Annotated in this window: 111 protein-coding genes and 1 other annotated feature (2 of these 112 only partly in view); of the genes, 31 read left to right on the plus strand and 80 right to left on the minus strand. The window is 46.8% G+C overall.

Annotation, left to right across the window (positions count from 1 at the left end; all coding sequences use genetic code 11):
• The 3 genes in view from sdhB to MKY22_RS11585 are tightly spaced (at most 19 nt apart) and all read right to left on the minus strand, a layout consistent with a single transcriptional unit that may run on beyond the window.
• Positions 1-655, minus strand: partial view of a succinate dehydrogenase iron-sulfur subunit gene (gene sdhB / locus MKY22_RS11575; protein WP_023468986.1) — the 5' portion only. 152 nt of this gene lie to the left of the window's left edge; 655 of the gene's 807 nt are visible here — the first part of the coding sequence; its start codon is at positions 653-655; its stop codon lies beyond the left edge, outside the window.
• Entirely contained in the window at positions 655-2,418 is a 1,764-nt protein-coding gene (gene sdhA / locus MKY22_RS11580; RefSeq protein ID WP_023468987.1) for a succinate dehydrogenase flavoprotein subunit, read from the minus strand. The genes sdhB and sdhA overlap by 1 nt, the downstream gene beginning before the upstream one ends.
• Positions 2,419-2,437: 19 nt before the next feature.
• On the minus strand, positions 2,438-3,055 hold the full coding sequence (locus MKY22_RS11585; protein ID WP_341088919.1) for a succinate dehydrogenase cytochrome b558 subunit: 618 nt from the start codon (positions 3,053-3,055) through the stop codon (positions 2,438-2,440).
• A 213-nt stretch (positions 3,056-3,268) separates the two neighbouring features.
• On the opposite strand from MKY22_RS11585, the gene MKY22_RS11590 reads away from it, so the two are divergent.
• The 3 genes from MKY22_RS11590 (at position 3,269) to MKY22_RS11600 (ending at position 5,849) form a co-directional block, all read left to right on the plus strand.
• Entirely contained in the window at positions 3,269-3,688 is a 420-nt protein-coding gene (locus MKY22_RS11590; RefSeq protein WP_341088921.1) for a YslB family protein, read from the plus strand.
• Between the two features lie 117 nt (positions 3,689-3,805).
• The gene (locus tag MKY22_RS11595; RefSeq protein ID WP_023468990.1) at positions 3,806-4,420 is read left to right on the plus strand and encodes a PH domain-containing protein; all 615 of its coding nucleotides are present in this window, start codon (positions 3,806-3,808) and stop codon (positions 4,418-4,420) included.
• Positions 4,421-4,500: 80 nt separating this feature from the next.
• A protein-coding gene (locus MKY22_RS11600) for an IS3 family transposase (protein ID WP_445298366.1) occupies positions 4,501-5,849 on the plus strand; the annotation gives its coding sequence in 2 pieces (ribosomal slippage) (positions 4,501-4,960 and positions 4,960-5,849; 1,350 coding nt in all).
• 55 nt (positions 5,850-5,904) lie between these two features.
• Here the strand turns inward: MKY22_RS11600 and uvrC are convergent.
• The gene (uvrC, locus tag MKY22_RS11605) at positions 5,905-7,689 is read right to left on the minus strand and encodes an excinuclease ABC subunit UvrC (RefSeq protein ID WP_341088923.1); all 1,785 of its coding nucleotides are present in this window, start codon (positions 7,687-7,689) and stop codon (positions 5,905-5,907) included.
• A gap of 82 nt (positions 7,690-7,771) precedes the next feature.
• Between uvrC and MKY22_RS11610 the strand changes: the two genes are divergently transcribed.
• Together MKY22_RS11610 and MKY22_RS11615 are read left to right on the plus strand one after the other, a co-directional pair.
• Positions 7,772-9,094 (plus strand): dihydrolipoyl dehydrogenase family protein, encoded by a 1,323-nt coding sequence (locus MKY22_RS11610; protein WP_035396585.1) that lies wholly within the window; start codon positions 7,772-7,774, stop codon positions 9,092-9,094.
• A 14-nt stretch (positions 9,095-9,108) separates the two neighbouring features.
• The gene (locus MKY22_RS11615; RefSeq protein ID WP_341088925.1) at positions 9,109-9,486 is read left to right on the plus strand and encodes a VOC family protein; all 378 of its coding nucleotides are present in this window, start codon (positions 9,109-9,111) and stop codon (positions 9,484-9,486) included.
• 61 nt (positions 9,487-9,547) lie between these two features.
• Here the strand turns inward: MKY22_RS11615 and trxA are convergent, their stop codons facing one another.
• The 11 genes from trxA to zapA all read right to left on the minus strand — a co-directional run bounded on the left by trxA (position 9,548) and on the right by zapA (position 20,783).
• Positions 9,548-9,859: a thioredoxin gene (gene trxA, locus MKY22_RS11620; RefSeq protein WP_023468994.1), complete on the minus strand. Its 312-nt coding sequence runs from the start codon at positions 9,857-9,859 to the stop codon at positions 9,548-9,550.
• A 161-nt stretch (positions 9,860-10,020) separates the two neighbouring features.
• Positions 10,021-10,986, minus strand: a complete 966-nt coding sequence (locus MKY22_RS11625; protein ID WP_035406372.1) for an electron transfer flavoprotein subunit alpha/FixB family protein — start codon at positions 10,984-10,986, stop codon at positions 10,021-10,023.
• A 13-nt stretch (positions 10,987-10,999) separates the two neighbouring features.
• Positions 11,000-11,773: an electron transfer flavoprotein subunit beta/FixA family protein gene (locus tag MKY22_RS11630; protein WP_023468996.1), complete on the minus strand. Its 774-nt coding sequence runs from the start codon at positions 11,771-11,773 to the stop codon at positions 11,000-11,002.
• A gap of 74 nt (positions 11,774-11,847) precedes the next feature.
• Positions 11,848-12,426: a TetR/AcrR family transcriptional regulator gene (locus tag MKY22_RS11635; protein ID WP_023468997.1), complete on the minus strand. Its 579-nt coding sequence runs from the start codon at positions 12,424-12,426 to the stop codon at positions 11,848-11,850.
• Positions 12,427-12,497: 71 nt separating this feature from the next.
• Positions 12,498-14,171: an AMP-binding protein gene (locus MKY22_RS11640; RefSeq protein ID WP_341088928.1), complete on the minus strand. Its 1,674-nt coding sequence runs from the start codon at positions 14,169-14,171 to the stop codon at positions 12,498-12,500.
• A 197-nt stretch (positions 14,172-14,368) separates the two neighbouring features.
• Positions 14,369-15,262 (minus strand): YitT family protein, encoded by an 894-nt coding sequence (locus MKY22_RS11645; protein WP_341088929.1) that lies wholly within the window; start codon positions 15,260-15,262, stop codon positions 14,369-14,371.
• Positions 15,263-15,447: 185 nt separating this feature from the next.
• Positions 15,448-15,855 (minus strand): DUF350 domain-containing protein, encoded by a 408-nt coding sequence (locus tag MKY22_RS11650; RefSeq protein ID WP_023469001.1) that lies wholly within the window; start codon positions 15,853-15,855, stop codon positions 15,448-15,450.
• 10 nt (positions 15,856-15,865) lie between these two features.
• Positions 15,866-18,232, minus strand: a complete 2,367-nt coding sequence (locus MKY22_RS11655; RefSeq protein WP_055968740.1) for an endonuclease MutS2 — start codon at positions 18,230-18,232, stop codon at positions 15,866-15,868.
• The gene (gene polX / locus MKY22_RS11660) at positions 18,233-19,948 is read right to left on the minus strand and encodes a DNA polymerase/3'-5' exonuclease PolX (RefSeq protein WP_341088930.1); all 1,716 of its coding nucleotides are present in this window, start codon (positions 19,946-19,948) and stop codon (positions 18,233-18,235) included.
• Positions 19,949-19,994: 46 nt separating this feature from the next.
• Positions 19,995-20,543: a CvpA family protein gene (locus tag MKY22_RS11665; RefSeq protein WP_023469004.1), complete on the minus strand. Its 549-nt coding sequence runs from the start codon at positions 20,541-20,543 to the stop codon at positions 19,995-19,997.
• A gap of 3 nt (positions 20,544-20,546) precedes the next feature.
• Positions 20,547-20,783: a cell division protein ZapA gene (gene zapA / locus MKY22_RS11670; RefSeq protein WP_029342308.1), complete on the minus strand. Its 237-nt coding sequence runs from the start codon at positions 20,781-20,783 to the stop codon at positions 20,547-20,549.
• Between the two features lie 120 nt (positions 20,784-20,903).
• Here zapA and rnhC point away from each other — a divergent pair, with 120 nt between their 5' ends.
• The gene (rnhC, locus tag MKY22_RS11675; RefSeq protein WP_341088931.1) at positions 20,904-21,824 is read left to right on the plus strand and encodes a ribonuclease HIII; all 921 of its coding nucleotides are present in this window, start codon (positions 20,904-20,906) and stop codon (positions 21,822-21,824) included.
• A gap of 22 nt (positions 21,825-21,846) precedes the next feature.
• On the opposite strand, the gene MKY22_RS11680 is transcribed toward rnhC, so the two are convergent.
• Positions 21,847-22,482, minus strand: a complete 636-nt coding sequence (locus tag MKY22_RS11680; protein ID WP_341088932.1) for a glutamate ligase domain-containing protein — start codon at positions 22,480-22,482, stop codon at positions 21,847-21,849.
• Positions 22,430-23,314: a Mur ligase family protein gene (locus MKY22_RS11685; protein ID WP_341088933.1), complete on the minus strand. Its 885-nt coding sequence runs from the start codon at positions 23,312-23,314 to the stop codon at positions 22,430-22,432. The genes MKY22_RS11680 and MKY22_RS11685 overlap by 53 nt, the downstream gene beginning before the upstream one ends.
• A 258-nt stretch (positions 23,315-23,572) precedes the next feature.
• Here MKY22_RS11685 and MKY22_RS11690 point away from each other — a divergent pair, with 258 nt between their 5' ends.
• Both MKY22_RS11690 and MKY22_RS11695 read left to right on the plus strand, forming a co-directional pair.
• Entirely contained in the window at positions 23,573-24,001 is a 429-nt protein-coding gene (locus tag MKY22_RS11690) for a MarR family winged helix-turn-helix transcriptional regulator (protein ID WP_023469008.1), read from the plus strand.
• Positions 23,998-25,185, plus strand: a complete 1,188-nt coding sequence (locus tag MKY22_RS11695; RefSeq protein ID WP_341088934.1) for an MFS transporter — start codon at positions 23,998-24,000, stop codon at positions 25,183-25,185. Before MKY22_RS11690 ends, MKY22_RS11695 begins: the two co-directional genes overlap by 4 nt.
• Positions 25,186-25,251: 66 nt before the next feature.
• Here the strand turns inward: MKY22_RS11695 and pheT are convergent, their stop codons facing one another.
• The 8 genes from pheT to infC form a co-directional block, all read right to left on the minus strand.
• A complete protein-coding gene (gene pheT / locus MKY22_RS11700; protein ID WP_341088935.1) occupies positions 25,252-27,648 on the minus strand; it encodes a phenylalanine--tRNA ligase subunit beta in 2,397 nt (798 codons plus the stop codon).
• A gap of 12 nt (positions 27,649-27,660) precedes the next feature.
• Positions 27,661-28,683 (minus strand): phenylalanine--tRNA ligase subunit alpha, encoded by a 1,023-nt coding sequence (gene pheS / locus MKY22_RS11705; RefSeq protein WP_035396564.1) that lies wholly within the window; start codon positions 28,681-28,683, stop codon positions 27,661-27,663.
• A 308-nt stretch (positions 28,684-28,991) separates the two neighbouring features.
• Complete coding sequence (locus MKY22_RS11710) at positions 28,992-29,777, minus strand: TrmH family RNA methyltransferase (protein ID WP_445298381.1); 786 nt, start codon at positions 29,775-29,777, stop codon at positions 28,992-28,994.
• Complete coding sequence (locus MKY22_RS11715; protein ID WP_064299521.1) at positions 29,752-30,834, minus strand: M42 family metallopeptidase; 1,083 nt, start codon at positions 30,832-30,834, stop codon at positions 29,752-29,754. Before MKY22_RS11715 ends, MKY22_RS11710 begins: the two co-directional genes overlap by 26 nt.
• A gap of 12 nt (positions 30,835-30,846) precedes the next feature.
• Positions 30,847-31,329, minus strand: a complete 483-nt coding sequence (locus tag MKY22_RS11720) for a dUTP diphosphatase (protein WP_029342317.1) — start codon at positions 31,327-31,329, stop codon at positions 30,847-30,849.
• Between the two features lie 118 nt (positions 31,330-31,447).
• Complete coding sequence (gene rplT / locus MKY22_RS11725) at positions 31,448-31,807, minus strand: 50S ribosomal protein L20 (RefSeq protein WP_012371057.1); 360 nt, start codon at positions 31,805-31,807, stop codon at positions 31,448-31,450.
• 37 nt (positions 31,808-31,844) lie between these two features.
• Positions 31,845-32,039 (minus strand): 50S ribosomal protein L35, encoded by a 195-nt coding sequence (rpmI, locus tag MKY22_RS11730; protein ID WP_023469015.1) that lies wholly within the window; start codon positions 32,037-32,039, stop codon positions 31,845-31,847.
• Positions 32,040-32,066: 27 nt separating this feature from the next.
• Positions 32,067-32,597: a translation initiation factor IF-3 gene (gene infC, locus MKY22_RS11735; protein ID WP_035406328.1), complete on the minus strand. Its 531-nt coding sequence runs from the start codon at positions 32,595-32,597 to the stop codon at positions 32,067-32,069.
• A gap of 434 nt (positions 32,598-33,031) precedes the next feature.
• Between infC and MKY22_RS11740 the strand changes: the two genes are divergently transcribed.
• Entirely contained in the window at positions 33,032-34,501 is a 1,470-nt protein-coding gene (locus MKY22_RS11740; RefSeq protein WP_341088937.1) for a catalase, read from the plus strand.
• A gap of 47 nt (positions 34,502-34,548) precedes the next feature.
• Here the strand turns inward: MKY22_RS11740 and MKY22_RS11745 are convergent, their stop codons facing one another.
• The 13 genes from MKY22_RS11745 to MKY22_RS11805 form a co-directional block, all read right to left on the minus strand.
• Positions 34,549-35,760, minus strand: a complete 1,212-nt coding sequence (locus MKY22_RS11745) for a right-handed parallel beta-helix repeat-containing protein (protein ID WP_341088938.1) — start codon at positions 35,758-35,760, stop codon at positions 34,549-34,551.
• A gap of 191 nt (positions 35,761-35,951) precedes the next feature.
• On the minus strand, positions 35,952-37,892 hold the full coding sequence (gene thrS, locus MKY22_RS11750; RefSeq protein WP_341088939.1) for a threonine--tRNA ligase: 1,941 nt from the start codon (positions 37,890-37,892) through the stop codon (positions 35,952-35,954).
• 311 nt (positions 37,893-38,203) lie between these two features.
• Positions 38,204-39,121 carry a primosomal protein DnaI gene (gene dnaI / locus MKY22_RS11755; RefSeq protein WP_023469020.1) on the minus strand — a complete coding sequence of 306 codons (918 nt, stop codon included), beginning with the start codon at positions 39,119-39,121 and terminating at the stop codon, positions 38,204-38,206.
• A gap of 12 nt (positions 39,122-39,133) precedes the next feature.
• Positions 39,134-40,495 carry a replication initiation and membrane attachment family protein gene (locus MKY22_RS11760; protein WP_064299518.1) on the minus strand — a complete coding sequence of 454 codons (1,362 nt, stop codon included), beginning with the start codon at positions 40,493-40,495 and terminating at the stop codon, positions 39,134-39,136.
• Positions 40,496-40,567: 72 nt separating this feature from the next.
• Complete coding sequence (gene nrdR, locus MKY22_RS11765) at positions 40,568-41,044, minus strand: transcriptional regulator NrdR (RefSeq protein WP_023469022.1); 477 nt, start codon at positions 41,042-41,044, stop codon at positions 40,568-40,570.
• Between the two features lie 13 nt (positions 41,045-41,057).
• Entirely contained in the window at positions 41,058-41,426 is a 369-nt protein-coding gene (locus tag MKY22_RS11770; protein ID WP_023469023.1) for a hypothetical protein, read from the minus strand.
• 107 nt (positions 41,427-41,533) lie between these two features.
• Positions 41,534-41,920, minus strand: coding sequence for an adenosylmethionine decarboxylase (gene speD / locus MKY22_RS11775; protein WP_023469024.1), 387 nt, complete (start codon positions 41,918-41,920; stop codon positions 41,534-41,536).
• Between the two features lie 258 nt (positions 41,921-42,178).
• Positions 42,179-43,222 carry a glyceraldehyde-3-phosphate dehydrogenase gene (locus tag MKY22_RS11780; RefSeq protein WP_290780486.1) on the minus strand — a complete coding sequence of 348 codons (1,044 nt, stop codon included), beginning with the start codon at positions 43,220-43,222 and terminating at the stop codon, positions 42,179-42,181.
• 132 nt (positions 43,223-43,354) lie between these two features.
• Complete coding sequence (gene coaE / locus MKY22_RS11785) at positions 43,355-43,960, minus strand: dephospho-CoA kinase (RefSeq protein ID WP_149427708.1); 606 nt, start codon at positions 43,958-43,960, stop codon at positions 43,355-43,357.
• Complete coding sequence (gene mutM / locus MKY22_RS11790; RefSeq protein ID WP_035396555.1) at positions 43,957-44,787, minus strand: DNA-formamidopyrimidine glycosylase; 831 nt, start codon at positions 44,785-44,787, stop codon at positions 43,957-43,959. Before mutM ends, coaE begins: the two co-directional genes overlap by 4 nt.
• A 16-nt stretch (positions 44,788-44,803) precedes the next feature.
• The gene (gene polA / locus MKY22_RS11795) at positions 44,804-47,401 is read right to left on the minus strand and encodes a DNA polymerase I (protein WP_341088940.1); all 2,598 of its coding nucleotides are present in this window, start codon (positions 47,399-47,401) and stop codon (positions 44,804-44,806) included.
• A gap of 212 nt (positions 47,402-47,613) precedes the next feature.
• Positions 47,614-49,347, minus strand: a complete 1,734-nt coding sequence (gene pnpS, locus MKY22_RS11800; protein ID WP_290780476.1) for a two-component system histidine kinase PnpS — start codon at positions 49,345-49,347, stop codon at positions 47,614-47,616.
• Entirely contained in the window at positions 49,344-50,063 is a 720-nt protein-coding gene (locus tag MKY22_RS11805) for a response regulator (RefSeq protein WP_369815309.1), read from the minus strand. Before MKY22_RS11805 ends, pnpS begins: the two co-directional genes overlap by 4 nt.
• 211 nt (positions 50,064-50,274) lie before the next feature.
• Here MKY22_RS11805 and MKY22_RS11810 point away from each other — a divergent pair, with 211 nt between their 5' ends.
• Positions 50,275-50,700, plus strand: coding sequence for a divergent PAP2 family protein (locus MKY22_RS11810; RefSeq protein WP_133207611.1), 426 nt, complete (start codon positions 50,275-50,277; stop codon positions 50,698-50,700).
• Between the two features lie 59 nt (positions 50,701-50,759).
• On the opposite strand, the gene MKY22_RS11815 is transcribed toward MKY22_RS11810, so the two are convergent.
• The 11 genes from MKY22_RS11815 to dnaE all read right to left on the minus strand — a co-directional run bounded on the left by MKY22_RS11815 (position 50,760) and on the right by dnaE (position 65,040).
• On the minus strand, positions 50,760-51,899 hold the full coding sequence (locus tag MKY22_RS11815; protein WP_035396552.1) for a zinc-dependent alcohol dehydrogenase: 1,140 nt from the start codon (positions 51,897-51,899) through the stop codon (positions 50,760-50,762).
• Positions 51,900-52,355: 456 nt separating this feature from the next.
• Positions 52,356-53,294, minus strand: a complete 939-nt coding sequence (gene mdh, locus MKY22_RS11820; RefSeq protein ID WP_050677650.1) for a malate dehydrogenase — start codon at positions 53,292-53,294, stop codon at positions 52,356-52,358.
• Between the two features lie 22 nt (positions 53,295-53,316).
• Complete coding sequence (gene icd / locus MKY22_RS11825; protein WP_149427711.1) at positions 53,317-54,591, minus strand: NADP-dependent isocitrate dehydrogenase; 1,275 nt, start codon at positions 54,589-54,591, stop codon at positions 53,317-53,319.
• A 71-nt stretch (positions 54,592-54,662) separates the two neighbouring features.
• A complete protein-coding gene (gene citZ, locus MKY22_RS11830) occupies positions 54,663-55,775 on the minus strand; it encodes a citrate synthase (RefSeq protein ID WP_053454034.1) in 1,113 nt (370 codons plus the stop codon).
• Between the two features lie 218 nt (positions 55,776-55,993).
• Entirely contained in the window at positions 55,994-56,464 is a 471-nt protein-coding gene (locus MKY22_RS11835; RefSeq protein WP_023469036.1) for a DUF441 domain-containing protein, read from the minus strand.
• Positions 56,465-56,523: 59 nt separating this feature from the next.
• Positions 56,524-58,272, minus strand: coding sequence for a pyruvate kinase (pyk, locus tag MKY22_RS11840; protein ID WP_290780468.1), 1,749 nt, complete (start codon positions 58,270-58,272; stop codon positions 56,524-56,526).
• Positions 58,273-58,337: 65 nt separating this feature from the next.
• Complete coding sequence (gene pfkA / locus MKY22_RS11845) at positions 58,338-59,306, minus strand: 6-phosphofructokinase (RefSeq protein WP_341088941.1); 969 nt, start codon at positions 59,304-59,306, stop codon at positions 58,338-58,340.
• A gap of 147 nt (positions 59,307-59,453) precedes the next feature.
• Positions 59,454-60,389, minus strand: coding sequence for an acetyl-CoA carboxylase carboxyl transferase subunit alpha (accA, locus tag MKY22_RS11850; protein ID WP_023469039.1), 936 nt, complete (start codon positions 60,387-60,389; stop codon positions 59,454-59,456).
• The gene (gene accD / locus MKY22_RS11855; protein WP_023469040.1) at positions 60,376-61,236 is read right to left on the minus strand and encodes an acetyl-CoA carboxylase, carboxyltransferase subunit beta; all 861 of its coding nucleotides are present in this window, start codon (positions 61,234-61,236) and stop codon (positions 60,376-60,378) included. The genes accA and accD overlap by 14 nt, the downstream gene beginning before the upstream one ends.
• Positions 61,237-61,257: 21 nt before the next feature.
• On the minus strand, positions 61,258-61,776 hold the full coding sequence (locus MKY22_RS11860; RefSeq protein WP_341088943.1) for a FadR/GntR family transcriptional regulator: 519 nt from the start codon (positions 61,774-61,776) through the stop codon (positions 61,258-61,260).
• A gap of 102 nt (positions 61,777-61,878) precedes the next feature.
• Positions 61,879-65,040 carry a DNA polymerase III subunit alpha gene (dnaE, locus tag MKY22_RS11865; protein WP_341088944.1) on the minus strand — a complete coding sequence of 1,054 codons (3,162 nt, stop codon included), beginning with the start codon at positions 65,038-65,040 and terminating at the stop codon, positions 61,879-61,881.
• Positions 65,041-65,186: 146 nt separating this feature from the next.
• Between dnaE and MKY22_RS11870 the strand changes: the two genes are divergently transcribed.
• On the plus strand, positions 65,187-65,381 hold the full coding sequence (locus MKY22_RS11870) for a hypothetical protein (protein ID WP_023469043.1): 195 nt from the start codon (positions 65,187-65,189) through the stop codon (positions 65,379-65,381).
• A 64-nt stretch (positions 65,382-65,445) separates the two neighbouring features.
• On the opposite strand, the gene MKY22_RS11875 is transcribed toward MKY22_RS11870, so the two are convergent.
• Positions 65,446-66,381: a DHH family phosphoesterase gene (locus tag MKY22_RS11875; protein ID WP_035396547.1), complete on the minus strand. Its 936-nt coding sequence runs from the start codon at positions 66,379-66,381 to the stop codon at positions 65,446-65,448.
• A gap of 63 nt (positions 66,382-66,444) precedes the next feature.
• On the opposite strand from MKY22_RS11875, the gene MKY22_RS11880 reads away from it, so the two are divergent.
• Positions 66,445-66,753 (plus strand): YtpI family protein, encoded by a 309-nt coding sequence (locus MKY22_RS11880; RefSeq protein ID WP_023469045.1) that lies wholly within the window; start codon positions 66,445-66,447, stop codon positions 66,751-66,753.
• A 51-nt stretch (positions 66,754-66,804) separates the two neighbouring features.
• On the opposite strand, the gene MKY22_RS11885 is transcribed toward MKY22_RS11880, so the two are convergent.
• Positions 66,805-68,115 carry a DRTGG domain-containing protein gene (locus tag MKY22_RS11885; protein WP_023469046.1) on the minus strand — a complete coding sequence of 437 codons (1,311 nt, stop codon included), beginning with the start codon at positions 68,113-68,115 and terminating at the stop codon, positions 66,805-66,807.
• 155 nt (positions 68,116-68,270) lie between these two features.
• Between MKY22_RS11885 and MKY22_RS11890 the strand changes: the two genes are divergently transcribed.
• Positions 68,271-69,374: a M24 family metallopeptidase gene (locus MKY22_RS11890; RefSeq protein ID WP_149427715.1), complete on the plus strand. Its 1,104-nt coding sequence runs from the start codon at positions 68,271-68,273 to the stop codon at positions 69,372-69,374.
• A 253-nt stretch (positions 69,375-69,627) separates the two neighbouring features.
• Here MKY22_RS11890 and MKY22_RS11895 read toward each other — a convergent pair whose 3' ends face one another.
• The gene (locus tag MKY22_RS11895; protein ID WP_214727543.1) at positions 69,628-70,353 is read right to left on the minus strand and encodes an SDR family oxidoreductase; all 726 of its coding nucleotides are present in this window, start codon (positions 70,351-70,353) and stop codon (positions 69,628-69,630) included.
• 154 nt (positions 70,354-70,507) lie between these two features.
• Between MKY22_RS11895 and MKY22_RS11900 the strand changes: the two genes are divergently transcribed.
• The gene (locus MKY22_RS11900) at positions 70,508-70,945 is read left to right on the plus strand and encodes a universal stress protein (RefSeq protein WP_029342342.1); all 438 of its coding nucleotides are present in this window, start codon (positions 70,508-70,510) and stop codon (positions 70,943-70,945) included.
• A 108-nt stretch (positions 70,946-71,053) separates the two neighbouring features.
• Here MKY22_RS11900 and MKY22_RS11905 read toward each other — a convergent pair whose 3' ends face one another.
• From MKY22_RS11905 to tpx, 4 genes are all read right to left on the minus strand, one after another.
• A complete protein-coding gene (locus MKY22_RS11905) occupies positions 71,054-71,659 on the minus strand; it encodes a 3D domain-containing protein (protein ID WP_050678579.1) in 606 nt (201 codons plus the stop codon).
• A 303-nt stretch (positions 71,660-71,962) separates the two neighbouring features.
• Positions 71,963-73,174, minus strand: coding sequence for an acetate kinase (locus MKY22_RS11910; RefSeq protein ID WP_035406240.1), 1,212 nt, complete (start codon positions 73,172-73,174; stop codon positions 71,963-71,965).
• A 120-nt stretch (positions 73,175-73,294) separates the two neighbouring features.
• A complete protein-coding gene (locus MKY22_RS11915) occupies positions 73,295-74,203 on the minus strand; it encodes a class I SAM-dependent methyltransferase (RefSeq protein WP_290779246.1) in 909 nt (302 codons plus the stop codon).
• A 100-nt stretch (positions 74,204-74,303) separates the two neighbouring features.
• Positions 74,304-74,801: a thiol peroxidase gene (gene tpx / locus MKY22_RS11920; protein ID WP_155960139.1), complete on the minus strand. Its 498-nt coding sequence runs from the start codon at positions 74,799-74,801 to the stop codon at positions 74,304-74,306.
• A gap of 165 nt (positions 74,802-74,966) precedes the next feature.
• On the opposite strand from tpx, the gene MKY22_RS11925 reads away from it, so the two are divergent.
• Both MKY22_RS11925 and MKY22_RS11930 read left to right on the plus strand, forming a co-directional pair.
• The gene (locus MKY22_RS11925) at positions 74,967-75,782 is read left to right on the plus strand and encodes an NAD kinase (protein WP_290779243.1); all 816 of its coding nucleotides are present in this window, start codon (positions 74,967-74,969) and stop codon (positions 75,780-75,782) included.
• Positions 75,783-75,872: 90 nt separating this feature from the next.
• A complete protein-coding gene (locus MKY22_RS11930; protein WP_341088946.1) occupies positions 75,873-76,646 on the plus strand; it encodes a MerR family transcriptional regulator in 774 nt (257 codons plus the stop codon).
• Here the strand turns inward: MKY22_RS11930 and MKY22_RS11935 are convergent.
• Complete coding sequence (locus MKY22_RS11935) at positions 76,638-78,197, minus strand: amidohydrolase (RefSeq protein WP_341088947.1); 1,560 nt, start codon at positions 78,195-78,197, stop codon at positions 76,638-76,640. The two genes, MKY22_RS11930 and MKY22_RS11935, sit on opposite strands and share 9 nt — an antisense overlap.
• 67 nt (positions 78,198-78,264) lie before the next feature.
• Positions 78,265-79,971, minus strand: a complete 1,707-nt coding sequence (gene ezrA / locus MKY22_RS11940; RefSeq protein WP_341088948.1) for a septation ring formation regulator EzrA — start codon at positions 79,969-79,971, stop codon at positions 78,265-78,267.
• Between the two features lie 223 nt (positions 79,972-80,194).
• Here ezrA and MKY22_RS11945 point away from each other — a divergent pair, with 223 nt between their 5' ends.
• From MKY22_RS11945 to MKY22_RS11955, 3 genes are all read left to right on the plus strand, one after another.
• Positions 80,195-80,680: a GAF domain-containing protein gene (locus MKY22_RS11945; protein ID WP_023469058.1), complete on the plus strand. Its 486-nt coding sequence runs from the start codon at positions 80,195-80,197 to the stop codon at positions 80,678-80,680.
• A 233-nt stretch (positions 80,681-80,913) separates the two neighbouring features.
• Positions 80,914-81,513, plus strand: a complete 600-nt coding sequence (gene rpsD / locus MKY22_RS11950; RefSeq protein WP_214852823.1) for a 30S ribosomal protein S4 — start codon at positions 80,914-80,916, stop codon at positions 81,511-81,513.
• Positions 81,514-81,666: 153 nt separating this feature from the next.
• Positions 81,667-82,194 (plus strand): biotin transporter BioY, encoded by a 528-nt coding sequence (locus tag MKY22_RS11955; protein WP_023469060.1) that lies wholly within the window; start codon positions 81,667-81,669, stop codon positions 82,192-82,194.
• Positions 82,195-82,240: 46 nt separating this feature from the next.
• Here the strand turns inward: MKY22_RS11955 and tyrS are convergent, their stop codons facing one another.
• A complete protein-coding gene (gene tyrS, locus MKY22_RS11960; RefSeq protein WP_290779231.1) occupies positions 82,241-83,488 on the minus strand; it encodes a tyrosine--tRNA ligase in 1,248 nt (415 codons plus the stop codon).
• A gap of 56 nt (positions 83,489-83,544) precedes the next feature.
• Positions 83,545-83,752: a binding site (T-box leader), on the minus strand.
• A 148-nt stretch (positions 83,753-83,900) separates the two neighbouring features.
• Here tyrS and MKY22_RS11965 point away from each other — a divergent pair.
• Positions 83,901-86,444 carry a transglycosylase domain-containing protein gene (locus MKY22_RS11965; protein ID WP_341088949.1) on the plus strand — a complete coding sequence of 848 codons (2,544 nt, stop codon included), beginning with the start codon at positions 83,901-83,903 and terminating at the stop codon, positions 86,442-86,444.
• 45 nt (positions 86,445-86,489) lie between these two features.
• On the opposite strand, the gene acsA is transcribed toward MKY22_RS11965, so the two are convergent.
• Positions 86,490-88,193, minus strand: coding sequence for an acetate--CoA ligase (gene acsA / locus MKY22_RS11970; protein ID WP_290779225.1), 1,704 nt, complete (start codon positions 88,191-88,193; stop codon positions 86,490-86,492).
• Positions 88,194-88,339: 146 nt separating this feature from the next.
• Between acsA and MKY22_RS11975 the strand changes: the two genes are divergently transcribed.
• From MKY22_RS11975 to MKY22_RS11990, 4 genes are all read left to right on the plus strand, one after another.
• Positions 88,340-88,972, plus strand: coding sequence for a GNAT family N-acetyltransferase (locus tag MKY22_RS11975; protein WP_023469064.1), 633 nt, complete (start codon positions 88,340-88,342; stop codon positions 88,970-88,972).
• 18 nt (positions 88,973-88,990) lie between these two features.
• Positions 88,991-89,623, plus strand: coding sequence for an acetoin utilization AcuB family protein (locus MKY22_RS11980; RefSeq protein WP_341088950.1), 633 nt, complete (start codon positions 88,991-88,993; stop codon positions 89,621-89,623).
• Entirely contained in the window at positions 89,620-90,813 is a 1,194-nt protein-coding gene (locus tag MKY22_RS11985; RefSeq protein WP_023469066.1) for an acetoin utilization protein AcuC, read from the plus strand. The genes MKY22_RS11980 and MKY22_RS11985 overlap by 4 nt, the downstream gene beginning before the upstream one ends.
• A 105-nt stretch (positions 90,814-90,918) precedes the next feature.
• Positions 90,919-91,674, plus strand: coding sequence for a FixH family protein (locus tag MKY22_RS11990; protein ID WP_341088951.1), 756 nt, complete (start codon positions 90,919-90,921; stop codon positions 91,672-91,674).
• Between the two features lie 53 nt (positions 91,675-91,727).
• Here the strand turns inward: MKY22_RS11990 and ccpA are convergent, their stop codons facing one another.
• From ccpA to MKY22_RS12010, 4 genes are all read right to left on the minus strand, one after another.
• Positions 91,728-92,738 (minus strand): catabolite control protein A, encoded by a 1,011-nt coding sequence (gene ccpA / locus MKY22_RS11995; RefSeq protein WP_023469068.1) that lies wholly within the window; start codon positions 92,736-92,738, stop codon positions 91,728-91,730.
• Between the two features lie 157 nt (positions 92,739-92,895).
• Complete coding sequence (locus MKY22_RS12000; protein ID WP_023469069.1) at positions 92,896-93,981, minus strand: bifunctional 3-deoxy-7-phosphoheptulonate synthase/chorismate mutase; 1,086 nt, start codon at positions 93,979-93,981, stop codon at positions 92,896-92,898.
• A 199-nt stretch (positions 93,982-94,180) separates the two neighbouring features.
• Positions 94,181-94,717 (minus strand): YtxH domain-containing protein, encoded by a 537-nt coding sequence (locus MKY22_RS12005; RefSeq protein ID WP_064299494.1) that lies wholly within the window; start codon positions 94,715-94,717, stop codon positions 94,181-94,183.
• Positions 94,714-95,283, minus strand: coding sequence for a DUF948 domain-containing protein (locus MKY22_RS12010; RefSeq protein WP_029342359.1), 570 nt, complete (start codon positions 95,281-95,283; stop codon positions 94,714-94,716). Before MKY22_RS12010 ends, MKY22_RS12005 begins: the two co-directional genes overlap by 4 nt.
• Before the next feature lie 139 nt (positions 95,284-95,422).
• Here MKY22_RS12010 and MKY22_RS12015 point away from each other — a divergent pair, with 139 nt between their 5' ends.
• Complete coding sequence (locus MKY22_RS12015) at positions 95,423-96,535, plus strand: aminopeptidase (RefSeq protein WP_029342360.1); 1,113 nt, start codon at positions 95,423-95,425, stop codon at positions 96,533-96,535.
• A 53-nt stretch (positions 96,536-96,588) separates the two neighbouring features.
• On the opposite strand, the gene MKY22_RS12020 is transcribed toward MKY22_RS12015, so the two are convergent.
• From MKY22_RS12020 to MKY22_RS12050, 7 genes are all read right to left on the minus strand, one after another.
• Entirely contained in the window at positions 96,589-97,029 is a 441-nt protein-coding gene (locus MKY22_RS12020) for a Dps family protein (protein WP_023469073.1), read from the minus strand.
• Between the two features lie 92 nt (positions 97,030-97,121).
• Positions 97,122-97,637 (minus strand): DUF2179 domain-containing protein, encoded by a 516-nt coding sequence (locus MKY22_RS12025; protein ID WP_023469074.1) that lies wholly within the window; start codon positions 97,635-97,637, stop codon positions 97,122-97,124.
• A 171-nt stretch (positions 97,638-97,808) separates the two neighbouring features.
• Positions 97,809-99,104 (minus strand): UDP-N-acetylmuramate--L-alanine ligase, encoded by a 1,296-nt coding sequence (gene murC, locus MKY22_RS12030; RefSeq protein ID WP_023469075.1) that lies wholly within the window; start codon positions 99,102-99,104, stop codon positions 97,809-97,811.
• A gap of 78 nt (positions 99,105-99,182) precedes the next feature.
• Positions 99,183-100,109, minus strand: a complete 927-nt coding sequence (locus MKY22_RS12035; RefSeq protein WP_290779212.1) for a hypothetical protein — start codon at positions 100,107-100,109, stop codon at positions 99,183-99,185.
• Positions 100,110-100,146: 37 nt separating this feature from the next.
• Positions 100,147-100,755 carry a YtpR family tRNA-binding protein gene (gene ytpR / locus MKY22_RS12040; protein WP_290779210.1) on the minus strand — a complete coding sequence of 203 codons (609 nt, stop codon included), beginning with the start codon at positions 100,753-100,755 and terminating at the stop codon, positions 100,147-100,149.
• Positions 100,756-100,808: 53 nt separating this feature from the next.
• Positions 100,809-101,606, minus strand: coding sequence for a DUF1444 domain-containing protein (locus MKY22_RS12045; protein ID WP_290779207.1), 798 nt, complete (start codon positions 101,604-101,606; stop codon positions 100,809-100,811).
• Positions 101,607-101,659: 53 nt separating this feature from the next.
• Entirely contained in the window at positions 101,660-101,968 is a 309-nt protein-coding gene (locus MKY22_RS12050; protein WP_023469079.1) for a thioredoxin family protein, read from the minus strand.
• A 126-nt stretch (positions 101,969-102,094) separates the two neighbouring features.
• On the opposite strand from MKY22_RS12050, the gene MKY22_RS12055 reads away from it, so the two are divergent.
• Positions 102,095-102,385, plus strand: coding sequence for a hypothetical protein (locus MKY22_RS12055; RefSeq protein WP_023469080.1), 291 nt, complete (start codon positions 102,095-102,097; stop codon positions 102,383-102,385).
• An 83-nt stretch (positions 102,386-102,468) separates the two neighbouring features.
• Here MKY22_RS12055 and MKY22_RS12060 read toward each other — a convergent pair whose 3' ends face one another.
• A complete protein-coding gene (locus MKY22_RS12060; protein WP_341088952.1) occupies positions 102,469-103,482 on the minus strand; it encodes a PTS transporter subunit IIC in 1,014 nt (337 codons plus the stop codon).
• Positions 103,483-103,639: 157 nt separating this feature from the next.
• Positions 103,640-104,710, minus strand: coding sequence for a M42 family metallopeptidase (locus tag MKY22_RS12065; protein ID WP_035396484.1), 1,071 nt, complete (start codon positions 104,708-104,710; stop codon positions 103,640-103,642).
• A 119-nt stretch (positions 104,711-104,829) separates the two neighbouring features.
• On the opposite strand from MKY22_RS12065, the gene MKY22_RS12070 reads away from it, so the two are divergent.
• Positions 104,830-105,132: a PepSY domain-containing protein gene (locus MKY22_RS12070; RefSeq protein WP_012371126.1), complete on the plus strand. Its 303-nt coding sequence runs from the start codon at positions 104,830-104,832 to the stop codon at positions 105,130-105,132.
• A 69-nt stretch (positions 105,133-105,201) separates the two neighbouring features.
• Positions 105,202-105,558, plus strand: coding sequence for a DUF1304 domain-containing protein (locus MKY22_RS12075; RefSeq protein ID WP_058264707.1), 357 nt, complete (start codon positions 105,202-105,204; stop codon positions 105,556-105,558).
• Between the two features lie 40 nt (positions 105,559-105,598).
• Here MKY22_RS12075 and MKY22_RS12080 read toward each other — a convergent pair whose 3' ends face one another.
• Both MKY22_RS12080 and trmB read right to left on the minus strand, forming a co-directional pair.
• Entirely contained in the window at positions 105,599-106,114 is a 516-nt protein-coding gene (locus MKY22_RS12080) for a hypothetical protein (protein ID WP_058703918.1), read from the minus strand.
• Between the two features lie 116 nt (positions 106,115-106,230).
• A complete protein-coding gene (trmB, locus tag MKY22_RS12085; protein ID WP_023469086.1) occupies positions 106,231-106,872 on the minus strand; it encodes a tRNA (guanosine(46)-N7)-methyltransferase TrmB in 642 nt (213 codons plus the stop codon).
• Positions 106,873-107,048: 176 nt separating this feature from the next.
• Between trmB and cydS the strand changes: the two genes are divergently transcribed.
• The 3 genes from cydS to budA all read left to right on the plus strand — a co-directional run bounded on the left by cydS (position 107,049) and on the right by budA (position 109,730).
• Positions 107,049-107,150 (plus strand): cytochrome bd oxidase small subunit CydS, encoded by a 102-nt coding sequence (gene cydS / locus MKY22_RS17375; RefSeq protein WP_023469087.1) that lies wholly within the window; start codon positions 107,049-107,051, stop codon positions 107,148-107,150.
• 163 nt (positions 107,151-107,313) lie between these two features.
• Positions 107,314-109,005, plus strand: coding sequence for an acetolactate synthase AlsS (gene alsS, locus MKY22_RS12090; protein ID WP_290779199.1), 1,692 nt, complete (start codon positions 107,314-107,316; stop codon positions 109,003-109,005).
• An 11-nt stretch (positions 109,006-109,016) separates the two neighbouring features.
• Complete coding sequence (budA, locus tag MKY22_RS12095) at positions 109,017-109,730, plus strand: acetolactate decarboxylase (protein WP_290779196.1); 714 nt, start codon at positions 109,017-109,019, stop codon at positions 109,728-109,730.
• Positions 109,731-109,771: 41 nt separating this feature from the next.
• Here budA and MKY22_RS12100 read toward each other — a convergent pair whose 3' ends face one another.
• The 5 genes in view from MKY22_RS12100 to MKY22_RS12120 are tightly spaced (at most 51 nt apart) and all read right to left on the minus strand, a layout consistent with a single transcriptional unit that may run on beyond the window.
• Entirely contained in the window at positions 109,772-110,572 is an 801-nt protein-coding gene (locus tag MKY22_RS12100; protein ID WP_087681261.1) for a phosphotransferase family protein, read from the minus strand.
• Between the two features lie 51 nt (positions 110,573-110,623).
• Positions 110,624-112,765: a type I pullulanase gene (gene pulA / locus MKY22_RS12105; RefSeq protein ID WP_341088954.1), complete on the minus strand. Its 2,142-nt coding sequence runs from the start codon at positions 112,763-112,765 to the stop codon at positions 110,624-110,626.
• Between the two features lie 34 nt (positions 112,766-112,799).
• Positions 112,800-113,675, minus strand: a complete 876-nt coding sequence (locus tag MKY22_RS12110) for a hypothetical protein (protein WP_231925647.1) — start codon at positions 113,673-113,675, stop codon at positions 112,800-112,802.
• 1 nt (position 113,676) lies between these two features.
• The gene (gene thpR / locus MKY22_RS12115; protein WP_290779190.1) at positions 113,677-114,195 is read right to left on the minus strand and encodes an RNA 2',3'-cyclic phosphodiesterase; all 519 of its coding nucleotides are present in this window, start codon (positions 114,193-114,195) and stop codon (positions 113,677-113,679) included.
• Between the two features lie 8 nt (positions 114,196-114,203).
• On the minus strand, positions 114,204-115,343 hold the 3' portion of the coding sequence (locus tag MKY22_RS12120) for an MFS transporter (RefSeq protein WP_341088955.1). 9 nt of this gene lie beyond the right edge of the window; only the last 1,140 of its 1,149 coding nucleotides appear in the window; its start codon lies beyond the right edge, outside the window; its stop codon occupies positions 114,204-114,206.

Raw genomic sequence — 115,343 nt, forward strand, 5'->3', positions numbered from 1 at the left:
ACTGCATGATCCCGCCATCTTCCATCAACGCTTCAAGACGTTCTTCCTTATGGAAGGCACCTGTTGGATGCGAGTTGAATAGACGAACTTGCGAGATCGATGCTGGTCCGATGAACGTCGAACGATCGTTGACGTTCGGACATGCTTCGAGACACACGCCACATGTCATACATTTCGATAACTCATACGCCCATTGACGTTTGTTCTCTGGCATCCGTGGTCCTGGACCTAAGTCGTACGTTCCATCGATTGGGACCCATGCTTTAACTTTTTTCAACGCATCAAACATGCGCTGACGGTCGACTTGAAGGTCACGAACGATTGGGAATGTCTGCATCGGTTGAAGGCGGATCGGTTGTTCGAGTTTATCGACGAGTGCCGTACACGATTGACGTGGCGTACCGTTGATGACCATGGAACAAGCGCCACATACTTCTTCTAGACAACCCATATCCCAGTTGATCGGTGTCGTTTTTTCACCGGCTGCATTCACAGGATTACGACGAATCTCCATTAAAGCAGAGATGACGTTCATGTTCGGACGGTACGGAATTTCAAACGCTTCATCATACGGTTTACCATCAGGTCCATCTTGACGTTGAACGATGAATTGAACCGATTTTTGCGTAGTAGATGATTCGAGTGGTGTCGCCATTATGCTTTCACCTCTTTCTTCGACTTCTTACTGTAGTCGCGTTTCCGCGGTGGAATCAACGACGTGTCGACATCTTCATAGAAGATTTCTGGATGACCATTCGTATATCGAGCCATCGTTGTCTTCAAGAACTGTTCATCATTACGTTCCGGGAAGTCCGGTTTGTAGTGCGCCCCGCGACTCTCGTCACGTTTTAAGGCGCCGAGCGTAATTGCTTCGGCTAAGTCGAGCATGTGATCGAGCTGACGGATGAACGACGCTCCTTGGTTACTCCAACGCGCTGTGTCCGTTGCCGAAATGCGCGTGAACCGATCACGAAGTTCCTTGATTTTCGTGAGTGTCTCTTCGAGCTTATCGTTATAACGGACGACCGTGACATTATCCGTCATGATTTCTCCAAGTTCACGGTGGATCTGATACGCGTTTTCTGTACCTTCCATCGATAAGATATCGTTAAAACGATTGATTTCTTCGATCTTATGCGCTTCGACGACGTCTTCGCTCATCTCATGAACCGATGTTTCAAGTTCATTCATATACGCGATCGCTGACGGTCCGGCGACCATTCCACCATATACCGCAGAAAGAAGTGAATTCGCTCCGAGACGGTTTCCTCCGTGCATCGAATAATCACATTCGCCTGCTGCGAATAGTCCAGGAATATTCGTCATCTGATCGTAGTCGACCCATAGTCCACCCATTGAATAGTGAACAGCCGGGAAAATTTTCATCGGTACTTTTCGTGGATCATCACCGACGAACTTTTCGTAGATTTCAAGGATCCCACCGAGTTTGACATCGAGTTCTTTTGCGTCTTTATGTGATAGATCAAGATAGACCATGTTCTCCCCGTTGACTCCGAGTTTTTGATTGACACAGACGTCAAAAATCTCGCGTGTCGCGATATCTCGTGGGACAAGGTTTCCGTATGCCGGATATTTCTCTTCAAGGAAGTACCAAGGTTTACCGTCTTTATACGTCCAGACGCGACCGCCCTCACCACGTGCTGATTCACTCATGAGACGTAATTTATCATCCCCAGGAATCGCTGTCGGGTGAATCTGGATGAACTCACCGTTCGCATAGATCGCACCTTGACGATAGACAGCTGCTGCCGCTTGTCCTGTGTTGATAACCGAGTTCGTCGATTTTCCGAAGATGACCCCAGGACCACCTGTCGCGAGGATGACAGAATCCGCGGCAAATGCCTCGATTTCCATCGTCCGGAGGTTTTGACAAACCGCTCCACGACAGATGCCATTGTCATCGATGATGGCACGAAGGAATTCCCATCCTTCATATTTTTCTACCAAACCTTGCGCTTCGAACTTACGAACCTGTTCATCTAATGCGTACAATAACTGTTGCCCCGTCGTCGCTCCCGCGTATGCCGTCCGGTGATGCAACGTTCCTCCGAAGCGTCGGAAGTCGAGTAACCCTTCCGGTGTCCGGTTGAACATGACACCCATGCGGTCGAACATATGGATGATCTTCGGTGCTGCTTCTGCCATTTTTTGAACAGGTGGTTGATTTGCGAGGAAGTCTCCACCGTATACCGTGTCATCGAAATGCTGATATGGTGAATCCCCTTCCCCTTTCGTATTGACTGCTCCGTTGATGCCACCTTGTGCACAAACAGAGTGTGAGCGTTTGACGGGTACGAGTGAGAATAACTTAACTGGTACGCCTTGCTCTGCTGCTTTTATCGTAGCCATCAGACCGGCAAGCCCTCCGCCGATGATGACAAGATTCTTGTTCGCCATGTTGTCAGTTCCCCTTTCCTTACAACACGCCTGCAAACGTTAAGATCGAGCGTACGCCTACAAACGATAAACCGATGAATACGAGTGCTGCCACGTAAGACATCGCCCGTTGAGATGCTGGTGACTGCGTGATTCCCCAAGTAATACAGAACGTCCAGAGTCCGTTCGCGAGGTGGAATGTCGTTGCCAAGATCCCGACGATATAGAACGCTAACATGAATCCGTTATCAACGATGTTCTGCATCATGCCCGCATCAACTTCTGTTCCCATCGCAGCGGCAATCCGAGTCTCCCAAACGTGCCATGTGATGAACACGACGAGGAACACTCCGCTAAACCGTTGCAAGACATACATCCAGTTCCGGAAATAAGTATATCGTCCCGCGTTCGCAGAACCCGTGAATGCGATGTAAACACCGTAGACACCATGCAAAATGATTGGAATGAAGATGACAAAGATCTCTAAGAACAATCGATACGGAACGCTCCCCACGAATTCCGCGGCCTTATTGAAGTCTTCCTCACCACGTACGATGAAGTAGTTCGTCGTTAAGTGCGAAAGTAAAAATAACCCGATTGGAATGACGCCGAGCAGTGAGTGTATTTTACGACTCACGAAATCACGATGATTCGCCATCCAAATCCCCCCTTTTGTTTGCCAATCAACCGTTGGCGCATTTTGGTAGAAAAGCGCTTTCATAAGGAAATTCGTCTTTTCATCACTTATTCTACTCCTGTCCTTTTTAGAAGACAACCCGAGCCGTTGCATTTAACTGCAAATTTTTTCAGGAAAACAATGACCTGCTAGAATCATCTCGGTATAATGGTTGGCAGATAGGAGTGAATCATGATGGATGTTACACCAAACCAAACACCACTTTTCGGAATCGAACTGATCCGGGATTATGTGCTGACCGATCTTCTAGGGTCGGATTATCGGCAAGTCATCTACTGGGCAGGTAAACGTCTCGCGCGTCAATTCCCTGTCGTGGATGAATCTGAATTGGCCTCATTCTTTGAACAAGCCGGTTGGGGAATGCTCGAAATCAAGAAACGTAAAGGAACGGTCATCTCGTTCGTACTGTCTCCTCCTGATACGACGAGAGATGAACGGCCACAAGGCTACTTTCAACTCGAAGCCGGTTTCCTCGCTGAACAGTTCTCCCGTTTTAACGGATGTGTTGCGGAAGGATATGCTGAGACGAATAAAGAGCTTGTTCAAATCACGGTCCAAATCGATCCAAAAGATCCACTCGAACCAATCGGTTGAACTTTACATAGAATGTGACAGGAATCTTTATTTTCAACATCGAAATAGATCCTTGAAACTTTTTGCAGTAAGTGATCGTAAAATCATGCGTACACAAATCGCGAGGAGGAACTTTACATGTTCAAAAAACTAGCAGCAGATTTAACGGGATTCAGTGATATCGGACAAGTCATTCATCCTGATGATTTCGACAAGGCAGCCGCTGACGATTATGTTTTACATGAAGACGGCGAAAAAATCTATTTCTTGATCAAGTCCAAATCTGACGAGTATTGCTTTACGAATCTGGCTTTAATTCACCTCGATGGTGAAAGTGCCGTCAGTTCGAAACGCGTTTTGTATCGTTATCCGTACGCACACTATCCGATTCGCCACGTCATGTTCGAAACGGCGGGAACAGTAGATCTTGATGTCGAGATCAAATTCGAGATTGGTGGTAAACATTATTCGATCGACGTCGATAAGAAACAACTCGAACATGTGAAAGATCTTTATAAAACACTTCTTGCCATCGCTGAAAAACAGTATGAAGGACAAAAGATGCTCGAGTTCGCAAACAGCTCATTGAATCATTCGGTCACGATTCTCGGCGGACTTCGTCAAGGTGACATGAACGTGCCGCAAACATTCAAGGAGTTGTCCGAACAATCCTTCGAGTGGCTACAAGGTCACTACCATCAGTGGAACCAGCGTGACTTTGGTTCATACTACGAGAAGTACATCAACAACTAATCACTAAAAAAGCCGCCCTCTTCAAGTGAACTGCCCCATAAAAGTTGGACATAAAATCCAACTTTTATGGGGTGTTTTTTATGGTCAAATATACAAAGGCGTTTAAAGTCCAAGTCGCTGAGCGTTATCTAACAGGACGAGACGGATACCGAGGTGTGGCGAAAGAATTCGGGATAGCGCATAACCTGGTCCGTGAGTGGTCACGTCTCTATGAGCGTTGGGGGGAAACGATCTTCGATCCTTCCTATACAACACACTCGCTGGCATTTAAACTGGAGGTATTAAACGACATGGCGACCAATAAGCTGTCCAATAGAGAGACGGCCGTAAAATACCGAATTTCCTCCCCGGGGATGATCTCGAGATGGCGATCGACGTATGATCGGGAAGGGACCGCAGGTCTGGTCGCCAGACCGAAAGGACGTGCCCCGATGGCGAGACGCAAGAAGAAGGAATTTGAAGAGATGACAGAAGTCGAGAAGCTCAAAGAGCGGATCGAGTATCTCGAGATGGAGAACGCTGCGTTAAAAAAATTGAAAGCCTTGGTTCAAGAAGAGAATGCGCGACGAACCGGATCAAGGCACAAGTAATCGATGAATTGCGATCAATCTATCCCGTTCCGGGACTCCTCCGCGTGCTCGGTATGGCACGAAGCGTTTATTACTATTGGCGGACGCGCCTGACGGGCGAAGACAAGTATGCGGAAGTGAAGGCGGCCATCCATACCCTCTTCCACGAACACGAAGGACGATGTGGCTATCGTCGCATCCACGCACTTCTCGAACGCCAGGGCTTCCGGCACGATCCGAAGACCGTGCGCCGTCTCATGAACGAACTCGGTCTCAAATGTCTCGTCCGCATGAAGCGATACCGCTCCTATAAAGGACGGGTCGGAAAGGTCGCACCGAATCTTCTTCAACGTGACTTCAAGGCCACCGGTCTGAACCAGAAATGGGTGACTGACGTCACTGAATTTCACCTGTTCGGAGAGAAGCTCTACCTTTCTCCGATGATGGACTTGGGAAACCGTGAGATCATCGCCTATACCCTATCGGACCGTCCTACATATCGATTCGTTGGCGAAATGTTAGATCAGGCAATCGGGAAGCTCGACGGAGAGGCGCGCCCAATCCTTCATTCCGATCAAGGGTGGCATTATCAATACAGAGCGTTCACTGGTACGCTCCACGAGCACGGCATTACGCAAAGCATGTCCCGTAAGGGCAACTGTCTCGACAACGCAGCCATCGAAAGCTTCTTCGCCGTGCTCAAGTCAGAGCTCCTGTATCTCAAGGAGTTCGATGACATGGACCACTTCAAATGTGAGCTCGAGCGTTACATCGAGTACTATAACCATCGTCGTATCAAGAGACGACTAAAAAACCTGAGCCCGGTTGAATACCGGACTCAGGTCCTCAAGGTCGCCTGACAAATTATTTATTGTCTAACTTTTTTGGTTCAGTTCACAAGAGGACGGCTTTTTTTCATTCTTCATTCGCTTGACTTAAATATTCAGCGACGGTTTCCGCTAACTTGACAGGTAATCCTGCTTCCGCCAACTGTTCGATCGTTGCGCGTCGCAAGCTACGCATCGATCCGAAATGACGAATCAACTGTTGGCGTCGTTTCGGTCCGACTCCTGGAATCTCGTCGAGCAAGGAACGAGTCATCCCTTTTGAACGGAGCGAGCGGTGGAACGTGATCGCGAACCGATGGACTTCATCTTGCATGCGTTGAAGTAGATAAAACGCACTTGAACGCGGACTTAGTTCAATTAACCGTGCACCTTCTCCGAACAACAACTGACTTGTCCGGTGTTTGTCATCCTTTTTTAATGACCCGACTGGCAGGGATAAACCGAGTTCATCTTGAATGACTTCTAAAGCAGCATTCAACTGTCCAACTCCTCCGTCAATCAGGACGAGATCTGGAAGGCGCGCTCCTTCAAGTAACAACCGACGATACCGACGGCGCACGATTTCCCGCATCGATTCATAGTCATCGGGTCCTTGCACCGTCCGGATCTTGAACTTCCGGTATTCCTTCTTAAGCGGTTTACCGTCTTCAAAGACGACGAGTGCCGAGACGGCATCCGCACCTTGAATGTTCGCGTTATCGATGATTTCGATCCGTGACAGTGGATGAACGTCAATCGCATCGGCGAGTTCTTCGACTGCTTGAACGGTCCGTTTCTCATCTTTTGCTAACAACTCGAAGCGTTCCGAGATCGCATTTTCAGCATTCTTCGTCGCTAAATCAAGTAATTTCCGTTTTGATCCTCGGACCGGAACGTGAATTTTAATCGATAGCGCCTCTTTGAGTAACAACTGATTGACGAGTGGCGGTACATAGACTTCACTTGGCTTGATGTTCTTTTCGTAGAACTGGACGATGAAGCTCTCGAGCTCTTCTGCCGGCGTACCATAGATCGGGAAAAGCGAGACATCACGTTCGATCATCTTTCCGCCGCGAAGGAAGAAGACTTGGACACACATCCAGCCTTTATCGACATGGATCCCGAATACGTCACGTGACGTCAGATCCGCTGTGATCATGTTTTGTTTGTTCATGATTGACTCGATCGCCCTTACTTGATCGCGCAATTCTCCTGCACGTTCGAATTCCATTGTTTCGGCTGCTTCCGCCATCTTGTGCTTCAAGCTTTCAACGAGTTCCTTCGTGTCGCCCGACAAGAACCGTCGGATTTCCGATACGAGTGCTTTTTGTTCCGATTCAAGATTCGGGATTTCACATGGGCCGAGACATTGTCCAATATGATAATACAGACAGAGTTTCTTCGGCATCGGCTGACATTTACGTAACGGATATAAACGATCTAACAGACGTTTTGTTTCGTTCGCTGCATACGCATTCGGATACGGACCGAAGTAATGACCGCCGTCCTTTTTTAACTTACGTGTCGTAATCAATCGTGGATAGGTCTCATTCGTAATTTTCAAGTACGGGTAAGATTTATCATCCTTCAGCATGATATTGTATTTCGGATCATGTTTCTTAATTAGTGTCATCTCAAGCAGCAACGCTTCGAGTTCACTGGCTGTGATGATGTATTCGAAATCACGGACTTCCGCGACGAGACGTTCCGTCTTAATATCATGTGCTCCCGTGAAATAAGAGCGGACTCGGTTTTTGAGATTTTTTGCTTTTCCGACATAGATGACTTCGCCGAATTCGTTTTTGTGTAGATAACATCCCGGCTCATCCGGCAAAAGGGATAGTTTCGCTTTGATATGTTCTTGATGTCCCAAATAAATGTCTCCTTTCACCGTTTTTAGTTTTATTCGTTCGGGTAAATACCATGCATTGATTATGACATACGGAGGATGAAAAATGCGTACATATGATTGCATTGTGATTGGAACGGGTTCTGCTGGAAATCAAGCGGCTTATAAATTCATCGAAAAAGGACTACGTGTTGCCATCGTTGAGAATTTCACTCCAGGAGGTACATGCGCACAGCGTGGATGTGACGCCAAAAAAATCTTATTGACGGGTAGTGAGACGAAAGATGCTGTCGAACGTTTACTCGGATACGGCGTCAAAGGATTAATTTCGATTGATTGGCGCCAATTGATGGAGCGTAAGAATGAATATACACGTGCTATTCCTGAGCAAACACGAAAACGGTACGCGGAAACGGACATCGACTATTTCCATGGAGAACCGCATTTCGTGTCTTCACATCGTCTTCGAATTGGTGAAGAAGAAATCGAAGGGAAACAGTTTTTAATCGCAACAGGTTTACGACCTCGCGAATTATCTGTACCCGGTAGTGAGCGTTTCATAACAAGTAATGAGTTTCTTGAACTGAAAGAACTTCCACGCCGACTCGTCTGCATCGGTGGCGGTTATATCTCGTTCGAGTTCGCCCATCTCGCTCGTATTGCTGGCGCAGACGTCACGATCGTCTTACGTTCTAACGCCTTAAAACAATTCGAAAGTGAATTGGTCGATGTGCTGTTAGAAGCCACACGGGCACTTGGTATCTCGATCATCAAAGAAGCAGAAGTCGTCGCTTACGAAGAGGACTCACTTCGTTTATCGAACGGTGACGTGTTGAAGACCGACGTCGTCTTGAACGCGACTGGACGTGTCGCGAGTATCGATCAGCTCGGACTTGAAACTATCGGCGTTGCACATAATGAAAAAGGAATTCACGTCAATGAATATCTCCAGTCTTCTGTGGAACATATCTATGCTGCAGGAGACGTCGCTGTCAGCGGGAATCCTGCCTTGACACCGTTCGCTGGAACCGAAGGACGACTCGCTGCTGATAACATGCTCGAAGGGAACAATCGGAAACTAGAGCTGCTTCCTGTACCTAGCGTCGTATTCACCGCGCCGAACCTCGCCCTCGTTGGTGAGACGGAAGCTGCTTTGAAAAAAGCAGGTATTCCTTATCGTGGTCGCTTGATTGATACGTCCGCTTGGCAAACGAACGTACGGATCAAGGACAGTTTCGCTCGGGCGAAAGTGCTCGTCGGGGAAGATGATCAAGTCCTTGGCGCACACTTCATCGGTGTCAATGCAGCGGAACTAGCAAACTATTTCTCGTTTGCGATGCAGCACCGGATTCCAAGTACTTCGATGCAACAGACTGGATTCGCTTACCCGACACCTGCTTCAGACATCGCTTCGTTATTCGAGGATTGACAGGAGGCTTTTGGATGATCCAATACGGCTATACGATTTTATACGTTGAAGACACGGCACGGACGCTGGCATTCTATCGAGACGTTCTTGGACTACCCGTCAAGGCGGAGCACGGCAGCTACATCGAGTTCGAGACCGGTCAGACGACACTCGCCTTCAATACGCGTGAAGACGTGCAACAGTTGATTCCGGATTACACGATACCGAGTGGAAAAACACAACAGACGTTAGAGATTGGTTTCATCACGGATGACGTCCCTACTCTATTTCAGAAGGTGGTGGAGGCAGGATATGAGACCGTCCTCGCGCCTGTACAAAAACCATGGGGGCAAGTCGTCGCCTATGTCCTCGACCCCGATGGTCACCTGATTGAACTTTGTACGCCAATGTAATCTAAAAAAAACAGACCGTTCTGCCTGTGCAGAACGGTCTGTTTTGATATGCAGGAAAGAATTAGTTAGATGTTTCAACGAATTCTTTAAGTGCGTCTTTTGGCATGAAGCCCATTGTTTTGTTGACAGGTTGTCCATCTTTGAAGAGAACGAGTGTCGGGATACTTTGAACTTGGAATGCTCCAGCTACTTCTGGGTTTGCATCTACGTCGACTTTGACGATTTTTACATCTTGCATGTCAGCATCGAGTTCTTCAAGAACAGGTGCGAGCATACGACATGGTCCACACCATGTTGCCCAAAAATCAACAAGGACGAGTCCTTCTTGTGTTTCTTCTTTAAATGATTGGCTAGTTGCGTGTACGATTGCCATTGATCATAACCTCCTAATGAGTAGATCGACCCGGTAAAAAAATGGGTGATCTCTTTATTGATTTGAGTATATCATAGCAGTCTCTTCCAACAAACGAAACTGCTCACGCGAAAAATCTGCAAAAACAACCGGCACCATGATAATGGCACCGGTCTTCAAACTCATCCGTGAACGAGCATTTTTTTGAATTCAGCTGTCAATAGTGGCACGACATCGAACAAATCACCGACGATCCCGTAGTCCGCGACAGAGAAGATGTTCGCTTCTGGATCCTTATTGATCGCAACGATCACTTTGGCATTCGACATCCCCGCTAAGTGTTGAATCGCACCCGAGATCCCGCACGCGATATACAAGTCTGGTGTAACGACTTTCCCCGTCTGACCGATTTGAAGTGCATAATCGCAGTAATCCGCATCACAAGCACCACGCGAAGCACCAACTGCTCCTCCGAGAACATCCGCTAGTTCTTGTAACGGTGCGAAGCCGTCTGAGCTCTTGACACCGCGTCCACCCGCAACGATGACTTTTGCCTCTGATAAATCAACACCACCTGTTGCTTTACGTACGATGTCTGCGACGATCGTCCGTAAATCCTTCAGCTCGACTGTGACCGACTCGACCGTGCCTTGTGAACTCCCCGTTTCGAGCGGATCGATGTTATTCGGACGGACCGTAAAGAGTGTCTTGCCTTCTGCGACTTTGACTTTTTCAAATGCTTTCCCTGAATAGATCGGTCGGATGAACGTTGCTTCCGCGCCTTCCCCTTCAATCGCCGTCACGTCACTGATCAAACCGGCTTGCAATTTTGCCGCGATTTTCGGTGATAGATCCTTGCCGAGCGACGTATGTCCGAAGACGAGCACGTCGGGTGACGTCCGGTTCATCAACTCGAGGAAGACTTGTCCGTAACCGTCTGGCGTGTAGTGTAGAAGACGCTCATCCTCGACGACGAGCACCTGGTCCGCTCCGCGTGATGCTAGTGCATCCGCATCCTTTGCAACATCGTGTCCAATCAGGACTGCGATGACTTCGTCAGCGACACGTCGCGCTGCTGCGATTGCCTCAAACGACACATTCCGTAAACTGCCATCCCGTGATTCTGCGAGTACTAATGCTTTTGTCATTCGTTTCTCCCCCTTAGACCACTTTTGCTTCGTTGCGTAATAATGATGCGAGCTGTGCGACTTGCTCGTTTAGTTCACCTTCAAGGATCTTACCGGCTGCTTTGTTCGGTGGTAAGAAACGCTCGATCGTCTCTAGACGTGGTGTGAGTTCGTCTTCATCCAGTTCGAGATCATCAAGTTCGAGTTCTTCTAGCGGCTTTTTCTTCGCTTTCATGATCCCCGGAAGACTTGGGTAACGTGGTTCGTTCAACCCTTGTTGCGCAGTCACGAGTAACGGAAGTGTTGTTTCGATTGTCTCCGTATCCCCTTCAGCGTCGCGTGTTACGACAGCTTTCGTACCGTCGAGCTCTAGTTTCGTGATCGTCGTCACATAAGGGATGTCGAGTAATTCTGCGACGCGTGGTGCTACTTGACCACTTCCGCCATCAACTGCGACGTTTCCGGCGATGACGAGATCAACCGTTTGTTCCTTCAAATAACCAGCGAGCACTTCAGAAATCGTGAAATGATCTGCCTCTTCGATATCATCTTCAATCGAGATGCGAACTGCTTGGTCCGCTCCCATTGCGAGTGCTGTTCGTAATTCCTTGTCCGCATCTTCCGGTCCGACCGTCACGACCGTCACCGTTCCCCCTTGTGCATCACGGACACGAATCGCTTCTTCTACCGCATACTCATCGTACGGGTTAATGATGAACTCAGCGCCATCCTCATCGATTTGACCATTCTCGAGTTGGATTGCTTCTTCCGTATCAAACGTGCGTTTCAACAGTACATAGATTTCCATCTCATGCTCCCCCTTGTCGTCTATTCACCATCATTCTTTGTATCCGCTTACATGATTGTTGTCATGAAAAGGGCTTAACTCAGCCCTTTGATCAACATCCGATGAATCCCGTCACGTGTCTCAAGCAACTCATATTTGAATCCACTTGCCATCCAGCTCGTCACGACCTCATCGATCGTTCCGAAAATCATCTGACGTGCTAATCGATAATCGAGTTCGTTTGAAAACTCACCTGTCGTCATCCCGTGCTTGACGACTCGGTCAATCAGATGCAAGTACGGTTTCAAGACGGCAGCGATGTTTTGACGCATGTCTTGGTTCGATTGACGCAATTCGATCTGCGTGACGACCGCTAAATCATAGTCGACGGATAATTGCTCGAGGTGCGCCTCGATCAATGCTGCCAATTGTTCCGTCGCTGACGTATGGCTCGCGATTTGTCCTTCGGAATATTCGATGAAACTTCCCATTTTCGCTTGGAAGAGCGAAATCAAGAGATGTTCTTTATTCTTGAAGTACAGATAAATCGTTCCATCCGCAACTCCGGCTTCCTTTGCAATGGCAGTCACTTTCGCTCCATGGTAGCCGTTCTTAGCGATGACTTTTACGGCGGCATCAATGATGCGGTCACTCTTTGACATTGTTCGTTTCATTCCACTATCTCCTAACGCATAAAATGAATGATGGTTCATTCATATTTATTCTATCATGCCATTTTATCCTGTCAACTGCTTTCTTCGAGTTGTTTGGCACGTTCTTCTTCAACGAGAACACGGCGGAGAATCTTACCAACGAACGTCTTCGGTAACTCTTGCCGGAATTCGTACTGCTTCGGTACTTTGAACGATGCTAACTGTTTACGACAGAATTGATCGAGTTCTTCTTCCGTGACCGTCATCTCATCCTTGACGACGATGAACGCCTTGACGGTCTCTCCGCGGTAGACATCTGGAACACCGATGACGACCGCTTCTTTGACGGCTGGGTGTTCATATAGGATTTCTTCGACTTCACGTGGATAAATGTTGAATCCAGAAGCAATGATTAAATCTTTTTTCCGATCGACGATTCGGAAGTAATGATCCTCACCGATATATCCAAGGTCTCCCGTATGCAACCAACCGTTTCGCAGAACCGCTTGCGTGTCTTCTGGTCGTTTCCAGTATCCTTTCATGACTTGCGGACCTGTGACGATGATCTCACCAATCTCACCTGGAGCAGCTGGTGTCTCTCCGTCTGCTTTGACGATTTTCGCTTGCGTATCGGGCACCGGAATACCGACCGTTCCAGGAATCCGACGATCCCAGATACAGTTCGTATGCGTCACCGGACTCGTTTCAGACAGACCGTATCCTTCAACGATCCGCCCACCCGTCAGCGCTTCGAATTTTTCCTGCACTTCGACAGGTAGTGGAGCTGAACCAGAAATACAGGCTTCAATCGAAGAGAGATCATACTTCTTCAGCTTCGGATGATTCAATAGACCGACATACATCGTCGGAGCACCTGGGAACAGATTCGGTTTTTCCTTATGAATCGTCTTGAGTACCTGTTCGATATCGAATTTTGGAACGATGATTTGTTCATAGGCATTAAATATGCCGAAATTAAGGTTACACGTCATGCCATAGACATGGAAATAAGGAACGACTGCTAACAGCTTCCGTCCATCTCCTCGATTATATTTATAGAACCAGTTGTCAATCTGTTCGACGTTTGCACTCAAATTGAAGTGTGTCAACATGACACCTTTGGGTGCGCCTGTCGTTCCACCCGTATATTGGAGAACCGCGACGTCCTCCTTCGGTTGAATCGCGACTGGTGTAATCGGCTCATACCCCCGCAAAGATAAAAACGGAATCGAACCTGTCGTATCAATGATGATGTTGTTATCTTTCCGTGCTTTAATCGGATACAGTTTATTTTTAGGGAAGGGAAGGTAATCCGCGATACTTGTCGTCACGACCGTCTTAAGTGTCGTCGCCGCCTTGACACGAGACGCTTTCGGATAAAGTAGATCGAGCGTCACGAGTAGATGTGCTCCTGAATCGACGAGAATCTGTTCAAGTTCACGGTCTGTATAGAGTGGATTCACTTGGACGACGATACCACCTGCATAGAGAACCGCATAATAACTGATCATATACTGGGGACAGTTCGGTAACATCAGTCCGACGCGATCCCCTTTTTTTAGTCCGTGCTCTTGTAACAGGCTCCCAAGTGCGCGGGCCTCGTCACGTACTTCACGAAACGTCATACGTTTTCCTAAGAAACTCAAGGCACGTTGTTCTGGAAAATCGGTCGCTGCCTCATCGAGTGCCTGATAAAGAGGTAATTCTCGATAATCAATCGATGCGGGTACTTGCTCGGGATAATCAGATAACCAAACGGATTCCATACGTTTCCCTCCCAGATAATGAATTACTATTCATTTTTATTATACGTTGATTCCAATTCGACATGCCAGTAAAATCCAAAAAAAGAAATAGAATTTGCTTGTTTTTTGATTCTTTCAATTAGAAATCACGACAAATAAAAACAGTATTCTCCTTTCTCGGTTTCGAAAAAAGGTGAATACTGTTTTTTGATCATTGTTTAACGAGATGGATACGTAAACCCTTCCCCAATGACTTCCCGTACTTTATGAATGACGACGAAGGCACGTGGATCTGCCGCTTCAACGATCTGTTTCAATGGCGCGAGTTGTCGTTTATCGACGATCATATACAACATATCATTTTTTTGTTTCGTGAAATGACCGTGACTGTGAATGACCGTTGCACTACGGCCGAGCGTCTCTGTCAGGATTGTCGCGATTTCCTCTTGGCGATGACTGATGATCGTGACCGCTTCGCGGACATTCAATCCTTCGCTGACGAGATCAATCAAGTACGAACCGATGATGATCGCAATCAACGTATACAGCATCGTCTCTTCTCCGAATAGGAACCCTGATGCGCCGACGACTGCGACGTCGATGATGAACATCGAAACCGCGATACTGAGATTGAGATACTTATTCATCAATCGAGCGATGATCACACCCCCACCCGTCGTTCCTCCAGCACGAATAACAAGTCCGATTCCGACACCAATTAGAATACCCGCATAGACCGTACCAATTAAACGGCTATCCGATGATGTCGCTAGATTTGCTGTCGAAGAGAGGACAAACGATGTGACGGCGACCGAGATGACGGAGTAAAGCATCGTCTTCCGGCTAAGGAATCGATAACCGACGACGAACAGCAAAGCGTTCGCAATCAGGGAAACAAGTCCCGTATCCCAGCCATAGAGGTAGTAGAAGATGACCGTGATCCCGATCAATCCACCTTCTGATAAATCGTTTGGAATCGTAAAGTAATTGATGCCAAAGGCAAGAATGGCTGATCCAATGATGACCCAAAAAATATCCTTCCAAGAAATTAATTGCATTGCTTCAAAAGCACGGAGTCTTGTTTCTGCCGTTGTTGTTTTTCGTACGTTCATATGCGTTCCTCCTTTTTTGATTAGGCGTGGCTTCCAATAAAAATTCCGTACTGAAACGATGTCAGTACGGAATGATCACACGGTAAGACCGGTTCTTTTAATTAAATACAATCCAAAGGATACCGACGACCAAAAAGGCGATCGAAACCCCGAACATGATTTTCGCTAAACGTTCTAACACGGATTCACCCCACTAACGCTGATCCGATGACGTAGGACATGCCGATCGATAAGGCACATGAAATAATACCGACAGCAATGTTGCCGTTCTCGATTTCACGGTCTACCGGCAAATTCGGTGTCAGGAATTCAAAGATCCAGTATGTCGATATCAACAGTAAGAAGCCAAAAGCACTTTCAAGAAATATCGACCCGACCCGTTCTTCCCCTTGAACAGCGAAATGAACGATATTGGCGAGTCCGATGATTTTTCCACCTGTTGCTAACGCAACGGCGATGTTGCCACTCTTGATATGTTCCCAGTTTTTATACCGGGTTGTCAACTCAAAAAGTGCAAGTCCTAAAATGATCAGTAATCCCGCGACCGAATAGAGCGCTGTCGTATAGACATAGACGTTCTCAAAAATGTTCATCCTGCTTTCCTCATTTCAGTTCGATGATCGTCACACCGTGTCCGCCTTCACCTTGACCACCTAAGCGGTGACCTTTGACGTGACGATGACCTTTCAAGAATTCTTGGACACCTTGACGCATCGCTCCCGTACCCAGACCATGGATAACACGAATATGGTCGTAGTTCGATAACAAAGCTTGGTCCATGAAGCGTTCGAGCTTCGATAATCCTTCTTCAACACGGACGCCACGTAAATCCAGTTCAGCTGAAGGCGCCGATTGTTTCGTCACACTCGTACCACCAGAACGCCCTTTTGTTTGAGGACGTTTTGGAGTACTGCCGATCTTCGCGAGATCTTCCGGTTTGACGTTCACTTTCATGATGCCGACTTGAACGGTGTACTCGCCGTTCGCCTGTTGGTTGATGATATAACCTTTTTGATTAAAGGTCGTGACCTTAACTTCTTCCCCTTTATCAAAACGTGGCGTTTGGTCGTATTTCGCTTTAACTTTAGCGATCCGCTTCTCTTGCAAACTCGGCTTCGCATCTTCCAGTTTTTTACGTGCTTCGATCAATTCGTGCTCTTTGACGGCACCAGCATCACGTAATTCCTTCAAGCGCTTAATGACACCTTCCGCTTCTTTTTGAGCACGTTCGACAGCACGCGCTGCTTTTTCTTCTGCTTTTGCTAAAATCTCATTCTTCTCTTCCTGGATCTCGGCTTGTTCTTGCTCGAATTGCTCACGCTCTGCAACGAGTCGTTTCTTCTCTTCTAGCAACTGAGCCTCTAACGTTTCAGCACGCTGTTTCGCCTCTTCCAGTCGTTCGATCATCGTCTCGACAGACTGTGCGTCGCTACCGATTTGACCACGTGCCGCATCGATGATCCGGTCTTCGAGTCCGAGACGTTTTGAAATCTCGAACGCGTTCGAACGTCCCGGTACACCAATGAGTAAGCGATACGTCGGACTGAGGGATTCAACATCAAATTCCATCGACGCGTTAACGACTCCTTCTCGGTTATAGCCGTACGCTTTTAACTCCGAATAGTGCGTCGTCGCTGCAACACGTGCTCCGCGCCGTTTCACTTCATCAAGAATCGCGATCGCCAGGGCAGCTCCTTCTGTCGGATCCGTTCCCGCTCCTAATTCATCAAACAGCACCAAACTCATGAAATCGATTTTCTCCATCATCGAGACGATGTTCGTCATATGCGAACTGAACGTCGACAAGTTTTGTTCAATCGACTGTTCATCCCCGATATCGGCATAAATCGCATCGAAGACACTGAGCTCCGTCTCATCTGCTGCCGGTACGTATAGTCCTGATTGAACCATCAATTGCAGAAGACCGATCGTCTTTAAGGTAACTGTCTTACCACCGGTGTTCGGACCGGTGATGACGAGTGATGTAAAATCGCCACCTAGCGAGACAGTGATCGGCACGACTTCATCTTTCGGGATGAACGGATGTCGAGCTTCCTTCAAGATGATATGGCGATTTTCATTCAAGCGTGGTTCAACCGCTCCGATCTGATGACCATACAACGCTTTCGCCATGATGAAATCAAGTTCTGCTAATACATCAAGATTGATGCGCAGCGAGTCACCGACACTCCCGACAAGTGCTGATAATTGGGCGAGGATTCGTTCGATTTCCGCCCGTTCTTTCAAACGCGCTTCTTGAATCTCGTTGTTCGCAGAAACGACGGCTTGCGGTTCGATGAATAACGTCGCTCCAGAAGCTGACTGGTCGTGGACGATCCCACCGAACGCTTGACGATATTCTTGTTTGACCGGGACACAGTAGCGATCATTTCGCATCGTCACGATGGCGTCAGACAGCATCTTCGCTTTACTACGTAAGACACTATCGATTTTTGAACGAACTTGTCCTTCGAGCGAACGCAACTGACTACGTAACGCTCGTAATTTATCACTTGCCGAATCTTGAACAGTTCCTTGGTCGTCAATGGCATGACGAATCCCCTGTTCGATCTCAACGAGCTTCGTGATCTGTTCGATTCGACTATCGAGTCGTGGTAATCGTAGATCCGGGTGATCCTCATGCAATCGTTCTTGGAACGCCTTCACTTGACGTCCTGAATAAACGACGTCTGCGACGGATAAAAGTTCACTCGTCGAGAGGACCGAACCAATTTCTGCTCGTTTCACTTCACTGCGGACATCTGTCAATCCACCGAACGGATAACGGTCACGCAACCGGTAAACCGTCGTTGCTTCCGTCGTGACGGCTAATAATTCCTTGACCTGCTCGAACTCTTCCGCCGGACGCATCGCTCGAACGAACTGTGCTCCAAGTGAGCTTGCCGTGAACGATAACATGTTTTCTTTTAACTTCTCATATTCTAAGACGCGTAATGCGTTGGCATTCATTTAATCCACTCCTAAACGTTTTCGACCGAAGAAAGCAAGTGCTGCTTCGGCACTCCACGTATTGATGACATCAGACGCCTCCAAATAGGCTTTACGTGCATGGAGGACTCCAAGTTTCATATCTTCTAACATTTCTGGTCGGTGTGTATCTGTATTGATCAAAATTTTCACACCAGCAACCTTCGCTTTTGCTAGGGAACTTGCCGTCAAATCGAATCGTGCCGGGTTTGCATTCATCTCAAGCGCTGTTCCTGTCTCGGCTGCTAGTTCGATCAAGCGATCAACGTTAACGGCATAGCCCTCTCGTCTACCGATGATTCGTCCTGTCGGATGGGCAATCAGAGAAACGTAAGGATTACGACACGCATTCTCAAGCCGTTGCATGATCTCTTCTTCCGTCTGATCGAATTTCGAGTGAATCGAGGCAATGACGTAATCCATCTCTTTTAAGAAATCATCTTCATAATCGAGCGACCCATCAGGCAAGATATCCATCTCGACGCCACATAAAATCGTCATCTCAGGATGTTTCTTGCGTGCTGCTTCGATTTCGACACGTTGCGCACGTAGACGTTCTTCCGTCAATCCATTGACGAACTTCATATACTTACTATGGTCGGTGATCGCCATCCATGTATACCCTCGTGCAGCACACGCATCGACTAATTCTTCAACAGATAATGTTCCATCTGACCATGTCGTATGCATGTGTACATCTGCTTGGATATCCTGTTCCGTCAAAAGGCGTGACAAATCCTGCTCGAACTCTTGACGCCCTGCTCGTAATTCAGGTGCGATGAACGGTAAGTCGTACCGCGCAAACAATTCTTCTTCCGTCTTCGGCTGCACTAATCCTCGCTCGGTCTCAACGCCATATTCAGAAATGCTCTCTCCCCGTTCTTTGGCAAGTTGACGCATCCGGACATTGTGATCCTTCGAACCCGTGAAGTGATGTAACGTTGACGCGTACGCCGCGTCATCGACGATTCGGAAATCAACCGCGATATAATGGACGTCTCGTTTTAAGACGAGTGATACTTTCGTACTGCCGGCAGCAATGACTTCATCGATGAGCGACAGTTCCAATAGTTGCTCCTTGATCCGATCCGGTTCGTTCGTCGAGAGGATGAAATCAAGGTCCTTGCACGTCTCTTCTGCTCGGCGGAAGCTCCCACCAACTTCGAAGCGAATGATTTCATCGAACGACGCAAGGGTCTGATTTAATTCCACAACGACCTTCCGCATGACACCATACGGTAATCGTTCCGGTCGTGTTTCAAACGTTTCGAGCGCTTTGACGTACTTTTCGACCGTCTTCTTACCGAATCCAGGCATCGTTTCGACTGTACCATCCGCTAATTTCTCTGCAAAGGAATCCGCATCAATGACGCCGACTTCATGCAATTTAGCAAGTTTCTTCCCACCAAGACCTGGGACCTTTAGTAAAGCGATCAGTCCTTCCGGTACTTCTTGTTCGAGTTCCGTCAGTGCCGTACTCGTTCCCGTTTCCCGGTACTCCTCAAGAACAGCGGCCGTTCCTTTACCAATCCCCTTCATCGCCGTGAAATCCTCGATTGCCATGAAGTCAGCATCGGATGCTTCGAGGATACTTGCTGCTTTTCGGAAAGCATTGATCTTAAACGGATTTTCCCCTTTAACCTCTAGATAGACTGAGATTCGTTCCAAGTGACGCATTGCATCTTGAATCGTACGCATGTGCAATTCTCCCCTCAAAAAAAGCTCCCATTTAACGGGAGCATGTTTATTTTATCAATCCAACTTTGTCCATCAGCCAATTCGCAAGGAGCGGTGTATGTTGGATGATGAAGCTTGCCAAACTAGAGTCTGCGATCGCATCCTGTATCGACTGAATCGGAACGAATGCCGCTAAGAACAAGAGCAAGAAGATGAAGATATACATCTCGATGAAGCCGAAGACGCCACCTAATAATCCTTTGACTTGTTTTAAGATCGGGACATTCGTCAACGAATCAAACATCGACAATAAGATCGCTAAGATGATTTTTGTACCGAAGAACAGGACGACGAACCAAAAGGCTTTATAGAACACTTCATCGAGTCGTGCTGAACTTGGAATTGCGAACATCGTCAAATCGATTCCCGCATCATCCAGCGTCGACGGATATGGAACCCACAAACGGAATTTCGTCGCCAGTTCCTCATAGAACGACAAGGCGACGATGAAGGAAATGATCAGGCTGAGCAAATGCCCGGCCTGCAATACGACTCCCCGTCGGACACCTGTCATGATGCCTAAGGCGAGAAGTAATAAGATAACGAAAGAAATCATAGTTTATAGTTCACCCAAATTCTTTTTTATTTTTACGTAATCACTACCAATATTAAGCGCCGCTAGGACGGCGATTTGACGAACGTCGAGTTGTGGTGCTTGTTCTCGGATTTCTCGAATTTTCGTATCGACGAGGAGACCCACTTCGCGTACGTGTTCTGGCGACTCCGTTCCGACAATCGTATAATCATTGCCTGCGATATGAATCGTCGTCCGGTTCAACCCTTCTGAATCAGCCATTTTTCTGTCCTCCTCATACTTTGCTTCTTTCATATAGTACCATCATTTTCGTTTTAGGAAAAGAAGTCCCCCATCGGTCTTAAGGATGGTATGCTTAATCCCGGAAAGGGAGGTTATCTCGTGGGAACTATCGTTTTACGCTTATCTAAAGAAAAGCAAGATCTCGTCATACAAGAGTTTAAACAAGGACAGACGAAGAGTCCACCGTATGCTCGTTTCGCCGCTAAAGTACCCGGATGTGTCATCACGATTTACAATTCTGGAAAAGTGATGTTTCAAGGAACCGAAGCCGAAACGATCGCTTCACTCTTCGGCACGGCTACACCGACTAAATCGAAGGAACCACTTGTTTCAACGTTACCAAATGGTTTTGCAGAATGGTCAGTCGCTGGCAGTGACGAAGTTGGAAAAGGCGATTTCTTCGGTCCACTCGTCGTCGTCGCTTCCTTCGTTGATCGAAAGCAGATTGCACTCCTTCGAGAACTGGGTGTACGTGACTCCAAGCACTTGAATGACACGGAGATTCGAAAGATCGCCCGTGATCTTCATGCCGTCATTCCGTACACATATCGTATCCTACACAATCCAGAATACAATCAAATGCAACGCACGATGACACAAGGAAAGATGACTGCCCTGATGCATAATGATGTCCTGCAGCGACTTCTTGACAAACTGGAGACGAAACCAGAAGCGATCTTGATAGATCAGTTTGCTGAAAAGACCGTTTACTATAAACACTTGTCTGGTGTCATCAATCCCGTTCGAGAAAATGTCTACTTCTCGACCAAGGCGGAACAACTCCATGTCGCCGTCGCTGCCTCCTCGATCATTGCTCGCGCCATCTTTTTGAAGGAGATGGACAAGTTGAGTGAAACAACAGGTGTCGTCATTCCGAAAGGTGCTGGTGCTAAAGTGGATCAAGTCGCTGCCTCACTGATTTTACGTTATGGAGCTGACAAACTTCGTGACTGGACGAAAGCCCATTTTGCGAATACGAAAAAGGCACAACAACTAGCTGCGAAACGAAACCGACCATGACCTTAACGGAATGGTCGGTTTTTTAAATGACGGACTTCCCTTCAGACAGTCGTTCTAATTCCGCAAGCAGTATGTGTTTTTCATTAAAAGGAATCGTTTTTGTACCGATTCGTTCTACCTCGTCATGACCTTTCCCGACGATGACGATGCGTTTCCCTTCGTGCGCCAAATGCGCTGCTTGTACAATCGCTTCGTGACGGGATGTATGACACCCTACTAAATGTTCACGTGAAATATCGACGATTAACTCTTCGATGATTCGATCCGGATTCTCTGTCCTCGCATCATGGACCGTTGCGATGATGTGTTCACAATATTTACTTGCGATTCGCCCCATCTCCGCTCGTTTCGTTCGATCACGCTCTCCAGCTGCACTTAAGACGACCGATAGCGACTCTCCGGAAGAAGTGAGTGCCTGCAAACATTTTTCTAGACCATCCGGTGTATGGGCATAATCGATATAAATCTCACAAGGTTCCCAGTCCAGTCGTTCGAGTCGTCCTTTCGGCAATTCCAGTTCTGGAATATGACGAATCAACGTATAGAGGTTGGCATCGCCTGCCCGCAACAATCCCATCGTCGCCGCTAAATTCGCTGCATTGAACTCACCTAGTAAAGCTGTCGGCACACGTGTTGTCGTCTCGTCGATCCCGCACATTGACGGTATCCGTCAGCCATTCGACCGCAATCTGTGACGTTCGGTGGGGTTTCGTCGTATACCAGATAACGGGTTGCAAAGGCGCAGCTTCTCGCATGACGCGACTCCAACCATCTTCTCGATTCAAGACGATGGTCCGACCATTTGACGCAGCGACTTGTTGAAACAACAAAGCTTTCGTCTTTGCGTAATCTTCCATTGAATGATGATAATCCAGATGATCATGCGTCAGGTTCGTAAATGCTGCCGAGTGGAAAGACACTCCCTCGACTCGACCTTCGGCTAGTGCGTGAGAAGACACTTCAATGATGCAATCCGTCACGCCTTTTTCAACCATTTCATATAACAGTCGATGTAAGATGATGGCTTCAGGCGTCGTATTCGGCGTCTCAATGAGTTCCTCGTCAATTCGTGCACCGACCGTGCTGATCATGCCGGCTTTCACACCTGTTGCTCGAAAGAGATCATACGCCAATTTCGTCGTCGTCGTTTTTCCGTTTGTTCCGGTTACACCGTAGACACGCATCTTTTGACTCGGTTGATCGTAAAAGCGATTCGCGACTTGACCTGCAAGTCGTTTCGTATCCGGCACGGTAATGACGGGTACCGGGCAATCCGAAAACGATCGTTCAGCTAAAATCGCCACAGCCCCGTTTTTGATTGCCTGATTGATATAATCGTGACCATCAACCGTGTAGCCGTTGATACAGATGAATAATCCGCCAGGTGTGATTTGTCGCGAATCGGTTGCGATATTCGTAATGAGTGGATTGATTGCTTCCTTTATAGTGAGTGGTAATAGTTCATTCAGAAGCTTCGCTAGTCGATTCATGATGTACTCTTCCCTTCTTGTCTCTTCTCTATGTCAAGATGAATTAGTCAACCAATCACATAAATAGTCGTATCCATTGTTTCAAGTAAATCAAATACTCTTTTACGGAACATACCCGCTTTAAGACCTGCTTAAATCTTTTATCATGCTAGAAAATTATTCTCTTCAATGCATGAAATGAGCGTTTCTTCCCTTGCACCTCTTAATCAGCTTTGATACACTCTTAAAGTTAACTAGTTAACTAAAAGGAGAAATAGGATGCTCTACACACAAGAAGATGTACTCGGACAACTATCAAAAGTCTCACGTCTCGTTAAACGAGAAATTGATGCTACCTTGCTTCCCTACTCGTTACATACGGGTCAATGGGCACTAATAAAAGCAGTCGCATTACTACAACCTGTTTCACAAGTCCAACTGGCCGATTATTTAATCATTGAAAAACCAGCTGTGACGAAAACCGTCTCACGTCTTGAGACGCTTGGTTTCATCACTCGGATAAAAGAAGGACGAACACACTTTGTCTCGTTGACACCTTTAGCCATTGAACGGTTCGACCAAATCGATGCTGCGGTCCAAGAGACCCACCAACGCTTACTCGCCTCCTTCTCCCTTACCGATCAGCAACAGCTTGGTGAATGGATGACGCACCTACTTACTCTACATCGACAGGAGGAATCTTCATGACCGCTCGGTTATTCTCACGTCATTACGTCATGACGCTGATCATTAACCTATTGCTCTTCATCACGTTTTATCTACTCAATGCCTCACTTCCACTACTCGCTGCTAAGCAGTTTCCGGTCTCCGCTTCAGCCCTCGGATGGATTGTGACGAGCTTCATCCTGGCAACCGTCTGTTCTCGTCCACTGATCGGTCACTGGTTAGATCGTTATGATTTAAAGCGTGTCTTAATGGTCTCTGCAAGTCTCTTTACATTAATGAGCCTCTGCTACTTGCTTGTCTTACCACTGGAATCATTCTTCTATTTAATCGTCATCCGTGTCATCCATGGCTTTAGTTTCGGGATGCTATCTTCTTCAATTAGTCTCGCCGTTACGACATTGATTCCAAAGACACGTCAAGGAGAAGGGATGGGCTATTTCGTCCTATCGATGAACTTGGCATCCGTCCTTGGTCCCGTCATCGGTCTAACCTTCATCCAGGAAAAAGCATTCATTCTTTACTTCGTGACGGTTGCCGCCCTAGCAGTCATCGCCTTGTTCTTAATGATGCGTCTACCGCTGACGAGTCAACATATTCCAAGTACTTCCGCGTTTCGTCTAAGCCAATCCCTCTTCTTATCACGTCCGCTTTTGTTGATAGCAACTCTTTTGGCAGGCGTTGCGATTTCTAGTACATCAGCGTTCATCTCACTGTATACGGACTCGATTGGCCATATCGCATATGCTTCTTATTTTTATGCGTTAGTCGCTCTCGGAATGGTCGGGATTCGACCAATTGCCGGAAAATTGTTTGATCAGCGAGGAGCTGCATTCGTGCTGTTGCCCTCGTATGTTCTTTATATGATAGGCTTTGTCATTCTCGGCATGTATCCTTCGTTTGCTGGTTTATTGACTGCTGCCATCATCATTGGTATCGGTTCTGCTTCCATCTTTCCGGGACTTCAAACTGTCCTTTTGAACTTCGCGCCGCCTGCACAGAAAGGGAAAGCCATCTCGACCTTTTTCCTTGCTTACGACACAGGTTTTGGAATCGGTGCCTTGATTCTTGCTACGGTCGCAAGCGGTATCGGCTATTCCAATATGTTCTTGTCCTGTAGTCTGATTGTTCTCATAAGTGGTCTACTGTATTTCACCTTTACGAAACGACAAGCTGCTTCATCTGAAACAGAAGAACTTGCTTCTTGAATCTGTCGTCAAACGAAAAACAGCCGCCTTCCTCTGAAAGGAAAGCGGCTGTTTGTTTTATCCTGATTATGCGCGAAGTTCCGCATTGAACGTTTCTTTCACTGCATCTACGACTCGCTGTTGCGCTGTCGTGATTTCTTCATCGACTAACGTCCGTTCTTTGTTTTGATAACGAAGGGAGAAGGCGAACGATTTTTTATGTTCTCCAACGTTCTCACCCGTATAGACATCGAACAATTCGATCGTCTGTAAAAGTGGACCGGCTGCTTCCGTCATGACATCGATGATGGATTGCGCCGTCACTGATCGCTCGACGACGATTGCTAAGTCACGTGTCATCGATGGGAAACGTGAGATTTCCGAGTAGACCTGTTCCTCTTTCGAACGCAGTGCCATCGCCTCTAATTCGAAGACGTACACTTCTTTTAGACCATACTGTTCTTTTGACAGACCAGGATGCACTTGACCGACGAATCCAATTGCTTCTCCGTCAAACAGAACGCGCGCCGTCCGTCCTGGGTGCATCGATGGAATGCTCGCTGCTTCGAACGTCAACGTGACACCAGACGCAGATGCGAGTGTCTCGACGATTCCTTTCATGACGAAGAAATCTGTTTTGACAAGTGTGCCATGGGCCCGGTGTTGTTCTGAGACACCGACTGCGACGCCGCCGATCATTTCTTGTTCGATCGGAAGTGTCTCAAGTGACGCATCCCGTTGCAGATAAACACTGCCGAGTTCATAAAACGCAACATCGGCATGCTGTCGTGCGACGTTATGTTGTGCGACTTCAAGGAGTCCCGGAATGAGGGACGTCCGCAGTGTCGAACGTGCTTCACTGATTGGCATCGCCAGTTTAACCGGATGCAAATCTTCCCGTTCATTGAATTGCATCGCGCGTTGTTCGCTCGTCAATGAATACGTGATCGCTTGCGAAAGACCTGCTCCCTGCAGTGTCCGGCGTAAATGACGACGGTGGATGTTTCGTTTTGGTAAGAAACCACGGCTCGCTTCAGACGGTAAGCTTGAAGTCAGGGCATCATATCCATAGAGACGTGCCACTTCTTCCGCTAAATCAGCTGGAATTTTCAAATCTTGGCGGCGAGTCGGTACGCTGACCGTCAAGGCATCCCCCGATAATTCAACACCGAGACCAAGACGTTCGAGTAACGTTTGCATGACCGTTCCTTCAATCTCCATACCAAGACGGTGATTGATGTACGAGACACTCGCTTCAATCAAGTGATCGTCAAGCTCGAGCGTTCCTGCTTGAGCGACACCAGCCTGAACCGCTCCACCCGAGAGTTCAGCAATCAAAGTTGCAGCACGATCGAGTGCTAACAAGACACGACGTGGATCGACGCCCTTTTCGAAACGAGCACTCGAGTCCGAGCGAAGTCCAAGAACACGGCTCGTCTTCCGGACGGAAATCGGTGCGAAGTAAGCTGATTCTAAAATGATCGATGTCGTGTTTTCATCGACTTCGGTATTCGCTCCACCCATGACACCAGCAAGCGCGACCGGGTGTTCACCGTCAGTGATGACCAGCATCGAAGAATCGAGCGTCCGCTCTACTTCGTCGAGCGTCGTGAACGACTCTCCTGCGTGCGCTTGACGCACGACGATCCGTTTTCCGAGTTTTTCAGCATCAAATGAATGAAGCGGTTGACCTGTCTCAAGTAAGACGAAGTTCGTAACGTCGACGACGTTGTTGATCGGACGAATGCCGTTCGCAATCAAGCGGTTTTTTAACCAAGTCGGTGACTCTTGAATCGTCACGCCTTGAATTTCTCGTGCCGCGTAGAACCGGCAGTCCTCTGAATCAAGCGTCACGTCGACTGCCATCGCAGTTTCTGCTTCGTTGACTTCAACGACCGGGAAAGTCGGTGTCGTATCGTAAAGCGCCGCCACTTCGTATGCGACACCATACATGCTGAGGCAGTCCGAACGGTTCGGCGTTAATCCAAGCTCGAGGATTTCATCACGTAGACCGAGTAACTCCAAAACGTCTTGTCCTGGTGTGACTGGTTCACGGAACGTATGGATTCCGTCCTGCTCATCTTCTCGGATATATTTCTTTTCGAATCCGAGTTCTTCGAGTGAACAGATCATCCCTTCCGAGACGACACCGCGCAATTTGGCACGTTTGATTTTAATACCTGGCAGGCGAGCTCCGACGCGCGCGACGATGACATCTTGTCCGGCTTCGACGTTCGGTGCACCACATACGATTTGGACCGGTTCGTCTTGTCCGATATCGACCGTCGTGACGTTCAATTTATCTGCTTCTGGGTGTTTTTCTTTCGTTAACACACGTCCGACAACGATGTTGTTTAACGCTTCATCCCGGACATCAACGCCTTCGACTTCAATTCCGCTCTTTGTAATCAAATCAGCCAAATCTTGTCCTGATGTGTGACTGACATCCACATATTCGTTCAACCATTGTTTTGAGACTAACATCTGCGTTCCCCCTTAAAACTGTTCGCTGAAGCGAACGTCATTCGTATAGAAGTGGCGAATATCATCGACACCGTATTTCAACATGGCAATCCGTTCGATACCCATTCCGAATGCGAAACCTGACATTTTCGTGCTATCATATTCGGCCATTTCGAGAACGTGAGGATGAACCATTCCAGCGCCCAGAATTTCAATCCATCCCGTCTGTTTACAGATGTTGCATCCTTTACCGCCACATTTGAAGCACGAGACGTCGACTTCGACGGACGGCTCCGTGAACGGGAAGAAACTTGGGCGTAAGCGGACTTCACGTGCTTCACCGAACATCTGCTTCGCGAAGGCTTCAAGCGTTCCTTTTAAATCTGCCATCGAAATCGATTCTCCGACGACGAGTCCTTCGACTTGCATGAATTGGTGCGAATGCGTCGCATCATCTTCGTCTCGACGATAGACTTTACCTGGGCAGAGAATGCGGATCGGTTCACCTTTAGAAGCGAGCATCGTCCGTGCTTGGACCGGTGACGTATGCGTTCGCATCAAAATTTCTTCCGTAATATAGAACGAGTCTTGCATATCACGTGCCGGGTGATCCTTCGGTAAATTTAACATCTCGAAGTTGAAAAGATCTTGCTCGACTTCTGGACCTTCGGCAATCGTATAACCGAGTCCGACGAAGATGTCTTCGATCTCATCCGTCACCTGTTGCAAGAGATGCGCATGACCGACCTTTTTCGGACGTCCTGGTAACGTGACGTCAATTGCTTCCGCTGCCAGTTTCGCATCCATTTCTTGTTGTTTGACAGCTGTCAGACGTTGTTCCAATTGCTCTTGGATCGCTTGACGAACTGTATTTGCGATCTCACCGACGACTGGTCGTTCTTCCGCTGATAACTTTCCCATTCCTCGTAATACTTCTGTGATTGGTCCCTTTTTCCCGAGATACTTGACTCGGACATCATTGAGATCTTTTTGTGTTGTTGCCTGATCGACTAATGTCAACGCTTCATCGCGTAATGCTTCTAATTGCTCGCGCATCTTTCCCACTCCTTTAGTTGAAGATATAAAAAAACGTCCCTCCGGCAAATGCCGAAGGGACGATGTAAACACCGTGGTACCACCCTTGTTTGACTTTTCAATCGAAAAGTCCTCCAATTGCGCGATAACGGGCGCATCCCGTCACGATCTCTCGTGCGACTCCGGAGTGAATTCGGTTAGCAGATTCACGAAGCAGTTTTCAGTCTACGACCGCTTCTCCCTGATTGAATCGTTCCCTAACGTACTCTGTTCCATCAACGTCCATGATGTATTCCTGATGTTCACTTTAGCATGAATGCTTGCCGGTTTCAATCCACGCTTGCAAAATGATAGAGCAAAATGCCAGCCGCTACTGCCGCATTCAATGACTCCGCTTTACCACGAATCGGGATGTAAGCACGCTCATCACAGTACGAGAGCAACTCTGGCGCAACGCCTTGTGCTTCATTCCCGATGATTAAACCGAGTGCGTCCATCGGTGCGATCCCTTGATAAGACGTCGCCCCTTCTAACGCCGTGCCGATTACCGCAATTCCTTGTTCGTGCAAGGCATTGACTGCCTCTTCAAGCGGCATGGAGATAACCGGTAGGTGGAACAGCGATCCTTGCGTCGCACGGATGACTTTTCCGTTATAGACGTCAACTGTTCCTGGTCCGACGACGACCCCATCGAATCCAGCTGCGTCTGCTGTCCGAATCATCGTCCCGACGTTCCCTGGATCTTGCAGACGATCGAGGAGCAGATAGCGTCCTCGCTCTAATTGTGCCGAAGCTTGTTTCATCTCACAGACAGCGAAGATGCCTTGCGACGTTTCCGTCTCAGCCAGTACTTTGATGACGGCTTCATCGATCGTAAAGACATCGGCATTTCGTTTCCAAGAACCGGGTACTTGGTACGATTCACGCACGATCAATTCCTTGACGATTCCGGCGCGAACAGCTTCTTCAATCAGATGTTCTCCTTCAATCAAGAAACGGTTCGTCTGCAGACGTCCTTTTTTCGTTAAGAGTTTTTTCCATTGTTTAACGATTTCGTTCTTTGCTGATGCGATGTGCTTCATTGTTTTATTACCCCTCGTAGATCGCTTGGACAGTCTCCGCATCTAAACGTTTTGTCACAGCAACGACTAGATCGACGGCTGCTTCGAAATCGGCTTTATGCATGATTGAGACATTCGTATGCAAGTAACGGATCGGTACAGTCAATGCAAGTGATGGAACACCTGTATTCGATAAGTGGAACTTCGCTGCATCCGTTCCGCCACCTGGTGTTAAGTCCAGTTGATACTTGATATTTTCTTCTGTTGCGACTTTCGTCACGAAATCGATCAATCCACGATGTGCGATCATCGACGCATCGAACATGATGACTTGAACGCCTTCACCTAATTTCGACAATGCCTCACGATCGGTCATTCCTGGTGTATCACCCGGGATACCTGTATCGACAGCAAAGGCGATTGATGGTTTAAGCAGGTGTGCGACAGTTTGAGCCCCACGTAATCCGACTTCTTCCTGAACAGTCGCTCCTGCGAAAATCGTGTTCGGATGTCCGTCTGCTTTTAAGCGTTTGATTGCTTCGATTGCGATGGCACAACCAATCCGGTTGTCCCACGCTTTTGCCATCAAGAAGTTCTCATTTTTCATCACAGTAAATTCGCAATGTGGAACGACCGTATCACCCGGACGAATTCCCCAACCATCGACTTCTTCTTTTGATGAAGCACCGATATCGATGAACATGTCTTTAATGTCGACCGGCTTATTGCGCGCTTCCGGTGGTAAAACATGAGGTGGTTTTGCACCGATTACACCTGGAATGACTTCACCAGATGACGTCACAATATTCATACGCTGTGCCAAGAGGACCTGTCCCCACCAACCGCCGAGTGGTTGGAAACGAAGGAATCCTTTTTCATCAATCTTCGTGACCATGAATCCGACTTCATCCATGTGACCCGCAATCAATACACGTGGTGCATCTTCGCCTGCGCCTTTATGTTCAGCAAAGAGACTACCGAGACCATCCTGGTGGAATGCTTCTGCATGAGGTTCTAGATATTCACGCATGAGGCTCCGGACTTCTTTTTCGTTTCCCGGTACACCTGTTGCGTCCGTGAGACGTTTTAGCATATGTAATTGTTCATTCATCTGATTTCCTCCTTAGTAACCGTTGTCTTGTCGCACATGGTTTGCTTCATTTTTAGAAATATAAGCCTTGAAAATCATATCCTGTGTAAAGCCTAGTGTAGCACCTAATGCAAGGTATGCACCAATTAGAACATCATAACTTTGTTCCGTCCGCGAAATCGCAAAGACGTTCGTTTTGTTATAGACGTCTAAAAAAGCATCTGTTGCTGTCAAATAGAAGTCACCTTCTGTAAAATGACTCTTCTTGTACTCAAGCGCTAGACCTAGTGAGAGTAGAAAATGGACGCCATCGACATATTCCTCAAGAATTGTGACTTGAGCGGATGGTCCCTTCTTCGACCAGAACTTAAAGCAACGTGTCTCGTTCGCAAGTTCACCGAGTTCGACCAATAAGGCAAGCAGACGCTCGTCGAATTGATTGCCTGTCAATTGATGTTCTGACTGAATCCGTTTATCCAACTGTTCTTGCATCTCAAAAAGTGTCAACCAATCCATCTTTAATTCTCCTTCTATCTAAAAAAATCATATGACCGTCTCATCGACGTGCCTTCTTATTTTATCATTAAATCGAAAAAAACGTCGGAGAATTAAATTCCCCGACGAATTGTAGAACTTAAGCGTTCAATTTTGCTTTTGCTGTGTCAGCAAGTGAAGCAAATGCAGTTGCATCTGTAACTGCGAGGTCAGCGAGCATCTTACGGTTAACGTCGATACCTGCTAATTTAAGACCATGCATCATGCGGCTGTAAGAAAGACCGTTGATACGTGCTGCCGCATTGATCCGAGTGATCCAGAGGCGACGGAAGTCACGTTTCTTTTGACGACGGTCACGGTAAGCGTACATGAGAGATTTCATGACTTGCTGTTTCGCAACCTTGAAGAGTGTATGTTTCGAGCCGTAGTAGCCCTTAGCTAATTTGAGTTGTTTTTTACGACGTTGACGAGTCGTATATCCGCCTTTTACGCGTGGCATATAAATTCCCTCCTAAATCTGTATACGATTGGATAAATTACTTCGCGATCATGTGACGGATGCGTTTGAAGTCACCCGTAGATACCATGCTAGCTTTACGTAATTTACGTTTCGCTTTTGTTGATTTGTTACCGAACAAGTGGCTTGTGTAAGCACGACCACGTTTCAATTTGCCAGAAGCAGTACGTTTGAAACGTTTAGAAGCACCGCGGTGCGATTTCATTTTAGGCATGAGAGATTCCCTCCTACTTCGATTCGATTAGTCTTCTTTCTTAGGAGCAAGCACGAGGAACATGCTGCGTCCTTCCATCTTCGGTCTCTGTTCCACAACACCGAACTCACTTAAATCCGTTGCGAGGCGTTCGAGAACGCGTCTACCGATTTCCGAGTGAGTGATGGCACGACCGCGGAAACGAATACTCGCTTTCACTTTGTTACCATTCTCCAAGAATTTCTTCGCATTACGGAATTTCGTTTGGAAGTCGTTCTCCTCGATCGTCGGGCTAAGACGAACTTCTTTCATCTGAATCACTTTCTGATTCTTCCGAGTTTCTTTGTCCTTCTTTTGCATCTCGAAACGGTATTTACCGTAGTCCATGATCTTACAAACTGGCGGTGTCGCTTGTGGAGCGACCATGACGAGGTCAAGTTCCGCTTCCTCTGCGAGACGTAGCGCTTCGTTGCGTGATTGGACACCTAGTTGAGCACCATCCGCTCCGATAAGACGAACTTCCCGGGCACGGATGCTTTCATTGATTAACAGATCTTTGCTAATGGTTAGCACCTCCATCGTGCATTGCACGAAAAATGAATGATAGAAAACGCTATAAAAAAAGCGTCGGCAGTTCTTCCCGCCCACACTCACAAGGAACGTCAAAGCATAGCAGTCGCTACACATTGCGTATCTTCATGATGAACCAGTACGAGTCGTCATACATGGTGAGAAGCGGGATGCTTCTGCTTTGTTGTCATTTCACTTTGCTATCATAGCACTTGTTTTCCCGTGATGTCAAGCCGCTTTCTATGTTCTTACAGAACGTTGCTCACATACTTGATTATAATAGCAATCCTTTGACGGATAAGCAAGAAGTTTCTAACCTGTTTTTCACGGGTACACTCTTAACATGAAAAAAAAGATTCAGAACATTCGCAAGCAAAATTGTTTATTTAGAATGATTATTGTTTTATAATCAATTTAATCTTACATAAGGGGGAGAATAACAGATGACTGAAAAACGATTAACGACCAATCAAGGTGTACCAATCGGAGACAACCAGAATTCACGTACGGCTGGACGTCGCGGACCAACGTTATTAGAAGACTATCAATTAATTGAAAAGATGGCCCATTTCGACCGGGAACGTGTACCTGAGCGTGTCGTACACGCTCGTGGATTCGGTGCTCACGGTGTCTTCACTGTCAAAAACTCAATGAAAAAGTACACGAAAGCTGCGTTTTTACAAGAAGAAGGGACAGAAGTTCCTGTTTTCGCCCGTTTCTCGACTGTTATTCACGGCACGCATTCTCCAGAGACACTCCGCGATCCACGTGGATTCTCTGTCAAGTTCTATACAGAAGAAGGAAACTGGGATTTCGTCGGGAACAACCTTCCTGTCTTCTTCATTCGTGACGCTATGAAGTTCCCGGATATGGTCCATTCACTTAAACCAGATCCACGCACGAATATTCAAGATCCCGACCGTTACTGGGACTTCATGACACTTCGTCCGGAATCGACGAACATGCTCATGCATCTCTTTACGGATGAAGGGATTCCTGCAAGTTACCGTAAAATGCGTGGTTCTTCCGTCCATTCATTCAAATGGGTGAACGCTCATGGCAATACGGTTTACGTCAAACTACGCTGGGTACCGAAAGCTGGCATTCATAATCTCTCAGCAGAAGAAGCGACAGAGATTCAAGGAAAAGACTTCAACCATGCTTCAAACGATACGTTCCAAGCGATTGAAGATGGCGATTACCCGGAATGGGATCTGTTCGTACAGGTACTCGATCCGGCTGACGTCGATCAGTTCGATTTCGATCCGCTCGACGCGACAAAAGACTGGTTTGAAGATGTCATCCCGTTCCAACACGTCGGTACGATGACATTAAACAAAAACGTCGATAACTACTTCGCTGAAACGGAATCTGTCGGATTCAACCCAGGTGTCTTGATTCCAGGGATGTTGCCATCTGAAGATAAGTTGTTACAAGGTCGCTTGTTCTCTTACTCGGACACACAACGCTACCGTATCGGAACGAACTACCAACAACTTCCGATCAACTGTCCGTTCGCACAAGTGAACAACTACCAGCGTGATGGTGCAATGCCAGTCGGTCAGCAAACGAGTCCGGTGAACTACGAACCAAACCGTTATCAAGAAGAACCAAAAGAAACACCAGAGTATACGGAAGAAAACCAACCGCTGCTTGATGATAAACACGGTCGTCTCGAAATCGAGAAGACGAACAACTTCGGTCAAGCCGGCGAAGTATACCGTCGTCTGACAGAGGAAGAACAAGCCGCTCTTCTGAAGAACCTCGTCAATGATCTCGAGCAAGTTCGTCATGAGAATACGGTCTTGCTCGCAATCTGTAACTTCTACCGTGCTGATGCTTCACTCGGTCAGAAACTATCAGAAGCGCTTCAAGTCGATATCGAACCGTTCTTGCAACAAATGCGTTCATAACGTAAAACAAGCACCCTCGACGCTAGTCTTGGGTGCTTTTGCTTGGTTTAGTACGGAACAAAGTCATATCGTTCAGCTGTTGCATACGTATATTCGTTTAGTTTCGTAAATAAGACGATTCTATTTAATTGAACATCTTTGGCAGTATTTTGTTGCATGTACTGTTTTTCTGTTTCCGTAAATGAGTTATAAATTGGTGCATATCCATCGCTTTGAAACGGTTGCATTTGAATCGCACGATCGGCGTTTTCGAATGTATTATAGCGAATCGTCCCACCGATGATGCCTCGCCCTAAAATCGTCATTGCTTTTCCGTCTGCCCGGTGTACATCTCGAATCGTATTGTTGATGACGGTCGGATTTTTCCAGTTCATCATCGAAATGGCATAATCCTTCGTCTTTTCGATCAAGTTATTTTCAATCCGGATATTCGTGTGTAAACGATTCTCTGTATATTGATGTGTGCCAATGGCGACGTTGATGTTAGAAAAAACATTGTTTCGAATCGTGATATCCGAATTTGGTGTACCATCTTGAGCAGACCACTTCCACGGAAAACCTTTCGTGATTGGATCCGGTGTATCTAAGTTAATCGATTCATTTGGTCCTGTATTCGCTATCATTGTCGCATCCACGAACTTCATATTTTCAATCGTCGCGTTTTTCGTCGCGTCTAACTCCATCGCATGTGATCCTTTTTGATTACGCACTGTGATGCCACCGATATATAAATTTTGGTTGTGTGCAATCGCAAAGGCAGATCCTCGCGAAAAGCCGTTTAAGTCGATTTGTGCGTTTCCTTTTCCGATGATCCGCGCATTTTTCGTACCATTGTATTTCGACATTTTTTTATTCAGCCGTAACACAGACGGTGCTACTAAATCAAAGACACTCGTTGTCGCACTGATTTTCGACGTCCCCGTTTCAGATGTCTTTTTGATGATGACTCCGTCTTCTAAAATGACCGTCGTGTTCGATGGGATTCCGACACGCAGTGGAGATAGATACGTTCCTTTTTTTAGAACAAGCGTGCCTCCCCCTTCTTTTTCAAGTCTTTCTAAATAAGAACGCATCGTATAATGATTCCGGGTTTTCGCATTATACGTCGTGTATTTTCGAATCAAGGGATCAATAGGCTTTGTTGCAGGATCAATATAATACGTCTTTTTAGTTGTCGCTGCTTTGGGCTGTTCAGCTGAAGTTCCCATGAACAAGAGGGAAGCAGCAAGCGTTACTGTCAGTGTTCGTTTCAATGTCATACGTCCTTTCTACTCATAAACAAATTTATCCATTTCCCATTACATTCTAATCCTTTTCCAAATAAAAATAAATATTTCCATCTTCTTTTTTTAAAAACTAACTCTCTTGTTTATCGGATCTACTCCATTTGTTTTAAAGGATATACAAAAAACCGATCATCCCGTAAAACGGAACAATCGGTATTACGTCATTATTTTGAACGGTTCGCGATTTCTTGCTCTAAATCAGCGACGAATTGTTCAAGTGATGCGTTGCTTGAGTCTTTTGAACCGTAGCGACGAATGTTGACTTCGCGCGATTCGACTTCTTTGTCACCTAGAACGAGCATGACTGGTACTTTATTGACTTGTGCTTCACGAATCCGATAACCGAGTTTCTCGTCACGGAAATCTGTTTCGACACGAATTCCTTTTTTCAGCAAGATCGCTTTGATTTCACGGGCATAGTCTTCATGCACTTTAGAAACCGGAATCAATTTCACCTGGACCGGTGCGAGCCATGTTGGGAACGCGCCTTTGTATTCTTCGATCAAGTATGCGACGAATCGTTCCATCGTCGAAACGACACCACGGTGTAAGACGACCGGACGGTGATCTTGTCCGTCATTTCCTTTGTACGTCAATTCGAATCGCTCTGGTAAGAGGAAGTCGAGTTGGACTGTCGAAAGCGTCTCATCTTTACCAAGTGCTGTCCGAACTTGCACGTCAAGCTTTGGTCCGTAGAAGGCAGCTTCGCCTTCTGCTTCGAAGTATTCGAGTTCGAGCTCATCCATTGTTTCTTTCAACTCACGTTGCGCCATTTCCCAAATCGCATCGTTATCGAAGTACTTCTCTTTATCCGCTGGGTCACGGTACGAAAGACGGAATTTGTAATCCGTGATTCCGAAGTCAGCATAGACTTCTTGAATGAGGTGAACGATGGCTTTGAACTCATCTTTCATTTGGTCAGGACGGACGAACGTATGTCCATCGTTAAGGACCATATAACGAACACGCTGAAGACCAGTCAAGGCACCAGACATTTCGTAACGGTGCATGCCACCAAGCTCCGCGACACGAAGCGGTAAATCACGGTACGAACGCGGTTCGTTCTTGTAGACCATCATGTGGTGTGGACAGTTCATCGGACGAAGAACGAGTTCTTCATTGTCCATCTCCATTTTCGGGAACATGTCATCTTGATAGTGATCCCAGTGACCCGATGTCTTGTATAGATCGACTGAACCGAGAACCGGTGTATAGACGTGCTCATATCCAAGTTCGAGTTCTTTATCGACGATATAACGTTCGACCGTCCGACGGATCGCTGCTCCTTTTGGTAGCCACATCGGGAGTCCTTGACCGACTTCTTGAGAAGTGAAGAACAAGCCAAGTTCCTTCCCGAGTTTCCGGTGATCCCGTTCTTTTGCTTCAGCGAGGAAGTGGAGGTGTTGTTTCAACTGATCTTTTGTTGCCCATGCCGTACCGTAAATCCGTTGTAACATCTTGTTTTTCGAATCACCACGCCAGTAAGCACCAGCAATGCTCATCAATTTGAAGACTTGTAGCTTCGCTGTCGCTGGAACGTGTGGTCCACGGCAGAGATCGAAGAATTCGCCTTGACGGTAAATCGTCAAATCCTGATCAGCAGGAATCGACTCGATCAATTCAATCTTCAACGGATCATTGAGTTCTTTATAGATGGCGAGTGCCTCGTCACGCGAAACGACTTCGCGTTCGATCGGCAAGTTCTCACCCGCAATTTTATTCATCATTTTCTCGATTTCTGGTAAGTCTTCTTCTGTCAGACGACGTTCCATATCGATGTCATAGTAAAAACCATTCTCGATTGTCGGTCCAATTCCAAGATGAATCGTTTCATCCGGATACAGACGTTTGATGGCTTGTGCCATCAAATGAGCTGATGAGTGACGAATCAAGTCGAGCCCTTCTTCTGAATCCGGCATGATCAATTCAATTGTACCGTCCTCTTCGATTGGACGACGGTAATCGATGGCGTGCCCGTTTAGTTTGGCAGCAAAGGCTTTTTTACGAAGACCTGGGCTGATCGAAGCTGCCACTTCTTCAGCTGTCGTGCCGGCTGCAAATTCCTTTACGGCGCCGTCTGGAAATGTAAGTGCGATGTTTGACATGACTGTTTCCCCCTTTTACAAAATAAAAAAGACTCATCCCTAAAAAGGGACGAGTCTTAATCTCGTGGTACCACCCTCGTTCCCGGACCATGCACTGGTTCGGCTCGAACACGCGTTAACGGGCGTGAGGCGCAAACGGATTAGCCCCGTTCGTGCTATGAGGGAGTAAAGACATGAATGATGCCATGAGAAGCTTCCACCGTTCTTCTCTCGCTAGTTTGGTTCATTTCATACTTCATATCCTCAATCGTTGCATCGTCTATTGACGTGTCATTAGTATAACGAATCCGTTGCTTCCTTGACAAGGAAAATTAGTAGCGACGTCGATTTTCACCAAGGAACTCGATTGGTTGCGTCGTCGTCCGGATTCGTTCCATCAGTCGTGCAGCCTTTAATTTATCGCCTTGATCGTTCGTGATCCCGAAATGGAGCTCGAGTTCATCATAAGATAAGTTCGAGCTGAATAATGTCGGCAGACGATGCATCATGCGATACTGCAAAATGATCCCGAACAATTCATCCCGTACCCACGGACTGATCGATTCAGCACCGATATCGTCAATCAACAAGACTGGAATCGTTTGAAATCCTTCGAGGAATGTATCAAACGAGTCAGACCGAATCCTCCGTTTCGCTTCAGCGACAAACCCCGGGGCATGGACGAGAATCGTTGCAATCCGTTCTTTTTTCAAAGCATTCCCGATCGCAGCCAAGAGGTATGTTTTCCCGACACCAAAGCTACCATGAAGGTACAATCCCTTTACATGCTCTTTTGAGCGCAAATGATTGAGGAACTGCGACGCCGCACGTAAAGCGAGCTTCCGGTCCGTCGTCGACAAGTCGAAATCGCTGAAGTTCGCATCGCGCACTTCGTCCGGCAGGAACAGACTCTTGAACTTTTTCTCAAGTGCACGTTCATCTTCTCGGTCTTTGAGCGCTTGTGACTTCTCATACGAAACGACGATTTGTCCTTTTTCGACGTGCAGGATCGGCTGATAGCCTTCGATGACGGCTTTACTTTCGATCAGTCGATTCCCATCCATTTGTTCCGCGTATTCGTTCAGTTTGAGCATTCCCCGCTCGATCATCCGTTGATCGATCTCTGGATGGGTCCGTAAGAACATGACGACCCCCGGATGAGACAACACCCGTTGTTGGATCGCTCGAACCGATTCTGCAACGTCTGGTCGACTTAATATTTTTTCGATAGATGATTGGATATGTTCCATGTCCCGACTCCTTTAGTTCCCCTTCAGTTCTCGTAAGATTCGTTCCATCTCTTCATCGTCTGGAACATCCGCTTCGAAACTCGCTTTTTTAGAGGCTTCATACTGTTGCTGTTTCGCCTTCTCTTCTTGCAACCACTTCGGGTTCGGACCGCCGTTCGTATTGCTGGTCCGTCCCCGACGTCCACCAACGGTCTGACGCGCTCGTTCTTGTTTTTGCTCCTGCTTCTTCGCAATCAAATCATCTTGCTCCTGCGTCTTCGCCAGTGCCTCGGATGCTGTCACGTACCCTTTCTGTTTCCAATCATCGACGATGGATAAGAGGAAGTTCTTACTGAAGCGATTGTCTTTTTTGACGACGAGCGCATAGTAGTAGGCGGCATTGACGATCCCAGACGACATCTCATAATCGATGATCAATTGTTGGATCAACTCTTCATCTCGCTCTGATAACGCTTTGACCTTCCGCAACTTCGCGACATAATGCTTCGGATGGGTGCTTTCCATCGTTTCCGTCGCTTCGACGTCTCCGACCTCGATCGTATCGAGTGAGGCGACCTTCGCTTTTTTCTCGCGGCTGAGTTTTTGTTTCGCTGACAACATCATCTGTTTGCAACGTTCTTGTTTCTCAGCATCGGTCATCGGCAAGTATGCTTCGTGACGGAAACGGGCATTCAACAGTTCCGCCATCAATGCTTCATTCGACTGCGTGACGTACGCAAGCTTTACGAGCAGATGATCGATTGCCTTTGAATAAAACGAGCGTGGCAAAAAGCGATCGGTTTGACGTTTCATCTCTTCTAAATCAAACGAATAATCGAATTCATATACTGCTCGTTCCTGTTTCGCATAGGCCTTCGGCTGATGAGCGGAAGCAAGACCAGCTTTCACATCGAACACTTGATCAAACCGGACCGTCCGATCAACGATATTCTTCGGAAGCGGCTCCGTCCGGAAACGATGCTGGAGTGAGCGGAACCGGATTTCACCGACACGGTAGAATAGCAGACTCGATAACACCCCGTCATTCAAGAAAGTGTTCGGCGCAAGCGGCACCCGGATTTGATAAATATAGCGATACGCGGCTTGGCGCGCTTCGAACGTCCGGATCAACCCGATCCCTTCTAGCTTGAATAACTCTTCCTTGAACTCATCGACGGAAAAACCGAGTAGCGTTCCGAGTTCTGCATGGGAAATATACTGGGATTTCGTTTTCCCTGGGATCATCTCGCTCCAAAACGTTTGATAGAGTCCAAGTGCTTTGACACCAATGATCGGCTGGTACAAATAATATAAAGATTGATAGGCTTCACGGTCGACGACACCATTGCTCATCACTAAGCAAAGATCGGTACCGGAAAGTTCACGTTCTACCATCTGACTCGTCCTTTCCTTAGGGAGAAAAAGAGAGGTGCGCTGACCGGACAGACGACCTCTCTTATATCACGTTCAATTTTCACGGTCATTTTCTTGATGTCGCTCCATCAGCTCAGAGAGCTCTTGGAAGAAGACATTGATGTCCTTGAATTGTTTATAGACACTCGCAAAGCGGACGTATGCTACTTCATCGACGGAAGCTAATTCATTTAACACGAGACGTCCTACCTGCTCACTTGGAATCTCATGCTGAGCCGTCGCCCGCAATGCCTTTTCGACCCGACTGACGACTGTTTCTAGCTGTTCAATCGAAATCGGTCGTTTTTCACATGCACGCACTAGTCCCCGCAAAATTTTATCACGATTGAACTCGTCGCGCGTTCCGTCTTTCTTTACGATGATTAAAGGGGTCTGTTCGACCATTTCGAAAGTCGTAAAGCGATAGCCGCAAGACTCACATTCACGTCTCCTCCGAATCGAACCGAAATCCTGGACCGGTCTTGAGTCCAGTACTTTTGTTCCGTTAAAATTACAGGCTGGACAGCGCATCCCGTACCTCCGTTCACGTGATTTCTTTTGTTCCAATCATTTTTAATCGGTATCCCGCATCAAGTGATGCATAGATGCGCTCGATGTGTTTTTCGAGATCAGGTCCGAGAAGACTTTCACGATGTAAGAATAGATCGACGGCCGTACGTCCGCCCGCCACCATGATGACGGTCGCGAGTCCGTCGACTTCTTTTAATGTAAAAGCGAGTTCTCCACGTTCCGCGTCAACACGACGCACCGTTCCGCCCTCTTGCTTTAAGATATTTTCTAAACCAGCAAACAACATCTCGACTGTTGCCGCATAGTAGTGTGTGCGTAAATTTTCGTTTTTATGTGTATCGGATGTCTCTAGCTGTTTTTGCAAGCGTTCCTTCAGTCCCATGGTCATCCTCTTTTCTTTGTTTCTTCTACTATTAAGAATAACAGACGTCAGACATATTAAAAAGCCCTCGTCTGAACGACGAGGGCTTGACGAATTCGTGTGTGTTGTCAGTTGACGTGCTGGACAGTAGCCGCTGGAACTTGAACTGGTCCCATACCACGTGGAATTTCGACATTTTCACGGATTTTCGCATCGAGCTTTTCAGCAATGTAGTTCGCTGCGATGGCTGGATCGATCCGATCCCCACAAGTAAAGACATCAACCGATGCATACCCGTGCTCTGGGAAACTGTGAATCGTCAAGTGCGATTCAGAGATAATGACGACGCCACTGACGCCGTGTGGTGCAAACTTGTGGAATGCTACTTCTCGTACTTCTGCACCTGCTTGAAGTGCTGCGTCAACGAAAAGTCGTTCAACGAATTCCATGTCGTTCAATTTTTCAGGATTACAATCCCAAAGTTCTGCAATAATGTGTCTTCCCATAGTATCCATTTGTGGATCCCCCCTACATTCAATGGTCTTCAAAGTAGTTGATCACTTACTTTGCGCCTGAGTCGTTCGCACCCACGGGGGAAAGTTAGTCCAGAGAGGTCCTAACCCTTTAAGCTGCGATTGCCAGACCGATTGAAGTTCACGATTTGAATTATAGCGAGTATCAAAAAGATACACAAGGATAAATTTCAAAAATTAATACATTTTAAGAAAAAAAACGGGACAGCCCCCGTCATTGCTGGGATCTGCCCGTTATAATTAATTCAATTCAAGTTCTTTTTCAACGGTTCCCATCGCCTCTAAGTGTGCCGATACGAGGTGTACGAGATCGACGACGCGGCAGGAGTAACCCCACTCATTATCGTACCAAGCGAGGACCTTCACCTGACGACCACCCATGACCATCGTCGAGAGCCCGTCGACGACCGTCGAACGTTCTTCTCCGTTAAAGTCGATTGAGACGAGCGGTTCCATCGTCATTCCGAGAATGCCATCAAGCGCACCGTCTGCTGCTTTCGTGAACGCTTCGTTCACTTCAGCAACTGTAGTATCGCGACTGACTTCGACGACGAGATCGACGAGTGAGACGTTTGGTGTCGGAACACGAAGCGCGAGTCCATTCAATTTTCCTTCTAAGTGTGGCAAGACGAGAGAAATCGCCTTTGCCGCACCTGTCGATGTTGGAATGATCGATGATCCACATGCACGGGCGCGTCGTAAATCCTTATGCGGATTGTCAATATTATTTTGATCGTTCGTAAACGCGTGAACCGTCGTCACGAGACCCGATTCGATCCCGAATGCCCGGTCGATGACTTGTACGACAGGTGCGAGACAGTTCGTCGTACACGATGCGTTCGAGACGATAGCATCTGTTTCATGATCATACATGTCGTCATTGACACCCATGACGATCGTCCGGACATCCCCTTTAGCAGGTGCCGTGATGACGACCTTTTTTGCGCCTGCCACTAAATGCTTCGCAGCACCCGTATCTGAGTTGAACTTTCCTGTCGCTTCGACGACGATATCGATGCCGAGTTCCCCCCACGGCAATAGTTCAGGATTACGTTCACTGACGATTTGAATTTGTCTTCCGTCAACCATCAACGCCCCATCGATGATGTCGACCGGATAATTGAATTTCCCATGTACCGTGTCGTACTTGATTAAATGTGCGAGTGTTTCGACTGGATAACTTGCATTGATTGCTACGACTTCGCTTTTCCCCTCAGCGATCAGACGTCGAAAGACCATTCGACCAATTCGACCAAAACCATTGACTGCCACCTTGACTCCCATGTGCGGATCCCCCTTCAATGTGACGGATGTAGCTCCGTTTACAGATAGAACTATATCATGAAATGTAAGCGATTTCATTATGTTCTCTAAAAAAAGTGAGAGAAGATGGAAACTTCTCTCACTTCACACTTTTCATGTACCACTCTCATGCTTATCGGTGTCATATAATACTAACCATTTATCGATTTGTTGATATAACGAATCAAGACTCCCATCATTGAAGAACACATCATCCGCAAGCTCTTTTTTCTGTTCAATGCTAAGTTGCGAATGAATACGTGCATATGCTTCTTCTTCCGATAGATCATTACGTTGCATCAATCGTCTTAACTGCATGTTTTCCGGACAATAAACGACTACGACACGGTCGAACAGTGTCCGCCAATCGCCTTCAAGTAATAACGGAATATCAAATACAACGAGCGAATGTCCTGAACGTTCATAGGCATCTGCTTCATCAAGCATCTGTCGTCGAATACTTGGGTGCATCAACTGATTCAGCTGTTGTCGTTTTTCGCTATCCTGAAAAATGATTTGTCCAAGTTTTGGACGAACGAGACGTCCTTCCTCGAATGCTTCTGGGAAGGCCATCTTGACCGCCTCATAGGCTCGCCCTCCTGGTTCAATGACTTCTCGCGCAACGAGATCCGCATCGATGACCGCTATTCCTTTTTGCTTCAGATAGCTAGAAACCGTACTTTTACCGGTGGCGATACTGCCCGTCAGACCAACCCTCATAAGGCGACCTGTTGGCACGTCGGACAGAAGTGCGTTCCCCGTCCACCGACTTTGATTTTTTCAATGGCAGTGCCGCAACGGGGACATGGTTCGCCCTTTTGACCGTATACCGCGAGTTGAAGCTGGAACTCACCTTTTCCGGAAGGTGAGACATAACTTCGGATCGTACTTCCCCCTGCTTCTACCGCTTGTCGTAAGACGTCGACACCGGCTTGATGGATGCGTGAAATATCATCAAGCGTCAAGGCACCAGCCTTCGTCAACGGATGGACACGTGCCGCATGAAGGGTCTCATCGACATAGATGTTACCGAGACCAAGGAAGATGGATTGGTCGAGCAATGCCGTTTTGATTGGACTTCTTTTTTTACGAATTAAATTCTCCGCTAACACTTCTGCTGTGAACTCCGGATCAAACGGTTCACGCTCCAGCTGTGCCAGTGGAGCAGTCTGCATCGCTGTTTCCTTATCACGCAATTCCATCGTTCCGAACTTCCGGACGTCATTGTAATGCAGCTCCGAACCATCCGTGAATCGGAAGACGACATGGGTATGTTTATCCCGCTCGACCGGTTGTGGATACGGGAAGTACTTCCCTTCCATCCGCAAATGGCTGACGAGATAAAAACGATCAAAATCAAAGAGTAGGAACTTACCGCGACGTTCGACGCGTTCGATCCGTTCTTGATGTAAGGCATCTGCAAATGGTGCCACTTCCATCCCCCGAATCATTTTCGGGTGGTAGACTTTGACGGAAGAGACTGTTTTTCCAGAGACCGAACGTTCTAAACTGCGGCGAACGGTCTCGACTTCAGGTAATTCAGGCACGTCTATTCCTCCTTGCTTACTTCGTTTCGTACCACGTATGTCCTGCGCCCCCATCGACGCGTAGCGGTACGGATAGTTCGACGGTCTGCTCCATCGCTTGTTTGACAAGCGCTTGTAGCGCATCGAGTTCTTCGTCTGGTGCTTCAAAAATCAATTCATCGTGTACTTGTAGTAACAAACGTGCTTTCAGATCAGATGCCTGTAAGGCAGCATGCACATCAAGCATCGCTTTTTTAATGATATCCGCAGCCGAACCTTGAATCGGCGTATTGATTGCTGTACGTTCCGCAAAACCACGTAAGTTGAAGTTTTTCGAATTGATATCCGGGATGTTACGGCGCCGGTTCATCAACGTTTCGACGAATCCATTCGCTCGTGCCGTCTCAATCGCCGTATCCATGAACTGTTTGATTTGCGGGAACAGCTCGAAATAACGATCGATGAACGATTGTGCTTCCTTCCGCGTGATGTTCAAGTTTTGTGATAGTCCATAATCGCTGATGCCATAAATGATGCCGAAGTTGACGGCTTTCGCCTGACGCCGCATGTTTCCTGTGACATCCTCTGGTTCGACACCAAAGACACTACTTGCCGTTTGAGTATGGATATCCTCATCATGTAAGAATGCATCGACAAGCGTCTGATCCTGCGACATATCGGCCATGACACGTAATTCGATTTGTGAATAATCGGCAGCATACAGTGACCAGCCTGCCTCACTCGGAACGAAGGCTTTTCGAATCTTCCGTCCTTCTTCGATCCGAATCGGGATATTCTGAAGGTTCGGATTGACCGAACTTAAACGACCTGTCTGGGCAATCGTCTGGGCAAAACGGGTGTGAATCTTTCCGTCTTCCTTAATGACTTTTTGTAAGCCTTCAACATACGTCGACTGTAATTTTTGGAGCTCCCGGTATAACATGATGTGATCGATGACCGGATGCAGCGGACGCAGTTTTTCAAGGACGTCTGCGGCAGTCGAGTAGCCGGTCTTTGTTTTCTTGAAGGCGGGCAATTCGAGTTTTTCAAACAGAATCACACCAAGTTGTTTCGGTGAATTGATATTGAACGACTCACCTGCCGCTTCAAAGATCAACGTCTCAAGTTCCGTTAAACGTCCGGCAAGATCTGCTTGCATCGACTGGAGCGTCGCGACGTCGACACGAATCCCGGTCCACTCCATCTCAGCGAGGACACCTGACAATGGACGCTCTAGTGTTTCATACAGCTCATATTGCTGATTCGCCTTCAACTCTTCCCGGACTTTCGGGAACAATAACTCGATCATCCGTGCCTTTTCTGCAAGATAAGGATGTAATACGTCATCCGCTGGGGCTAGACGTTTGGCTCCCTTACCGAGGACTGCTTCTTCGTTCGGTGCCATCAATGCATAATGACCAGCAATTGAAGCGAGCGTCGTGCCGCCACTTAAGTTCAATAAGTAACCCGCTAATAACAGATCCTCATAACCGTTTAAGGTTAAGCCGTGCTTACGCAACGCGAATGCGACTTGTTTGGCATCAAGACAAATCTTCCGATGTTCCGACTCGATCCATTGGCGGAATGCCGGATCCTCGACGAGCGTTGGGGCAGCAACATAGATCGTGTCAGGCGTTGCGATCGCAAACCCGATGATGTCCTCTTCCATGTAATCCTCTCGCAACTGTTCAGCAAGCAACACCGCATCGGTAACGTCTTCAGGAAGTGAAGTGATCGTCACGACGTTCAACTGCTCTTTATCCTCTTCTTTGACGACAGGGGCGAATCGATTCGTCAACGACTTGAAACCGAGCGACTGGAACAACGAATACGGCACTTGGGTATCAACGTCGCGAATTTGCAAATCATCTAGCGTCGTCTCGAGCGGGACATCGACTTTAATTGTCGCAAGTTCTTTCGATAGTCGTGCTAACTCTTCGTTCGCGATGACTTTTTCCTTCTGCTTCCCTTTTAAGTCTTCAACATGTTCATACAGTCCTTCGACAGAACCATATGCGGAAATCAATTTAACTGCCGTCTTTTCACCAATCCCAGGAATCCCTGGAATATTATCCGACTTATCCCCCATTAACCCTTTCAGGTCAATCATTTGAATCGGCTTTAGACCACCATATGTCTCAGCGAACAGTTCCTCCGTCATGCACTGGACGTCCGTGATCCCACGCTTCGTGATCAAGACTTCGACCTTATCCGTGACAAGTTGAAGTAAATCTTTATCACCTGTGACGATCCGCGTCCGATCCGTCGGCATCGTTCGTGCGAGCGTACCGATCAAATCATCTGCCTCATAGCGATGGAGTTCCATCATTTGAATACCGAGCGCTTCACAGATATCCCGGACGATTGGGAATTGCTCACGTAGTTCGGACGGTGTCTTTTCCCGACTCCCTTTATACTCCTGATAGACATCATGACGGAACGTTTCACTCGAAGCATCGAAGGCAACGAGCATATGTGTCGGTTGTTCTTCCTCGAGCAACTTCAATAACATCATCGTAAAGCCATAAGCTGCGTTCGTATTTCGTCCTTGCGCATCCGTCATTGGTGGTAAGGCGAAAAACGCCCGATAGGTCAACGAGTTCCCATCAATCAATAGCAATTTATTTTCCATCATCTACGCCCCTTTAATCGATTTTCTGTTCCTATTGTATCACTCTACACACATTTGTTCGCTAAAAATGACCAAAAAAAGACGATTGACTCACGGGGAGTCAATCGCCAAGGGCATGACGACATGGGAGCTGATCCAGTCGCCATACAGATGATGAAGAAGGTACTTTCATCATAAGATACGTCTATTAAGGAAATGTGAATCCACTGTGAAATTCAGCCATGTTTTGGTAAACGAATCGTAAATGTCGTCCCTTTCTGCTCTTCTGAAGCGACTTCGATTTCACCATGATGAAGGTCGACGATGTGTTTGACGATAGCTAGTCCGAGACCCGTTCCCCCAGAATTGCGGCTTCTTGCCTTATCGACGCGATAGAAACGTTCGAAGATCCGTTGGGTTTCTTTCGGATGAATGCCAATTCCATCATCTTTGATGATGAGCTGGACAGACTCTTCCCCATCCTCGAGCTGAATCCAGACGTTGCCACCATTTGGCGTATAATTCAACGCATTCGCGACCAAGTTGACGACGACCTGTTTCAATCGATTCAAATCTGCCCGAATAAAGACTTCCTCTTCCGTTTCGATATGAATCGTCATCTCTTTTTCTGTTGCTCGTCGGTCCAGGAGTGCTGCCGTTTCCCGAACGAGACTTGTCACATCAACGATTGCTGTCTCGAGTTGATAATTATCCTGTTCAAGACGAGAGAGTTCAAGCAAGTCTTCCACCAATGTCTGCATCCGTTCCGATTCGTCATGAATGATCCGTAAAAATTGTTCTCGGATTTCCGGAACCTCTTGCGCACCATCGAGTAACGTTTCCGCAAACCCTTTGATGGACGTCAACGGTGTTTTTAATTCATGGCTGACATTCGCGACGAAGTCTTTGCGCATTTGTTCCAGTTTTTTGATTTCCGTGATGTCGTTAAAGACGACGGTCGTTCCCTGCACGCGACCGTTCTTATCGAAAATCGGAGCGGCACTGACCATGAACGTCCGACTATTGATGCCGAATCGCACACTCGACTGCTTTCGATTTGGTTTTTCCGTCAGATAGACATCTTCAATCACCTGGCTCATCTTTTCGTTTGGAAGTACACGATAGTACAGCTTCCCGCTAGAAGGTTCATGAATGTTGAACATTTCCCGATACGTCCGGTTGACGAGCAGGACATAGCCTTTTTCATCAATCAACATGAGACCGGCTCCCATGTACTCGATCAAGGATTCAAGACGCGCCCGTTGCATCGCTTCACCAGACGATGCGTTCTCGAGATTGCGCGCTAGTAGATTGATGGAGCGCCCTAAGTCGCGTGATTCGTCGGGTGCCGACAACTCATAGACGCGTGACTTGTAATTTCCATGCGACAGTTCGTGCAGGACATCAGTTGCCTCCGCGATCGGTCGAAGGAATCGTTTCGTCGACCGATAAATCGTCAAGAATATAACCAATAACGACGCAACGAGAGAAAGGATGATGACCGTCCAAATCCGTGAATAAATGACGTTTAAGTCTTTTGCGTAACGAATGAAACTGACGTACACCTCGCCACCATCCGCTGTCGGAACAGGCTTCGTGAATTGGACGACACTGTCATCTGTTTTCGATTCAAACGTCCCCTCATCAGGAATCGCTGAAAAATTAAGAGTCGCGACTTTTAGTTTCGTCACATCAACCGGTGTACCAGCAATGATCTCACCCCGACCATTGAATAAAATCATGTCGAAGTTCGATTCAGCGTACAATTGATTTACGTACTGGGCCATCTCCGAAACATCGCGTCCTTGTAAGATTGTCTCGACAAGAGAAGTCTCATCCATCAATTTTTCTTTTTCATTTTGGACATAGAACTCTTTGAAGGATTGTCCAAGTAAGAAACCGAGTGCAATCAGCACGAGACTGATGAACGAAAAAATTTTAAAGATGAACCGCTTGCGATACTTACTCATTCCGGTTTCGGCTCCTCCATCTTATACCCGAGACCACGAATCGTTTTGATATAAATCGGTTTTTTCGTATTCGGCTCGATTTTTTCACGAACATGACTAATGTGCACATCCACGATTCGTGTATCGCCGACGAAATCATAGTTCCAGATTGCGGATAACAGTTGATCTCGCGTCAGGACACGTCCCTTATTTTTAGCAAGATATACGAGCAATTCGAATTCTTTAGGTGTCAGTTCAAGACGCTCTTCTGCTTTGAAAGCTTCGTAGTTATCTGGAACGATCTTGACATCACCAATCAGAATCGTCCCATCCGTCACTTCTTCCGAAGGTGTTGTCTGATGACTCATTCGTCGTAAAATTGCTTTCACACGGGCGACGACTTCACGTGGGCTAAATGGTTTTGTCAGATAATCGTCCGCACCGAGTTCAAGACCGAGGACTTTATCGAACTCATCATCCTTTGCCGTCAGCATCAAGATCGGCGTATTGATTTTCTGTTGGCGTAGCCGTTTACATACTTCAAGACCGTCGAGTTCCGGCAACATGAGATCCAGTACGATCAGTGCGGCATCTTGTTTTTCCGCTAATTTTAAACCTGACATCCCATCATGTGCCGTTTCGACGATGAAACCAGCCTGTTCTAGATTAAACTTCAATAGTGTTGCAATCGACAATTCATCATCTACCACGATAATTTTATCTTTCAAACCTTGCATCCCCCTCAAGTTTCGTTCTTTCGAATGAGGAATTCCGTGGAATCCGCTTCGTCTGTCTTCATCTTACCGACTTTCACAGGAAAATCACAAATCTTTCTGCTGTTTCTTTACACAATCTTTAAAGGAGATGCCAAATCTAACTAGATCGTTCGTGTAAAAGCTAATAAAACGGGGAAACAATACATATCGTTAATTGTAGGAGGTAGAATGTATGGAATGGAACCATCCCCTTTTTGCAGCCATCACAGCGTGGTTCATCGCTCAAGCAGCGAAGCTTGTCACGAGTTTGGTTCGGACACGAAAGTTCGACCTGGAAATCATGTTTGCTTCCGGTGGTATGCCTAGTTCACATAGTTCGACTGTCGTCGCCTTAGCCGTTGTCATCGGTTTTCAGGAGGGCTTCTCGTCTTCGATTTTTGCACTGGCTGTCATCTTTGCGACAATCATCATGTATGATGCGACCGGTGTCAGACAAGCAGTCGGTGTTCAGGCAAAACTACTCAATGATTATTTCAAAGGAATTCGCCATGAGACTCCTCTCCTGAATGAGCTCGTCGGTCATACCGAATTTCAGGTGTTCGTCGGTCTGTTACTCGGACTAGCCGTCGGTATTCTGTGGCCCGTCTTCTTCTTTTAATCCTATGATGTACAACAGCCCATCCAAAAATCGGATGGGCTGTTTGAGTATGATATAGCTTATGGTTTCAAGACGACCTTGATACATCCATCTGTCCGATCATTAAATGTCTGATAGGCAGAAGCAGCATCATCAAGTGCCACTCGGTGTGTCACGATATCCGTCGGATCAAATTCTTGATTGATGATTTTCTGGAACAGTTCCGGCATCAAATGAACGACTGGTGCTTGTCCCATTTTCAGCGTAATATTTCGGGTAAAGAAATCGCCAAGCGGAAACTGATTATATTTTTTAGCGTAGACGCCTGTCAACTGCACAGTACCAAATTTCCGGACAGCGTCCTTTGCAATGTCAATGGCACTCAACGTTCCACCTTGCAGACCAATCTTTTGTTCAATTTTTTCTACAGGGGACATCTTCCCATCAAAACCGACGCAATCAATTACGACGTCTGCTCCACCTTGTGTTAGCTCTTTAATATACGCACCACTTTCTGCGTGATCCGAGAAATTTACTGTCTCGACTTTATTCGTGACTTTAGCATGATTTAATCGATACACTTGATCATCCACCGCAATGACTCGCTTTGCTCCTTGCATCCATGCAAATTTTTGTGTCATTAGTCCAACTGGTCCTGATCCGAGTACGACGACTGTATCTCCTTTTTTCACACCCGCATGCAGGACACTCCAATACGCCGTAGGTAAAACGTCAGATAAGAACAATAATGCCTCATCTTCTAATTCGCATGATTCAGGAATCACGAGTGGCATGAAATTCCCGAACGGAACTTTTAAATATTCCGCCTGACCACCGGGATGTCCACCAAACTCTTCTGTAAAACCGAAGTACCCACCTGTATCGACATGGGGATTTCCGTTCGAGTTATCACATTGACTCTCCATATCATGTTCACAAAAGAAACAGTGACCACAAGCAACATTAAACGGTAACACGACGCGGTCGCCACGCTTGACCTTCGTCACACCTGGTCCAACCTCTTCAACGATGCCCATCGGTTCATGACCAATGACATAATCTTTGTGAGCCGGCATATTTCCTTGATAGATGTGTAAATCTGATCCACAAATGGCAGTCGATGTGATTTTGACGATGATATCATCGTTTTTATCAATCGATGGATCCTGGACTTGTTTGACTTGAACATCTTTTGCTCCTTGGTACGTTACGGCGCGCATGTGGCATCCCCCTTAGTGGAATAAAATGACGTACCTTTGTCCTTACCCTAATACAATCATCTTTTCTACATGTTTATTAAAATTGGAACTTTTCGCCTATATGTATCGTATGTTGTGAAAAACACACTTTACACAATAAACCTATGAATGAAAGGAGGCACTCACGTGGCACGATGCACCGTTTGTCGTCAATCCTGGTCTGCTCGAACAATCTATCATTTAATCTGGTCTGCTCACGGACTGCCCTGTCCACATTGTCAAAACTCACAACACCTACATATGGAACACCAAGGTTACTTCCTTCGAATCGGATACTTGATTCCTTGGCTGACGTTTCTTCTTATACTGGTCTGCCCTTGGTATGCCAAGTTATCGCACTATGCTTCTCCTCATCGATTATGACGAGATGAAAAAAGACGAGCTTGTCGAAAGTGACAAGTTCGTCTTTTTTTAGAATCAAGATTTTAATAAGTCGAGTACAGAGCGGACTGTAGAGGCAGAGCGATTCAAAGCCTCTTGCTCCTCAGTCGTCAGTTCGAGTTCATAGACATGCTCGACACCGTTTCCGCCAAGAATGACCGGTACACCGAAATACATATCGTCATATCCATATTCGCCTTCGAGATAAGCAATGGCAGGTAGAATACGTCGCTGGTCCTTCAAGATCGCCTCGACCATCTCAGCAATTGCTGCTGCCGGTGCGTAGTAAGCGGAACCGTTTCCGAGTAACTGAACGATTTCACCGCCGCCTTTACGTGTTCGGTCAACGATCGCATCTAACCGCTCCTTGGATATCAGTTTCTCGATTGGAATGCCTCCCGCCTGCGAATAGCGCAGTAGTGGCACCATGTCATCCCCGTGTCCGCCGAGTACGAATCCCGATACATCCTTTACAGAAACGTTCAGTTCCTCTGCTAAGAATGTCCGGAAGCGTGCTGTGTCGAGGACACCGGATTGACCGATGACACGCTCTTTCGGAAAACCAGATGCTTGATAGACCGTATACGTCATCGCATCGACCGGATTCGTCAAAACGATGATGATCGATTCCGGTGCATGCGCAACGATTTCCTTCGTCACAGCTGTCATGACGGCAGCATTCGTACTCACGAGGTCCTCGCGGCTCATACCCGGCTTCCGAGCGATACCGGCAGTGATGACGACGATATCCGCACCGTTGATGTCGGCATAGTTCGATGTCCCTTTTACTGAAGCATCAAACCCGAGGATCGGCGCTGCCTCTTGCATATCGAGCGCCTTTCCTTTCGTCGGATTCTCTTGCTCGGGTCGGTCGACGAGGACGACATCTCCTAGCTCTCGCTGAGCAAGATAGAGTGCTGTCGTTGCGCCCGTAAATCCACTTCCTATGACTGCGATCTTCTTCCGTCTGTTCATCGACTCATTCCTCCTGATCGGATTACATGTTTTTGATGAGTTCGTCCGCGAATTCAGAACACTTCACTTCAGTCGCACCATCCATGAGACGTGCGAAGTCGTATGTGACGACTTTCGATTCAATCGATGTTTCCATCGATTTGATGATGAGATCTGCCGCTTCGTTCCAGCCGAGGTGACGGAACATCATTTCGCCTGACAAGATGACAGACGATGGGTTGACTTTATCAAGTCCAGCGTATTTCGGTGCTGTACCGTGAGTAGCTTCAAAGATCGCATGACCTGTCATGTAGTTGATGTTTGCTCCAGGTGCGATTCCAATACCACCGACTTGTGCTGCAAGTGCATCCGAGATGTAGTCACCGTTCAAGTTCATTGTCGCAACGACATCGAACTCTTTTGGACGAGTCAAGATTTGTTGTAAGAAGATATCAGCGATTGAGTCTTTCACGATCAACTTACCAGCAGCTTCTGCGTCTGCTTGTGCTTTATTCGCAGCATCTGTTCCTTCTTCTTCCTTGATGCGATCGTACTGGTTCCAAGTGAAGACGTGCTCTGCGTATTCACGCTCAGCAAGTTCATAGCCCCAGTTTTTGAAAGCACCCTCAGTGAACTTCATGATGTTTCCTTTATGAACGAGCGTCAATGAAGCACGTTTGTTTTCGAGTGCATATTCGATTGCTGCACGAACAAGGCGTTCTGTTCCCTCTTTTGAAATCGGTTTGATTCCAAGACCAGATGTCTCAGGGAAGCGGATTTTATTGACACCCATTTCGTTTTGAAGGAACTGGAGCAGTTTTGCAGCGCCTTCGCTGCCTTCTGCGTATTCGATTCCTGCGTAGATGTCTTCAGTATTTTCACGGAAGATGACCATGTCTGTATCTTCTGGGCGTTTAACCGGTGAAGGAACACCTGTGAAGTAACGAACTGGACGAAGACATGTGTACAAATCAAGCTCTTGACGTAGAGCAACGTTCAACGAACGGATTCCGCCGCCGACTGGTGTCGTAAGTGGTCCTTTGATTGCGATGATGTGCTCACGAATGAGATCGAGTGTCTCTTCTGGTAACCAGTTGCCTGTTTTGTTGAATGCTTTTTCACCAGCGTAGACTTCTTTCCATTCGATTTTCTTCTCACCGTTGTATGCTTTTTCAACTGCTGCATCAAACACACGTACAGCTGCGTTCCAGATGTCAGGTCCTGTTCCGTCACCAATGATGAACGGAATGATTGGAGCGTTTGGAACTTGAAGTGTACCGTTAGTTACTGTGATGTTTTCGCCTTGAAGTGTAGCCATGTCTAAAAATCCCCCTTAAGTAATTGTAATCTACATCAAAAATCAGGAGAGGATTGTTCCTCCCCGTCCTTTTAACGTTCTTCGATGGACACGTATGTCCGGTGCGTTTCACCCGTGTAGTCTGCACGCGGGCGAATCAGACGGTTATCGCTATACTGCTCTAAAATGTGCGCCAACCAACCTGACATCCGACTTACTGCAAAGATTGGAGTGAATAGTTCTGTATCAAGTCCAAGTGCATGGTACGTAGAAGCGGAATAAAAATCAACATTTGGTTTCAATCCTTTTTCCGATTGGACGATTTCGTCGATCTTAACTGACATCTCATACCATTTCGGCTCCCCGATTTGAGCAGTCAGCTGACGACTCATTTCTTGAAGATGCTTCGCACGTGGGTCGCCGTCCTTGTAGACTCGGTGACCGAAGCCCATGATTTTTTGCTTGTTCTCAAGTTTATTATGAACATACTCGTCAACCTTTTCAACCGAATCAATTTCTAACAACATCTTCATGACGGCTTCGTTCGCTCCACCGTGAAGTGGTCCTTTTAATGCGCCCATCGCTGCCGTCACACCTGAGTAGACATCAGAGAGTGTCGCGACACACACGCGTGCTGTGAACGTCGAAGCGTTCAACTCGTGGTCAGCGTGAAGAACGAGCGCTTGGTTAAAGGCTTTTTCTGCAACTTCCGTTGGCTCTTCACCCGTCAACATGAACAAGAAATTTCCTGCGTATGAAAGACCTGTTTTAGGTGCGATCGGCTCTTGTCCTTTTTTGATACGAGCGTAAGCTGTGACGAGTGTTGCGATTTGTGCCTGTAATTTGATGGCTTTAGCGTAATTCGCCTCAGTCGACATATCTTCCGATGTCTCATCGTAAAGCGCGAGTTGAGAGAGCGCTGTTCGAATCGTCGCCATCGCATTCGCCGACTTCGGTGCTGCCTTCATCGTTTCAAGAACGGCAGTCGCAACCGTTGCTTCGGAAATAAGTGCTTCCGATAGTTGCTTCAATTCCTCTTCTTTTGGTAGACGGTCGTTCCACAACAAGAAGACGACTTCCTCAAATGAGGCGTGCTCCGCCAAATCATCAATCGTATAACCGCCATACGTCAACTGACCATCGATGATCGAACTGATTTTCGATGAAGTCGCGACGATTCCTTCTAAACCTTTAGTTTGCGTCATGACAATAATCCCCCTTTTTTTCCCCAGAAAATTAAAACGCTTTCATTTCCGTATTGAAAAAAAGACGTCCACTCAAGAGTCGTTCCCCATGCTTGTAGCGCTGTACTCTTGAATAGACCATCTTGTTTCTGTTCTTAGTATAAACAAAAATACCCAAAAAGTGAATGAACTTGCATACTATTATCAAAAAATTAATTCAGTTACTTTGCTGATTCAGCTCATCCTGTGAACGCTTTTGCGATGACATCCCACATTCCGATGACGAGCGCCGCGATTCCAGCACCAATCAATGGTCCGACCGGTACCCCACGGAAAAGTCCTACTGCAAGAATCGTTCCAGCTAGCAAGGCTGTCGTCACGAGTGGATCTTCTTTCATCAGTCCAACACCGTGTGCCGCGACGATTGCAACAAAAATTCCTGATAAAAATGAGATGATGCCGATATGTCCCCGAATACTTTGGAGCAACTCCTTAAATCCGATATCCCCTGCTGCAATCGGTACGAGGATCGCTGCCGTGATCAATGTGACGCCCCACGTGATTCCTTTTGCCTGCAAGGAAGGAAACAGTCTACCATCCAGCCCGATTGCCTTGATGATCAGCAGGAAGGCTGCAGCAATGATTAATGATTTATTTTGTGCGATGACCCCGATGAAGACGAGGGCAATCAAAAAAAGATAAGCTTCCATACGTCCTCCTCATACAAAAAAAGACGGACATGACCTAAGTCACGTCCGTCATGAATGGATTATGCGTTATATAGTTTACCTGTCAATGGATCGATTGAGATCATTTGACCGTCTTTGAAGACTGTCAATGCATCTTCGACACCAACGATGACTGGTTTACCGAGTGATGGTCCAACGATTCCAGCATGGCTTGTCAATCCGCCATCAACTGTGATCATCGCTGCAGCCATCTCGATTGCAGGCATCATGTCACGATCAGTTGAGTTCGTAACGAGGATCATGCCTGGCTTCGCTTTCGCGTTTGCTTCTTCTGCGTTGTTTGCGATGACGACTTCGCCAACGACTCCACGCTCACCGATTCCACGACCGTTTGCGATCTCTTTACCGACGATGTGGATTTTCAACATGTTCGTTGTACCAGCAGTCAAAGCAGGGATACCTGCTGAGATGACGACGAGATCACCATCTGTGACGAAACCAGCGTCTTTTGCTGTGTCCGCAGCAAGTGTCAACATGTCATCCGTGTTGTCTGAAAGATGATCAACGACGATTGGGTACACGCCCCATACGATGTTCAACTGACGTGCGACACGTGCGCTTGGTGTAACAGCGACGATGTTTGGCTCTGGACGGTATTTCGAGATACGTGCAGCCGTGTAACCCGATTGTGTCGGTGTCAAGATTGCTTTTGCGTCCAAGTTGATTGCAGTGTGCGTAACCGCTTGAGCGATTGCATCCGTCACTGTGTGCTCACTACGTGTCTGACGATCTTTCAACAAGAGCTTGTAGTCGAGCGTTTTTTCTGTACGTTTTGCGATCGAGTGCATCATTTGGACAGATTCGATTGGGTAGTCCCCTGCTGCTGTCTCACCTGAAAGCATGATTGCATCCGTACCATCAAGAATCGCGTTCGCGACGTCTGATGCTTCAGCACGTGTTGGACGTGGGAAACGTTGCATCGAGTCAAGCATTTGTGTTGCTGTAATGACTGGTTTACCGAAGTCGTTACAAAGCTTGATTAAGTCTTTTTGAGTTGGTGTGACTTCTTCCGTTGGAATCTCGATACCGAGGTCACCACGCGCTACCATCAAACCGTCCGAAATCGCAAGGATTTCTTCGATGTTATCGACACCTTCTTGGTTCTCGATTTTTGGGAAGATTTTGATGTGGCTCGCGTTGTTTTTCTCAAGCAATTGACGAATCGCAACGACGTCTGACGCACGGCGTACGAAAGATGCCGCGATCAAATCGATATCGCTCTTGATACCGAACTCGATATCCGCAATATCTTTTTCTGTCAAAGCAGGAAGGTTAACCTTTACGTTTGGCAAGTTAACGCCTTTTTTCGTCTTGATGACACCTTCGTTTTCGATTGAACAACGAAGCTCACGGTTCGGAAGTTTTTCAGTGACACGAAGACCGATGAGACCGTCATCAAGCATGATCATCGAACCAACTTCGACGTCATCATAGAGTCCTTCATACGTGACTGAGAATTTATCTTTCGTTCCGACGATTTCGTTTGCGTCTCCGCTAACGATGATGACTTCTTGACCACGTTCGAGAAGCGATTTTCCTTCTTCAAACGAATGTGTCCGGATTTCTGGTCCTTTCGTATCAAGAAGAATCGTAACAATTTTGTTTGCTTCTTTCGCTGCGCGGCGGATATCCGTGATACGTGCGCCGTGTTCTTCATAATCGCCGTGTGAGAAGTTCAAACGAGCGACGTTCATTCCTGCTTCAATCATTTCTGGAAGACGTTTTTCTGACGCCGGTCCAATCGTACATACAATTTTAGTTCTACGCATATTCCATAAACCTCCTACGGTGTTTGGCCAAGTTCTCTTGTCCATTCCAATCCTATCGACGTTCGTTAAATCGAAAGCTCTTTTGAAAGCTCGAGAATATCAAGATCCAGCTCATGTTTATTTTCGTCGAGTGCCTCATCGATATCGAGATCGATCATCTTACCACCACGTACACCTACGACACGTCCTTGTTTTCCTTGAAGTAGGATTTCGATGGCATGCGCTCCCATCCGACTTGCAAGTACACGGTCCGCTGCCGTTGGTGCTCCACCACGTTGAACGTGACCAAGAACCGTGACGCGTGTATCGAGACCTGTTTCTTTTGCGATCGCGTCTCCCACGTCCTGGGCACGGCCTGCACCTTCAGCGACGATGACGATTGAGTGTTTCTTACCGCGATTGACACCACTTTGAATGCGATCGAGGACTTCTTTTAAATCTTCAGGACGCTCGGGAACAAGAATCGATTCTGCTCCACCAGCAAGTCCTGCATATAATGCGATATCACCCGCATCGCGTCCCATGACTTCAATGACATACGTCCGCTCATGCGACGATGCCGTATCACGGATTTTATCGATCGCTTCAAGCGCCGTGTTGAGCGCTGTATCAAAACCGATCGTATAGTCCGTTCCAGGAATATCGTTATCGATCGTACCTGGAAGTCCAATTGTCGGGAAGCCAAGTCCCGTCAATTTTTGGGCACCACGATACGACCCGTCTCCGCCTACGACGACGAGTGCATCAATTTCAAATTTCTTAAGATTGACAACCGCTTTTGCTCGTCCTTCTTCTGTACGGAACTCAGGGCAACGTGCTGAACGTAGGAACGTTCCACCTCGTTGAATGATGTCACCGACTGACCCAAGGTTCAACTGGACGATGTCCCCGTTGATTAATCCTTGATAACCGTTATAGACACCAAATACTTCTAAGCCATGAAAAATCGCTTTACGCGTGACAGCACGCACCGCGGCATTCATACCTGGTGCATCGCCGCCACTCGTTAAGACAGCAATCCGTTTTAAACTCACGTTAATCACCTCTCCATTAATCTGAATCTAAAATAGCACGTTGTTTTCTTGTTTTACAACAGGGCAGATTGCATAAACTTTCACTTGTTTTTTCATTACCGATTCCGGAAATGAGGAATATCAATCATGATAGCGATTACATGGTGCTTATGTGCCAATTTGGTGATATTTTTCGGTCCGCTGATCAATGAGCTCTTCCTTGGTCAGGTGAACCAATGATTCGAGCTTCTGTACCAATACAGTTTTTAATTTATCCGCCTGTAATGACACATCGAGATGCGCCCCTCCGACGACTTCTGGAATGATGGCATCCGCGATCCCGAGTCGTAATAAATCAGGTGCTGTGATCTTCATCGATTCTGCCGCTTTCTCCGCAAGACTTGCATCTTTCCATAACAATGCTGCAGCACCTTCGGGAGAGATGACCGAATACGTTGAATTCTCGAGCATCAAGAGTTGATCACACACTCCGATTCCTAAAGCACCACCTGATCCACCTTCACCGATGACGATTGAGATGATTGGAACCGTCATACCAGCCATCTCAAACAGGTTTTTCGCGATGGCCTCACTCTGACCACGTTCTTCTGCTGCACGTCCTGGGTAAGCCCCTTTTGTGTCGATGAACGTAATGATCGGTCGATTGAATTTCTCTGCTTGTTGCATGAGACGTAGTGCTTTTCGATACCCTTCCGGATGTGGCATCCCGAAATTACGACGAATGTTTTCTTTTGTATCTTTTCCGCGTTGATGACCGATGATCGTCACCGGACGACCATTCAGTGTTCCGATTCCACCGACGATTGCCGCATCATCATATCCATGACGATCGCCATGCAGTTCGATAAAATCTTCACAAATGGATTCAATGTAATCGAGTGTCGTTGGACGTTCTGGATGACGTGCCAATTGAACACGATTCCACGCTTTCATATTCCCGTAAATATCGAGTTCTAACCGATGAAGACGTTCTTCAAGAAGTTGGAGTTCTTCCTTGAAGTCTAGTCCTTGTGTTTCCGCCATATCATGGAGCTCAAGAATTTTTTCGCGTAACGCGATGACTGGTTGGTCAAATGGTTGCATGGTTCGTTCCCTCCGCATGTAGCTTTAAGATTCGCGTATAGTACGTTTTCAGATCATGTCGTGATACGACATCGTCCAGTTGACCTGCTTGTAATAAGAATTCTGCTGTTTGGAAATCTTCCGGTAGTTTTTCACGTATCGTCTGTTCGATGATCCGTCGACCTGCAAACCCGATCAACGCCCCCGGTTCAGCGATGTTAAAGTCACCGAGCATCGCAAAACTTGCTGATACCCCGCCGGTCGTCGGATGAGTCATACAAGAAATATAAAGTAATCCAGCATCTGAATGCTGTTTTAAGAAGAGACTCGATTTCGCCATCTGCATGAGACTAACCATTCCCTCTTGCATCCGTGCTCCACCTGAAGCGGAGAAAATCGTGACAGGTAGACGATGTTTCGTTGCGTAACGAACCGCTTCAGAAATCGCAGCACCAACCGCTGCACCCATCGAACCCATCCGGAATCGTGCATCCATGACACAAGCGACGAGTGGGTGACCATTCACATTCCCGACGCCACAGACGATCGCTTCCTCAAGACCCGTTCTGACTTGGTCGCCCTTTAATTTTTCCGGGTAATCCTGGAATCCAAGCGGATCCGCTTGAACTGCCGGTAAGTCGAAATACGTCACCGAACCTTCATCGAATAATTGCGTAAAACGTTCTTGCGCGGTCAACGGGTGATGATACCCACATGAACAGACACGTAAGTTCGCCTCCAGTTGTTTCGTATATTGGATTAATTTACATTTCGGACATTTCGTCATTAGGCCTACTGGCACATCGACACGCTGCTCCTTCGAAGTCAGCGTGACGAACTTTTTAGGTTTTCGAAAAAATGCTTGCACGTACAGTTCCCCCTTGTCATCCTATGGGCGGTTCAAGAGTTGTTCCCGTTCCGCCTGCGTATAGAGTCCCCCTTGACCGAAGCTTTTATGGAAGGCATTGACTTGTCGCCAGATTCGTTCAAACAAATCGTTATCGACCGTCTGAATCAACGTCTCACGAAACGCTGCATCGGATGATACGACTGGTGCAAGCACCGAAAGGTCATCCAGCTGCGCGAGCGCTGCTTGCTCAAGCAAGCGGAGCGTTCCTGCCAAGTCTTCGAACTTCGAATCGCCAGTCACTAAGAATTGAGCGATGATTTGAATATAGGTATGATCGTCACGGTTCAATAGAAAGCTTCCGCCTCCATGTCGTGTCTCGACGATCCCTAAATAAGCGAGCGTCCGTAATGCTTCTCGTACGGACGGTCGACTGATGGATAGTCGTTCTGCCAGTTCCCGTTCCGATGGAATACGGTCTCCTGGAACTAATCCATCTTGTTCGATCATCAATTTAATCGCCGCGATATTGGCTTCAAACGCATTTCGTTTCTTCTCCATATCGATACGGCACCACCTTTCTGACCCTTCAGTCGGTTGCTTCAATCGGCGGCATTGGTCAGACCAATTACCCCTTATTATAACAAATCTTATTACCTAGTACTAGTTTGAGCGGGGGACATTTTTCAGGACGACATGATCCTCGCCAAACCGAATACGTAGCCGAGCTAGTAATTCCTCATCATGCTGCACTGCATAAAGCGGCGGTAACGATTTCGTCTCACGTGAATCCGCGTAGCGGACGACGACTGGAATATCGCCTGGTGCCGCTTCAAGCAATTGTTCGAGTGCGGCCAGCTCATTTTTTGATGTTAACTTGACGAATAGCACATCTTGTCCAAGCGGACGGAGACGTTCCAAAATGAACTGACGCTCCCCTTCGCGATCCTGCACCTTTAGTTCAATCAATAAGACGTTCCCTAAATAAAGTGATCGACGGAATCGTTCATATTGATTCGGGAAGACGACGACCTCTTCATTCGAATACCCGTCGACTGCCTGAATGACCGCCATCGTTTGACCGCGTTTCGTCTTGAACTCTCGAATCTGATCAATATAACAGACTAAATAATGTGTTTCCGAACCGACGCTAAGGTCATGAAAATAAGCAGATTCAACCGGAGCTTTCATTGCTGTCGTCAACGGCGAATACGTCAACCAGAATCCAAGCGCTTCCCGTTCTAATCGCGCCCAGTCGGAATCACTTCGTTTCGATGACTTCTGTGCCCGGCGTTTCCCGAGAATTGCCAACTCGTCTGGAAGTAATGTATTCGATGACTCGGTGAAATACTCGAGCACCTCTTGTTCGGCGAGTCCTCGATCGCCGTGCGTCGCTCGGTCTAGCGCACCACTGTATAGTAACAATTCAATTTTTGCGCGCTCCTTTTTGCCCCATCCAACGTGGGTCAATAGATCAGCAATCGTCGCAGTGTGCTTCGATGCTTCCTTTACACGCTCGAACTCTCGCTCGGAAATACCTTTAATCACATGGATACCGAGTCGAATCCCTTTACCTTCTAATGAAGAACGATAATCGGAAATCCAGACATCCGGTGATAGGACAGGGAGACGTCGTTCGCGCATCAATCGGACGAGACGCTCCGGCTGTTCGACCGAGACGAGCAAGAAAATGTGCGGGAAATGCGCTTTGATGTACCCGAGGGCATAACTAATCTTTGAATAGGCGACCGCATGGCTTCGGTTGAATCCATACCCAGCGAATCGCTCAATTTGTTCATAGAGTGATTGTGCGATCGCATCATCGAATCCATTCGATTTTGCTCCTTCGAGAAAACGAACCCGTTCCTGTTCGAGCGAATCCGTACTTTTTTTAGAAATCGCACGTCGTAATAAATCTGCTTGCGCGAGTGTAAATCCAGCTACTCGACGGGTGATTTCCATGACTTGTTCCTGATAGACGATGATGCCATACGTTGGTGCAAGTACGTCTTCTAATACGGGATGCAACATCTGATAAGGTTGACCAGCTTTTCGTTTCGCGTACAGATCAATGAATTTCATTGGTCCCGGACGATAGAGTGACATCGTTGCCACCAAATCTTCGAACCGATTCGGTTTGACTTCGCGTAACGTCTGTTTCATACCTGTCGACTCGAATTGGAAAATATCATCCGTCTCGGCGCGGGCAAAGACTTGGAATGTCGCGCGGTCTTCTTCCGGAATTTGCGTGAGCGTAAAGGATGGCTGTTCTCGTCGAATCAATTCTTCCATCCGACGCAAACGACTGAGATTTCGTAATCCTAACAAGTCAATTTTCAACAATCCTTGACGTTCCAATGCCTGCATCAAAAACTGCGTCACATACCGTTCATTTGGTCCCGTTTCAACGGGTGTCGTCTCGACGAGCTGTTCAGATCCAATGACGACACCAGCCGCGTGAACCGAACGTTGTCGCGGGAGACCCTCGACCGCTTGCGCCAGTTGCAATAGTTGCCGGCGTTTTTCGCTTCCAGAGAACCAGCGATATGTCTGCTTATTTTGTTCGATCCCTTGTAACGTCGTTGATTTTCCAAGCTGTTTGACTGCAGCATCTAACTCATCCTTCGAAAACTCTAGCGTCCGTCCGACGTCTCGCAGAGCGGCTTTGGCACCGAGCGTCGACAATGTACCGATTTGAGCAACGTGGTCTTTTCCGTAACGCATCACGAGATCCTCTAATACTTCTTCGCGTCGTTCATCTTCGATATCGATATCGATATCCGGCATGGAAATCCGCTCGGGGTTCAAGAATCGTTCGAATAGTAATCCATATTTCAATGGATCCACCGTCGTGATCCCAAGCGCATAGCTGACAAGTGATCCAGCTGCTGAGCCTCGACCAGGTCCAACGAAGATGCCTTTCGCTTTCGCACTACGTACGAGTTCTTCAACGATTAAGAAGTAATCAGCAAATCCCGTCTTATCGATGACTGATAGTTCATAAGCGAGACGTTCCCGCGCTTCGTTACTTTCATGACCATGTGCCAGTAACCCTTCCTCAGCACGTTTCCGTAATAACGCATTCGAGTCTTCCGCGATACGTGGCAGTGGACGTTGTTGAAACGGTAATTCCAAGCGTTCAGATGTCGTAGCAAACTGCTCCACCATCGTAATTTCTCGCTCGGTAAAGTCTTCGAGTAACTCTTCCCGGGTCTTTAAATGCATCAGACGATCTGTCTTTTGGTCTTGGAACGTCGTCGCCTCACCAATCGCACGTATTGCTTGATACGCTGGCGCTTCATCTCGACGAATGTAACGAACAGGATCGACTGGGATGGTCTCAACACCAAGCGCTGCTGCTACTTCGCGGTAACGCGCACGACTCTCTCGTTCGACCGTTGAGCGACTAGAGGTCACGCCCGTATATGTACGCGCTCCTTGAACGTGTCCCATCCATTGAACGAAGGAACGACGTAGACGCGTCGCATCTTCAGAGGCTTGACGCAGTGGCACGAGCACCGCGATCAGTGATGAAACTTCAGTCTCCCCTTGTTGACTGGCTAGTCGATACAGTTGACGCAGTCCATCAGAAGAAAAAGCAAACCATAAGATACAAAATTCTTCTTCTTCGATTCGCTGCTCCCATCCGACGATCGGTTGCATATTTCGACGCTGACATGCATCGATGAATGCGGGAACTCCTGTCAATGTCGTTTCACAGATGACCGCTCGTCCGATGTGTCGACGGACTAGTTCATCGAGATAGGGCTCGATTCGAACTAAACTCTGCAATGGACTAAACTGCGTTCGAACATTTATATGCATCTTCCATTCTCCTTTCTCTTCTGATGGATATTTTTAAAAGTTTTCAGAACATTCATATCTAACTGACTCAAGTACTCGCCATCTGATTTATTATTCGATACAATAAGTATAGAAATATCATGACGGGTACGGAAGGAGCGTTTCTCATGATTTTGAATCGCAGTCAAATCGCACGTGAAAAAGTCGAACAATTAAAGCTCGGTGTTACCGCTTTTACTGAAACGGAAGAAATCGCTGAGAAGATTCGCAAATCTGTCGCTGAACTTCAACTGAATGTCATTGAAGATCACACAGATCGTGGCGTTTGGTTCATTCCGCAAGACGAAACAAAAACGCAATAAGCGTAAAAGGCTGTTCGCTTCGCTTCCTCAATGAGAGGAGTGAGACCGAGCAGCCTTTTTCCATTTAAAACTGGAAGTTAGCAGCGACCTCGTCCAGACGACGGATGACACGTTCGACCTCACTCAACTGTCCAATCGTTGCACCAGACGCCATCGGATGTCCACCACCATTGAATTCTTTTGCTACTTCATTGATGACGGGACCCTTCGAACGAATCCGGACGCGAACCTCCGTGTCCGTTTCAAGGAACAATGCCCAACACTTCATGCCTTTTAAACCGGCAAAACTATTGACGAGCAACGATGCTTGCTCAACCGTCGCCCCAAACTGCTTCAACGTATCTTGTGTCAATACGACATAACCGACACCTTGATCCGTCAATTGAATATGTTGAAGGACATATCCTTGTAAATGAAGCGCTGCAAGTTCTGTTTCGTACATATTGCGATACAACCAGTCCGTATCGATTCCTGCATCAATCAATTGCGCTGCGACTTCAAATGTTCGTTTCGTCGTGCCACGGAATTGGAAACGTCCTGTGTCACCGACGATCCCAGCGTAGAATTGAATGGCAGCTGATGTTGGAATCTCGTATCCCCATTCGTTCAATAAATGAACGAGCAATTCCGATGTCGAACTCATCGTCGTATCGACGAGTTGCACTGGTGCGTATGGATCTTCATCCGGATGATGGTCGATTTTAATGACGTCTTTTCCTGTCATCGCAACCTTCCCGTCAATCCGCGCTTGATTCGCTGTATCCAGAATCACGACTAACGCCTCTTTGTATAATTCATCGTCTACTTGATCGAGCTCTCCCATGAATGACAATGATGTCGCCATCTCTCCGGCCGTTAATACCGTTTTGCTAGGGAATTGATGTTGTAACGTCAATTGCAAACCGAATTGACTACCGAGTGCATCGGGATCTGGACGTTCATGACGATGAATGATGATCGTATCTGCCGCTTCAATCATTTGTTTGATTTGCTCTTTCACTGTGCACAGCTCCTCTAATCTTGATATGATATGAGATGAAGACAAAAAGGAGGTCCTTTTAACATGCAATTCATCCTCATCGCCCTCATCGTTTTCTCGCTTGGTGGGTATTTGTTAGCAAAACGCCGCGCGTTCCATACGAAAAGCACGAACCGAAAATACTTGTTCAATACGCAAGCGAGCATTTGGTTGAGCTTGTTCGTCATCCTATTCGCCGTCAACCAGTTCGTTTCCGGAAACGGATTAACGACACTCGTCGGGAAAATCGTTTGTTCCATTTTAATCATCGTCGGCGTTGCTTCATTCATCGCCGGATTCATCCGTTACAAAAAGATTTATCCGTATGTCGTCCGCGAGATGGAGCAATCCTGAGCTAGATTCAGAGGAACCGAAGTCCATTGACTTCGGTTCTTTTTGATTCATTTAACGATCGATGAGTTGGGATGTCACGAGTGCCTTCGCAACGATTTGTGTGCCTTGATACATCTCGACATCGACTTTCCCGAATTTTCGACCGACGTCAAAGACATTCGCCCGGATCGTTACCGTGCTCTCGATTTGAACAGGTTTAATGAAATAGATGCTGACGTTCTCGATGACAAGGTCACCTTTTTTCATATGGCGCAACATTCGCGTCGCTCCTTCGACTAGAAGCGTCGTCAACACCCCACTCGAAGCAGTCCCCATGAAGTTCGTCATTTGCGGCGAGACCTCAAGCGATAAGTACGGTCCCCGTTCGTCCTCTGCCGCCTTGATCTGTCCTGTAATTAGATCGTCGAACGTCTCTCCGACTTGTGGCTGACGATTCGCGAGTTGCAGTGCCTTGAGGACGTCTTGACGGCTAATGATCCCGAGCAATCGACCGTACTGGTCGATGACCGGTAACATCTCGATTCCTTCCCAGACCATCTGATGCGCAGAATTCGTGACACTCGTTCGAATACCGACCGTGATCGGATGACGGGTCATGACTTTTTCAACAGCCCAATCATGCGGACGGTCAATGATGTCCTTCGCTGTCACGACACCGACGACCTTCATTTGTTCATCGATGACGGGATAACGGTTGTGTTTCGTCTGCTCATTCAACTCGTGCCAGCGTGAAATCGGATCCGTCGTCTGTAAATAGAACGTATCATGCAACGGAATTAAAATATCCGAAACGAGTAAAATCTCCTTTTTGATCAATCGATCATAAATCGCACGGTTGATCATGGTCGCAACCGTGAACGTATCGTAGGACGTCGAAATGATCGGCAACTCCATCTCATCCGCTAATCGTTTTGCATCCTCCGTCGTATCAAAGCCACCGGTAATCAATACAGCAGCTCCTGCTTCAAGCACGAGTTCATGTGCTTTTTCGCGGTTTCCGATGATGACGAGACTATCGACATCGATATAGCGCATCATGGCTTCGAGCTTCATTGCGCCAATGACGAATTTCGTCAGCGTCTTGTGTAATCCATTTCGACCACCGAGCACCTGACCGTCAACGATGTTCACGACTTCCGCGAATGTCAGCTTCTCGATATTTTCTTTTTGTTTCTTTTTAATCCGAATCGTTCCGACTCGCTCAATCGTCGAGACGAACCCTAAATTTTCTGCTTCCTTGATGGCGCGATAAGCCGTCCCCTCGGATACGGTCAAATCCTTCGCGATTTGTCGGACGGAAATCTTTGTTCCGACATCAAGATCTTCGATATGTCGAATGATCTGTTCGTGTTTCGTAGGCATACTGTATCCCTTCTTTTCCTTTTTTCTACTCTCCTGTCATTATACTGTACTACTCTAAAGATGAAAACGTGTACTAGTCTGATTTACGATAAATGTTTTTCGAACCGGACGATGATATACTTATGTAGAAAATGAGTAGAGAGGTGGAATCATATATGAGCGAACGTACGAACCAAATCAGTGAATTCCTGAAAGAACAAGGAATCGACTTAGCCGTCGTCACTTCGAAGGCAAATGTCTTTTATTTCTCAGGAGTCTACGCTGAACCCCACGAACGTGTCATGGCGGTCCTCGTCGATGTAACCGGCAAACATGTATTATTCTGTCCGGCACTCGAAGCAAGTATCGTTGCAGCGAGTCCTTGGGAAGGAGACGTCGTGACGTATGAGGATCACGAAAACCCGTTTGATCGATTAGCAGAATTATTCGCGACATTCGAGCACTCGAATAACCGAATCGGTATCGAAGGGGAACACATGACGTTCAGTCGCTATCAGGAACTAAGCTCACGTCTCGAGAACGCAGCCATTCTTGATATCGGTGAGTCTTTACAAGCGCTTCGTCTGAAGAAAACACCGGAAGAAATCGCTATTCTTCAAGAAGCAGCCGCACTTGCGGACGAAGCAATCGAAATCGGTAAACAAGCGATCCGCCCAGGGATCACGGAAATCGAAGTCATTGCAGAAATCGAATATGAAATGAAGAAAAAAGGTGTCCGTGAGATGTCATTTGATACGCTTGTCCTATTTGGTGCAAACAGTGCTGATCCGCACGGTGTACCCGGCGACCGTGTCATCCAAGAAGGCGATTTCGTCTTATTCGATCTCGGCGTCGTTTGGAAAGGCTACTGTTCCGATATTACACGGACCTTCATTTATGGCGAAGCGAACGAAGAACAGAAAAAGATCTATGAAACGGTTCGCCAAGCACTTGAAGCCGCGACAGAAGCGAGTCAGATCGGCACGACACTCGGTTCATTAGATAAGGCAGCCCGTGACGTTATTACAAACGCTGGCTACGGACAGTACTTCACGCACCGTGTCGGTCACGGACTCGGAATCGAGGTTCATGAATTCCCGTCTCTCGCGTCAAACAATCTACTGACGGCTGAAGCTGGTATCGTCTACACACTCGAACCAGGCATTTATGTTCCAGGTGTCGGTGGCGTCCGCATCGAAGATGATATTCATCTCACTGCGGAAGGTCCAGTTGCGTTAACTCGCACACCAAAACATCTTCAATCCATTCCGTCATCTTAACTCAAGACAAATGAAGCTGACTCAACAGTCAGTCTCTAAAAAATAAGGGTGGCAGAATGATAATCTGCCACCCTTATCTCGTAGATGACGCGTCACACGCCACTCCTACAGGAAAAGCGCATTTATGCGCTGTCAGAGACGAACAAGACCCGCTTTCCTGCTTAAATGAAGCAGGAAAACTGGCTGGTGTCTCGCCTGAGGAAAGGGCGTGAAAAGACGCGTCATTCTTTTTTTGAGTCAACCTCATTTTCTCTTACTTACGGGATTGATGGACGACATTGACGCCACCAGTCACATCGAGGATTGCTCCCGTGATCATACTTGATTCTTCTGCCAACAAGAAGGAGATCGCGCGAGCGATATCTTCTCCGACACCCGTTCTTCCGACCGGCGTCGCCTCATCTTGCTCCGCTTCAGAAATTTGCTTCGTCTTATTGTCACCAACGATGTTTCCCGGGTTGACCATGTTGACCGTGATGCCGTGTTCCGCTTCTTCAAGCGCTACACTCTTCGTCAAACTCACCATCCCGCTTTTAGCAGCAGCGAACGCCGCCCGGCATACCCATCCTGGCGCTGTTGCACTCTCCGGGAAACCGTACGTAATGATTCGACCGTAGGCTTGCTTACGCATGACAGGCAATACTTGACGCAACAGCCAAAAACTAGCTGTCAGATTTCCGGTGATCACTTCATCCCATTCCTGATCGGTGTAATCCACTAACGCTTTTCGTTCAAATATATAAGGTCCTGCATTAAGTATCAACGCATCAATCCGACCTTGCTCATTGATTGCTTGTTGGGTTGCGCGTTCCAATTCTTCTTGATTCGTCACATCTGCTTGAATCGTTATGAGATTCGGATGTGTAAATTCGGGTTCGGAACGATGAAACGCTGTCACTTTCCAACCTTCTTCCAGCAACTGACGTGTCACTCGTTCTCCCAGTCCTTTTGTACCTGCTGTAATTAACGCGTGCCTCATCTTGGCATCGCCCCCTTTCACTGACTCCATCTTACGACGGAACGGAAAGGAAGAACAATTTTTAGAACTCACTGAATGTTTCGTCCGCTCCCAGTAAGAGAATGGTATAATTAGGGTGTACTCATCATATCGATTACGAAGGGATGGATTCATCATGGCAATAGTCTATCATAATGTACTCGTAGCAGTAGATGGCTCAAAAGAGGCAGAACGTGCCTTCGAGACGGCAATCGATGTTTCATTGCGAAATGATGCAAAATTGATCATCGCACATGTCATTGATACACGGACATTCGCGACAGTAGAAGCCTATGACCGCACCATTACGGAGCGTGCCGAATCTTACGCGAAGGAATTGCTAGACGAATACGTCAAGACTGCTCAAGATCGCGGTGTACAGGAAGTCGAAGTAGCGATTGAATACGGTTCACCTAAAGTAACAATCGCTAAAAAACTTGCCCCTAATCACGATGCCGATTTAATCATCTGTGGCGCAACTGGTTTAAACGCTGTCGAGCGTTTCTTCATCGGTAGTGTCTCTGAAAGCATTACGCGTTACGCAAAATGCGACGTCTTGATCGTCCGTTTATGAATCACTCTTCTACAAAAAGCCTTTCTTCCGTCATTTCAAAGGAAGAAAGGCTTTTTGACGACCTATTTAAATAAAAAAACCATCGAACCAATGTCCGATGGTTTAAAATCATTTGTATTTTACTGTAACCGTACGACGACCCCAGTTGAATGCTTCTGAACGAGAGTAGTAAAGGATATCCATCTTCTTCCCTTTAATGGCACCGCCAGTATCAGCAGCTGTATACGTCCCTTTTAATTTCCCCTTGTAATACACTTTCACTGTCGAACGAAGTGGAATGACACGTGGATCAACCGCTACGACTTTCTTTTTCGAGCTTTTGATGTTCCAACCGATTGCTGTCAGATTACCACTACCTGGATCATACGGTGTGTAGGCTGTTGCGCTTACGTTCGTGATTGTTTTCCAACCACCTGTCGATTGTTTTTTCGAACTGCTTGACGTCACGACTTTCGAGTAGCTTGCGCTAAGGTAAGCTGTTTTACCTTTGTAACTTACTTTATACCAGTTACCTGTTTTTGCTTTGTACGATAACGTTTGGTTCTTATATAGAAGACCGAGCTTTTTCGAAGAAGTAGTAGCTTTCTGACGAATGACTAGGCTATCGACTGTTGACTTGACGCTTTTCTTAGTTGCAGCCTCTGCTTGAAGACCTGCAAACGAACTGAGTGCTAACACGACCGTTAAAACACTTGCGAGCATCCGTTTCATCATGTATTTTCTCCTCCATCATTGTTTCGTGTTTGTTAACTGAGATTAATATACATGACAAAACGATGGAGTGCCGTTACATATAGACCACAAAAATATGTCTGTACTATTACTTTTATGTTACAAACGACTCATTTTTTTAAGAAATCGACCTTTTTTGGGTTTATTTTTACAAAGATGACGATTCATTTTTCGTTATATGACAAACAACGTAACAATAGATCGTACGTTTGTATATTTTTTTCGTAGATTTCATCAAAAAAAGGACTGAATCGTTGGAATAACGACTCAGTCCTTTTGAAACGATTATGCGTTTTGAGCAACTAATCCACCAACACGAACTGTATCGCGTGCGATCATCAATTCTTCATTCGTTGGAATGATAATGACTTTGACTGGTGAGTGTGGGTAGTTAATGAAGAGTTCTTCTCCATGAGCTCCATTGTTGAGTGATGGATCCCAGTAAACGCCCATGAATTCGAGACCACGTAGGACACGCTCACGGATTGAATCTGAGTTTTCCCCAACACCAGCTGTGAAGATAATGGCATCAACACCATTCATCTCAGCAGCATATTGCCCGATGTATCCGTGGATACGGTTCGCGAAGATACGGAGTGCCATCTCTGAACGGTGGTTTCCTTCCTTCGCAGCCGTTTGGACGTCACGCAAGTCACTTGAAAGACCTGAGAGTCCGTAGATTCCAGACTCTTTGTTCATGACGTTCAAGACTTCTTCCGCTGTTTTCCCTGTTTTCTCCATCAAGAATGGAATCAAAGCTGGGTCGAGTGAACCAGAACGTGTTCCCATCGTGATCCCTTCAAGTGGTGTGAAGCCCATCGTCGTATCGATTGATTCGCCACCCGAAACTGCTGCGATTGATGCTCCGCTACCTAAGTGACATGAGATCAAACGAAGGTCTTTTAATGGACGACCGAGTAATTCAGATGCACGTTCCGTAACATATTTGTGGCTCGTACCGTGGAAACCATATTTACGGATACCGTATTCTGTGTAGTAATCATACGGTAAGCTGTAAAGGAAGTTTTCTTCTGGCATCGTTTGATGGAACGCCGTATCGAAGACCGCCACTTGCGGCACTTCCGGAAGCAATGCTTGGAATGCCCGGATTCCGATCAAGTTTGGTGGAATGTGAAGTGGTCCGAGTTCTGTATACGACTCGATATCTTGCATGACTTCATCCGTGATCAATACAGAGTCTGCATATTTTTCTTTACCATGAAGAACACGATGTCCGACACCTTTAATCTCATCGTAAGACGAGATGATTCCGAACTCCATTAATTTTTCGAGTGATAACTCGACTGCTTCTTTATGTGTTGCAAGCGGGAGGACATCTGTATACTTTTGTCCTTCACCATATTTAATCGTAAAGATTGCATCGTCTTTACCGACACGTTCAACGAGTCCGACTGCAATCATCGTTTCGTTCGGCATTTCGAGCAATTGGAACTTCAAAGACGAACTACCTGCGTTTACCGCCATAATTTTTGCCATGATTTTTCCCCTTTTCCATTTGAATCCAATGAACATTCACATCTGTTTAGGTTTTCTTCTATTTCTGTTCTACAACTAGAATAGTCAAATTAACGACAGATTTCAATCACTTTGCGTAATTCATTTTAATTCTGTGTTAATCCATTCATCAATCTGTTTCACCATACCACCAAACGCACGGACATCTGTGAAAGATGGTAGTTCAGCAAGTAACGCTTGTTTTGGCATCTTCATACCGGCTAAATGATTACGGACGATCAAATAACTTTTTGCTGCCTGTTCTTGTTTGAACATGGTTAACGGCAATTGTAAAATGCCGATGACGTGCGCTTTTGATTCAAAGTACTGTTTCAACTTGCCTTCCGTATCATGCTGGAACAAACCGTTCGGAATGACAAAAACACCGAACCCACCTGGTTTGACGTATTGCATCGCTTGTTCGATCAATAAGAAATGACTATAGCTCATACCCTCATCTCGTTTCAAGATGTAAGAAGCAGCAGCCTCTTCATCCGGATAATAACCGACTGGGAGATCAGCCATCGCAAGATCAACTGGATCTAGCAACAAAGGTCGTAACGCATCTTGATGCGTATACGTAACAGGGTAGTCGAGTAATTCCGTTACCGCTGCCGATAAACGAATTAACGTCTCATCTACCTCAACTGCTTCAGCAGATGTGCCCGTCGAAAGCTGACTCAAGACAGCGTGCAACATACCACCTGTTCCACTTCCTAATTCAAGTAGTCGGATGTCCTCCTTACCTACCAATTTCCCGATTAGATAACCAGCAAACAAAGCGACGCTGTCTGGCGTCGGCAAATGGTTCGGTTGCGCTTGTTTCATCCCTTCTAAAATAGCAAGCGATACTGCCTTTCGAATGACCTCTTTGTCTACATTTTCAGTATGGCGATCGTTCAACCGGTCAATCACAGTCGTCAACGCTTCTAGGTAAGGCATATCAAGATCACGTTCGATTTGTTTTGTTTGACGTGTTAATTCCTTATATAACTTTTCTAACGGCTCCATGTACGTCATCCTCTCCAAAACGAAACGGCCCCCCGTAGAGCGGGAGCCGTTTCTATCATTAGTTCCATTGTAACGCTTCAGCGTCGTTTGTAAACCATTCTTACTTCGCTTCACGTGCTGCAGCGAGTGCTGCTTCGAAATTTACCTCATCCGTTGATTCTTCGAGGTATTCGACATACGTGATTTCGTTGTTCGAATCTAAGACGAAGACAGAGCGAGCAAGCAGACGTAATTCTTCGATTGCCACGCCGTACTGTGTACCGAATGAAAGATCACGGTGATCAGACAATGTCACGACTTGATCAAGACCACTTGACGCACACCAACGACGTTGCGCGAACGGAAGGTCGTTTGAGATCGTCATGACCGTCACACCTTCGATTTTAGCTGCTTCTTCGTTAAATTTACGAGTCTGTGCATCGCATACCCCTGTATCGATTGATGGGACGACACTGATGATTCGAACACCTTGGTATGTATCACGTGTTACAGGCGATAAGTCGTTAGCTAACACTTGAAAGTCCGGTGCTGTTTGTCCGACTTGAACCGCTGTACCTTGAAGTGTGATTGGATTTCCTTTAAACGTTGCCATATGAATTCCCCTTTTCCCCTGATTGGATATACTGTATTTTCTATTTAACTATAGGAATGATCTGCGAAGATGGCAAGTATTCTGCCATAATTGATGGACTTCAGTACCCGTCTTTCTAAAAAACAGGTATAATAAAAGAGTTCATGAAACGCTTTCAAGGGGGAATTGACCATGGCTCGAAATAATGTCTACCTGTACTACCGAAATACACAAAGACACGAGACGCAGGTGCGAAAGTTGATCGATGTCGGTACACGATACGGACTGAATGTCGTCCAAGATCATCGACAAGCAAACATCATCGTCTCGATTGGTGGAGATGGGGCTTTCTTGCAAGCGGCACGCTTCACAGGTTTCCGTGATGATGCGATCTATGTCGGATTCGCTGAAGGACCAAACTCGTTCTACTGTGATTTTGATATCAATGATCTTTCTGCGGTCGAAGCAATCTTTAAAGCGACGGGCAATCGTGTCTCGGATGGCGAAATCGAAGTACGTCGTTATCCACTACTTGAAGCATCCATCAACGGTGGACCACCGATGCTCTGTCTGAACGAATGTTCCGTAAAGTCGAGCATCATCAAATCACTCGCAATCGAAGTCTATATCGATGACTTCCTGTTTGAGACATTCCGCGGGGATGGAATGGTCATCTCAACACCGACGGGATCTACGGCTTATAACAAGTCACTTTCTGGTGCGATTGTCGATCCATTGATCCACTGTCTTCAAGTCAGCGAGATCGCTTCCGTTAACAATAACCGGTACCGGACACTCGGTTCTGCTTTCCTATTGAACCGCGGACGTAAACTCTCGTTACGCATCATTGAGGACGGAAACGATTATCCGATCATCGGGATGGATAACGAAGCACTCAGCCTGACACGAACGGATTCAGTCGATATCCAGCTCTCTGAAAAAGAACTTAAAACCGTCAAATTAACGAACAATACATTTTGGCATAAGATTCAACGCTCATTCTTATGACAATAAAAAAATCTGCCCTGAAGAGGCAGATTTTTTTATTGCGTCTTCCGTTACGTCACCCCTTATACTCCAATCAAAGGAGGTACACAGATGATGTATTCCACTCAGGAAATCGCCAAACTTACCGGAGTCACAAAACGAACGCTTTATCATTATGAGACGTTCGGTCTCCTTGTGCCAAAGCGCAACGATGCCGGTCACCGATATTATAGCAGTGAGGATCTTTTACGTTTACAACAAATCCTTCTCTATCGCTCTCTTGATTTTCCGCTGTCAGAAATCCAAAGATTACTTACACAATCTGACTCCAGTCATCACACGATGATATTGAAAAAACAAATTGTACTACTTCAAGAAAAAGCTTCGCATTATCAGACGCTCGCTCAACTCGCTGAACAAACATTACTCACTTTAATAGGAGGACTCCCCATGAAAGATGAACAATTATTCCGCGGTTTACGTCACGAAGAGATCGTCATGCACGAAAAACAACATGCAGATGAAGTCCAACAACACTACGGTGACACCGACGCCTATCGAATCAGTGCAAAAAGACAAAAACAACGTACCCCGAATGAGAAAGAACAACTGAGCGCCATGCATAAGCAACTCGATCAGCGCTTGACGACCCTCTACCGCGACGGGCACAAGGCGACAGATCCAGACGTTCAACAAATCGTGAAAGAACAACATGACTTCATCGATACGTACTATTATCCATGTGAGTTATCTATTTTTGCCTCACTCGGCCAGATGTATGTGTCCGACGACCGGTTTCGTGCCTACTACGATGCGTATGCACCTGGACTATCTTCTTTCTATTCGGAAGCTATTTCGCACTATGCAGAAGCAACATCAAATTAAGGCTGCTTCTGCCTGATAGACGGTTTTACCAGCTTGGACAGTCTCCACTAAACGGTTATTCAAGATGGCTTCCCCACGCAAGCGATAGAAGTCTTCTTCAAAGATGACGAAATCGGCATCGTATCCTGGTAGGAGTAATCCTTTGCGTCCATGTGTCTCGGTCGCGAGATGTGGATTTTTCGTAAAGAGTAACAAGGCTTCGTACATCGATAACGTCTCATTCGCCTTATTGACACGTCCCGCTGTTCCTTCCGTCGCTGCATACAGGGAACGCCGAACATCGGGGTCAGAGATCGGTGCATCTGCCCCACCGCATAATAATGCGCCGGTCTCAGCTAACGAACGTAAACGATAACTCCAGTCTAAGCGGTTCAATCCGAGTCGATCGACGATGAAGTCTGCGTCATCCAGTAAAAAGACCGGTTGAACGTCAATCAAGACCGGTAACTTCCGAATTCGTGCAAGCGTTTCTGGTCGAACGACCGTCGCATGAATGATCCGATCCCGCTTGCCTTTTGGTGCTGGATATTTCTCGAGCACCTGTACGAATCGTTCAATCGCTAAGTCACCGATGACATGTGCCGCAACTGTGAACCCGTAACTACGTGCACGCTTGACGAGTTGTTCGAGTTGTTCTGGCGTATGCACTTCGATGCCACGTGTCGTCGGATCATCAGAATAACCACGACCGAGAAGAGCTGTTCGTCCTCCGAGCGCGCCGTCGACGAACAGTTTCATCGCACCGATTGACATCGTTGACGGTAAAGTAGGTTGTTGTTGTACGAACTCATCGATGACAAGATGATGCACGAGCAGATGCGTATGGAACCCTGTCTCTTGCGTCACTTCCTTATAAGCTTGCAAGATGTCCGCGACATCCCCGTGATACGACAAGTCTTCTGTGTGTGCCGCAATGATGCCATATTGGTATAAGTTCTTAATCGCTGACCGAAGGGACGCTTTATTCCGCTCCAAGTTTCCAGCTTGTAACGCATATAAAGGTTCAAGCGCCGCATCGTACAAGAATCCGTCAGCTTCTCCATTATCCGATAAACCGACCTTTCCACCTTCGATGACAGTCGACGCTTTATATCCGAGCTGTTGGAATAAAACATCGTTGACAAGTGCTGTATGCCGGTCTGTTCGTTTCAACAAGGCAGGTGCGTCTGGGAACAACTGATTGAGCCATGCTTTCGTCGGTGCACGATCAAGCTTCGTTTCGTCATAGCCTTCTGCCACATGGATCCCATTGACTGGTTCCGCCTTGAGAAAAGCTTGCCCTAACGCTTCAAGCGTCGTATAGCGCGAGGCATCGACACGATTGATCGCTTCCCCGTAACCGATCAGATGAATATGCGCATCCGTAAAGGCTGGATATACAGCTTTTCCGTTCAAGTCGTGAATTTGATCAATACGTCTACCGAAACGGCGGCGTAGCTTTCCTTCCTCTCCCATCGCGATGATCCGCGTCTTCTCGACGAACATCGCTGAATGGACATCCTCTTCGTGTGCCATCGTTCGAATCAATCCGTTTACGTATAGTGTTCCCATTCCACTCACTCCTCTTTTTACAAAAATAGGGTGACCATGACGGTCACCCTGAATTGTCGATCCTGATTTAAACGTGCAATGTTTCTTCTGGTGCACACGACCGTTTAATACGTTCGATCGCGGCCGGATCGTATTCATTTAGGACACGTTCCGCTAAGACAATCGTTCGTTCATAGTCTCCCGCTAAGAACTTCGTTTCCGCGATCGTCAGCGACATATGTATCTCGTTGTCGTGGCGACGGTACCGGTTCGCATACTGGACGAGCCGTTCGGCATACGTGACTTCGAACACTAATGTATCTAACCGTTCTTGCACATGTTTAAACGTTTCTTGGACGTCTTGACTTTGTGCGACGATCGATCGGACATTAAACGGTAACTCTTCGAGCCGTGTCTCAAGCGTCTGTAGCGAACGATTCGCATTACGTAGTGCTTCTTCGACTTCCGTTGGTAAGTTCGGTAATCCAAGTCGTTTCAGACGAAGACGTGTTTGCGAGAGCTGATGACGCCATTCGACGATCCGTTCGCGCACTTCTGTCTCTTCTTTTCGAAGCGCTTGAAGTTCGACCGTAAAGCGTTCGTACTGAATCATCAACTGTTCCTCTAAGCGAATCGCATCGCGCATTTGATCTTCGAGCATACTGAACGGAATGATTTTCCCAGCAATCGACTCATCGAGATCTTTTGCCGCTTCAAATAGTAGCTCTTCGTCACGTTGGATCGTTTCGTAGTGAATTCCAAGATCTGCTGAGATTTCATACTTTTCACGTAAAATGCTGAACTCTTGTGCTAACTGATGAATCCGTTCGCGCATCCGTAATGCTTTTTGTTTCAAGGATTGATTTTCTTTTTTTACTTGATGACGTGCATCAACTTCACGACGGAACGTATCGTACATTTGATCAACGTCGGCTGATAACTGTTGAATCGCCTCTTCCAAACCATCGACTTCAAGTCTCTCGATTTTTTCAGCAAGACTTAAACGTTGTTCCTCGAACCGTTTAATCTCAGATTGAAGACCGAGGGGCTCAAGTGGATACCCATCTAACGACATTTCCTTATAACCCGCTCCGAGCTGATCAATCCGTTGACGCAATTCATGAGCGAGAATCTTCCATTGTTTCGGTACGAGCTCGACAAGGTGACGTGTCGTCGCTACTTCTTGCTCGAGTAACAAGCTTGTCTCATACGCCTTCGTCACTTCACCTGAAGCTTCGTACTGACACATCTCATTCCAGTGCGCATCGATTTGTTCACTTCGTTCTTCCAGACGCGCAAGCGCCGGACCGAATGAGTTCGCTTGAATCAATAATGATTTCCGAACTTGCCCTGAATCGGCTTCCCCTTGCGCTTTCAGTTCGGCTAGAACCGATTGATTCGTTTTGAACATCGACATCTCGACGAGCATCTCATCGATCAACCCTTCGAGTTCCGCAATCAATTGTTCCGTTACTTCGAGGTCATTCTTGACGGCGATAAAACGATATTTATCGAGCGCTTCCTCCGCCCGGTAAAGGGTCTCATCGATTTGGGCGACGTGGACCGTTAACAACTCTTCCCACGCTTGATGCCAGGAGCTGAACTTCGTCTCCGTCTCACCCGCCATCGGTAGTTGCTTTAAGTCCTGCAACTCCTTCGGAATCGATGCACTGACGATGCCTTGCTTGCGCATATCAAGTTCATCGATTTTCGTGTAGTATTTTTTTCGACTGATCATGCTGAATAGCATGACGAGTAATACGATGACGATGACTCCGATCACCCATGCCCACATTTGTCACGACCTCCACTCTGTCGTACGACTTTAGATTTTCTCTAAATCGCAATAATCTTATCCTTATAATAGTATAGCGCAACCGTTTTGCATAGATTTACAAAGGCTTTTCCTGATTTCTTCCGCTGTTTTGAATCCTTTTTCCAAAAATCAATTGTTTGTCAGCTACACGAAAACTCGTTAAACTAAAAAAAATACGCTTTTTAAGGGAGGAATTTTTATTATGTTCGAAACAAAGACATATGAAGGTGACCGGACGAAACAATATGACATGCTATCAAAACAACTGGATGCTTTATTAATGGGAGAAGACAATCAAGTCGCGAACTTATCGAATGCGAGCGCGTTACTCAACCAGTTCCTTGACCGTATCAACTGGGTCGGTTTCTATTTGACGGATACGGAGCAAAACCAACTCGTCCTCGGACCATTCCAAGGACTTCCAGCATGCGTCCGTATTCCATTCGGTCGTGGTGTTTGCGGAACGTCCGCAGCAGAACAGACGACACAACGCATCGAAGACGTTCATCAATTCCCAGGTCACATCGCATGTGACGCGGCATCGAATTCTGAAATCGTCATTCCACTCGTCAAAGACGGCCAAACGATCGGCGTCCTCGATATCGACAGCCCAGAATTCAACCGTTTCGATGAAGTCGATCAAGCTGGTTTAGAAGCATTCTGTACGACGCTGCTTCGTCATCTGTAATTCTGATTGACAGTCGATTGTCCACACCGTATACTTGTAAAAGTGCAGAAATGATAACGATAGCGGTCAAATCGCTTACGTATCACATTTCATGACTCGGTGAATAACCGGAGGGGCATCGTGTAACTTTGCTATCAAGCGAGGGTGCCACATCATGAAATGGGCGTAACGTGGGTTTGATGGCGTTATTATTTTTATGCAAATAATAACGAACAATAAGGAGGAGTCTTATTATGGCTCGCTATACAGGTCCAGCTTGGAAACTCTCACGTCGTCTCGGTATCTCACTTACTGAAACAGGAAAAGAAATCGCAAAACGCCCTTACGCACCAGGTCAACACGGTAACAGCCGTCGTAAAATGTCTGAGTACGGTCTTCAACTTCAAGCGAAGCAAACACTTCGTCACATGTACGGAGTAAACGAACGCCAATTCAACCGTATCTTCAACGATGCTGGCAAAATGCCTGGTATCCACGGTGAGAACTTCATGTTCTTACTTGAAGCACGTCTTGATAACGTCGTTTACCGTATGGGTATGGCTCGTACACGTCGCGCTGCTCGTCAGCTCGTCAACCACGGTCACATCCAAGTTGATGGACAACGCGTTGATATCCCATCATTCCGCGTGAAACCAGGTCAAACGATCTCAGTTCGCGAAAAATCGAAGAACTTTGTCGTTATCAAAGAAGCACTCGAAGTTGCTCCAGCAACTAAAGACTTCGTTACTTTCGATGCTGAGAAGCTCGAAGGAACGTTCGTCCGTCTTCCTGAGCGTTCTGAATTGAACGATCAAATCCAAGAACAACTCGTCGTCGAGTACTACTCACGTTAATCGATTGTTCCAGCACTCACTTCGGTGGGTGCTTTTTTTATGCCTATGACTAAAATGTATACCTGGTCTTAAAAAAAGAGTGACGTCATTCATTCGTTTGTGTTAACCTTTAAATATACATAGTTAACACAAACAGGAAAGAGGACTTCATTCATGAAAACAAGAGATTTAACTTTCATCGCCCTTGGTGCTGCCATCATCGCAGCCGTCAGCTCTTTGCCACAAATTCAACTCGTCGGCGCTGTTCCAATCACGCTTCAGATGCTCGCGATCATGACGGTCAGCGCGATTCTCGGTGGAAAACGTGGTGGACTCGCTGTCTTAATCTTCTTATTACTCGCAGCAGCTGGTCTACCGGTACTTGGCGGAAAAGGCGGACTAGCTCCATTCGTCGGACCAACCGTTGGTTATTTGATTGCCTTTCCGATTGCTGGATTCTTCATCGGTCTTGTTGCTGAAAAAACGCGTCGCTTCGTTCCCCTCTTCATCGGGATGATCGTCTTTGGTCTTGGTTTAGTCTACCTGCTTGGAACATTCGGTCTAATGGCTGTACTCGATCTATCGTTCAAAGATGCTTTTGCGATTAACTATCCTTTCGTCTTATGGGATACGATCAAAGCTGTCATTGCCACGACGATTGCCGTTCGCTTGTTGCCACTCCGTTTATTCCGAACAGCTTAAAAAAAACGCTCTCTGCATCTAAGTGCAGGGAGCGTTTCGTATATCATCAAGCATGCTCGATGACGAAGTATTTTTTCTTTCCGCGACGTACAATCGTAAAGCGACCGATTGCATCAGCTTCCGTAATTTCTTTCGTTAAGTCTTGCTCGCGTTCTCCGTTTAGGTAGATTGCACCGTTCGTAACGTCTTCACGTGCTTGACGTTTTGACGGACAGATCTTTGCCTCAACGAGAACGTCGACGAGGTTTGTCGCTTCGCCGAGTGTAAAACGCGGCATTCCTTTGAACGCATCTTCGATATCTTCTACTTGCAACGATTTAATATCTCCACTAAAGAGTGCCGTCGTAATACGTTGTGCTTGTGTCAGACCTTCTTCACCATGGACGAGAACGGTCATCTCTTCTGCAAGACGACGTTGCGCGACACGCTTCTCTGGTGCTGCCTTGACTTCTTCTGCGAGCGCGTCGAGTTCTTCGTGCGTTAAGAACGTGAAGTATTTCAAGAACTTGATGACGTCAAGATCGTCAACGTTGAACCAAAATTGATAGAACTCGTACGGTGACGTTTTGTCAGCGTCTAACCAAACCGCACCACCTGCTGTCTTACCGAATTTTTGACCGTCTGCTTTTGTAACAAGCGGTACCGTCAAACCGAATGCTTTTTCTTCATGACCCGCACGACGAATCAATTCCATCCCTGCTGTGATGTTCCCCCATTGGTCACTTCCTCCGACTTGAAGGCGGCATCCTTTGTCTTCGTAGAGTTTCAAGAAGTCAAACGATTGAAGTAACATGTATGAGAACTCAGTGAATGAGATCCCGTTTTGAAGGCGTGAGTCAACAGAATCTTTCGCAAGCATGTAACTGACTGGGAAGTGTTTTCCGATATCGCGTAAGAAATCGATGATCGTCAAATCTTTCGTCCAGTCCAAGTTATTGGCGATCGTGACCGGGTTTTCTCCTTCAAGTGGTAAGAAACGTGACAACTGGTCCTTAATCCGATTCGCGAACTCTTCGACGATATCCGATGTATTCAACGAACGTTCTGTTGCGCGACCACTCGGGTCTCCGATCATTCCCGTTGCTCCACCGACGAGACCTACGACATGGTGACCTGCTTGTTGAAATCGTTTTAAGACTAAGATCGGCAACAAGTGTCCGATATGCAACGAATCAGCTGTTGGATCAAAGCCTGTGTAAAGCGTCGTTGGTGTCTCGAGTAATGTCTTCAATCCTTCTTCATCCGTCATTTGGTTAATTAAACCGCGAAATTCTAAATCCTCTAGTAACGTCATTGTGTCTCCTCCTAAAGTTCACTTTTAACAATAAAAAACCGCCCCTTCGTCTAAGACGAAGGGACGGAAGATTCCGTGGTACCACCCTGATTGCCCTTTACATAAAAAGGACCACTTGGTTCGTCGATAACGGGACGGACCGCTTGATTTCTCAAGAAACTCCCGGAAGCGTAATTCGTAAGTTCACTGTGTCCTAGTTCGCAGCACCACTAGGTCTCTGTCACAGGGAGTGACTTACTACTGTATTCCGATCACTGTTTATCGTAATATATGAAAATAAGATGGTTTCATGATACGTCGAAGGCGAATCCGCTGTCAAGTCCGATTTCACTGGTGGATTTATGGTATAATACGCCTATCTGTGATTTAATATTAATTTACACCTAAGTTTAAGATGCAAAGGAGATCATTTATGCGCGAGAACTGGTTCAAGTTTTGGAATCACCCCCGGACGAAAGCCGTTCGGCACTGGTCGAATATCACATACGATGTTTCGTGGAACATCATTTTATTCCTCATCATAGCAGTCCTTCTCATCGGCAGCTTCTCTGTCGGAGCGGCTGGAGGATATTTCGCTTCCCTCGTCAAAGATACGAAAGCCCCACCTTTGACTGAGATGAAACAAGAAGTGAACAGTTATGCGGTGACAAGTCAAATTTATTGGGGAAGTGGCGAAAAGCTGACGAACATCTCAACGGATGAAGAACGTCAGCCGGTCGATATCAAGAACATCTCCCCTTATTTAATTGATGCGCTTCTATCAACGGAAGACGTAGATTTTTATCAACATGATGGAGTCGTTCCAAAAGCGACTTTACGAGCAGTCTTACAAGAATTGACGAATTCAGCGTCACGCACCGGCGGAAGTACGCTGACACAACAATTAATTAAAAACCAAATCCTGACGAACGAAGTTTCATTCGAACGGAAAGCAAAAGAGATCCTCTTAGCGCTCCGCCTTGAAAATGCGATGTCAAAAGATGAAATTTTACAGGCATACTTGAATGTCGTCTCATTCGGACGAAATTCACTCGGGCGTAACATCGCTGGTATCGAAGCTGCTTCCCAAGGGGTCTTCAAGAAATCAGCGAAAAAACTGACGTTACCACAAGCAGCTTTCCTCGCTGGTATTCCGAAAAACCCTTACTACTACACACCTTATCTACAAGGCGGTGTCGTCAAAAAAAACTTGACGCCAAGTGTCAATCGGATGAAGACCGTGTTGAAGCGGATGTACGTTGCAAAAAACATTACAAAAGAACAATATGAAAAAGCAATCAAACACGACATCACGAAAGACTTCGCGAAACAGTCGAAACGTTCGCGTGACACGTATCCGTATGTCTATGATTTAGCAGAACGTGAAGCGACGAAGATCATGACGAAGTACTTGATGAAACAAGATGGTGTGAAAGAAGACGAAGTCAAACCGTCTGAACTGGCAGAAGTCCGGGCAAACTATCAAGATCAAGCACTGGTTGCACTCCGTCAAGGTGGATACAAAGTTCACATGACGCTAGATAAAAAAATTCATGAATCGATGCAACAACCTGCGAAGAACAATGGGAACTTCCCTGGTGGCATGCAGTACAAACAAGTCGTCGATCCAAAAACGAAAAAAACCGTTTCGAAACAAGATCCAGAAGAAACAGCAGCAGTCATGGTTCAGAATGAGACGGGGCGTATCCTCGGATTCGTTGGTGGACGTTACCTTGATGGAAAAGCCGATGATTTTAACCGAGCATTCCAAGCGAAACGTCAAATCGGGTCAACGGCAAAACCAATTCTCGTCTACTCGAACGGGATTGAAAATCGTTTGATCACTCCGGCATCTACCGTCAATGATGAAGAGTACTACTACCAGACCGTACCACGTCAACCAGGTGATCGTCCGATCAAGAACGAAGGTGGACGTTATCGTGGAAACGTGACGGTTCGTACAGCACTTGAACTCTCATTGAACGTACCTGCCGTTAAGATTTACGAGAAGATGAACATGTCGAACTCGATTCAAAAACTCGTCGATATGGGTGTTGAAGTACCGGATGCGATTCGTTATGCTCCTTCGGCGGCACTCGGAACGATGGAGATTACACCGGTCGAGCTTGCTGGTGCTTACGCGACACTCGCCAACTATGGTGAATTCGTGCAACCATACGTCATTTCGAAAATTACGAAAGACGGAAAAGATATCTATAAAGCAAAACCGAAGAAAAAACGAATTTATGAACCACGAACAGCTTACCTGACGCTTGATATGATGCGTGGCGTCTTCTCAAAAGGTACAGCAACGTTTGCAAAAGATCGATTGAACGTTCCTGGAGATTGGGCTGGTAAGACAGGTACGACGAACGATATCAAAGACTCTTACCTTGTCGGTTCCACTCCTGGTGTGACGCTTGCCGTTTGGACAGGACACGATCAGAACAACTCGCTCATCGGTCCAACGACGTATTACCAACGAACACAAACGCTGTGGTCACAAATGGCGAATGCGACGTATGCCGCGAACAGTAGTTACTTCAAATCCGGTGCCCGCTTCACACAACCATCTTCTGTAACAGCAAACGACTTTAAGAACAGTGGTCGCTTCAAAGAAGAAGATAAGAAGAAAAAAGCGGAAGAGGCAAAGAAAAAGAAAGAAGCAGAAGAAAAGAAAAAAGAAGCGGACGCACAGAAAAAAGAAGAGCAACAGAAAGAACAAGATCAGGCGAAAGAAAAAGCGGAAGCTGATGCTAAGAAAAAAGCAACCGATGACGCCAAGCGTGCTGCCGATGCAAAAGCCGAAGCAGAGGCAAAAGCAAAAGCCGAAGCAGAGGCAAAAAAGAAAGCGGAAGCAGAGGCAAAAAAGAAAGCGGAAGCTGATGCTAAGAAAAAAGAAGCGGACGCTAAGAAACAGCAAGAACAACAGAAGAAACAAGATGAAAAGAAAAACGATGCTGCTTCTGAAAACTAACAAAAAGGATGAATCACCTGTTGCGGTGATTCATCCTTTTTACGTTTAATCTTCCATCGTCGACAGATCACCTGTTTCAAGATTCAACTCCCATGCTTTCAGAACACGGCGCATGATTTTACCACTTCGTGTCTTCGGCAATTTATCCCGGAAATCGATTTCTCTCGGTGCCGCGTGAGCAGCCAGCCCCTCTTTGACGAATGCTTGGATTTCTTGTTTTAGCTCTTCCGTCGGCTCGTAACCATCACGCAAGGCAATGAATGCCTTGATGATTTCACCGCGGACTGGATCTGGTTTCCCGATGACACCGGCTTCTGCGACAGCTGGGTGCTCGACGAGACGACTTTCGACCTCGAACGGACCAACCCGTTCTCCAGCCGTCATGATGACATCATCGACACGTCCTTGGAACCAGAAGTAACCTTCGTCATCCATATAGGCAGAATCCCCTGAGACATACCATCCTTTAAAGAAATACGATTCATATTTCTGCGGATTGTTCCAAATTTGACGCATCATCGATGGCCATGGTGTTTTTAAAGCAAGGTTCCCCATTCGGAATGGCGGTAACTCATTTCCTTGATCATCAATGATCGCAGCCTGAGTTCCTGGAATCGGTTTCCCCATCGATCCCGGTTTGATGTCCATCGACTTGTAGTTACAAATCATCATCGCGCCTGTCTCCGTCATCCACCATGTATCATGGATCCGTTGATCAAAGGCTTCTTTCCCCCAACGAATGACTTCTGGATTCAACGGTTCGCCGACAGACAATACATGACGAAGACTTGAGAGATCATGATGATTTGCAACATCAGCTCCCGCTCCCATCAACATCCGGAAAGCCGTTGGTGCGCTATACCAGACCGTTACCTTGTACTTCTCAATGACACTGTACCAGAAATCCGGATTGAAGCGTCCACCGACGACGATGTTCGTCGCGCCATTCAAGAATGGTGCGAAGATACCGTAACTTGTTCCTGTGACCCATCCCGGGTCAGCCGTACACCAGTAGATATCATCTTCTTGGAGATCAAGTACCCAGCGACCTGTCATCAAGTGCTGAATCATCGCATTTTGAACGTGGAGCACACCTTTCGGCTTCCCTGTCGATCCTGAAGTGTAGTGCAGGATCAATCCGTCTTCACGATCTAACCAGACCGGTTCGAATACATCGGATGCTTGCTCGAACGCTTTGCGGAAATCGAGTAATGTGTCCGATTCTTCGATATCTTCGTCGACAAGTACTACTTTTTCAAGTGATTCCAGTTCCCCAACTGGAACACGTGGGAGCAATGCCTTCGTCGTCACGAGTAACTTCGCTTCAGAATCAAGCAAGCGATCACGGACCGCTTGTTCCATGAATGCTTCAAATAACGGACCGACGATTGCGCCTACCTTCAGTGCGCCAAGCAAGGCAAAATACAATTCCGGTGAACGTGGCATGAAGATGAAAATACGGTCACCCGTTTTGACCCCTGCATCGACTAATACGTTTGCCGCTTTATTCGTCAATCGTTTCATATCTGCATATGTGAATCGTTGTTCCGTCGTTCCATCGAAATAGATCAGCGCATCCTTGTTCGCCCGCTCGCCTTCTGCGTGGCGGTCGATTGCTTCATGAGCCATGTTGACTTTCCCCGTTGTCGCCCATGAAAAGTACTGCTCAGCATCTTTCCAGTCGTACGTGTTCGTTTCATCATACTCTGCTAACCAATGCTTCCCCGGAAGCGCTTTCAAAACTTTCATGTCTCGTTCCTCCCCTTCTATGTTTTCCTCTTTATTATAAGCTAGTTATCCGTCAGTTCAATCCATTTGCCGTCAATTTGTTAAAAAATCCCTCTCTTTGCTCAAGCGCTTTCGTCTATAATGAATAGGAAGGTGGTGACGCTTACATGTTTGAAAAACAATTCAATCATCGGACGCATGAAACATCACTCGGTCCTGTTGACATCGAAGGTCCCGTACCGAGTCAAACACTAGCAACGTATACACTCGATTCAGGGTTGACGGCTTTTCGTCCACCTGCTGAACAACATCAAGCACTCGTTGAGATTGCAGACCTTGAGGAAGGACGGATCATCGTCGCTCGTCAAGGAACGGAAATCATCGGTTATGTGACTTACTTATACCCTGATCCTTATGAAACGTGGAGCGAAGGAAACAATCCGTACATCTTGGAACTCGGAGCGATCGAAGTCTCCTCTCGGTTCCGCGGACAACAGATCGGTAAAAAATTGCTTGAAATCTCTATGCTCGATCCCGCTATGGAACACTATTTGATTTTAACGACTGAATATTATTGGCATTGGGACCTAAAAGGGAGCGGACTATCGGTCTGGGATTACCGGAAGATCATGGAGAAGATGATGAACCATGGTGGTCTTGTCTTCTTCCCGACCGACGATCCGGAAATCGCCTCCCATCCTGCCAACTGCCTGATGGCACGTATCGGAAAGCACGTCTCACCTGAAGTCGTCGCTCATTTTGATGCTCTACGCTTGAGAAGACGCTTCATGTATGACTGAGCTCGAGGAGGAATCGTCATGTTAATCGAACAAATCATGAATACGACGTGCATCACGATGCAACCGACGAATTCCATCGCGCATGCGGTCGAACTCATGCAACGTCATCAGATTCGTCATGTTCTTGTCGTCAATGCCCGCCATGAACTCGTCGGTCTTGTCGGACTAAAGGAAATTCAAAGCGCAAGTAGCATCTTTCATCCGGATACGGCAAAGCAAGACCTACAGTATTCGGTCTCAAGCATCATGATTGAAAGTCCTGTCACGGCTCACCCGCTCGATTTTATCGAAGATGCGGCTGTGCTGTTTTATGAATATCGATTGACGTGTCTGCCAATCGTCCGCGGTCGACGCCTTGTCGGTGTCGTCACGGAAACGGATTTGTTGCGGACATTCGTTCAATTGACGGGTGCACTCGAACCAAGTTCTCAAATCGAAATCCGTGTTGAGAACACTGCTGGAACATTAGCAAAGATTGCCGCACTGCTTGCCAAAACGAATATCAATATCTTAAATGTACTCGTATATCCAACAGACGATCCGTATGTCCGGATCGTTGCGTTTCGTGTCCAGACGATGAATCCGATTCGGATCATCGAAAAGTTGCGCAAAGAAGGATTCGATGTACTTGGACCGGATGTGAGCAGATGAAGGATTTTGCCTATCTGTACAGTCCTGAAGAGGCGACTTATCGGTTTTCGGAGACACATCCATTCAATCCGATTCGCCTCGAATTAACGGTTTCTTTGCTTGAAGCGATGCATCAATTAGATGACATTCCTTGTATTGCGCCACGTCATGCGACTGATGAAGAATTGTCACTCGTTCATGATCAGGATTATATTGCTGCCGTCAAAGCAGCCGGGACCGGAGCATTAACGCCTCTCAAGGCACAGATGTATGGTCTCGGGACAGAAGACACCCCTTTGTTCCAGGGGATGCATTCGGGCGCTTCTCTCCTTGTCGGCGGCACGATCGAAGCATGTGACCTCGTCTTATCTGGTCAATATAAACGGACCTTTCATATCGGTGGCGGATTGCATCACGGATTCCGTGGGCGTGCCTCTGGTTTTTGTGTCTATAACGATACCGCTGTCGCCATGGCAGCCATGATTGAAAAATATCACTGTAAAATTCTTTATGTCGATACGGACGCTCATCATGGCGATGGAGTACAATGGGCCTTTTATAATCGAAAGGACGTCATGACATTGTCTCTCCATGAGACGGGTCGCTACTTGTTTCCAGGAACGGGAATGGTGACGGAACGAGGGTCTGAAGAAGGATATGGATTTAGCTGGAACGTGCCACTGGACGCCTTTACGGAAGATGATTCGTTTTTACTCGCGTATGAGACGGCACTCTTTGAAGCCTGTGAATTGTTCCAACCGGATCTCATCATTACGCAAAATGGTGCCGATGCACACGCGCTTGATCCATTGACTCACCTATCCTTAACGATGAAAAGTTATGAGCAGATCCCTCAAATCGCCGTCGCTGCAGCAAATAAATATACGAATGGAAAAATCGTTGCTTTAGGAGGCGGTGGCTATGACTGGTATCGTGTCGTCCCCCGCGCGTGGAGTCAAGTTTTTGCTGCCATGACCGGACAAGCTCCGTTTCGTGGAGAGATTCCTACTTCATGGCAAGAACGTTGGAGTGGACAAGAAACACCCCCACCAACACACTGGCATGATCCAACACCACTCTACCCCGCCATTCCGCGACGACCTGAAATCGAAGAAAAAAATTGGGAGACTGTTAAACGACTAATTTGGCCGTTCGTGAGCGATGAGCGTAAGAAACAATTGACTGCGACTTCCCCTTACTCCGTTGATTAATCGACTTTATATCTTCACATTTATTTCGTTCGGAGTTCACAACTTGTTGCTATACTAAATATGGAATTTTTACTTAGTAAATGAATAATAGTTGGGGGAATCATCATGAAAAAGGCATGGCTTTATTCCGGTCTTATTCTATCGACAGGGATCGTACTCGCAGGGTGCGGCATTGAAAAACAGGCAATGGATCACGATAACATGCAAGGGTCAGGAAAACCGACGGTCGAGGTCAACGTCAATGTTCCGGCCAAGACAATGGAAGAAGATAAAGTTGTTTTTAAAGCGTCAGCTGTCGAACAAAAGAAGCCAGTCAATCTTGAGGACGTGACATTTGAAGTTTGGGAAGCCGGAAAACAAGACGGTGCCCATCAAAAGTTCAAGGCAACCTTGAAAAAAACGGGTTCTTATCAAGCAGAAGCTAAGCTTGCTGAAGGTGAGTATGAAGGACTGTATCATATCAATGATAAAAAAGGACTCCATCATATGGATAAGATCTCATTCGTCGTCATGGATCATTCACATGAAAAAGAGGAAGCATCGCACGAGCATGGACATGATCACAAAGCCGTCGATGGCCTGTCTGTCCATTACATGGGCGCAACAAAAGCGAAAGCTGGTGCTGAACTTCCCGTCTCCTTTCATGTTTTCCTCGATGGGAAACCGCTAAAAGCGAACGTACAAGTGGAAGTCATTGAAACGGGCATTGAAAAGCATAACTACGTTCCTCTAGAAAAAAAGGGTGATGCCTACAGCGGGAAAGTGACATTGACTGCACCTGGTCAGACGACGGTTCGACTCCATGTCGAAAATGACCAACTCCACCATCACCAAGATGAACTTATTACCGTCGCGAAATAAAAAAACGTCTCTTTTTTCAAGCAGCTTGCTTGAGAGAAGAGACGTTTTTTCGATTAAGGACGTGTCGAATCCCGTTGTTCGATCCGGTGTGGTAACGTGACATCGTTCGTTTCAATTTCTTCTTTATTCAAGATTTTCGTCAATAGACGCATCGAGACTGCTCCGATATCATACATCGGTTGAACGACAGTCGTCAGTTTCGGACGAATCATCGTCGCAAGACGTGTGTTATCGTGTCCGATGACTTCGAAGTCTTCCGGTACACGGTGTCCAGCATCCTGTAAGGCATGGATGACACCAAGAGCCATCTCATCCGTTCCAGCAAAAATCGCGCGTGGGCAATCTTCTCCAAGTTCAAGCAATTGATTCATCGCCTTCATTCCTGAATCATACGTATAGTTTCCAAGGACGACATTTTGCTCGTTAAACGGAAGATTTGCTTCTTCGAGTGCTCGGCGATAACCCGCAAATTTCTTTTCACCATTGATTTGCTGTTCGAGCGGTCCAGTGATGAATCCAATCCGTTCATGTCCACGGTCGATCAAAGACTTAACAGCATCGTGCGCAGCACTCTCATAATCGATGTTGACGGCAGGAAGATCATAATCTTGATTCAACGTCGCAGCAAGAACGATCGGAACTGGTGATGTTTTGAACTCACGAACGAGATCCTCATGCAAACGTCCGCCCATGAAGATGATTCCATCCACCTGTTTTCCGAGTAATGTATTGAGCAAATGAATCTCTTTTTCCCGGTTTTGGTCGGAGTTACATAAAATGATGTTATATTTATACATTGTCGCGACGTCCTCAATCCCGCGTGCTAAATCCGCAAAGAAGATGTTCGAGATATCGGGCACGATGACACCGACCGTCGTTGTTTTTTTACTTGCCAGTCCACGGGCAACAGCGTTCGGACGATAACCAAGCTGTTCGATTGCGTCTTGGACCTTCTTTCGTGTAGATGGTTTGACATTCGGGTTTCCGTTGACGACACGCGATACGGTCGCCATCGAAACAGCAGCCTCTCGCGCGACATCGTAAATCGTAATATTACTATTCAAAACAAATTCCTCCTTTAGTATGATCCATCTCAAGTGTTTTCATTTCGTTTTCATTTTTAGGCAACACGAAAGGAAGACAGGAAAGATAGTTTTCTTTTCCCATTCTTCCTTCATTGTAAAACGTTTTCATTCGCTTTAGGTTACCCTTTTTCGGAAATCATTGAACGTTTAGTGCCGGAAAGGTAGTCGTCAAGTTTTCGATGAACGTATCGAATTCTTGGAAATCGAGTTGTTGGTTCGCATCAGACAACGCAAGTGCTGGGAACGGATGGACTTCGACCATGACAGCGTCTGCCCCGATCGCGTATGCCGCTTTTGCTGTTGGCAAGAGTAAATCCTTACGTCCTGTCGAGTGCGTGACATCGACCATGACAGGGAGATGCGTCTCTTGCTTCAGAATCGGAACTGCTGAGATATCAAGCGTGTTCCGTGTTGCACGTTCATACGTCCGAATACCACGCTCACATAAGATGACTTGATCATTACCACTCGCCATGATGTACTCAGCCGCGTACATGAATTCCTCGAGTGTTGCAGAAAGACCTCGTTTTAAAAGAACCGGTTTATTCGTACGACCGACTTCCTTGAGTAAATCGAAGTTTTGCATATTGCGTGCGCCGACCTGGATGATGTCGACATATGGTAAAGCAGATTCAACGGCGCTCGGTGTCATGATTTCAGTGATGACATGCAAACCGTGCGCGTCCGCTGCTTTTTTCAACATCTTTAGACCTTCGAGTCCTAGACCTTGGAAGTCGTAAGGCGATGTACGTGGTTTGTACGCTCCGCCTCGCATGAACTTCACGCCATGTTTCGCGAGCTGTTCCGCGACCTCAAATACTTGTTCTTCGCTCTCGACCGCACACGGTCCAGCGATCAATTGTTGTGAACCGTCTCCGATGACGGCATCTCCGATCCGGATGATCGTATTCGTCGGTTTTTGTTTCCGTGATACGAGTAATTTCCGAGTCCGATCTTCTCCTTGTAATTCGAGAGAAGCTTTGAAAATTTCTTTAAATACATGCTGAAGGCGTCCTGTTTCAAAAGGTCCATGGTTATTAGCGGCAATTGATTCGAGCATTTGACGTTCTCGAACAGGGTCGTATCGATCAAGCCCTTGTGCTCGTTTGACTTTTCCGATTTCAACAGCAATTTGACCTCGTCTGTTCATCAATTCCAATAATTCTGCATTCACTAAATCGAGTTCATCACGTAATCTTTTTAATTCTGCATGTTGATCCATGTCCTACCACTCCCTAATCAGCATATAGCTCGTAATAGCAACTAATTATAGCGAACTCTTTCCCTGTTGTACATAAAGAAGCTGCATGATTTCTTAAAATATGAAAATAAATTACGTTTTTTCATATAATTTTTTTGTGTTTTCTCTATAAGGAAACATAGAAAAAGAGCCCTCGTGATGAGAGCTCCTCATATATTGATTATTTCTTATGATTCACATCAGACTGCGGATCATTGTCTTCCTCTTGTTCGTCTGCTAACTGTTCACGTAACTCCGAAAGTTCAACGACCGTCTCCGTGTCGATCTCTTCTGCAACAGACGCCCCATCCACTTCGTCGCCGATTTCACGTTCGATGTCACGTACGAGCTGTTCTGCTTCTGCGAGAGCAGCATCGATGCTTGCCTGATCCTTCTCAAAGCCCGCATATTGTGCCGCTTCTTGAACCGTTGAATTGTTCTTCGCTTTTTCAATGACAGGTGCTGCCTTATCTTTCGCTAGTTGAATCCACTCACCTACGAGTGGCTCCGCTTTTTCGCGGACAACTTGTGTCTGTTCCGTCAAACGTTGACGCGCAGGCGCCGTACGCTCGTCAATCAGATTGCGTACTTCACGACCTGATTTTGGGCTAGAAAGGAGAGCTGCCGCAGCACCGATCAATCCACCAACGATGACTCCGGCAAGGAAGCCTCCTCCTTTAGAAGAATCTTGTGCTTGATATGGGTGTTGTTTCGTCATGATTTACGATCTCCCTTCAACTCATCTGGAATGCTTTCGACGTCCGGTACTGACACGACTTCCGGTGTGACCGGCGCCTCTGCCTTTTTCCGGAATCGACGACGTGGCTTTTTCTCAACCGTCGTCGTTGCCGTCGAATGATTTTGAACCGTAGTCTCTGCCGGTTTATTTTTCTTAAATAACTCTACAGCGACTGATCCCCAACGGACTGCTTGCGCAATCTGTTCTTTATTCGTATCCGCTGCACCAGCAACCGTATCGGATACTGTCCGGACAGAATCTGTCACTTTGTTTAAAGATGTACCGAGTTCTTCGATCGAGTTTGCGACAGGCGCAAGCAATTCTGTTTTTTCTTCAATCGTATCGACCAGACGATTCGTCTTATGTAACAACGCTGTCGTCTCCATCATGATACCGTCTAATTGACGTTCAAGTCCTGCTGTCGTGTTGGCTACATTGTTGAGCGTTTTACTCGCAGCACCTAATACACGGGCAAGGAAAATGACGAGCACTACGAATGCGATCGCAGCGACTAATCCGGCGATTCCGCCTAATGTGATTTCCATGGTTCTTGCCTCCAATTTTTTTGCATAGTCTTTTGTTGATAGTTCGACATGTAGCAAGTCGTTCCTGCTACTCCAAATGGTTTATTTCCGTTACAATGATAAATGAAACCTATATAATCCATTTCGAGGGGGAAATTTCATGCGTGACCCACGTCTTACTCAACTGGCAACGAATCTCATTAACTATTCGGTTGCCCTTGAACCTGGTGAAAAAGTATTGATTGAAAACTTCGGCATCGAACGCGAACTGGTCGAGGCACTCGTTGAAGCTGCCTACGCGGCTGGCGGTCATCCGTTCGTCTTACTTAAGGATAATCGTATCCTACGAAAATTATACCGAAATGCTTCAGAAGAGCAACTCCAATTGATGGCAGACATCGAACGCAAGCAAATGCAAGCGATGGACGCATACATCGGACTACGTGCTGGTGATAACATCAATGAATTGTCAGATGTGCCGGCTGAACAGATGAAACTTTACGGTCAAACGATCGGTAAGATGCACACACAAGATCGTGTCAAAGGAACGAAATGGGTCGTCCTTCGTTTCCCAACTGCATCGATGGCGCAACTTGCAAATCAATCGACAGAAGCATTCGAAGACTTCTACTTCGATGTCTGCACGCTTGATTATGAAAAAATGGGACAAGCGATGGAACCACTCGTCGACTTGATGAACCGGACGGATCGTGTTCGTCTCGTCGGACCAGGAACGGATCTAACGTTTTCAATCAAAGACATCCCAGCCATCAAATGCGCCGGAAATGCTAACATTCCAGACGGTGAAGTCTTTACGGCACCCGTCAAGGATTCGGTCAACGGTGTCATCTCATATAACACACCATCTCCGTATCAAGGGTTCACGTTTGAAAACGTCAAACTGACGTTCAAAGACGGTAAAATCGTCGAAGCGACGGCGAACGATACGGATCGGATCAACCAAGTCTTCGATACAGATGCTGGTTCTCGTTTTGTCGGCGAATTCGCGATTGGCGTCAATCCCTTCATTCAGCATCCAATGAAGGATATTCTATTCGATGAAAAAATCGATGGCAGCTTCCACTTCACACCAGGTCAAGCTTACGAAGAAGCCTACAACGGTAATGACTCATCCGTTCACTGGGATCTCGTCAACATCCAACGTCCTGATTACGGTGGTGGAGAAATCTGGTTCGACGACGTATTGATCCGTAAAGACGGTCGTTTCGTTCTTCCAGAACTCGAAGTCCTCAATCCTGAAAACCTGAAATAAGAAAAAGCGGATGGCTCGTCCTACATAGGACGGGGTCATCCGTTTTCTATATCTTATTTTTTCAATGTCGCACGAAGCATCCAAATTTGTTTTTCGATTTCCTTCGCTTGACCAAGTAGATCATCTTCAACCGTCACGTCTTGTGCCTCAAGATGTTCAATCGCATCGAGCATCTCTTTTCGGACTTGTTGGAAGTCTTTGATGACGGAATCAATCATCTCATCTGCCGATAACCCCGATTTCGCTTCTTCAAGCGTCGTTTGCTCTAAATACTCTTTTAGTGTCGCAGAAGGTGTTCCGTTATTCATCAGGAGACGTTCTGCAACGACATCATATTGTTCAGACACCCATGTATAAAGTTCTTCAAGCTTCTCGTGAAGCGTTAAGAAGTCTGGTCCTTTAATGTACCAATGATAATTGTGGAGTTTGACGAACAGTACCCCATAGTTTGCTACCTGTTGATTCAAAGCTGATTTTGCATGATTACTAATCATCCGATATTCCCCTTTCCTGATTTCAAATGACGTTCTATTTCATCTTTATCCTTAAATAACAAAGAATAAACATCATTCTCAGGAAAAGTGCTCTATCGAGGACGCTTTAATCCTTTCAACATATACCCACCTTTGAAGTCGACGGAATCGAATGCGACGAGGAATGCTTTCGGTTCGTATTCTTCGACGAGATTACGAAGCACTTTCATACGTGTTCGAGCCGCGAGCACATCTAACCGATAACGGACACCGTCTCGTCCTTGACCTTGATAATGTGTCACACCAAAACCATTATCGCGAATGACCTGAATCAGTTCCGCTGGAAATTCTTGCGTATGCACTTGAATCATATTGTAACCGATGGCGAGTTTTCGCTCGACATATCCACCGACGAGTATTCCTAGACCAAATCCAAGCGCGTAAACGACCATACCGAGTGTCGTTAAGTCTTGGAATACGATTCCTAGTGCAAAAATGTAAATCAATGTTTCGACTGTGCCAAACAATCCGGCAATGACAGTTCGCCCTTTGACGAGCATGATCGTCCGTAATGTCAAAACAGGAACGTAAATCAACTGGAGCAATAAGATGAGTAAAATCTGTCCCATGGTGTCTTTCCTTTCTGTTAATAACTTCAACACATACACACTATTTCAAACTTTTTTTCAAGATGCAATCCTATTTTAGATTTTCCTCATCGGTTTTTTGAAATTACTATCATAATTCAAAATTACGACAAAAAAAGTGCCACTCGAGTCGAGTGACATTTTGATTCTCGCTTATTTCACACTTTGATATTGATGCTGATACGTTTGGATATCGCCCGCTCCCATGAACAGAAGCACAGCATTTTCATGCTGACGTAGAACAGAAACGTTATCGCGCGTCAGAATAGAAGCTTGCGGGATTTTCTCCTGCAGATCTTCGACGCGAACTTGCCCTTCCTGCTCACGTGCCGATCCAAAGATTTCGCATAGATATGTCGCATCTGCTTCACGTAAAGAAGTCGCGAAATCATCCATGAATGATTTCAAGCGTGTGTACGTATGCGGTTGGAAAATCGCAATGACTTCACGGTCCGGATATTTCTTCCGTGCCGACTCAATCGTCGCGCTGATTTCCTTCGGATGGTGCGCGTAGTCATCTACTAGGATTTGTGTGCCGAATTCCGACTCACTGAAGCGACGTTTTACACCACCAAATGTGGCTAAACGTTCAGCAACGTCGTCTTTGCTCAATCCTTCGTACTGACAGATCGCAATGACAGAGAGTGCATTCAAGACATGATGACGACCGAATCCTGGAATGAGGAACGTGCCGTAGAAATCATCACGTAAATAAACATCAAATGATGTACCATCTGGCGTTGACGTCGCGTTTTCCGCGCGGAAATCATTGTTTTCTCCAAATCCATAATAGAGAACAGGTACATTCGCTTGAATGTTTTGAAGATGCTCATCATCTCCACAAGCAACGATCGCTTGCTTAACCTGCATCGCCATTTCTTGGAATGCCGAAACGACGTCATCGATTCCTGTGAAATAATCCGAATGATCGAAGTCAATATTCGTCATGATAGCGTAGTCCGGCTTGTAATATAAGAAGTGACGTTTGTATTCACATGCCTCGAAGACGAATGCTTTCGCATCCTCTACTCCTGCCCCTGTCCCGTCTCCGATCAAGAAAGCTGTCGGCGTGATACCGCTCAAGACGTGTGAAAGCAAACCTGTCGTCGACGTTTTTCCGTGTGAGCCTGTAATGGCGACCGAACGATATTCATTTGCTAGGTGTCCTAAGAAATCGTAATAATGATGGATGGTTAAACCAAGTTCATTTGCCCGTGCGATTTCTGGATGATCATCTCCAAAAGCATTCCCTTGGATGATGACATAATCTTCTTTGATGTTATCCGCATTGAACGGGAAAAATGGAATTCCCTTAGCCCGTAACGCGTCTTCAGTAAAAATGTGCTTTTCGATGTCTGAACCTTGCACCTCATGATTCATCTCATGTAGTACTTGGGCGAGCGCACTCATCCCTGTTCCTTTGATTCCAACAAAATGATACTTTGTCATATAAAAGCCCTCCAATTCACGTTCCGGTCCGTACCATCGGGCTCGGGTACAAAACCTGTACCATTATAGCAAACCGATTTATTTTTTACCATGTAAATTATTTTGTTCTCGACGTGCGCGATACATCGCCATCAAGTCTTTCGTCGTCATAACGACGTTAACAGGCGGTCCGACCGGTTTTTTCACTTCCGACTGAACAGGCTTATCGACCTCAGTAACAGATGGATCTTGATCTACTTCAATAGCAGATGTATCAAAAGTCGGTGCGAAGCTCTCCGCTTGTTGCTCAGCTTCTTTTTCATCAGCAGACTCTTCACCTGATGTCTCTGTCGGAACAACTAATTGTTCCACCGTCTCACTGTTGGAAGATGTTTCAGTTTCGTCCGTTTCTTCTACTTCGGTTACGGTCGGCACTTCTTCTCTCACGAGCTCTTCGCTTGTGTGAGGTTCCGGTACAAGTAATTCGACGTCCGTTACCGGTACAAGACCAGCATTTGCTTCGTCTGATACGACTTCTGTCGGATCAGCTGATTGTTCCATCGTCTCACTGTCGGAAGATGTTTCAGTTCCGTCCGTTTCTTTTACTTCGGTTACGGTTGGCATTTCTTCTCTCACGAGCTCTTCACTTGTGTGAGGTTCCGGTACGAGTAATTCGACATCCGTCACCGGTACAAGACCAGCATCTGCTTCCGCTTCGTCTAATACGACTTCTGGCGCGATCAGTTCTTGATCCGTCAAAGCAACCTCATCAGTATTTCCCTCTTCGACTGTTTCCGAAACCTGCTCACTCATTTCCGTTTCTTCCGCAGCTTTTACGGTTTCCGATGCAGATTGCTTCGGACGTTGGAATCCATAAATCGGTGAAGGCACATCCGTTAAAACGAAGCGATCTTCACGCTCCTCTTTTTTCGGACGTTCCACCGGCTTTGTCTCACGTTCCCCTGCAAGCTCTCGACGAATCCGGGCAGCCTGCTCTTTTAGTGACTGTTCATAACGATTACTCATACGTTCACCCCTCCATCTTGTTAAAAAATCGGTCGAATCATCGACCGATTGAGAATGCTTCCCCTACTGCTTTTGTATCATCGAGTACAAGAATCCCTTTTTCTTGTGGTGCATCGACAAGTCCGAGCTCACGTGCTGAACAGAGCATACCGCTTGATGGTACGCCGCGTAACGCTGAAGGACGGATGATTAACCCAGACGGCATGACCGCTCCCGGTTTAGCAACGACTACTTTTTGACCCGCCGCTACATTCGGTGCTCCACAAACGATTTGTAAAGTTCCGTTATCTACTTCTACCTGACAGACCGATAATTTATCAGCATCCGGATGCTTCTCGCAAGAAGCAACGAACCCAACAACGAATTTCGGAGAATAATCCACTTGTTCGAGTGACAATTCGATATCTCGACTCGCCAGTTCCTTTTGGATGCGTGTTGCCAATTCTTCCGTCAATTCAACCGGTCCTTGTGTCTCGATCGTAAACATAGTCGAAGCATCAAACAGGTTGTAACCGACGACACGATCACCATGCTTGATAGTTGCTACGTCTCCTTCACGAGTCGCTGTCACTTCCGCACGTGGTGCGTCTTCCAAAATGATCATTAAGACGTCGCCGACGCCCTCTTTATTATAAAACACATTCATTCAATCCATGACTCCCTTCCGTCTTTCTCACAATGCCTATTGTATCAGATTCTTCACTCTTTCGGCTGCTTGTTTTTCGCAAGGACGAAGACCGGCTCCAGATTGCCCTCTTCATATAAGAATGGCAGTGCCGTGACCGGTACACGACCGTTCGAAAAGAAGTCAAACATCAGTTGCTGTAAGACATCATATCCGGCGTCATTCCGAATATCAGCGAAAATCAGGACATCCTGATGCGGAATTCCGACTGCGAATTCTCCTTCGATTTGCGCCGCATAATCTGCTAATAACGTCTTGTTCAAAACACGACTCGCCTCATATCCGTCGCCGAGACTCAAGAAATAAAAGATATTCCCTGCGACTTCGTCTTGTTTAAATGGCGCTTCAAGCGATTTCACATTAAAACGCGCTGCTTCTGATAACTGTTCAGCTGTCCATTCAGCAGACGCCAGTAACTCCTCATCAATCAAACGATACGTCGCTCCTAAATCGAGTGCATACATGATTTTCGTCTCGCCCGTATGTGGTGTACTGACAAGCGTCTTCCCTTCTTTTGTCGTATCGGCAAACGATTTAGCACGAATGACAGGAAAGATTTTTTGCTCTTGTCCAACGAGTGAGATTTGATCCGTTTGTCCGAGTACAGCACGGATATATTCGATCGTCTCTTCGACTGCGATGACACCTCTTCGTTTTGCTTTTGCGACAAGCGGATTCAATCCGACATCAACGCCTGATTTATCGTGCTTTCGCTCAATTCGTAATACAGACTTTTCACGATCGAAATATGTCGCGTACCCTTCTTCTTCAAATGTTTGTGTCATCATTCTTCGGATTTGTTGTAGTTCCATTCGAATTCATCCTTTCTATCATGAAAAAAAGCGAGTCAGCGCTCGCTTTTTTCTTAAACCGTCTCTAAAAATGCTGTCACCTGTTCTGGTGTCTTCCGCTCTTTCCCGACATAACGCCCTGTCTCTTCACCATCGCGGAATGCAACAAAACTCGGAATTCCGAAGATGTCCATTTCCTGGGCAATTTCAATATGATCGTCGCGATCGACGTAGTAAAACTCGAAGCCGTTAAATGTTTGCTCGATTTCCGGCATGAACGGATCTAAGAAGCGGCAATCCGGGCACCAGTTTGCTGAGAATAAAAAGACGGCATTTCCTTGTTTTGCTGTATCGAATTCTTGTTTGGATTGTAATGTTTTCATGATGATTTCCTCCTTTGATTTCCCTAGAAGTCATTGCCCTCATCATAGCATATTCAATTGTGGCTGTGCGTTTTCGTGCTTGGTTTGCTATACTGCAACTAGAAAACACCTGGAAAGGACTTCACTATGGCAGATCAACCAATCAAACATCCGTTCGAACGCTTCGTCGGCTTCGTTGGCATGACGAGTTGTTTACGTTACGGCTATTCCTTCATTGATTCTGAACGAAGCTTACCCGAAATCTTTTTGTATTTGGTCGTCGGTTTTGCGATCATCATTTTACTCGAAGCACTCGGAAAACGACTCGCTCGAAAATTGCCTGTCGTACGTATGCGGTATTTGACTCCGCTTTACCTCATTTACCTCTACGTTTTCTTTACAAGTTTTTATTCAAGTTCATTCGGATTCTCTTTATGAAAAAAGCTGATTCAAAAAGTCATATGCTTGTTCGTCCACCATCCGGTCAAACAGGCGTATCCTTTAGAATCAGCTTTTTGTATTTAATATTCGATTTTTAAATCGCCATCTTGAATCCGACCGAGACGTCGTAATATGCGATAAATGAAATAACTGATGATGCCGGGCGCAAGGAAACAGAGGACAGCGACTGCGAGGTAATACTCCATTTCGAACCCCATCGTCTTTAATAACATCAATGGACCAACAAATCCGCTCGTACCCATACCAGAACCTTCCGGGTTACTCTCAAGCATTAACAAAACAGTCGCAAATGGCGCTAGTATAGCACCGGCTACAGTCGGCGGTAGAAGAATCCAAGGATTTCGAATGATATTTCCTACTTGTAACATCGATGTTCCAATCCCTTGAGCAACCACACCACCGATTCCGTTATCACGATAACTGATGACGCCAAATCCAATCATCTGTGCCGCACAACCGATCGTCGCCGCCCCTGCAGCAAGTCCATCCAAACCAAGCATAATTCCAAGCGCAGCACTCGAAATCGGCGCTGTCAATGCAAGACCCATGACGGTAGCAACGAAAATCCCCATGAATAATGGTTCGCGTTCCGTTCCCCAATGAATCAACTCACCGAGATCCGTCATGCCTTTTCCAATCCACTTTCCTGCGTAACGTCCGGCAACGAATCCGGCTAGTAACGTAACGAACGGCGTCAATAGAATATCGAGTCTCGTCGTCTTTGAAACGAGTTTTCCGACCTCTGTCGCTAGAAGCGTTGCAATGTAACTACCTGCTGGTCCTCCTGCTTCATATCCGAACGCACCAACGGCAACTGCTGCGAACAAGATAAGCGGTGGTGCCTCAAGCGCAAACGCTACAGCCACACCGATTGCTGGCCCGGTCAGTGCGATTGCCTGCTCTCCTAACTGAATGAGAAACTTCGCCTCTACACCACGATCGACCAGTCCTTCACCAATCGTTCGGATGATGAGACCCATGATCAACGAACTAAACAAACCAAGTGCCATATAACTTAATACGGTGATGAAATATACTTTAGGGCTAAGTGAGATCCCTTTTTGTTTGAACATCTTGTCACGTCCTTTTCTTAACATCGCGTATCATTATATCAAATCTCCTTTCTATCCGACTACATTGTTTTTCCAACTGACAAGACAGTTTATGCTTACGCCGTTCTTATTAAACAAAAACAGACAGCGGATTCATATCCACTGTCTGTCATGTCATTCACTTGACTTGTAGCGTCGCGAGCGTCGTCGTATCGAGGTTCGTGACGAGTTTCCGAAGCAATTCCTTCGCCGCATCATAATCATCTGTATGCATGATCGATGCATGCGTATGGATGTAGCGTGCTGGTAATCCAACGACTGTTGTAGGAATCCCATTATTCGAACGATGGATGACACCACCATCGGTCCCACCTGCACCGACATAATATTGATACGGAATCTTGTTCGATTCTGCCGTATCGAGGACGTAATCCGTCATCTCTTTTGAGAGGATCATGACACTGTCTTTAATTCGAAGCAACGGTCCTTGTCCGAGTTGACCGAATTCCGTTTTGTCTCCTGATGCATCATTGGCAGGAGAAGCGTCGACGACGAACGCGACGTCGGGATCGATGAGTGCCGTCGCTGTTTGCGCACCGCGCAATCCAACTTCTTCTTGAACCGTTGCACCCGAGAACAAAATGTTCGGATGATCCGCCGCTGTCGTCTCTTCCAACAATTCAATCGCCATTCCGACACCATAGCGGTTATCCCATGCTTTCGCCATGATCTTCTTCGGATTCGCCATCGGTGTGAACGGGAAGAATGGTACGGCAGGAATACCTGGACGTACTCCAAACGATTCTGCCTCTTCTTTTGAGTCTGCACCGATATCGATGAACATGTCTTTGATCGCCATTGGCTTATTGCGCACTTCTTCTGTCAATAAGTGTGGTGGAATCGATGCGATGACACCAGGGATGACACCGTTGTCCGTACAGATCGAGAAGCGTTGCGCAAGCAACACTTGGCTCCACCAGCCACCGAGCGGTTGAATCCGCAACATTCCGTTCTTCGTGATTTGCGTCACCATGAATGCCACTTCGTCCATGTGCCCGGCAACCATGACTTTCGGTCCTGTCGCATCGCCTGTTCGTTTTCCGAAAATCGAACCAAGTCCATCCGTAACGATCTCATCCGTGACAGGTGTGATGCGCTCGCGAACGAACTGACGAACGTCGTGCTCAAACCCCGGTGCCCCATTCAATTCCGTCAGTGTTCGAAATAACTCTCTCGTTTTTTCATTCATATGTATCGCCTCCTGCTTCTCATTATACAAAAAATTGCTTCTATCACTTAACCTTTTGTTTCTCTCTGAACGAATTATTTGGTACAGTAGGAATAGAACCTGTAAGGAGGGGAATTTTAATGAAAAAACGCTATTGGATTATCGGATTGGCAGCAGCTGTCGTCGCCGCTTTCGCAGTGAAGAAAGCCGTTGATAACAAACAACTTTCTGCCGAGGAAGCGCTCGAAATCACGAAACGCACATTTTCAGCAAAAGGACGTGTCCAAGGTGCATGGATCTCTGCAACACCAGAGGCTTACGCATATGAGTCACGTGACTACCAAAGCTACAAAGGTGGCATCTCGGTCCTTGAAGGTGATGACGAAAAAACGTATCAATTCACAGTTGATGCCGAAACTGGCGCTTTACTCGAATACGCTTAATCAAAAGACCGTCCTTCGATCGACGAAGTACGGTCTTTTTTCCACGTTCATCTGAAGGGGGTATGATTCATGTCGATTCTTGCTACGCTGTTCGTTATCCTCGTTGCTTTGGAACACTTTTATATTTTAGCACTTGAAATGTTCTTTCTTTCTTCCAAAGCGGCTCGTCGAACGTTCGGTTTAACGGACGAAGCTGTTGCATCACAACAAATTCGGACACTTTTTGCGAATCAAGGCTTATATAATGGATTTTTAGCAGCCGGACTAGTATTTGGTCTGATTCGTCAGGATGTGGCTGTCCAATTGTTCTTTTTAGCGTGCGTCATCATCGCTGCGCTTTATGGCGCCGTGACTGCCAATCGCTCCATTTTACTCAAACAAGGCTTGCCTGCCATACTTGCTTTCATCTTCGTGTTGCTTGCATGAGAAAAGCCCCTATCCGATTGGATAGAGGCTTTTTTCTTAATTAACGCGGGTTGTCGTTGCGTTCGTAGATCGGGTTCATGTATTCCGTCGTCGAGTATAGACGTGGAACAACGATGTATAAGATGACTGCTGGTACAGCGATGATCAACAACATCAAGAGCATCGGTAACCAGTAGACGACTTTTTGTTGAAGATTATCCGAGTTACCGTCGATGTATTCTTTTACGCCATCAACTTTTGCAGCATCGGCACTCGTCAACAATTTACCGCTATCGGCATTGAAGAAGTGGATTTCACGTTTGATCGTGATGAAGATGCCGTCACGGACTGTCTCGATGACAGCGATCCCGCCGATGACTTCTTCTCCTTTTTCATTCGTGAACGTCTTCGGATCCTCGATTTCGACCGAACCTTTTTTATAATCGTAATGCGTCGTTGGTAATTCCTCATTCAATGCTTTCGTCATTTCTGAGGTATCAACCGCAGCAAGTACCGATTGACCGATACTTAATGCGAGAAAGAGCGCCGTTACGAAGGCTAAGCTTTTCTGCCACATCCCCAAATTCCCCCTTTACCTATAAGTACAAGTTCTTCAGTCAACAACATTGTACCAATTAATAAGAAAAAAGTGTGAAAGAAATACCAGGAAAATAAGAAAACTTTTTGTCTAAATTAATTTTGGTACGTTGCTTCCATCCGATAAATCGGTTGACCCATTGATGAAAAGCGCTCTTCGTACTCTGTCCGGACGTTATCTTCCGGTTCATTCGCATGTAAATCAAGTGACATCCAGTCGAAGCGCATGCCGTATGCTGACATCGTCATCAAACTCGATTCGAACAACTTCCGATTATCTGTCTTGAAGTGGATTTGACCCTTCGCCGGTAAAATATCTTCATATGTCGAGAGGAATGTTTTATACGTCAAGCGGCGTTTCGCATGACGTGTCTTTGGCCATGGATCAGAGAAGTTCAAGTACACGCGGGACACTTCGCCTTTTTCAAAGTAATCACGTAGGTCTTTTGCATCGACCGTCAAGACGCGAACGTTCGATTGTGGTGTTTCGACCAATTTTTGAACGATCGTCACGGCAACGCTTTCGAATAGTTCGATCGCGATGAAGTTGATATCCGGGTGTTGGTGCGCCATTCCGGTAATGAAAGCTCCCTTCCCTGATCCCACTTCGATGTAGATCGGGTTATCATTCTTGAACTCGCTAGCCCATGCCCCTTTAAGAGATGCTGGTTCTGCTATATAGATCGAGGATTGTTCCTTCATATAATCCTGCGCCCATGGTTTATGTCGTAAACGCACTATCGTTCATCCTTTCCAAACTTAAATTATCCGCAGATAAGTTTATCATGATTCGGGTAATTATATAAGAACTTCTTCGTTTCCTATCGAAGAATGTTCAGCAGTTCGTCACTTGAGAAATAGTGAGCATTCTAATACACTTAAGGTACGTAAGAACCGAAAAGGAGGGCTATACTGTGGATGATTTCTTGATTAGTTGGGCATCTCCCATCGTTCTCGTCTTGGGAATCACTGCTTTGTTCGTCTGGGCGACTTTCGGAAAAGTCGACGTCGAATAAGGGCAATCTCTGTACCTTGTGTAATCATACACAAGGTACTTTTTTTATTTTCTCAATGATTTTAGGTTGGTTTTACCATGAAACAGATGTATACTTTTTTTGAAACAGATAATTTATTACAGCTATCGAACACCAAAAAACGTTGGTAAAAAGGAGAATTGTAATGAACGAAAATAAAAACAGTGATTCAAAAGAATTAGTACAGAAGAAAACAGGTGCGGATCTCGTCGTCGATTCACTCATCGAGCAAGGTGTAGATTACATCTTCGGTATTCCCGGCGCCAAAATCGATTCCGTCTTCAATGTGTTACAGGACCGGGGACCTGAACTCATTGTTGCACGCCACGAACAAAACGCTGCCTTCATGGCTCAAGCCATCGGACGCTTGACGGACAAACCGGGTGTCGTCCTTGTGACATCTGGTCCTGGGGCATCAAATTTAGCGACTGGTCTTGTGACGGCGAACTCTGAAGGTGACCCTGTTGTCGCAATTGCCGGAGCTGTCACACGGGCCGATCGTTTAAAACGAACACATCAGTCCATGGACAATCAGGCACTTTTTACACCGATTACGAACTTTAGTGCTGAAGTGCAAGATGCCGACAACATTCCAGAAGTATTATCGAATGCTTTCCGAACAGCTGAAACGACAGCTGGAGCTGCTTTCGTCAGTATCCCGCAAGACGTCGGGCTAAGCGAAGCGAACGTCACGGCGTTCCGTGCGGTCGAAGCACCAAAGCTTGGTGTTGCACCAGAAGCATGGGTCGATGAAACAGCCCGTCTGATTCAAGAGGCAAAACTCCCTGTCTTGTTACTCGGTATGCGCGCGAGTCAGCCAGACGTCGTACATTCGATTCGTTCGTTACTCAAAAACGTCTCGATTCCTGTTGTTCAGACATTCCAAGCGGCCGGCACGTTATCACGAGAGCTTGAATCGAATTTCTACGGACGTGTTGGATTGTTCCGTAACCAGCCGGGAGATGCATTACTTGCAGAAGCGGATCTCGTTCTCTCGATCGGATATGACCCAATCGGTTATGACCCGAAATTCTGGAACCAACCAACGCACGACCGGACGCTTGTTCACATCGATCAAATGCGTGCTGAAATCGATCATTTCTATCGTCCAGATCATGAGCTTGTCGGTGATATGGCGAAAACCGTCGATGCGATCGCTGAACGCCTACGACCACTCACATTACCTGAAAGCTCTGTTCAGTTCCTTGAAGGATTACATCAACGTCTTGTCGATCGCGATGTTCCTCCTGTCGCGGATTCTTCATTGACGCATCCACTTTATTTCATGAAGACGTTGCGTGAAAAAATTGCGGACGATGTCACCGTCACGGTCGATGTCGGCTCACACTATATTTGGATGGCACGTCACTTCCGTTCGTACGAACCGCGCCACCTCCTCTTTAGTAACGGGATGCAAACGCTCGGCGTCGCACTTCCATGGGCAATCGCAGCTACACTCGTTCGTCCTGGAAAGAAAGCTGTCTCGATTTCAGGTGACGGCGGATTCCTCTTCTCTGCAATGGAACTTGAGACAGCTGTCCGTTTGAACTCACCACTCGTCCACTTCGTCTGGCGCGACAGCGGATTCGATATGGTCGCGTTCCAACAAGAGATGAAATACAAACGGAAATCCGGTACGTCATTTGGTGACGTCGATCTCGTCAAATACGCGGAAAGCTTCGGAGCAAAAGGACTCCGCGTCAATCATCCTTCGGAACTCGCAGCAATCATGGATGAAGCACTCGCGACAGACGGTCCCGTCATTGTCGATGTGCCGATCGATTACCGTGACAACATCGCGCTCGGAGAACAAGTTCATCTCGATCAATTGAACTAAGGAGGATTCACATGGCACACGATAAAACACTCGTCCAGATTTCAACGATGATGGCACTACTTGACGGCGTATTTGAGAGTGAAGTCACGTACGCTTCCGTCCTTGATCAACGTGATTTCGGTATCGGAACGTTTGACCACTTAGACGGTGAGATGATTGGATTCGATGGTCAATTCTATCAACTCCGCTCAGATGGTAGTGCTCGACCGCTCCAACCTGAGACGACGACGCCTTTCGCGACATTAACCCGTTTCGAGCCGGAACAAACTCTGACCGTGACGGAAGAGATGTCAAAAGCGACGTTTGAGCACTGGCTGAACGAACAACTCCCAACGATCAATAGCTTTTATGCTATCCGGATTGACGGAACATTCACGGAGGTTCAGACACGCACCGTCGCACGCCAGGAAAAACCATTCGTTCCAATCACGGAAGCTGTCGCTTCTCAAAGCGCTCGTACGTTCGAGCACACGGAAGGAACGCTTGCCGGATACTATACACCACGATTCGGTCACGGTATCGCCGTCGCCGGATATCACCTTCATTTCATCGATGCTGCTCGCGAAGGTGGTGGTCACGTCTTTGACTACACAGTTAAGAACGTCACCGTCTCATTCGAAGAAAAGCCGCAACTTGATTTACGTCTACCGACGACAGCGGCTTATCGATTGGCAGATCTCGAAAGTCACGATATTGAAAAAGAGATTAAAATCGCAGAAGGTTAATCAAAAAAAGCGTGTCGTTCCCTTTCGGAATGACACGCTTTTTAGTCGTTTGAGTATTCAAGTAGCTGTTCAAGAAAATGATAACTGTCGTCGACATCCGGATGACGCGTATCTTCATACCAGTAGAGTGACAATACTGCTTGCGCTACGACATACCAGTGCATGCGTCGCTTCAAATCGCTCGTCAAAGGATGTCCATAATGTTCGAACCATTCTGGCCAAGCCGCTTCGTCGACATAACTATATAACATCATTCCAAGATCGTACGCACGGTCAGCAATGATCGCATCATCCCAATCGTTCAGATAGAGTTGACCGTCTGCTCCCGTCAACCAGTTATTATGGTTCAAATCTGAATGACAAACGACCTGCTCATCCGTTCTGACCTGCTCCAGATTTTGTTCGAGGTAAACCATCGCATGTTCCACGAGCTCCGGATCCTCTAAATCATCCGGTTGAAAGTACAAACGACATTGTCGCAATAACTCATCAGGTTCGATCGGGCGCTGGTCAAGCTGTTGTAGCATGAACAGTAATTCCTTCGAATCATGGATTTTCCCAAGCAAACGTGCTACTTCAGGACGTTCCATCATTTCGGGCTCCAACTCGTCGCCTTCAATGAACTGTTGGGCGCTGATGACGTCCCCACTATAAATCCGTTTCGTCCATAATAACTTCGGAACGATTCCGTCTGCAGATAAAATCGCCAAAAACGGCGATGAATTTCGTTTTAAGAACAACTTCGATTGTCCGGTTGAAGCGATATACGCTTCTCCTGTGATTCCACCTGCTGGCGTAAGGGTCCAGCCTTCGCCAAGCGCATCTAAAATATCTAATTCCATTATAATCCGCTCAACTTTTTTAGTAGATTTGCCTAAGGCACAATGCTTATCTTAACACGTTGCGATCGTCGTTGACAACGGAAGGACCTGAATCCTGTCGACACCTTTCAGAAGCGGGTCGACCGAGGCCTTATCCCCTTGTACATGCACATTCCAGCGCGAATGATCAAGTGAGACTTCAACGATTTCGCGCGTCGTATTGTAAACGATGAGCGTGCGTTGCCATGCATCATACGAGTGGACCGCTCCAAGTTCATAAGCAATGACACCCGGACGTAAGTCGATGAAATGAAGCAACTCGCGAATCTGATTCGCTCGGTGCAACCGGAATCCGCCATGCATTCTACGAATCTGCAAAATCGTCCTGATGTATGTGACAAGGGACAGATGATCATCCCGCCGTTCCCAATCCATTCGATTGATCTCGTCTGGTGCGTTATAGCTGTTTTCAACACCTTGTTTCGTGCGCAAGAACTCTTGACCTGCGTGAAGAAACGGAATCCCTTGCGCAAACAAGGCAATCGTCTGAGCTAAGCGACTCATCCGCAATAATTGCTGTTCATCTGCCTCTGGACAAGATAACTTTAATTTATCGTATAACGTATGATTGTCGTGCGCCTCGACGTAATTGATGGAATAGGTAGGTTCCGGAAAACGTCCGTACGTTTGATTGTCGATATGGACACTTCCCGCAATCCCGTTTCGGACCTCCCCTTCCTTCCAGCCATCTCCCGCAACGAATCCTCGGTCGAATTCACTGAACGTCGATCCTTTTAACGCGTCACGGAACACATCATTAAAATGGGCGATCCGCGGCATTTGCGCAGCGGAGGCACTCATCGCCTTTAATCGTTCCGGTAACGCTGTCGCAAGATCCCATCCTTCTCCATACACCAGAATCGTTGGATCAATCGCATCGAGCGCCGCGCGAACATCATTCATCGTCTCAATGTCATGAATCCCCATCAAATCAAATCGAAAGGCATCAATCCGGTAGACTCGAGCAAAGTACGTCAAACAGTCAACGATCAGACGGCGCATCATGAATCGCTCAGATGCGGTATCATTTCCGACACCTGTTCCGTTCGATAGTGTTCCGTCTACTTCATAGCGGAAATAATAACCAGGGACAAGCTGTTCGAGAGAGGAGCGTTCTCGAATGAAAACGTGATTCATGACGACATCAAATGTGACACGAATGCCTGCTTCATGGAGCCGCTCTACCATTTCCGCGTATTCTCTGACACGAACGAGTGGTTCAACCGAACTCGCATAACTCCCAGCTAGCCCGAACCAAAGCATTGGGTCGTATCCCCAGTTATATGGAGACCGTGTCCGTTCATCGGTCGTCTCAAAAAAGTGGACTGGTAGCAATTGCAGATGGGTGATCCCGAGATCTAGGAGATAATCAAGTCCCGTCGCATGTCCGCGAGGAGAGCGTGTCCCTCGTTCCGTCATCCCCGCGTATTGACCCGGATGACTTGAACCAGCTGAGTGATCGATCGTGAAATCACGGATATTCGCTTCGTAAATGACAGCGTCTGACGGTTTGACGAACAGAGGACGCGCGACACGCTTCGGGAACCACTTGGTCATCGTCCGTTCGACGTCAACGATGACGCCGTATCGACCATTCTCCGATATCGCACTAGCGTACGGATCGACGACCTCTTGTGTGCCAAGATATGTCGTCACTTCATACCGATACCAGCACTCTGCGATATCTTGTTCCAGTTGAAGATGATAAGCACCTTGCTCTTGTCGCTCCATTTCGTGCTTTCCGAGTAACCGTTCATCTTGATCGTACACGACACACATGATCCGTTCTGCGACCGGTGACCAAACAGCAAAGTGAAATGCTCCCTCTTCTTCCCAGACACCGAGCTTCCCTTCGTAACGGTACTTGCGCTCGAATGCTTCCGTCCTGACTAACCGGTCGGGAACGACGCGGATTGACCGACCTGCTCCAAATACCTCATATCGACATTCTAGCTCGACCGGTTCCAGAACCGTCAATTCATAAATCACCAGTTGTTCCTCACGGTGTGTCTCGACTTGCTGGATCGCAAGTGATTGTCCATCACATTCAAGCGACCAGTGGATTGACGGATTGCCTTCGACCTCGACCCGGATGCTCTGGAACGATAAGAACTCCGCCCGGATCACTGGTATCGCTACTTCTTGATTCGTCATCTCTTTCGCAACGACAATGCCGTCGCTCCCTCCCTTACTCTTGGATTCGAGACTGTCCCTCACTTTGAATCGCCATATGAAACGGAATCGATACCGTCTCTTTTAGGATTTTTTCGCACACTCGCATCTGAAATGCCTTTGTATGAGTCGCATTCGCATTCATCCGTTGCACCCAGTTCGGAAAATCGACTTTATTGACATACGTCGTCGTCGTTTCCTTTGGAATTTGATCAAAATAACCTGAAGGGGCGAGGATGACTCGTTCGATCGGCAAGACGTAATCTCGACCGAGTACGACCCGTAAAATATCTTCTGTCCGCTTTAAACCGATGTTCGGATTCAAAATTTGTTTCGCAGAAGCCTTGAACGGCTGCTCCCGCCATAACTTATCTCGCCGGATATGATAGATACTTTCGTCGCCATCGAGCCATTCCATGATATAGATCGCGGACGGACCGACGACGAACGGACTCAATTCGACTTCTCCGACTTGATATTGGATGACCGCTCGATAAAACATCGCATATTGTTCATTTAGTAGATGCAACATCTGATAGAAGTCTAAATGACGTTTCAATGGAATCCGCCAAATGTCCTCCTCCCCTGCTCCACCAGTGACGTTCAAGAGCTTTTGTAACTCGAGACGTTTTTTGTACCATTTATCAAACGCTCTTCGAGATAATTGTTTACCCGGAAGTTGAATAACTTCACTTTTTTTCATCACTTGCCACCACTTCTTCGGACGGATGAGCGTCTCCCCTGGAAACAACTCTCCTGCTTCCCATCTGCGATAGACATGGGCATAATCAAGTGCCTGGTGTTCACCGAATCGTTTTGTCATCTCTAGCGGATTTTTTTCAAATCGACTATCTAAGTCATATAGTTTCATCAAAATTGCGATGGGGATCACCTCATTCCTCTTCACCTATATGAATCCGGTAAACCGGCTCATACCGCGGTGAAACCTCTGGTCGTACTTCAAATAGAACGAGCTCACGAACAGTCCACTCTACTGATCGGATCGGACTCGTCTCCCATTCAGCTGCCTCAGTACGCCATTTTTTCGCGATCGTGACATGAGGTACGAATGGTCTGGTCGAATTCGGATCAATCTGTTCTACTAATTGAAACAATTCCTCCGATTCCGTTCCGAACCCTAAGACGCGTGGTCGTTCATTCCGACCAAACGTGATTAAACGATCGAATCGTAGCACGAAGGGTTCCATCGTACGCGCGATCTGCTGTAACTGCTGTTTCCACGACTGCTGTTCTTTTTCCTCCAATGGACCGAAAAAACGAAGTGTTAGATGATACTCTTCTAATGTATAAACGTTACGAAAGTGCTCAGGTAGCGATAACCGTTCAGCAAGATTCGCTAAATCTTTAGAAGGGATCGGTAAGGCAATGAAAAAGTGTCGTTCTTGTCTCATCGTCGCGTTCACTCCTTCATACGACCACTGATACCATACAGAATCGCACCTAGGATACTACTACTTGTATATACCCAAAAGACGATATAGATTGTACTCTTCTCGAGTACAAAACCACTCATCAGATTAAACAACGCGGTCGCGAGTCCCGTCGTCGTTGCCATATATGTACTGACAGCTGTTGCGACCATCGTCTCTGGAACGAGCGATCGGACATAATCTAAGGCGACAGGAATCAGCAGACCTACGATCATACCTTGCATCGCAGATAATACCCACAGCATGACGATTGGAAGTTCTAAAGCAATCATCGCCGTCCGCGCAGCCGACAACAAGGAGACGAATACAAGAACCGGAATCGCTCCGAAGCGTAATAACAGACGCGTGGCGATGCGCATAAACGGAATTTCGCACAGAACGGCGACAAAGAATAGTGTTCCGACGAGTGCTGTCGTCTCGCCACGAATCGTGACGTAGCTACCAAAGTAATAATTATTGGCGAAGATGGGTCCGAAGATCAAACTCCCCCCTGCTAGGAACAATAAGAAACGCCGATTCGAAAAGAGCTGCTTTAACGGTACGGATTGCTGATTTGAAACATGGACGCTGCCCGTCTCTTCAATACCGATCAGAACAAGGAAACCGAGAACCCATGCTGCACCGGTTGCATAAAAAATCAGATTTAGTCCGCCATCCTCAGTGATTTGCCCAAGAATGAAAACAGCTAAAGCGAACCCTGCTGAGCCGAAAAGACGTAAAGCGCCGTAATCCACTTTACGCTTTCGCGTGTACTCGATCGCTAATGTATCCACGAGCGGAATATGCGCACACTGGAACAACGCCCAGACACAAGAAATCAACAATAAAAGTAGATAAACAGACGTCAGTAAGTAACTGAGTGTAAAAATACCGGCAGCAAGCATCGCGACGAGCAAAAGTCGTTTCGGTTTCCCGAGTCGATCCGCCGCGATTCCCCAGACAGGTTGTAGAAAAATGGAGAGAATCGGTCCAATCGCAACGATTGTTCCAATCTCTGAAGCCGACAGTCCGAACGCGTCGTTTGAGAAATAAAGCGCGAGGTACGGAATGAGTGCTCCTTGTCCAAAGAAAATAAAGAAATATAAAGCTTGGAAATGATAGGTTTGACG

This window comes from Exiguobacterium sp. FSL W8-0210 (genome assembly GCF_038006045.1).
Taxonomy (GTDB): domain Bacteria; phylum Bacillota; class Bacilli; order Exiguobacteriales; family Exiguobacteriaceae; genus Exiguobacterium_A.

What these genes read in the sequence shown, in the direction of transcription:
- sdhA (WP_023468987.1), bottom strand. Translation starts at nt 2,418, where the DNA reads ATGGCGAACAAGAATCTTGTCATCATCGGCGGAGGGCTTGCCGGTCTG.
- MKY22_RS11585 (WP_341088919.1), bottom strand. Translation starts at nt 3,055, where the DNA reads ATGGCGAATCATCGTGATTTCGTGAGTCGTAAAATACACTCACTGCTC.
- MKY22_RS11590 (WP_341088921.1), top strand. Translation starts at nt 3,269, where the DNA reads ATGGATGTTACACCAAACCAAACACCACTTTTCGGAATCGAACTGATC.
- MKY22_RS11595 (WP_023468990.1), top strand. Translation starts at nt 3,806, where the DNA reads ATGTTCAAAAAACTAGCAGCAGATTTAACGGGATTCAGTGATATCGGA.
- MKY22_RS11610 (WP_035396585.1), top strand. Translation starts at nt 7,772, where the DNA reads ATGCGTACATATGATTGCATTGTGATTGGAACGGGTTCTGCTGGAAAT.
- MKY22_RS11615 (WP_341088925.1), top strand. Translation starts at nt 9,109, where the DNA reads ATGATCCAATACGGCTATACGATTTTATACGTTGAAGACACGGCACGG.
- trxA (WP_023468994.1), bottom strand. Translation starts at nt 9,859, where the DNA reads ATGGCAATCGTACACGCAACTAGCCAATCATTTAAAGAAGAAACACAA.
- MKY22_RS11625 (WP_035406372.1), bottom strand. Translation starts at nt 10,986, where the DNA reads ATGACAAAAGCATTAGTACTCGCAGAATCACGGGATGGCAGTTTACGG.
- MKY22_RS11630 (WP_023468996.1), bottom strand. Translation starts at nt 11,773, where the DNA reads ATGGAAATCTATGTACTGTTGAAACGCACGTTTGATACGGAAGAAGCA.
- MKY22_RS11635 (WP_023468997.1), bottom strand. Translation starts at nt 12,426, where the DNA reads ATGAAACGAACAATGTCAAAGAGTGACCGCATCATTGATGCCGCCGTA.
- MKY22_RS11640 (WP_341088928.1), bottom strand. Translation starts at nt 14,171, where the DNA reads ATGGAATCCGTTTGGTTATCTGATTATCCCGAGCAAGTACCCGCATCG.
- MKY22_RS11645 (WP_341088929.1), bottom strand. Translation starts at nt 15,262, where the DNA reads ATGAACGTACGAAAAACAACAACGGCAGAAACAAGACTCCGTGCTTTT.
- MKY22_RS11650 (WP_023469001.1), bottom strand. Translation starts at nt 15,855, where the DNA reads ATGAACATTTTTGAGAACGTCTATGTCTATACGACAGCGCTCTATTCG.
- MKY22_RS11655 (WP_055968740.1), bottom strand. Translation starts at nt 18,232, where the DNA reads ATGAATGCCAACGCATTACGCGTCTTAGAATATGAGAAGTTAAAAGAA.
- polX (WP_341088930.1), bottom strand. Translation starts at nt 19,948, where the DNA reads ATGCGTACGATTCAAGATGCAATGCGTCACTTGGAACGAATCTCAGTC.
- MKY22_RS11665 (WP_023469004.1), bottom strand. Translation starts at nt 20,543, where the DNA reads ATGATTTCTTTCGTTATCTTATTACTTCTCGCCTTAGGCATCATGACA.
- zapA (WP_029342308.1), bottom strand. Translation starts at nt 20,783, where the DNA reads ATGGCTGATTCAGAAGGGTTGAACCGGACGACGATTCATATCGCAGGC.
- MKY22_RS11680 (WP_341088932.1), bottom strand. Translation starts at nt 22,482, where the DNA reads ATGTGCGGGATCGACGAGACGACAACACGTGTGCCGACAGCTTTACTA.
- MKY22_RS11685 (WP_341088933.1), bottom strand. Translation starts at nt 23,314, where the DNA reads ATGAATCGACTAGCGAAGCTTCTGAATGAACTATTACCACTCACTATA.
- MKY22_RS11690 (WP_023469008.1), top strand. Translation starts at nt 23,573, where the DNA reads ATGCTCTACACACAAGAAGATGTACTCGGACAACTATCAAAAGTCTCA.
- MKY22_RS11695 (WP_341088934.1), top strand. Translation starts at nt 23,998, where the DNA reads ATGACCGCTCGGTTATTCTCACGTCATTACGTCATGACGCTGATCATT.
- pheT (WP_341088935.1), bottom strand. Translation starts at nt 27,648, where the DNA reads ATGTTAGTCTCAAAACAATGGTTGAACGAATATGTGGATGTCAGTCAC.
- pheS (WP_035396564.1), bottom strand. Translation starts at nt 28,683, where the DNA reads ATGCGCGAGCAATTAGAAGCATTACGCGATGAAGCGTTGACATTAGTC.
- MKY22_RS11715 (WP_064299521.1), bottom strand. Translation starts at nt 30,834, where the DNA reads ATGAATGAACAATTACATATGCTAAAACGTCTCACGGACGCAACAGGT.
- MKY22_RS11720 (WP_029342317.1), bottom strand. Translation starts at nt 31,329, where the DNA reads ATGGATTGGTTGACACTTTTTGAGATGCAAGAACAGTTGGATAAACGG.
- rplT (WP_012371057.1), bottom strand. Translation starts at nt 31,807, where the DNA reads ATGCCACGCGTAAAAGGCGGATATACGACTCGTCAACGTCGTAAAAAA.
- rpmI (WP_023469015.1), bottom strand. Translation starts at nt 32,039, where the DNA reads ATGCCTAAAATGAAATCGCACCGCGGTGCTTCTAAACGTTTCAAACGT.
- infC (WP_035406328.1), bottom strand. Translation starts at nt 32,597, where the DNA reads ATGGAGGTGCTAACCATTAGCAAAGATCTGTTAATCAATGAAAGCATC.
- MKY22_RS11740 (WP_341088937.1), top strand. Translation starts at nt 33,032, where the DNA reads ATGACTGAAAAACGATTAACGACCAATCAAGGTGTACCAATCGGAGAC.
- MKY22_RS11745 (WP_341088938.1), bottom strand. Translation starts at nt 35,760, where the DNA reads ATGACATTGAAACGAACACTGACAGTAACGCTTGCTGCTTCCCTCTTG.
- thrS (WP_341088939.1), bottom strand. Translation starts at nt 37,892, where the DNA reads ATGTCAAACATCGCACTTACATTTCCAGACGGCGCCGTAAAGGAATTT.
- dnaI (WP_023469020.1), bottom strand. Translation starts at nt 39,121, where the DNA reads ATGGAACATATCCAATCATCTATCGAAAAAATATTAAGTCGACCAGAC.
- MKY22_RS11760 (WP_064299518.1), bottom strand. Translation starts at nt 40,495, where the DNA reads ATGGTAGAACGTGAACTTTCCGGTACCGATCTTTGCTTAGTGATGAGC.
- nrdR (WP_023469022.1), bottom strand. Translation starts at nt 41,044, where the DNA reads ATGCGCTGTCCAGCCTGTAATTTTAACGGAACAAAAGTACTGGACTCA.
- MKY22_RS11770 (WP_023469023.1), bottom strand. Translation starts at nt 41,426, where the DNA reads ATGGGACTGAAGGAACGCTTGCAAAAACAGCTAGAGACATCCGATACA.
- speD (WP_023469024.1), bottom strand. Translation starts at nt 41,920, where the DNA reads ATGGATACTATGGGAAGACACATTATTGCAGAACTTTGGGATTGTAAT.
- MKY22_RS11780 (WP_290780486.1), bottom strand. Translation starts at nt 43,222, where the DNA reads ATGGGAGTCAAGGTGGCAGTCAATGGTTTTGGTCGAATTGGTCGAATG.
- coaE (WP_149427708.1), bottom strand. Translation starts at nt 43,960, where the DNA reads ATGAGGGTTGGTCTGACGGGCAGTATCGCCACCGGTAAAAGTACGGTT.
- polA (WP_341088940.1), bottom strand. Translation starts at nt 47,401, where the DNA reads ATGATGGAAAATAAATTGCTATTGATTGATGGGAACTCGTTGACCTAT.
- pnpS (WP_290780476.1), bottom strand. Translation starts at nt 49,347, where the DNA reads ATGAGTAAGTATCGCAAGCGGTTCATCTTTAAAATTTTTTCGTTCATC.
- MKY22_RS11805 (WP_369815309.1), bottom strand. Translation starts at nt 50,063, where the DNA reads ATGCAAGGTTTGAAAGATAAAATTATCGTGGTAGATGATGAATTGTCG.
- MKY22_RS11810 (WP_133207611.1), top strand. Translation starts at nt 50,275, where the DNA reads ATGGAATGGAACCATCCCCTTTTTGCAGCCATCACAGCGTGGTTCATC.
- MKY22_RS11815 (WP_035396552.1), bottom strand. Translation starts at nt 51,899, where the DNA reads ATGCGCGCCGTAACGTACCAAGGAGCAAAAGATGTTCAAGTCAAACAA.
- mdh (WP_050677650.1), bottom strand. Translation starts at nt 53,294, where the DNA reads ATGAACAGACGGAAGAAGATCGCAGTCATAGGAAGTGGATTTACGGGC.
- icd (WP_149427711.1), bottom strand. Translation starts at nt 54,591, where the DNA reads ATGGCTACACTTCAAGGCGAAAACATCACAGTAACTAACGGTACACTT.
- citZ (WP_053454034.1), bottom strand. Translation starts at nt 55,775, where the DNA reads ATGACGCAAACTAAAGGTTTAGAAGGAATCGTCGCGACTTCATCGAAA.
- MKY22_RS11835 (WP_023469036.1), bottom strand. Translation starts at nt 56,464, where the DNA reads ATGGAAGCTTATCTTTTTTTGATTGCCCTCGTCTTCATCGGGGTCATC.
- pyk (WP_290780468.1), bottom strand. Translation starts at nt 58,272, where the DNA reads ATGCGTAGAACTAAAATTGTATGTACGATTGGACCGGCGTCAGAAAAA.
- accA (WP_023469039.1), bottom strand. Translation starts at nt 60,389, where the DNA reads ATGCAACCATTTGACCAACCAGTCATCGCGTTACGCGAAAAAATTCTT.
- MKY22_RS11860 (WP_341088943.1), bottom strand. Translation starts at nt 61,776, where the DNA reads ATGGAGAAGAAACGAAATGCGTTTGAAGCCAATATCGCGGCGATTAAA.
- dnaE (WP_341088944.1), bottom strand. Translation starts at nt 65,040, where the DNA reads ATGCATATAAATGTTCGAACGCAGTTTAGTCCATTGCAGAGTTTAGTT.
- MKY22_RS11870 (WP_023469043.1), top strand. Translation starts at nt 65,187, where the DNA reads ATGATTTTGAATCGCAGTCAAATCGCACGTGAAAAAGTCGAACAATTA.
- MKY22_RS11880 (WP_023469045.1), top strand. Translation starts at nt 66,445, where the DNA reads ATGCAATTCATCCTCATCGCCCTCATCGTTTTCTCGCTTGGTGGGTAT.
- MKY22_RS11885 (WP_023469046.1), bottom strand. Translation starts at nt 68,115, where the DNA reads ATGCCTACGAAACACGAACAGATCATTCGACATATCGAAGATCTTGAT.
- MKY22_RS11890 (WP_149427715.1), top strand. Translation starts at nt 68,271, where the DNA reads ATGAGCGAACGTACGAACCAAATCAGTGAATTCCTGAAAGAACAAGGA.
- MKY22_RS11895 (WP_214727543.1), bottom strand. Translation starts at nt 70,353, where the DNA reads ATGAGGCACGCGTTAATTACAGCAGGTACAAAAGGACTGGGAGAACGA.
- MKY22_RS11900 (WP_029342342.1), top strand. Translation starts at nt 70,508, where the DNA reads ATGGCAATAGTCTATCATAATGTACTCGTAGCAGTAGATGGCTCAAAA.
- MKY22_RS11905 (WP_050678579.1), bottom strand. Translation starts at nt 71,659, where the DNA reads ATGATGAAACGGATGCTCGCAAGTGTTTTAACGGTCGTGTTAGCACTC.
- MKY22_RS11910 (WP_035406240.1), bottom strand. Translation starts at nt 73,174, where the DNA reads ATGGCAAAAATTATGGCGGTAAACGCAGGTAGTTCGTCTTTGAAGTTC.
- MKY22_RS11915 (WP_290779246.1), bottom strand. Translation starts at nt 74,203, where the DNA reads ATGGAGCCGTTAGAAAAGTTATATAAGGAATTAACACGTCAAACAAAA.
- MKY22_RS11925 (WP_290779243.1), top strand. Translation starts at nt 74,967, where the DNA reads ATGGCTCGAAATAATGTCTACCTGTACTACCGAAATACACAAAGACAC.
- MKY22_RS11930 (WP_341088946.1), top strand. Translation starts at nt 75,873, where the DNA reads ATGATGTATTCCACTCAGGAAATCGCCAAACTTACCGGAGTCACAAAA.
- MKY22_RS11935 (WP_341088947.1), bottom strand. Translation starts at nt 78,197, where the DNA reads ATGGGAACACTATACGTAAACGGATTGATTCGAACGATGGCACACGAA.
- ezrA (WP_341088948.1), bottom strand. Translation starts at nt 79,971, where the DNA reads ATGTGGGCATGGGTGATCGGAGTCATCGTCATCGTATTACTCGTCATG.
- MKY22_RS11945 (WP_023469058.1), top strand. Translation starts at nt 80,195, where the DNA reads ATGTTCGAAACAAAGACATATGAAGGTGACCGGACGAAACAATATGAC.
- rpsD (WP_214852823.1), top strand. Translation starts at nt 80,914, where the DNA reads ATGGCTCGCTATACAGGTCCAGCTTGGAAACTCTCACGTCGTCTCGGT.
- MKY22_RS11955 (WP_023469060.1), top strand. Translation starts at nt 81,667, where the DNA reads ATGAAAACAAGAGATTTAACTTTCATCGCCCTTGGTGCTGCCATCATC.
- tyrS (WP_290779231.1), bottom strand. Translation starts at nt 83,488, where the DNA reads ATGACGTTACTAGAGGATTTAGAATTTCGCGGTTTAATTAACCAAATG.
- MKY22_RS11965 (WP_341088949.1), top strand. Translation starts at nt 83,901, where the DNA reads ATGCGCGAGAACTGGTTCAAGTTTTGGAATCACCCCCGGACGAAAGCC.
- acsA (WP_290779225.1), bottom strand. Translation starts at nt 88,193, where the DNA reads ATGAAAGTTTTGAAAGCGCTTCCGGGGAAGCATTGGTTAGCAGAGTAT.
- MKY22_RS11975 (WP_023469064.1), top strand. Translation starts at nt 88,340, where the DNA reads ATGTTTGAAAAACAATTCAATCATCGGACGCATGAAACATCACTCGGT.
- MKY22_RS11980 (WP_341088950.1), top strand. Translation starts at nt 88,991, where the DNA reads ATGTTAATCGAACAAATCATGAATACGACGTGCATCACGATGCAACCG.
- MKY22_RS11985 (WP_023469066.1), top strand. Translation starts at nt 89,620, where the DNA reads ATGAAGGATTTTGCCTATCTGTACAGTCCTGAAGAGGCGACTTATCGG.
- MKY22_RS11990 (WP_341088951.1), top strand. Translation starts at nt 90,919, where the DNA reads ATGAAAAAGGCATGGCTTTATTCCGGTCTTATTCTATCGACAGGGATC.
- MKY22_RS12000 (WP_023469069.1), bottom strand. Translation starts at nt 93,981, where the DNA reads ATGGATCAACATGCAGAATTAAAAAGATTACGTGATGAACTCGATTTA.
- MKY22_RS12005 (WP_064299494.1), bottom strand. Translation starts at nt 94,717, where the DNA reads ATGACGAAACAACACCCATATCAAGCACAAGATTCTTCTAAAGGAGGA.
- MKY22_RS12010 (WP_029342359.1), bottom strand. Translation starts at nt 95,283, where the DNA reads ATGGAAATCACATTAGGCGGAATCGCCGGATTAGTCGCTGCGATCGCA.
- MKY22_RS12015 (WP_029342360.1), top strand. Translation starts at nt 95,423, where the DNA reads ATGCGTGACCCACGTCTTACTCAACTGGCAACGAATCTCATTAACTAT.
- MKY22_RS12020 (WP_023469073.1), bottom strand. Translation starts at nt 97,029, where the DNA reads ATGATTAGTAATCATGCAAAATCAGCTTTGAATCAACAGGTAGCAAAC.
- MKY22_RS12025 (WP_023469074.1), bottom strand. Translation starts at nt 97,637, where the DNA reads ATGGGACAGATTTTACTCATCTTATTGCTCCAGTTGATTTACGTTCCT.
- murC (WP_023469075.1), bottom strand. Translation starts at nt 99,104, where the DNA reads ATGACAAAGTATCATTTTGTTGGAATCAAAGGAACAGGGATGAGTGCG.
- MKY22_RS12035 (WP_290779212.1), bottom strand. Translation starts at nt 100,109, where the DNA reads ATGAGTAATCGTTATGAACAGTCACTAAAAGAGCAGGCTGCCCGGATT.
- ytpR (WP_290779210.1), bottom strand. Translation starts at nt 100,755, where the DNA reads ATGAATGTGTTTTATAATAAAGAGGGCGTCGGCGACGTCTTAATGATC.
- MKY22_RS12045 (WP_290779207.1), bottom strand. Translation starts at nt 101,606, where the DNA reads ATGGAACTACAACAAATCCGAAGAATGATGACACAAACATTTGAAGAA.
- MKY22_RS12050 (WP_023469079.1), bottom strand. Translation starts at nt 101,968, where the DNA reads ATGAAAACATTACAATCCAAACAAGAATTCGATACAGCAAAACAAGGA.
- MKY22_RS12055 (WP_023469080.1), top strand. Translation starts at nt 102,095, where the DNA reads ATGGCAGATCAACCAATCAAACATCCGTTCGAACGCTTCGTCGGCTTC.
- MKY22_RS12060 (WP_341088952.1), bottom strand. Translation starts at nt 103,482, where the DNA reads ATGTTCAAACAAAAAGGGATCTCACTTAGCCCTAAAGTATATTTCATC.
- MKY22_RS12065 (WP_035396484.1), bottom strand. Translation starts at nt 104,710, where the DNA reads ATGAATGAAAAAACGAGAGAGTTATTTCGAACACTGACGGAATTGAAT.
- MKY22_RS12070 (WP_012371126.1), top strand. Translation starts at nt 104,830, where the DNA reads ATGAAAAAACGCTATTGGATTATCGGATTGGCAGCAGCTGTCGTCGCC.
- MKY22_RS12075 (WP_058264707.1), top strand. Translation starts at nt 105,202, where the DNA reads ATGTCGATTCTTGCTACGCTGTTCGTTATCCTCGTTGCTTTGGAACAC.
- MKY22_RS12080 (WP_058703918.1), bottom strand. Translation starts at nt 106,114, where the DNA reads ATGTGGCAGAAAAGCTTAGCCTTCGTAACGGCGCTCTTTCTCGCATTA.
- alsS (WP_290779199.1), top strand. Translation starts at nt 107,314, where the DNA reads ATGAACGAAAATAAAAACAGTGATTCAAAAGAATTAGTACAGAAGAAA.
- budA (WP_290779196.1), top strand. Translation starts at nt 109,017, where the DNA reads ATGGCACACGATAAAACACTCGTCCAGATTTCAACGATGATGGCACTA.
- MKY22_RS12100 (WP_087681261.1), bottom strand. Translation starts at nt 110,572, where the DNA reads ATGGAATTAGATATTTTAGATGCGCTTGGCGAAGGCTGGACCCTTACG.
- pulA (WP_341088954.1), bottom strand. Translation starts at nt 112,765, where the DNA reads ATGACGAATCAAGAAGTAGCGATACCAGTGATCCGGGCGGAGTTCTTA.
- thpR (WP_290779190.1), bottom strand. Translation starts at nt 114,195, where the DNA reads ATGAGACAAGAACGACACTTTTTCATTGCCTTACCGATCCCTTCTAAA.